A 115,343-nucleotide genomic window follows, 5' to 3' on the forward strand; every position below is an offset into this window, starting at 1 on the left:
CTCTCGCACTGGTTGGCGTTCAGATTTCTTTTTGGTTGGCATACATGCACCTCTTACTCATGTTATGCCCGAACACAAAATTTCTGACACCCTCCCGCACACAGTGGACTGCGCCGACCTCGGCGTGCTGCAGCACCGGGTGCGGCTCTTCATTGTGCTGACGCGCAGCAACGCGCCGCTGATGCTGCAACTGTTCCCTGCCGACTCATCATCGACAAAGGCGCTGACGGCAAGCCGTTCACCAAGACCTAGCAGGTGACAGGTGCGGGAACAGCGTAAGCCCGCCTCCAATGGCAGCCCTTCCGCGCGCCAACGACCCTTGGCGCGTAGCTGACCGACAAGCTGCAGCGGCCTAGTCTTCGACTAGCCGGAACTGCATTTCTAGTGGGCCGCCAGGTGCACGAGACTCCATGACAGCTACATGCTTAGCCCCGCACTGCTGACAAAAGAAAACCTGGCGATCCAATCCCTCGTCGTGCTTCAACTCAGCGTCTGTTTCTTCCTCACAGTTCAGGCAGATGAATTTTCTGGTCATCGCCATTCCTCCTATTCCAGACACATTCAGCTTAGCCGGCCTCAAGGCTGGCTCCGAGGTATTCCCATGCCCACAGAAAACCGAGCCAGCGAACCTCGTGCTACGCCCCTGGGCAGGCCCGCTTCGGGGAAAGGGCTCGCCCGTAGTCAGGTGTCACGGCTTGTGCCGTAGCAGCGGTGCTTTCCTTGGCAGCATTTTCTGCAGGAGCAACTGAACTCTCTGGTGCAGTGGGCGCAACCTCCCAAGGAGGGTTTACTGCCCGAGCAGGCGCAGGATTTGCCTGGGACAAAACCTGGTTGGAGTCGAACACCGGTCGCCTGACAGGTTATTGGGATGCGGGATACACCTATTGGGAAGCAGGCGATACCTCCGGTGGCGCGCATCCCCTCTCATTCTCTCCGGTGTTCGTGTACGAATTCGGAAGTGGCAACTTCACGACGCCGGCTGCCATGAGCGCGGCGCCAGGTAGCCTCCTCATGATCCTCAGATGATCCACTTTCCTCACCCTCTGACGCTCGCAGGCCATAGGAGGTCGATCGGATTTCAGCTTGTGGTTACAGATTGATCGCCAGGCATCCCATGAGTCACATAATTGGGCAGGCCATGCATATTCGTTCTAGGTTTACTGGCGTAGGAATAACAACAATAAGTGGAGAGCGTCGTCATGAATCGATTCCTTCGCCTGGCATTGGCCAGCGCCGCCATGGCCGTTAGCACAGCCTCGCAAGCCGCTCCAACGTTCATCAACATCCTCACGGGGGGCACCAGCGGCGTCTATTACCCCGTTGGCGTGGGAATATCGCAGATCTACAGCCATGGCATCGAAGGGAGCAAAACCTCGGTACAAGCGACCAAGGCGTCAGTAGAGAACCTCAATCTTCTGCAAGCGGGCCGCGGTGAATTGGCGTTCGCACTCGCCGATTCGGTAGCGGACGCCTGGAATGGGGATGCGCAGGCTGGCTTTAAAACGCCCTTGAAGCAACTGCGCGCCATAGCCGGGACGTACCCCAACTACATCCAGATCGTCGCCAGCAAGCAGTCGGGGATCACGTCCCTCGAGGACCTGAAAGGTAAGCGCATCTCGGTGGGAGCGCCAAAGTCCGGTACTGAACTGAACGCCAGAGCGATCTTCAAGGCTGCAGGTTTGAGCTATCAGGACATGGGCAAAGTCGAATACCTGCCCTACTCCGAATCGGTGGAATTGATCAAGAACCGCCAACTCGATGCCACCCTCCAATCCTCGGGACTTGGCCAGGCGGCAATTCGTGATCTGGCGGCCACCCTGCCGGTAGTGTTCGTACCTGTCCCGGCAGACGTGGTGAGCAAAATCGGCAACAACGCCTATCAACAAGCCACCATTCCCGCCAAAACCTACGATGGCCAGGATAACGACGTGCCGACAGTCGCCATCAACAATGTCTTGGTCACCCGCGCGGATGTCAGCGATGACCTGGCTTACCAAATGACCAAACTGATCTTTGAAAACCTGCCACGGCTGGTCACTGCCCATGCCGCAGCCAAAGACATTCAGGCACAAAACGCGGCCAGAAACCTGCCTATTCCCCTGCATCCGGGCGCTGAGCGGTACTACAAGGAGAAAAACCTGCTTCCCTGATTGCCAATCCACGCGATGAGGGTGGCAACTTATGAGCGATACCTCGCAAGGCCTGCAAGCCAGTACCGATCGGTGGCCAGCCACGCTTTTTGCCGTGGCACTGGCCTTTTCAATCTTTCAGATTGCCACGGCGGCTTTCCCCCTGATCTCCACCCAAGTGTTGCGGTCGGTCCATGTGGGATTCTTGCTTATAGTGGTGTACCTGAGCTATTCGTTCGTGGGCGATCGCCGTCCTTGGCAGCCACTGGCCTGGCTGTTGGGCCTTGCGGGCATGGCTACTGCCGCCTATCAGTGGTACTTCGAAGGCGAACTGATCCAACGCTCTGGTGAGCTGACACCGGAGGACCTGGCAGTGGGCCTGGTCTTGATCGGCCTGGTGTTCGAAGCGGCGCGACGTGTCATGGGCATTGCACTGCCGATCATCTGTGCGTTGTTTCTGGCCTATGGCTTGCTCGGTCAGTACCTGCCAGGTGAACTCGCGCATCGCGGCTACGGACTAGACCAGATCGTCAATCAACTGGCTTTCGGCACCGAGGGGCTGTACGGCACACCGACGTATGTCTCGGCGACCTATATCTACTTGTTCATCCTGTTTGGCGCCTTCCTCGAGCAGGCAGGCATGATTCGCCTGTTCACCGATTTCGCGATGGGGCTGTTCGGGCATCGCAGTGGCGGCCCCGCCAAGGTTTCGGTGTTTTCATCGGCGTTGATGGGCACCATTACCGGATCAGGGGTGGCCAACGTGGTGACCACTGGGCAATTCACCATTCCACTGATGAAGCGCTTCGGATACAAGCCCGCGTTTGCCGGTGGCGTCGAGGCGACTTCCAGCATGGGTAGCCAGTTGATGCCGCCTGTGATGGGCGCGGTGGCATTCATCATGGCCGAAACGATCAATGTGCCGTATGCCGAAGTGGCAAAGGCCGCACTCATTCCGGCACTGCTGTACTTCGGTTCGGTCTACTGGATGGTTCATCTGGAAGCGCGTCGCAGCCAGTTGCATGGTTTGCCCCGCGATCAGTGCCCAAGCGCCTGGGACGCTCTGCGTCAACGCTGGTTCTTGCTGGTGCCGCTGTTGGTGCTGGTGGCTTTGCTGTTCTCTGGGCGCACGCCACTGTATTCCGGCATGGTTGGCCTGGCCCTGACTGCCATCGTCATTCTCGGTTCGGCCATTATCCTGCGAGCCAACAATACCTGGCTGCGTGCCGCTTTCTGGATAGCGCTGGGGCTGCTGTGTTCAGGCTTTTTCCACATGGGGATTGGCGTCATCCTGTTGGTGATTGCGGTCCTTGCCCTCGCGTGTGCCCTCGTTCAGGGCGGTCGCGCCACGCTTCGTGCCTGTGTCCTGGCCTTGGTCGAAGGCGCCCGACATGCCGTACCGGTAGGCATTGCCTGCGCGCTGGTTGGGGTCATCATCGGTGTCATCTCCCTGACCGGTCTGGCCACAACGTTTGCCGGCTACATACTCGATCTGGGAAGGGACAATCTGTTCCTCTCACTGATTTTGACCATGCTGACCTGCCTGGTGCTGGGCATGGGTATCCCGACCATCCCCAACTACATCATCACCAGCTCCATCGCTGCACCGGCACTGTTAGAGCTCGGGGTACCGCTAATTGTCTCGCACATGTTCGTGTTCTATTTCGGTATCCTCGCCGACCTGACGCCGCCGGTCGCGCTGGCCTGCTTTGCCGCCGCCCCCATTGCCAAGGAGAAAGGGCTGTTGATCAGTTTCTGGGCGGTACGCATCGCACTGGCAGGGTTTGTGGTGCCATTCATGGCGGTGTATGACCCCGCCCTGATGATGCAGGGCGACAGTGTGGGTGCCACGTTGTACATGCTGCTCAAGGCGGTATTGGCCGTGGCACTCTGGGGATGCGCGTCGATCGGTCATTTCCGCGCGCCGATGCGGTGGTGGGAGCGCCTTCTGGCGTTCCTTGGCGGTGTTTCACTGATTCTTGCCTTGCCCATCAGCGATGAGGTGGGCTTCGTCCTTGGTTTGACGGTGCTCGGCTGGCATGCCTGGCGTCACCGGCCAGGCGCCGGACAGACGGCATGATCGGCCTTTGTCTCGGACTCGCAGGCGGGGCTTGGGTAAGCTTGCCGATACATGACTTCACCCTGGCGTGGCAGCACAGCATCGAGAAGATTCGCTGGGAAGAAGACTATCGGCTGACGCCTGCGGGCCTGATACTGACGGAGGCACGGGTCCACGGAAACGGTGCTGGCATGGAGATCCCGGACGATGCCCAGCTTCGCGATGGTGCGTGGGTTTATCATCGCCAGTTACCGCCACTGCAACCCTTGCACGCAGGACGCACCCCTGAGGTCGGTGACTATGAACTGTGTACTGCCGATGGGTGCCGGCCGCTTTCCTACTGGCTGGGGCCGCCCAGCAAGGACGTCGCCGCCGTGGATTTCTGGGCCTGCGAACGGCCCTCAGGCACGGCGCAGCACGCGGCATTGCCCTGATCCTCTGATCAGAGCAATGCCAGCAGCCCTTCAGCTCACCACATGCAGGTAGTGAAGGTGGCGCTCGTATTGGTCCAGGATATCCCCGATCACATCATCGCGGCTCCACCCCATGATGTCATAGTCCTGGCCACCCTCGCGCAGGTGCACTTCGGCACGGAAGTACTTGCGGGCATCGGCGCCGTCCTCGGTATCACGCATGATGAAGCTGGGGGTATTGAATGCGCGCGGCCGCACTTCATAGAGGAAGCGCCCCTCGCCGGCATGAGAAAGCTCAAGGGTCACGCGCCCGTCCTCCCGCTCACTCACCGTCACTTCATAACCTTGCTTGCGCAGTTCGAGGGCGACCTCTTCACAGGCAGGCTGAACCACCTCGGCGATGAAACGATTGACATGCGATCGGCGCGGCATCATGGCGATATTACGCAAGCGGCGTTGCCAACCGCCGTGCGGGTGCCGGGTATGTCGAGGGCCGGGCAATGCCTGGTTGCGCAAACCGCGGCGGGTCGCATCCAGGCTGAGGGCCTTGAACAAACCCCAGATGGCAATCAGAAGGATGACCGCAAAGGGCAAGGCACTGGCAATGGTCGCCGTCTGCAGGGCCTTGAGCCCATTAGCCAACAACAATGCGATCGCTACAGCGCCGATGCTCACCGACCAGAAGATGCGTTGCCATAGGGGTGAATGGCCTTTTCCGGAAGAAGCCAGCATGTCGACCACAAGCGCCCCCGAATCCGCCGAAGTCACGAAGAACACGACTACCATCAACACTGCGATCAGTGACACCACGCTGGAAAACGGGAAGTGTTCAAGGAACGCGAATAACGCCAGGGAACTGTCCTGGTCGACCACCGCCGCCAAGTCTTTCACGCCATCGTTGAGGATCATGTGAATCGCCGAGTCACCGAATACCGTCATCCACAGCAGGGTGAACCCTGCCGGTACGAACAGCACGCCGCAGACGAACTCACGAATCGTTCGCCCTCGGGAAATGCGAGCGATGAACAGCCCCACGAAGGGCGACCAGGACAACCACCAACCCCAGTACAACAGGGTCCAGCCACCAATCCAGTCGGTGGGTTCATAGGCATAGAGGTTGAACGTTTTGTTGACGATGTCCGAGAGATAGGCGCCGGTATTCTGGATATAGGTCTGCAGCAGAAACACCGTGGGCCCGAGCAACAAAACGAACACCATCAGCACGACCGCCAGCCCCAGGTTGAGCTCCGACAGGATGCGGATTCCCTTATCCAGGCCACTGGCTACCGACAACGTCGCCAAAGCACAGGTGGCGGCGATGAGTATCACCTGCACCGTGGCATTTACCGGCAGGCCGAACACATGGTGAAAACCACTGTTGATCTGCAGCACGCCATAGCCCAGCGAAGTGGCCACGCCAAATACCGTACCCAGAATGGCAAAGACATCCACGGCATGGCCGATGGGCCCGTAAATGCGTTCACCGATCAACGGATAGAGCGCGGAGCGCAAGGTCAGTGGCAAACCGTTGCGGAAACTGAAATAGGCCAGAATCAGCGCAACGATGGCATAGATCGCCCAGGCGTGAAGCCCCCAGTGAAAGAAGGTGATCTTCATCGCTTCACGGGCCGCAGCGACGGTTCCTGGGTCACCTACCGGCGGCGTGGTGAAATGCATGACCGGCTCGGCTACGCCGAAGAACATCAGGCCGATACCCATCCCTGCCGAGAAAAGCATGGCAAACCAGCTGCTCTTGGGATAGTCGGGCTCGCTGTGGTCCGGCCCCAACTTGATGTCGCCGTAGCGGCTGACCGCCAGGAACACCACGCTGATCAGCACCAGCGCCACGGTAAGAATGTAGAACCAGCTGGCGTTCGTGATGATCCAGTGCTGAACCTGCTCGAACAATGATTGGGCGTGTTCCTGAAATGCCGTGGCGTATACCACCAGCAGGAAGATCAATATTGCGCTGGTATAGAAGACAGGTGGATTGAGAGTGCTCCTGGGCTTCGGGGCTGCAGTCATTGCGGCAGTTCTCCTTTTGGGGACGATGAGCACAAGGTCGCCGGGCACGACGACCTGCTCAAAGACTAGCAGCCAGGCAAATGCCTGGTCACCGAACCTTCCATGCTCGAAATGGAGATAAACCGTAACGTTCTCCGATCAAAATCTCAAACGATCGCCCAGCACGACCTGTTCGACATTGCGTCTCACGAGGTGGCCGTTCATCTGGTCCCCGTTGTTCTGAAGACTACCGGCGGGTGCTAGCTGCACGGTGCAGTGAGGTAGGTTAACGAACAGCGCAGGTCGGGCCGCCATGCGGGAGTCTCTGTGACTATGCAAAAAAAGAAGTGCCTCGCGCCCAGGAACTGGCGGAGCGGGCCTTCGCCAACCTTGAACGCTTTCTGCACATCGAAGCCGTCAGCGGCATCGTATTACTGCTCACGGCTGTTGCCGCGCTGATCTGGGCGAACTCTCCAGCTGCCGAAAGCCATGAAAGCCTTTGGCACACCCCGCTGACCTTCGGGCTCGGTGAGCGCGTCTACTCGCAATCTCTGCACCTTTGGATCAATGACGGCTTGATGACCATCTTCTTCCTGGTGGTTGGTATGGAGATTTCGCACTGAGCCTGAATCAAAAGTCCAATGGTTGCTTTCGACCCAAAGCTGATCTTCGCCTTTACTGCTGAACAATTGTTCAGCTATAAGATTCTAGCCTTCCCGTGATGTGTGGCACTGTCGAGTGGATTTGACTTCCTTCGTCCGGATCGGCTTGCCCCCTTGTGCCGTCAACGAACTGGAGAGCCAATATGCGAAGCCCGTTGTTCAATACGCGCATTACTGAAATGCTCGGCATTCGCCACCCCATCCTTTGCGGCGGAATGGGGCCCGGTGTCTCGGACGCGAGCTACGTCGCGGCAGTCGTCAACGCTGGCGGGATGGGGTTCATTGCTGCCGCCGGCTTCCCCGATTCGCACGCGCTTCGTGAACAACTTCGGATGTGCCGTGACCTGACCTCCGGCAAGGGCATCGGCGTGAACCTCTACATTTCAAGTCAAGCCGAGGCGGCTGAGCTCCTGCAAGAGCACGTGAGGATTCTTGCCGAGGAAGAAGTCCTCTGCGTCGAAACCTCGGGGGCAAGCCCGGAAAAGATTCTTCCAGCATTACGGGATGCGGGTATCAAAGTCCTGCATAAAGTCCCCGCTGTCCGTTACGCGCGCTCAGCTGCACGCCTTGGCGTGGATGCAGTCATCGTTGTCGGCAATGACTGTGGAGGCCATCCTGGTACCCATGGCATCAGCAGCATGGTTCAGGCGCCCCATGCCTCGAAAGAGATTTCCATTCCACTGGTCATCGGCGGAGGAATAGGAACAGGTCGCCAACTGGCGGCGACCCTGATGATGGGGGCTGACGCTATCTTGATGGGCTCTCGGATGTTGGTCGCGGAGGAGTTGTGGATTCACCGTTATTACAAGGATCTGCTGGTCCAGAGCGATGGTACTGATAGCGTCGTAGTGAAGACTGGCCTACAGCAGCATCACAGGGTTCTGAACAACCAAAGCGCAAAAGCAGTCGCAGCGTTGGATGTGACAGGGACTAGCGACTTCGAACACTACCGCCCGCATGTGATGGGGGCGCTCACCACCCAGGCCTACCGGACGGGCGACAGTAGTCTTGGCATGCTCGACTATGGCCCATCCGTAGTGTTTGCCGATACCGTGCAGTCGGTGGAAGCTATCTTTGATGAGATTCTCGACGATGCACATTGGGCAATGCAGCGTTTGCAAGGTCTGCGCAGCCAAGCCTAGATGTCCGCTTGGGGTCGAAAACGGCCATTCAAGATTGACCGGCCCGAGCATCTGACCATTCACCCATAGCGTTAAACGGTTCTGAGCAGCCCAACTCACGGATTCTGATGTGCTAACCAGCACGCGAAATTCAATCGGCATCTCGGTGGGGCAAAAAGTGGGGCAAAATTGCTGACCAGTTAGAATCGATCAGGCATAAAAAAATCCAGTCACCGTTAAGTGACTGGATTCTTTGGAGTATTTTGGTCGGGACGGAGTGATTCGAACACTCTACCCCTTGCACCCCATAAAGGTAAACACCCATCCTATCTGATTCAGCCTCATCCGAAACACAATGTTCAACCCCTTGGTTTTACTGGCCTTTATTCATTTTACCGTCCAAAATAGCCCAAAGAGATTCGAGGAAAGCCGATCTCAATTGGCAACGAATTGGCAACCAGAGAATCTCAATTGGCAACCAATTGGCAACGGGAAAACTAACCAGATGGCCAAAATTACAGACCGACAAATGACCGCCAAACCCGGGGCCAGTGACAAGTGGCTCAGTGAAGTTGCCATCTGGGGGCATGGCAGTTTGGTTGCTCGCATCACCACCAGCGGAGAACGCCTCTTTTATTTCCGTTACGCGAACAGCATCGGTGAACGTATCACTTATCCCATCGGCACCTACAGCCGTGAGGGGCTTGAGGGAACCATGACCCTGGCCGAAGCTGGCCAACGAGCGAAGGAACTTGCTGGCCTGCACAAGGCAGGAATTCGGGATATCCGGGAGCATTTTGAAGCTGAAGAGGCGGCGCGCGTGGCCACCCGGGACGCCGAGCTCGCTCGCCTAGCAGCAGAAAAAGCAGCCGCAGAAGCGGAGCAAGCCCGACAGGCCGCAAGAAAAAGCGTCTCCGAGCTATTCGAACACTGGGCCACCGTCGACCTGATCAACCGCAAGGATGGTGGAGCAGAGGTTCGCCGCATGTTTGAAAAGGACGTTTTGCCATTGTTAGGCAAAATAGCCGTAGCAGACGTAAAAAAAGGGCACATCACCGAAGTGACCGATGCCCTTCTCGCTCGCGGCGTAAACCGTATGGCCAAGCTGATCCTTAGCCTGATGCGACAAATGTTTCGGTTCGCGGTGGATCGAGACCTGATTGAGCACGATCCGACTGCCAGCATCCGCAAGGCCAAGATTGGCGGCAAGGAAGTCGAACGCGACCGAGTGCTGAGCGATGATGAGATCCGCGCCCTAGCCCTGCTCACTCCTGAAGCCGGCCTACTCCCGTCCACCGAAGCTGCAATCTGGATTGCCCTCTCCACCTGCTGCCGCATTGGTGAACTGCTCAATGCACGCTGGGAGCACCTTGATCTCGCCAGAGGCATTTGGCTCATACCGGCAGAGAACAGCAAAAACGGAAAAGCCCACAGCATCACGCTCTCTTCATTTGCCATCCGGAATTTCAAAAAAATCAGAGTACTTAACAGTCACTCCGCTTGGTGCTACCCCAACACGGAAGACAGCGGCCCAGTCTGTTCCAAGACCGTAACCAAACAACTTGGCGACAGGCAGCGCCAGCCTGATCAGGGAGTGATGAGTAATCGTAGCGCCAAAGCACAAGCCCTCTTGTTGAGCGGAGGGAAATGGACCCCGCATGATCTGAGGCGCACCGGCGCCACTATCATGACTGCCTTGGGAGTACTTCCTGAAGTAGCAGAACGGTGCCTGAATCACACTGAAGAAAACAAGGTTAAACGCACCTATCAGCGTCATAGCTATACAAAAGAGATGGCTGACGCTTGGCACAAGCTTGGATTACATTTGGACCAAATGATCTTAGAGACTCTCGCCACCGCATCTTTATAAGATATTGTTGCACCCGTATAGCCCACAGAACCTGCGAGAGACGACTCTAGCAACAGACATTCGATCTCACCTCTCATGCTGGCCCCACTACACTGAGGCCCCATTCGAACAATGAGGAGTATAAGCTTGTCTTTCCGGAATGAGCGTGGACCAAAGCCAGACATGCGTACAGCGACGATATTACTCGCCCAAGCTGAGAACGTCGAAAAGCAGGTACGTGATCTGCAGAAGATCGCTTTGCCTGCACACCAACAACATGTGCAGTGGTTGTATGAAAGGATGGAAAGCCTAGAGATCCAACCTTCGCAAGATCAACAAATCGAGCTGACTATCCGACAAGGTAAACATGCGATTGACGAGCAACTATCCAAGCACTCCGAGATAGCTTTACGCCAAGCAGTCTATGTGAAATATATTTATGAAAATCATTTCATCCCAATTAGCTCCCTAGAAGCTGCTGCAACTGATCATATCCTGCAGAATATGATCAATGCCCTGATGCTATCCAATCGCCACTTGGCGATGCTCGAAGCACTCAAAAATCTGGAAAACAAGCACTACAGCAATCGAGCAAGCGCCGGGGGACAGGGCAAGAATCAGCAGCCCTCTAATAGCATGAAATCACTGCTTCTTGAATCCATGATCCGAGGCATGATATATAACAACCCTAAATTTAAAAAATTTGATAAAACCGTAGCTGCCGACGAAATGGCAACACGCATTTTCAAAGCCAACAAAGAATACCAAATATTAGACATCACCAACCTCGAAGACTTAAAATTCCAGGTTCGCAATGTCCTGTTTGATATTACTCGCACAGTCACCCGAGGCAGTCAGCGACAAGCGGATCGAGAACAATTAGGATACTCCCTGCGCCATTCGTTTCCCAAGCAGGATACGGAAGAGTCACGCCAGATGGATCTAGATGCCGCACGCACCCTGGGGCGTATTGAAGGCGTGCGAGCAACATTAGTTCTGCAACTTAAACAGCGCTTTGGGGAGTTGCCGAAATCAGCAATTGAAAAGCTGGAGGCTACAAACGACATGGATCAACTGCAAACCTGCGCAGAGCAGCTAGCAGAGGTCCGATCGCTAGATGACGTCATCCAGAACCTCCAGTGAACGATATTCACCTATAATGAAACGCCATCCTAACGGGTGGCGCTCTCGACTTACACGAAACGGCAAAACTTACAACATACCCGCAAGAAACCGAGCCTTTCAGGCTATTCATCATAATCGAGACCATCAAAACAAATTTATACCTCGACACCTATCCTGATCTCGACACAACATCACCTAGGACCTAGGCCTCCTAAATTGAAGACTTGTAAGGAGAGATAATAGTTCTAGGAGAAAAGTTACTCATCGAATACCCAGGAGAAATATCGAGATATGTGACATTCTCAAATTTTGACCGAGAAACTTTACCCTGCGCAGAGAGCACTTCAATAGCAGAGTCTAAACGCTTTACTTTTCGCATCTTCCCGGGCCCCTTTTGCAGTATGATATTCTTTGCTACAAATCTCTCACCCGCTTCACGTCTTACTTGTAGCCAGTCATCCAATTCTTGTGCGTCGATCTCTTCCTGAGGCGGCGATGAAAACAAACGGAGAAACTCGCCAGAGTACCAAAAGCACACATCAGTAGCAGCATCCAGGGTCTCCAGAGCTATATCACCACTCCTTCTCTCAAAGAAATGAAACAAGGCAGCCACCCTTGCAATATTGTCTGCCAACTTTGACGCATGATCACCCATGCCAAAAAACCTTCCTCCCGGCCCAATAGCCGATTCAACCGTATTGAAAATTTCTATCCACTTTTGAGCCGCCTCCTGAGAAAACCCAATCACTAGCCTTGACCTAGCAGGATCCATCAAGAATCCAACGCTTTCTTTAAGTATCTCCCCAATGCGCTCAGAGAATTTCTCGCAACAATTCCAAGTAACCCTCTCTCCACCAATCAATCTAGTCCCCTGGGTCGATCTTGGATTACAAACCAAAAACCTAGCCCACAAACCAGATCCCCGTGACATCTCTCCGTTCTTCGTCATATAACTCAAGAAGGTTTTTTCTTGAACCATTATTGATACCGTCAGACGAGCTCTTAGCTCGTAGCTTTCAGACGATACTCGATCAACAGTTATTGCATCCCCACTCCACAAGGCATTCTGCTTCCACAAATCATTAAATGCCTTGCCAGTCAACACTCCCCCACCCTCACTAGAAATTAGCCCTGCTGCAGGAATGTTCTGATATAACCCCAAAAACAAAGCCTCTGAGGTAGCATCTTCGTAGATTAACTTAAAACGTCTAGGCTTGACCGGCTCATTACCCATATGCGCCATAAATATCCGATATTCCTCACTTCCCTCTTCATCACCTGAACGAAGTATTTCCTTCAGCATGGCCTTCCGGCGAGCCTCCCAGACTGACCACTTCGCATTCCAATCAGAAAGCTCCTTAAGATAAATCAAATCCTTTTCATCCTGAAAATGTCGAACTCCTCTAAGAAATATATTCTCCGCCGTAGACTTCCTCTCTCCAGAGTTCGCAATCGTCAGCAGCATCAGCGATGCTGGAACTATTTGTCCATTCGGCTTACAAACATCAATTAAACCTTGAGAAGCTGTAGCGATCGCCGTCAGAGCAGATGAAAAAACGAGTGCCCTCGGGGCCTTTATATGCCCTTCCGCCTCATCCACCGCACTCACTATCACCGGTAAAGACATATACCTTGGAAAGCCTCCCTCCAAAGCAGAGCCCCCCCAAGACCCAAAGCTAGAGAAGCTCATAAATTAAACACCTTCAGAGATCACGACAAAATCTTCCTGGCCTCTTCGACCCTAGATCCAATCCACCGATATATATCTTCCTCAACCCAACCCACCGCAAACCTCCCTAACTTAATTGGCTTTGGGAATGTACTGTCGTATCTAGGCGACATTGGATTTAGTCGGTCATAAATTGTCGATCTACTCAGCCCAATGCACTCTCGCAACTGCCGAATGCGTAAAATTCTTAATGTTGATTTACCACTAGTTTCGTTGCCCATCACCACGCCCTCTTCAGTTGCGAACTCAATAGGGAAGGACTCTACAGCCCGTGCCGCTCAGAGTCGTCAGGGGTGCTAAATGGGTTTTCCAACGCTAAGCAGACGTATTGACATTTTAGAAACATCGCGATCTAGAAATTGTCATCCTAGCAGCTTGTCCCCGCCCCACCGGATTTAGCCAGGACCACTGCAGCTGCTATTCCTGCTATTAGTAGCAGGAATAGCAGTCTTGCTTGCCGTTCAGATCCCTTCCGTCCTTCGGAACCCAGTCGCCCCATAGCCAGGAAAAACGTTGACTCTCAGTCAGAACGACTCAGGGGGCCACTGATTGCCGGTCGATCCACAACTGCAGTAAGGCTTTTCCAGGCCCAGTGGGCTGACGTCGCCCCTGCTCCCAGTCCTGCAGCGTGCGAGCGCTGACCCCCAAATGCGCAGCGAGCTCTTGCTGGGTTAGCTTCAAGCGTTGGCGCAAGCAACATGCAAGCCTGATGATGCTTGAGTCTGGCGTGACGCCGTGACACATCTTTGGTCGTTTATGCGGGAAGATCTCCGAGACCTCGAAATTAGACGAAGCAGCTCCAGGTAAAGGTAATGTGCAATTTGACTCCGGCGCTGTATTTACTCTCGCATCCCATGGGAGCGGAGCAGCCCGTACAGATGGAGATGACTTCTCCGGTTCATACCGAAGCTCCTGGCACTGTTGTTCATACTCAGGATGTTCGGCAAGAAATTTACGACGCCAATAATCGCTGTAGCTCATGCGAAAGACTCCTATCTGGTGAGTTATAGTGCGGCAATGCCGGACCATACAATAGGTAAATTGAACAGGTATGCCGCAGCACTCAGATTCGGCTGGTAGTGAACACAGCAAAGCCTTGCCCTAACTCGTGCGCCTTGCTGTACGTCTTGCACAAGTAGCTCATAGCGTAGACAACCGGCCTGAGCGAGTCAGGAAAGCGTCGATCCAAGCACTGGTAAACCCGCCCACTGAGTTTGTCTTGGCAGGCATGTACTAGCCCTGACATCTCGTGCTCAGAACAACCAATTGCCCAGGCCCAAGCACGCACGACGCGATGAAACAAGTTGTTTCTACTGTAAGTACCATCGTCGCTAGGCCCGTAGTTACCTAGCCCCCCGATGGCGTCGTAGTTGAGCAGCAGCATGACGTGGTAATGCGGTGCTTGGCTGCTGTTACGCTCTCGACACCAGATGTAGCGGATATCGGTCGTATACTTTGTACTCGCCCAGGTCAGCTCTTTGCTTAAATGGTAGAAGAACCGACTCATCACCTCATTGCTGATGAGCGCATCCGAATTCATCTGGCCGACGGGGTAACGCAAGTCGACCCGACAGACCAAGGTACGGGTTTGTGCCGAGAGACAGTGCTGTAAGGTTTCAAGTCCACGCTCCAAGTAGTTTTCAATCAGAGGACCAAGTGTCAAGTGCTGCTGCACAGCGAAACCACGATATTCGTTCCCGTAGTGTAGTTTGAGTTTAGTATTGCTTGGATGACGCTTCGGTTGATGATGAAACATAGTTAATTTCCTGTCAGTCGTGTATGGAGGACTCACCGGCAGGCACACGAGACTAGGTGTATTCAAGCACCTTGCTTCGACTTATACGCTTGGACTATCTACGCTTTGACCTGCAATCAACGTTGCACACTACTATCTGTATTGAAAACCAATAACACGATAGCGCTCTATTGGTGAGCGCTATCTATTACGGTAAAATCCATAGCAACCACATCGATTATTAATTACTGCATCGATACTTATTAGACGCATACTACTTTAACCGTAACAGCAGCTATGCCGCACATGCAGAACCCCCCAAGAAATATCCACCCAGCACAAACACACCCCAGGAAAACAGCAAGAAATCTCAATCAATAAAATCAAAAAAGATTCCATTTCCATTGGAAGCCAAAGCCGCATGAGCCGACAGGCGTGCGCCGCCTGCAAATTTGAGTCATGTAGACACTTCATACCGACAACTTGTAAAAAGTTACGGCACTACCGTATTCATGTCACCACGAGGGCTTCAAATGGCCAGTTATTAACGGCTCTGCCGTACATAGGTGATCCGGTACGGGCTGAATCAAAAAAAACTCAGACCTATATCACCTCTGTGAACGCCCCACCGTATCAACTGCCGCTGGGGATTTGGCGTGCCAGGCTTTGACTCAGCACGCTCATCACTAGAGAGGATCTGCGTATGTATGCACCTTGCCCAAGCTGTAATTCAGGACGTGTCATCACGAAAAATCTCGGGAAACAAACGGGCGGATTAATTGGCGCTGCAGGCGGTGCAGCCAGTGGTGCCGCCGGTGCCCTGTCAGGTGCGGAAGCCGGCGCGGTACTGGGTGTAGTCGGTGGGCCGGTGGGCATTGCGATCGGCAGCATCGCCGGGGCGATTTTAGGTGGTCTGTTTGGCGGGGTCGCGGGGGGCATTGCCGGGGCCACGCTGGGCGAGCAGATCGACGACAAGGTGCTGGCCAATTACCAATGTCTGGAGTGCGGTTACAGCTTTAGCGTCAACCGTTAAGCCGTTGTGAACAGGCGTCGCTCGTTGATGAAACGACGCTCTTTCCCTTCATTCGCAAGGAATCATTCTCATGGCTCATCTCGTTGAAACCATGGCCTACGCTGGCGCTACTCCCTGGCATGGCCTGGGCAATCAACTTCCCCGTAAACAGCCTATCGAGGTCTGGCAACGTGAAGCCGGCATGGACTGGCAAATCCAGGAAAGTCCGGTGCACTTCAAGTCGGATACTGTCGGTCACCTTGGCACTATTCACTCCTTCCCCGAACAGAAAGTCCTCTACCGCTCCGACACCAAAGCACCGCTGTCGGTGGTCTCGCAGCGCTACCACACGGTGCAGCCGCGTGAAGTGTTGGAGTTTTATCGCGACCTCACTGAGGCCTCCGGCTACGAGTTGGAAACGGCCGGCGTGCTCAAGGGTGGGCGCAAGTTCTGGGCACTGGCGCGTACTGGGCAAGGCACAGAGCTCAGGGGTAACGACCAGGTGAATGGCTATCTGCTGCTGGCGACGTCCTGCGACGGCACACTGGCCACCACAGCAACGCCGACCACCGTGCGCGTCGTCTGCAACAACACCCTGACCATCGCCCTTGATGGCACCAGCCGGGCGATCAAGGTGCCGCACAACACCCGCTTCGATCCCAAGACGGTGAAGAAGCAACTCGGTATTGCCGTCTCGCAATGGGACGACTTCATGTACCAAATGCGGACGCTGGCAGAACGCAAAGTGCAATGGCATGAGGCACTGGGTTTCTTCATGAACGTATTGTGCGGAACGACACCGACCGGCGTTCTGCCGGAGGTACTGCCCAATGAGCGAGCCCTGCGTAAGGTGCAGGAGTTGTACGAAGGACGTGGTCGCGGCAGCCAGCTGGAGTCGGCACGCGGCACCGCCTGGGGTCTGCTCAATGCTGTAACCGAGTACGTCGACCACGAACGCCGTGCCCGCAGTAACGAGTACCGCCTGGACTCTGCATGGTTCGGTCAGGGGGCGCAGATCAAGCAACGCGCCCTGGATGCCGCTCTGCAACTCGCCGCCTAACTCTCACTCACATCAATCCTCGCGCCCGGTCAGCCTTGTGCTGCTCGGGCGTTTTTTATACTTGCAGGTAAAGACGATGAAAGTGACGTTAAATAGCAGCAACCAAAAGAAACGCCCTGCCCTGCGCCTAGTCAGCACCAAGGAGCTGCCCCGCGAGGACTGGTTGCAGATCCGCAAGCAAGGTATCGGCAGTTCAGATGCCGCTGCTGCGGTGGGTCTGAATCCCTACAAATCGCAGTTGGAGCTGTGGCTAGAGAAGACCGGTCGCGATGCCAGCATGCCCAAGGCCGATCCTCAGGATGAGGAAAGCCCGATGTACTGGGGCAATGTGCTGGAACCCATCGTGGCCTGGCACTACAGCAAACGTAGCCACCATAAGGTTCGACGGATCAACGCAGTGCTACAGCATCCCGATCCAACGCTGCCCTGGATGCTCGCCAATATCGACCGCGAGGTAATCGGTGCCGACGATGTGCAGATCCTTGAATGTAAGACTGCCGGCATAAACGGGGCACGCCTCTGGAAAGAGGGCGTGCCCGAATATGTGCAATTGCAAGTCATGCACCAGCTTGCAGTCACTGGCGAGCGGGCGGCTGATGTGGCGGTGCTGCTCGGTGGCCAGCATCTGGAAATCCATCGCATCACACGCGACGAGGCGCTGATTAAGCGGCTGATTGACCTAGAACGGCTGTTCTGGGATTACGTCGTCGGTGACACCCCGCCACCAGCCGATGGCACAGCGTCTGCGGAAGCGGCATTGCGCTGCCTCTACCCCGAGGATAACGGACAGACCCTGGACTTCAGCCAGCACACGGAACTGACCAGCACCTTCCTGGAACTCAAGTCTGTTCGTCAGAGCATTGCTCAGCAGGAAACGCGTGAGGCGCAGCTCAAGCAGGTTCTGCAGCAGGCCATGGGGGAAGCCACCCGAGCAGAGTTTGCCGAGGGTTACATCAGCTGGAAGAAATCCAAGGACAGCATTGGTCTGGATGTCGAACAGATGCTCAAAGACAAGCCCTACCTGCAGGCCCGCTATCCCAAGGCCAAAGCAGGCACCCGTCGCTTCCTGATTACCTGAAACAACCTGCTCACCCTAGCCACTCGGACTGTTCACGTCCCGGTGGCTTTTTTTTATTTTCAGATCAAGGATAACCGCCATGCTCAAAGGTTTAGCCATCACCCCGCCGTTACTCGGGCGCATTTCCATCGGCAAGATCGTCGAGAAAAACGGCAAGCGCCTGCCAGAGAAGGACGATCAGTTCACCATCACTTCGCAAGTCCAGAACCGCGACGGCTGGCTGCTGCACCCACTCAATGAGAAGCTACGCAATGGTCAGGACGGTAAGCTGCGCAGCATTCCGATCCGCTTGTTGTTCAACGAACCAGACCTCAACTTTCGCGCAGACTACAGCCTGTTCGACCGTAGTACCGGCAGGCCGTTGTGTGTCGGCAACGGTGAAACTTGCAAGCGTCTGACCAAAGACGGCATCCAATCGCTGCCCTGCCCTACACCGGATGGCTGCCCACTGGCCCAAGGCCATGCCTGCAAGCCTTACGGTCGGCTGAACGTGGTAATTGGTGATGAAGACCCATTGGGCAGTTTTGTCTTCCGAACCACTGGGTTCAATAGCATCCGCACCCTGGCCGCACGGCTGCACTACTTTCAAGCCATCTCCAGCAACCGCCTAGCCTGCCTGCCCCTGGAACTGCGCCTGCGCGGCAAGTCGACACGGCAAAGCCATGGCACGCCGATCTTCTACGTCGACTTGACGATACGCAGCAGTATGAACATGGTGGAAGTGCTACAGGCTGCCAATGAGCTCGATGCGCAACGACAAGCAGCAGGCTTCGACCAAGCAGCACTGGATGAAGCGGCGCAACGTGGCTTTGGCAATGGAGCCTTCGAGGACAGCGAGGAGGACGTCGGCGCCATCGTCGAAGAGTTCTACTCCGCCGAAGAAAGCCCATCTCCAGCCACCAACACTTCTCAGCGATCTTCGAAAACTAGCCTGGCCGAGAAACTGGAGGAGCAAGCCCAGCGCTACACCCTTCCGATTGATACCAATCCAGGACACTCGCATGCGCCTGCACAAAATAAAAGCCAGTGACTCGACCGGCACCTACCTGGTCGAGAGGGCTGTGTTTCGCTGGCCGAGCAAGGCTCCTTGTGACGGGAGTCTGAGGAATAATCCATGTACCGCCTCCGTTTCCTTGTCTTAGTGTTCGTGCTGATCGGTATCCTGGACAGTTGCGCCATCGCGGTCGCGCTGATGGTTCTCGCGCTACGTTTCTGGCCGGTGCTGCTGGTCTTCGCCCTGGTAATCGGCCTATTCGGCTGGCTGCTCAAGTGGATCGGACTTCGCATCACTTCACAGCGCTGATCCAGATCGCCAACAACTCATCCCGTCCAATCGGGCATAAACCAGCATGTGCAGCCGATGGCTGCCATGCTGTGACTTGGTTTTTTCTTTGCGCCTGAGGTCTTGCCAAGCGCCGAATCACGTTCCCGGAGCGTAGGAGTCTTTCAGGCGTTGCAACAGGTCTTTGTGGCGCACCTCCAGATCAGCCAGCTCAAAACTCCCCATCGCCAGCAAGCGCTGCGAGTTTGGCAGGCTTTCCACCCGATCTTCAAAGTAGCGAACCCGCTTGCTCGCAAAGTCCAGATTGCCCAGGGACGTGTTCTTGCGCCGCGAGAGCAACATGAGGTTGCCCAGGCGGTGCAGCCACGTCTCGCGCTGCTCCTCGTTGAAGTCCTTTACCCACTGGCTCGCGTCGTCCGGATTCTGCGGCAGGATATGCTCCACACTAATGTCATCGGGCAAATTCAGGGGCGCTGCATGGCTGGCCAGCAGGTACTCCAGGCGCAGCAGAACATAGCGAGCGAAGCGCCGGCCGTAGATGGCACCATCCAATAGGTCCTGTAACTGCTTGAGGTCAAAGTCGAAGGCCTTACTGGCCAACACTTCAGCTGGGGTCTCGGCAGCCTCGATCACCTTGAGCACTTCATTCATGTTGCTGATGCGCTGGGTGGGCGTGAGCTGCACGATCCAGTCAGCCGAGAACTTATTGTCGATGCGCTCAATCAGATCAAGCAACTTGTCTGCCTTGAACTTGCGATACCAAGCCAGCAGTGGGGGAATCCAGTCGGTGGCGGGCAGGCCTCGACGCATCACGTTGATACGGTTGCGGTAGGCATTCCCCAGACTGGCCGGCAGGCCATCAAGCTGGATCGCCTCATCGAAGGCATCCTTGTACGCCTTCACGGCCTCGAAGCTCTCGCTGCCCAGCGCCAGCAGTGGCGGCTTAGCGCCATAGATGCGCTCGTCAAACTCTTTGAGCAGGCCTTCCCGTGCTTTGTCCTTCACATAGATGGTGCGTACCAGCGAGAGGAAGCGATCGAACTCGTCGCGGCCCATCTCGCCTTCGACTTCTTCCCAATACTCAGCCCATTTGCTGCGCTCGCTTTCCTTGGTGACGGCACCGAGGTTTTTGGCCTTGAGAATGTCGCTGTTGGACAGCGGAATACCCCGGTCGTTGAGAATGGTGAACAACCGGAAGGCATCGTCCAGGTCTTCGGTGGCCACATAGATGAACAGGGCGTTGTTCAGCAGATAGCGAACGAAACGAGCGAAGTCGCCTTCTGTGGAGAAGCGGCCTATGTCATCAAAGCCGGCATGAATGGTCTGCATGCCCGCCGCCATATTGGCCAGGGACAAATTCTTGCTGGCGGCAATGCTCGGCAAATCTAGGCTGCACGAGCCATTGTCGACCTTAATATATCGCTCGATGAAGTTGCCCACGTTATCGCGGATGTCATAGACGATGCGGTTACGGCCTGGAACCCTTTGCCACTTGTTCTCTTCCTGGAACAACATCCCACGACAGGCCCCCTTGAGCTGATCGTCCGCGACCCGATCACGGATGCAGGCCAACATCAGCATCAAGGTAGTCAGACGTTGCTGGCCATCCAGCAGCTCGTATTCCTCAAAGCTCACCCCGTCGGTGGTGCGTATGGCTTTGCGCAGCACCATCGAACCCAGGAAATACTGGCCGTCCGGGTTATGCTCGCTGGCGTAGTTAACATCGTCGATCAGCTCGGAAATCTCATCCTTGCCCCAGACGTAAGCCCGCTGGTAGTCCGGAATGCAGAACCAGAAGCGTGAGAACACTTCGCCGATCACGATCTTGGCGCTGTCAATCTGGCCTTTCTTGCCTGTGCCCAATACAAATACTCCTTGATCCAATCCCGCCGATTGGCGAACCACTCGGGAAAGTCATGCCAGCTTTATGCCGGTACAGCCAGCGTGATGCTCAGGGCATCACGAACTGCCAAACCTAAAGGAGGAAAATATCAGGTCGGTATCTGCCAGGCGAGCTCCTACGGCTCTCGCCGCAAGGTAGCCGATTGGGTCACCCGAAGGGGACTGCCATCGCCTTCACGAAAACCCAAACCTTCACCTGCACTACGACGATACCTTTGAGGGGTTACCTGTGCAGCACCCGATCAGAAATCGAATACCACTCGGCGAATATTGCCAGTGGCGCCAGAAGCACACCGGCACAAGGGATCGTTGCTCCGCCGCCCACAGCCGCTACAAGGTGCGTAGTAAAGCTTCTCCCGTACCTGCAACGGCGTGAGTTCATCCTGGGAATGAGGTGCCATCTTCTGCACTTCATGCAGATACTCACCGGGCACTAGAGACTTATCCTCACGCAGAGCCAGATTCGACCGAAGCAACAGCGCTCCCTTAGAGTCGCAGAATCTCCGGCCTTCAGGCTTTTTTAGAGCTGGGCCCTCCGCCTGTCCAATCGTCCCCAGCCCTCCAAGACTCAGCCCGAACTCAAGGTTATGGATTTCGGTTGCATCCTGATCATTAACAACAGTCGAGCGCGCTTCGACCTGCAGAATCAGGTTCTCATCCACCCGCATATCCAACGCGACACGCTCAAATAAACGCTTGCTCCGCTCGTCCACCTTGACGCTGAGACTGGCCAGATTGTTGCGTGGATCACTGGCCTGTACATGCCGGCCATGCCGACGGGCCGGCACTTCCAGCTGGATCTTCGCCACGCCATCACGCGGATCGGTGCAGTAGAGATTGAGTCGTTCGGTTTGTTGAATCGCACCCTCGCGCGGCATCACCGAGCCCGCCTTGATCGCAACATGGCGGGTATCGCGCGCCAGTGCCAGCTCGATGTTCTTGGCCAGCAGCAGATCAGCCCGATCATGGGCAATCCAGGCGGCGCCCTTGGAAATGATCAGTTGCCCCTCTTCCGATACACACAGCCGCTGCGGCCCGAACATCTCCAGCAAACGAGTCTTGATCAGCGGCATGTTTACCATACCGCCTGTGGCCAGACAAAGGCTGATATCCGAGGCTTCGAATCCAACCGTCCCCAGCAAGCTGCCGATCATTTCTAGCCCCTCGGCCAGCTTGCCGCTAACAATCTCCTCCAGCACTTCGCGAGACAGCTGGTAGACAAGGTCGGGATCGAGACCTGCCTGGTTAGTACGAAAGTAATCGGGCACGTAGATCCGAGCCTGGCTCAGGCTCGACAGATCGATCTTGGCCCTCTCTGCACGCGCCAGCAGCTTTTTCTGGGCATCTGCGACAACATCCAAACCTTCAAGAGTCGCATGCTGGGCGCAGTGACGGCGCACCACCTCATGCATAATCGACTCATCGATCACATCACCGCCCAGGTGGCTGCAGCCATGGTTAGCAATCTGGACCAAATAGCCATCTACCAATTGGCACAGGGTCAGGTCGAGCGTGCCGCCCCCCCAGTCGAACACCAGCATGTATTGGCGATCCAGGCGGCGGATCTCGCTGGCGAAATCGGACAGGCCGCGCAGGTGTCCGTATAGTGCCGCCAGTGGTTCATGGACGAACTGATCGATGGTCACACCCGCCAAACGAAACGCTTCGCGAAGATCGCGGCGACGTTCACCATTCATATCCACCGGAATGGTCACCACCGCGCGGCCGTAATCCCCCGGTCGCTCATCCCGGGCATGCCCAGCCACATAGCGGACGATGTCGGCTACCATCTGTCGAGGGCTACGGCTCACACCCTCCACATGCACCGAATGCTTGCCGAGCAGGGTTTTCGGTGAGCGCACCACGTTGCCGATCACGCCAAGCCCTGGGCTGGATAACCGGTCTTTGGCTTCATGCCCAACGATCACCTCGTCGCCGTCATAGCACACCACCGACGGATGAGGTATACCACCCTGATCCTCATCCACGTAAGCAATACAGCGCCCCCCCTCAACCACCGAGATCAAACTGTTGGTCGTGCCAAAATCAAACCCATAAATGGCCATGCTTACCTGTCCTTGATCCGACTGATTTCCTTGTTAAATTTCTCGACCACACTCCCCAGGTACTCACGAGCGACAGTTACCTTGGGTGGCTCACGATCCAGCGCGATAAGCACATCTTGAAGAATTGGCATCTCACTGTTCAGCACACGCAGAACCTGCCCACGCAAACGCGATAAGTCATCATTCGAGTGAACTTCCTGGATACGCGACTGTTCCTGAGCATCGCCCAACTGCGCCTTGAGCTCATCCAACCGGGTAGTCTTGTCGGCAAGCTCAGCCTCGCATGCTTTCAACTGCTCTTCGGCCTGGCTCTTGGCTGTGGCCAGCTGGCGCATTTCGCGCTCAAGCTGATCAGCCCGAGCATCGGCCTGCTGAACCATGCGCGCCTGATCATCCAGCAGCCAGGTCAGGCCCGGCACATCCGCGAACGGCTGGCTGGCGAGCAGACGAACCAGCCCATCGCTTCGCTCACGTTGCAGCGGATTGGGCGCAAGGATCGAGCGGCGCAGCATACCGACTAGCTCGCGGGGAGCTGTGCCCTGATAGAGGCGCCATTGGCAGGCCAGATAAAAACCACACTCCAGACGTTTCTGAGCTTTTTTCTTGTCCGAAGCCGGCACCTCGGAGGAGGTCACCTTCTGCATGGCCTCCCGGACCTCGTTGGCCATAGCTTCAAGGCTCAATCCATCATCCGTGGTTCGGGGCAACCAGGAATCCAGAGAGCGCTTACCCTGCCCCTGTACCCGCCGCCCGACCTCCGCGGCAAAGTAGCGTAACTGCTCCTCGATGCTCCGATACCCGTTCAGATCTGCAGCCAGCAGCATCAGATTGAGGCTTTTCTCCAGGGTCGGATCGTTCTCTTCTGCAAGTGCCAGAAGCTCGTAGCGTCGAACATCTTCGATTCTTGCGTTTTTCACCAGCTTGCGCAGCGTTGCATCCGCTAAGGACGACTTGGCTTTGCCAACATAAAAGTGCTCAAGGAAATCAGCCAGGCTCTCAATCTTCTGCTGCTCCTTGTCTTTCGGCTTCGAGATGCTGGCGACCTCTGGAGTGTCCTCGACTACTATTCCGCGGGGCTCAGCGACTAGCGCTTCCGGCACAAAGTCACTGGCAACTGGCGCGGCCGGGACAACATCTGCCGAAACCTCCTGAGCCGGCACTTCCTGGCGCCTGGCAGGCTGAAGCATCTCCTTAGCCCCGGTCTTCCGGCTCATCACAGGTACGCTACCAAACTTACTCATCTTGTCACTCATTGGTTCATTCTCTCCAACACTTGCTCGGCATAGCCGGCAAAGATCGCATCATTCAGCAATCGGCGCGCCATCCGCCTGAGCTCATCTGTCGACCGGCAGTTGCGTCCCCACTCCGACCAGAGCACCAAGGCCTTGGCACGGTCTTCTGCCGTCCAAAGGGGACTGGCACTGACCTGCTGCAGTTCATCCAGCTCCCGCTCCTGTCGCTTACTCGACAAGGCCATCCAGCTCAAGACTCGATCGGTGGCGTGATCAATCGGCAAGCGCGCTTGAGCTTCCTGCAGCTCCACCACACAGCTCTTCGCAGGTTTTCCGGCCCAGCCTGCAAAACGGCTGGCTGCAGCCGCCAGCGCTGGCGCATCTGCTTGGCTAGCAGCTTGAGCGAAGCTATTGAACGAAAAGTTGATGATGCCGCGTATCGTGCGGGCCAGCGGCCTTTCCACATGACGCAGGGCCTCCAGCGCACGATTGAAGCGTTCCTTGTATTGAACGTGACTGAGCTGCGTGCCGCCCCGCTGGTCCTTGGCCAGCACACCGTAGAGATATTGGCAAACCCCTTCCAGGTACTCATTGGCTGTCTTCAGCGACTTGCAGGCCTCAGCAAAACGCCGGACGTCATCGACACTCAGCTCGTTATCAAGAAAAAGCGTATTGAAAACGTCTTCAAGGCGCTGCAGTTCCACAAGCTCCGGAATACAGAAGCGCAGTTCGAATCGCTCATTGGCGTCCTGATTGCTGAGTTCAAGGACATGAAACCCCTGTCGGCACTCAGCCAGCGTCTGAAATAGCTCATCCGGAGCCATCATCCGCCCATTCATAGAGACTCTGTGGCAACTACCCAACAACCAATCTGTGGCCTGGACAGGTGCATGGATAACGGTTTCGCTATTACCCAACAGCTGCCCACGTAGCAGTAATTCCGGCTTACGGTACGGATGCGCCGTGAAAAAATGATCACGGCGTGCCTGAACACTGCCAAATTGTGCCGAGCAGCGCGGGCACTCGTAGACGATCGGCTGCAACACCACTGGTGGCGACTCCGGAATGCTGACGCTGCCGCCAGCATTACCCGGATCGATAAAATTCAGATACCAGGCCATCCCTTTCCCCCATCAAAATCCCACTGACTACTTCACTAACTCCATCAGCTTCCCATACCCATCTACAACGTCATACCTTATCTATCAGCTTGTACATTGATCGAGCAAGACCAGTTGTCTGAATGACTTCGCTAAGCCGGATGATTCTCACATCAGGCTTTTTCCCTTACCCTAAGAACTGCAAGTGAATTACGACAGAACTGCTGGAAGTCACTATCAACTGAGTACCGCTGTCCCAACTCACGATCAATCTCTTTCTGGCTCAAGCACTCAGCAAACTTCAGCTCTTGTACAAAGGCCTCATCCAGCAGCACCGCCAAATCATGCGCATCACCCGCAAGAATATCTCGAATAGCACTTACCAGCGCCTCGCCAGAACAGACGTGCCGAAAACTCAAGCACTCGTTGTCGGCGATGAGCTTATCTGCCTCATTAGCCAGCAGATTCTTCATTGCCGAATTCAGCAACTTGCCTGCGAAGTTCCACCAAATCGCATTACCATCGGCATCAAGGATCAGAGTACTTTTACCTGACTCCATCCAGCCATATTGGTCACGCAGGTCGGCAAGCAGGGCCTGAGCTCTGCATGAAAGCCCCTCTGGAACAAGATCTGAAACCAACACATCAGCAATCGCACGACATAGCTCGTATCTCAGCGGCTGTGCATCGCTGACCCATTGCGACTTACCTCGCACCTCCGAAGGCTCGACAAAAGCCTTTTTCCGCGGCCAGTCGATATAGGTCGTCTGCCAGCTGCGCCCGCCAAGAGTAAGGAACGCCGGGCCATTATCACAGACAGCAAAGGTCAGTTGATGAACTTCCCCTAGCTCCTGCTTGCCCCAAAAAACCTTAACCATGGGAGGCGTCGTGAACACCGAAAAGAGCTCCATGAAGTTCTTCTCACCAAACGCCCTCTCTCCGGCCTTGCCAATCCCGATGAGGCCCTCATCAGAGTGCAATATCCCGGCCCCAAGCATATAGCTGATAACACCAGCCCGGTCATCGGGCGTGACTCCAGCAAAACCGGGCATTCGCCCGACCCACTGATCGACGTCGGCAGCAATGATGCCATTTTGCTGAAGCGCCAACGCCATCGTTTGCTGGGCATAGATGTGCATTGGCCTGGCGGGCAGTTCGATAGGTTCGACATACCCTTGCCGCCATAGCTGTAACAACGCCAAAGCACGAAGAAACGCATCTTCCTTGGTAGCTAGAAACAGACAGTTTCGAGAGCTGCCCGCGCGTCGGCCAGTTCGGCCAATGCGCTGCAGGAAAGAAGCAACCGTGTACGGGGCATCGATCTGGATGACTCGATCAAGGTCGCCCACATCGATACCCAACTCCAACGTCGAAGTAGAAACGATGACGCAGTCATTACCTTGAGAAAACGCTTCTTCAGCAGCCCTCCGCTCTTCCAGGCTCAAAGAGCTGTGCGAGATGTAGGTGGCAACACCTAGGCAACGCAGCTCAACTGCAAGCTCCTCAACCTTGGAACGGCTATCCACGAAGACGAGGCGCTTCTCGCCTTTATGCAATCTTGAAATCACAACTGCTGCGTTTTTCAGCGACCCGACCCAATCGACTTGGACGTCAGGAATCACATTGTTCTCTGCAGGAGGGTTGATCACGCTTCTTCGGGTATTACAGCTACCGGCAAGCCAGTCGCAGAGCGTGTCAGGGTTACCTACGGTTGCTGAGAGCCCTAAACGCTGAATCTCTCGGCCTGCTAGAACGCTGATTCGCTCCAGGACAGACAGCAAGTGCCAGCCACGGTCATCACCGGCAAAGGCATGAACCTCATCAATAATCACTGTCCGCACGTTGGCAAACAGCTGCTGATGATCAACCTTGTTGGAGACCAGCATGACCTCCAACGACTCAGGTGTTGTCAGCAGAATGTCCGGTGGCGATGCCACAATCTTGGCCTTACGCGCGGCACTGATATCGCCATGCCACAGAGCAACACTTCGCCCCAGGAGATGCCCGTAATAACTCAAGCGCTGCTCAAGGTTATTGAGCAGTGCCTTGATTGGGCAGATATAGAGAACGGAGAGCCCTTCCCAGCTCTCACTGAGCATGCGTGAGAACACGGGGAAGCTTGCCGCTTCGGTTTTTCCGCCGGCCGTCGGAGCCAGCAAAATTGCGTGCTCGCCTTCGAGGACAGGCTGAATAGTGGCCTCTTGCAAAGGCCGCAATCCATTCCAACCTAGAGAGTTGACGATGTGGTGCTGCAAGGCGGGGTGGAGCTTGTCGAACTCACTCATGCAGCAAAGCTCCAATCAGGCAGCTCAAAGATCGAGCTCGATATCATCTACCGAGCTTGCCGCACTGGTAGCGCGCTCGACCGATGTCAGCTCGGCATCTGAAATGGTCAATGCGTAGTGCTGTCGTGGATTGAAGTCTTCGAACTGATCAATACGATCCAGGACCTCCCCCACCAGTTTTTTCAGGAAGATCCGCGGTGCAATCCCGACCTTGCCGCCCAGCTTACCGGTCACCGCCTTTGCCAGCTCAGCGATGTAATCATCGTCTGCCAGCCGAGGAATGCGGTCAGCCGTAGCGCTGTTATCGGCATACAGGTTGCGCACCTTGCGACCGACCTCCTCCAGTGACTCCTGGCTGAAGCCACGAAGGCGAATTTGCACGGCGCGAGGATTATCGAACCGAGCATCAGTGGTGAAGTCGACCGCCAGACGCTGAGCTAGAGGAGACAGCCGCTGGACACCCATAGGTCCATCGTAGAAGGCTGGAGTACCTGTGATAACCAGATAAAGGCCAGGGAATCGCCCAGAGTCCACCTCATCCATCAACTGACGCAGTGCGTTCAGGCTCTTGTCGCGAACATCTCCGCGCATACGCTGGAGTGTTTCAACCTCGTCGAGCACCAACAGCAGACCAGGATGCCCTGAATCCTTGAGTATGGTTAGAACACCTTGCAGGAAGCTCAACGCGCCGAAATGATCGATGTCGCCCTTGATCATTGCATAGCGCTTAACCGCAGCAGAAATGTTCGGCTGACCTGCCATCCAGGCCAAAAGCCCGTTGGCGATCTCTTCCTGGCCTTCTAGGAGAGCTCTCCGGTAGGCACGTAGAGTTAGGGCAAATGCAGGTGCTGAGCGCACCACTTCGCCCAAGCGCTTTTCCATCAGTAAATCAGTGGCATCGATCAACGCTTCGGAGTCGTTCGGATCGATGTCATGCTGGGCTAGTACATCCTCTTCAAGGGTGTAGAACCAGGCTTCGACAATATTCTGAAAGGCGCCAGAGGGCATATCTGGCGTCGTCAAACGCTCCATCAGACGCCGATAAACCGTCTCCAGGCGGTGCAGCGGCGTCTCAGTCTCGGAAATTTGTACCTCGGCGCAAGCAAAGCCGAGTCGATGTGCTTTTTCACGGAGCCAACGTGACGCAAAGGTTTTACCGCTGCCGTACTCGCCACGAATAGCCTTGAATACCGCCCCGCCTCGACTGACCTTTTCCAGCTCCTCATCAAAGGCGCGCTCGAAGGGCAACAAGCCAACAGCTAAGGCATCTAAACCATACTGCGGCACAGTTCCACGCCGCAGAGCGTCCAGAATATCCTGACGACGTTGTTGGCTAATCGACATGCCTACACCCTGTAGTTATTGAATTTCAAACTGCTTCTTCAGATCTGCAACGTTCAAACGCACTGTCTGGGAATCACGCTCGACTGAAAGGATCGGATAGCCATCCACATTGAGCAGTTTCTGTGCTCCCGCGAGGAACCCACGAATCCGCAGTTTCGGGATCAACAACTCGGAACAAAGCACCGCCTCCATCACCTGCCAGCGATGCTTCTCCATCAGCCTCAGCAGCCCCTGCATTTGTTCGTCGCTGATCGCTGTGCGGCCTGCCCTATCGCGAACTTGGCCATAGACCGGCGAACTGAGCAACTCAGCAACCCAATCGCTTGTAGCGACCACCGGAGCGCTTTTGCTCAAGGCTTTCGCTGGCGATGCAAAGCCGAACATGTCCTCGACAACCTCAGCCACAGCCTGCTTCTTGCCAGCTGCTTTCTTGGTGGGTGCTTCGACAGATACGGTGGGCTCATCAACCGCGCTCGGCGTGTCTGACTGAATGGCCTTCGTCGAATACCACCAGGCTGGCAGTCGTCGAGGCACCTCACGCCAACCCTCTACCCTTTGCCGCGTGGCGGCATTGATATAGACCCCGAGCGGTATCACAACTTCCTGGAGCGAACCACCACCGTGGTAACCATGGCTCTTACTTCGGGTGTAACGCAGGCGTTCTGACCAAGGCAGGATCACCTGCTTATTCGCCGTCACGACACGCTCACCCGACAACTGGACTTCCAGCTCAGAGGGAACAATGCCAGGGGCCACCGGGTGGTAGCGCTCGCCGTTCTCGTCGGCTGACTGCTGGTAGACTGAATCATGATCCAGCACGTGACCGTGATCACTGGTAATGATCACCACACGGCCAGCCTCACGAGCAGCCTCCATCACATGCCGGAGCAAGGCCACGGTTTCAAACGACCAGTCGACCTTAACTTGTGAGCTACTGGACAACTGATCGTCGATCGCATTGATCACCACCGCCAGAACTCGGTGCTCCGTACCCGCAATTATCCCCCGAACGCTGCTATGCAAACTGCCAGATCCAGGCTGGGACAAATCCTGTTTATGGAACACTTGCGGTGGAAACTTGGTGGAGGCCAGCTTTTTTAGCTGAGGGTGGCTACTGAAAGACTTCTTCTCGTCGTTGGCATTGCCCTCACACAGAGCCCCCGATAGCAGCGAGCAACGGCTGACCTGAGTCACCGTGGGCAAGGCTGCAACCAGACATGCATCGCCCTGCGCGCCAACGGGCTGTAGCTCCAACCAATGATTACGGGTGAGGTCTGCGCTTAACTGCCGGTAGACGGCTTCGCTCATCCCATCCAGCACAAGCAAAAGCACTTGCCCCTGCTCGGCCAATGGTGCAACCAGATCATCCAGGCCGCGCTCGACAGGAATGAATCGAGCAGGCAGATGATCACCGCGGGCGATGCTTGCCAGTTGCTGCCCGAAAGCCTGGTTTTGCCGTTCCCTGTAACGCCCAACGTGCTGAGAGAGCTTCTGGTACACCGTACTCAGGGACTCCTCAGCATCTCCAGCCCAAATTTCGGTTCGTGCCCAATCACAAAAACCACCCTGCTCGATGTAATCACCGATCAGGCTAACTGCAGTTCCGTCCACGTTTGGCGCCTGCTTGAGCCAACGTAGAAGGCGCATGGCCATATTGGTCCGAGCAACAGTCTCGCTGTAGCGATCCAAGCCAGCCAGACGATGCCCCTCTATCTGCTGCAAAGCCGACTCCGCAGCCATGGAGTCGCCGCCGTCCAGAGCTACATCCAGGGCTGCAGCAAAAGCACTAAAGCGCGCGTGCAAACCACAAGGCAAAAGTGCCGAGTGCTCGGCGGCAGCCTGCATATCTAAGCTCGCAAGAATCTGCTCTGCTTTCGACAAGAAGCGTGCATAGCTAGGGAAACCGAGAGCACCTATCCACTGCCTGACCAGAGTAACTGCGACCTCGCCCAGCGGCTGCAGGACTCGGAATTCTATCTTCTTCCCACCCAAAAAGCGCTCACGGAAAATCCCACGACTGATATGCAGCTGGGTTAAATCAAGCGCTTGCAGACGTTCAATGTCCAAGGAAAACAGCACGGAGCACGCCAAGGCGACGGCGAGCAGATCACTCCCCTGATCATTCAGAAGAAGCGTCGATACCACCTCATGAGTGTCGGGCAGGCCGCGGGCCAACCAATCCCCAAGGTTGTCTCGAATATCGCCTGGTAAAGCCTTAATCAGTGCACTGACATCACCCTTAGTGCTCCAACTCAACACCGACTGCAGATCCAACGTGGCTTCTTGGTAGTTCAGATGAGCCATGGCGATAGCGCGCCAGGCTGTCTCCTCATCCAGAATCTCTCCGAAACTGATTTTCCCTTGATAGCGTTCAACACCATTGAGCATCGCCTCAGCTACCCAACGGCTCTGCTTGCGTGTTAGACGAGGATCAATGTCCCTGACACGAATCAGCTGCTGCAGGGTCTTCCAAGGGCTTATCCGCTGCGGCTCGTTGCGCCAGATTCTGGCCAACACGTCCATAGCCAAATCCGTCTCGGCAAAGCCCGACAGCAGCACAAGACGCTCTGAGGTTTCCTTCCGATCCTGGTGATGCTTGACCAAGGCCTCTCGCATCGCCAACTCAGAGACGCAGTAGATGGCCCTGACTTTTCGCCCTTCAACAACTTGCTCTACAGCTAAAGCCGCTAAAGGGTTTGGCCAGACTAGTGCCACGCAGTCAGCTTCAGCGTCACGCTGAAAAACTGCCTGCAGTTGGGTCACCACCGGCATCGGCAATGTCGCGCTCGCCTGCATGATCGACATCACCTCAATCCTCGGCCTCATCCGTGCGCACAATGCTGTAGCTCACATCCAGCACGTAGCCGTCCTGCAATTTGCTCTCAATCTCGGCGAACAAGGTGCGCGCCTGCTTGCTGGTCAAACCGCTCTGCTGAACCTGCTCCAGCACCTTTCTGCCACCGGCACCTTTGATACTGGTATCGGCAGGCGGAACGTTCTGAATGATCGGCGGAACGACGTTGCGCGTCAACTGAGATGTAGCATCTGCCTGAGCTTGACGAAGCGCTTGGGCCAGCGCCGTCACCAGCTCATCTGCGGTCAATGCAGAACTAACACGCTGCTTAATCTGCAGAGCCTCAGCTGCCCCTGACTTCCAAACGGTTTCCAGCAATTGCCAGTTATTGTCCTGGATAGCCTGAGTCACGCTGGCAGCGCTGACGATACTTTTGGCGAGAGCCATCGCGTTGGTGGGCGGCTGAATATCCGCCAGCGCAGCGATCAGGTCTGCCCCCTGCTTACCCTGCAAGGTCTGCAATAGACTCACGGCATACTCAGCATTACGCAGACGATTGCATTGCGTCCCCTGATTAACCCGGCTCAATGCACCTCTGAGCTCAGTAACCAGTTCCTCACAATGCCCAAGCTGGCGCTTAACCTCATCCTGCACATCCTTTTCCAGTGCATTCTGATGGTTGGCGGTGCGCAGCTTGTTAGGCGTTAGGCCGAAGATGGCGGAGGCGTTATCTACGCCCAGCTTCCAGATGTTCGGCTCGGCCAAATCCTGCTTGGTCAGTAACAGGTTATCCGGCATGTCCTTGAGCGTCGGCTCATAGTCCTGACCATGCAACGAGAAGGCGTACTGGCCATGCTCGGCAAACACCATGATCAGCAGGTTCTGCACAATGTCCGGCAGCCCTTTGGGTGTCGGCTGATCAATGGCCGAACGTAGACGCTTCACCGTCACTGGATCCCCAGCGTATTCATCCTTGGCCAGCTCACGAGTCATGTGCTTCGGCCAATCATCCTTGAAGATGAAATGCCGCTCGTGCATCTCGCCAAGTTTCAGTGGTTGTGCGATCGAACGCATGATAGAGCGCAACGGCGTGTCGATATCGATGCGGCCATTACTGGCATGCACAGCCCGACGCAACTGCTCCATCACCCTCCCTAGGTCAGCCAGCCTGACCTCCCCATCAAACTCGGGGTGATCCGGATACTGGAAGCTTAGCGCTTGATTAAGTAGGTGCTCGAAGGCCGCACGCAGATTACTGCCCACCGGCAGCTGCGGAGTAAATCCTGGCTCCAACGAATAAACCTGGCTTTCCAGTTGTACCGAATCATCCAGCGAGCCCGGGATCGGTTGTGCAGCACCGAATGCCCCCATGAGGTAATCACGAATACGCTGACGCAACTGGCTGCGTTGGTTATCGAGAAGCGTCCGCGCTTGGGCCCGCTCAAGTGGGCTCAGATGCTTACTGAAGGAAACGAAGCGATCTTCGCTTTTCAGTACGTGCTCAAGAGTCACCAAGGTTCCCAAATCACGCTGCGCCGACTGGCTGAAGAAATACGGCAACCAGCACAAGGTCTGTGTCGCATTACCAGTGGCTTCGTACTCCTGGATGCGTGCCCTATCGCTCGCGGGAGAATGGTTGCCCTGGTCAAACGGAAAGTCGACCAGCACCTTCCAATCATCGCCACGCGCCTCAAAGGTGGTGAAGTCGGAAATCTCGCGGATGTTCTGAAACATCACCTCTACGGTACGACGAGTGCCGCGCCAGGCAAAGGGATGCTCAATAAACAGCTGATTGTCATCCTGAACATCGAAGGCTTCGAACAGCAAATCCTTGGTCAGCTTGCGACGTGCGCCATCGTTGTCATGGATTTTCGCCTGCTCAAGAATGCTCTCGGTATCCACGCCTGAAAGCTGAATCGCGATGACCGGGTTGGAGTCATCACTGATCTTGATCTCACCGACTCGCCCCGCCCATTTGCGGCACTTCTGCAAAACCGTCTGCGCTTCACGCCCTGGGATCGGTGATTTGATGGTGCCGTGGTTCAACGCAGCGAGCTTATTGGCCGTGAGCTGCTTGAAGCACTCCACCTCCGGAACCAGCGCCGACAGCAACAAGGTCTTAATCAAGCGCATGTCGTTGGTAAAGGCACGACGGCCGGGGTCATTGACTGGCAGCTCCAGCAGCTGATCCAGCTTGAGGTTGTGTTCTTCCTCGAGTAGCGGCACCAGCTTGCGCTCGAACAGATGGCGAGCATTGTCGAAATGCATACGCATCACTTCTGAGAACGGCTCAGCCTCAGAAGCAATCACGTCGTACAGGTCACCGACCGGAATGCATCCACCTAACTCCAAGGTTTCGCGCTGATCGACCAACAGCATCAGCATGACCTTGAGCGCAGTACGCTCGCGCTGAAGAGCGGAAGAAAGCGCAACCAGCGCCTGCACCAGAGCAGGACTGAAGGGATACAGCGAGCGGAACATCTCGCGGTCGCCCTGGTTGGTCAGCAGGATCTCCTGCACCTCGCTGCGCAAACCAGCATCCATTGCCGCAAAGGCACTGTCAATCTCTGCCTTGGCAGCTGCATTGAGCGGCTTGAGCAAGCGGCGCTCAGCAATCACTGGCAGGTTCCGGTCTTCCAGAGTGATGGTGTGGAAACGACCATCCCAGTACTTGAGCGAGTCGCTCAGTGCTTGCTGCTCAGCGCCGTTGTACTGATCACCCACGAACTCACGCAGATCACGCTGGCGTGCGATAAAGCTGGCCATGGGCAGTGCACGTTGCTCACTGGCTTCAACCAGCTTCACCACTTTCTGAATGTTGTTGGCGATAAAGCGCTGGTCAGAAAGATGGCTGGCCAGCCAGAGGATCAGCTCATCGAGGAACAGGATGATCGCGTCGTATCCGAGCGCTTTGGCATGCTCAGTCATGATGCGCAGGCCTTCATCGAAATCGACGTAACCGCCGTACTCGCTGTTGGCCATATCCGCCATGGAGCTGTAGAAGGTGCTGATGAGGTCCCCGACCAAACGAGCCTTATCGTCCGCGCCAGCTTGGTCATTGAGCACTGCATCGAAGCTGGCTGCATCCCAACCAGTCGATAGGTCACCCCAGCCATCGTCCTCGGCCGCTGCTGCGCCTTTGTTCAATGTGGCGAAGAAATTCGCATCACCCATATTGCTGCGCAGTTGCCGAGCATCACGGAATAGCCGGTCGCTCATGTAGAAGCCAGGTACTGGGGCATCTGGATGCAGGTGCTTGATATGTCGCGCGTAGCCACCCAATACACCCGCCTCAATGCTGGCTGCACCGATCATGTGATAGGGCACCAGTAGGATGTTGGTTTGCTGCAGCCACTCATCATTCTTGGCTACAGCCGGAGCCAGCTCGTTGATCGCCCGGGCTTGGGAATTGCCCTGCAATAGCAGGTGGAGCACAGCCATAAAGTGCGACTTGCCGCTACCGAAGCTGCCGTGAAGGTAAGCGCCCTTCTGACGGTTCTGGTTGCCCACAACAGTGCTCTTGATAAAGCTCAAGGCATCGTCGAACGAGCGCTGCAGCTGCGGCGTCACCACATACTGCTCAAGCGTTTGGCTGATAGCTGCATCAGCCAACCCACTGGACAGGTTAAGAACGAAATCACCCCGTTGAACCTTTTCTGGGATCTCGATCAGCTCTTTAATCAATGTCATGCGTCAAACCCCAGAATCAGTTCTGCTCAGCCACTTTCTTTTTTCGACCGCCACGTTTTCCAGCCACTGCAGTCGGCTGCCAGCTCAAAAGGTCGGCCCGAGTAATTTCCAAATTACGCAGTTCTTCGAGAAGGAAGCCCTCGTAGTAATCACCCATGCGCTCGCCGAACTCGGGATCCACCTCGTTGTGCCATTGCTTCAACCAGGGGATCAACTCATCCAGCGCCACCAGCATGGGCATCAGTCGCTCAGCTTCCCAGCCCTCGCCCTCTTTGCGATCCAGATACCAGGCGGCAATGGCCTGAGCACGTTGCAGATGGTTCAAACCAGCCCAACCAATGACCAGGGTGCTATCTCCGCCTTTCTCACAACCAGGCAGCGAGAAGAAGCGCTCTTTAGGGACATCCAGTTTGCCGCGCAGCGGCCAGTAGCTGGGCTTACGGAAATCGGTGGACTTGTATTGCGGGGGCAGCGGAATGTCACCTACTCGCTCGGCCTTTTTCAACTTTGCTTGCGCCAGGGCTAGGCCATACTTGGCTTTTATCTCAGGATCTAGAGCGTCTTCCTCGGATAACGGCTGATCTACACCGTAATGGAAGTCAATAGCGTCTTCGAGGCGTTGTTTTTCCCAGGTCTCTTGCCAAGCTCGGTATTTCGGCATGGAGTCAGGCTTTAGACGAGCTGAGGCCATTTGGGGTACGTTGTCACTATCTATCAGTTCGGAGACCAACGTTTGTAAATCAAACAGATCAGATGCGCAGTAAACCTCAGCCACAAGCGTCACTTCCGCATCACGACGAAGACGGTCAGTCAGTTGAGCACAGGTTTGAAGCTCTGGGGACTGACAGGACAATTCAAGCCTATCCAACAACCATTCTTTGGCCGCAGCGTGCAAACGATCATTCCAATCATCGCGTGTCCAACGCCGCTTATGATCTTTGTTATCGATCAACTTGATCCACTGGTTGCTCTCCACAACATCCAAACGTGCTTGGACCAACCTTTGATACTCAACCGGCCAGTGAGTAGGAATTTTGGTTGTCGGATTACTACCATGATGTTCAAACCAAACCGTATCAACTTCACCTGACTCTATACCTCGCGCCAACAAAATCTCGAAAGCTCGCTGACCAAGCTCAATAGCAGGCGGAAGCCCATTAAAACAGAGGCTTTCATCAATCAATCCGTACAACTGATACACATGCCAATCTAACTCTTCCTGCAACGCAATCATCTGGCCAATAATTTGATTTTCAGTCTGACGTGCAGCCTGCAACCTTACCAGCAAATCAGCTTCTGAAGAGTTGAGCACTACTGAAGGATCTACCTGCACCAACTCTCGCGACAGAGAATCCAATTGTTCAGCAAGCAATAGCGCTTTTCTCTTTGGATCATCAACTACAGGGAAAGATTTTAGCTTGGTACCATCCCACTCCACCCGCTCCTGCCACTTTCCATCAGAAAATCCTCCGCGACCAAAAAAAGTCTGGCGCCCCCAAAAACAAGCGGTTGAGCTATTGAGTAGACCTAATAACGCTAAATGATCGGACTCAGACGCTTTGGGGGAGAGCTGAATGACTGGCGCCGTGCGGTTAAAAACCTTTCCACCTCGATCTAGGACGAAGTGATTGTGGGTAGAGACGAAGGCGAAAGATATCAGGCTCTTAGCAGCGCACTTATCCTTTGAAATGTATCCATATTCGTACCAAGCCAGGCCTCTCTGAGCCTGAGTCTTTCCAAAATAAATTCGGCTTCTCAAGATGGTTTTTGCCGACCAAAAGCTACTCTCCAAATGACGATCAGCCACTACTTTAATTTCGGAATCATAAGGAAAGACGCAGTCTACTTTCGATGTAATAGACCAATCCCTGACAGCATCCCCCTCAACAAAACCTCTGATAAACCTTGAGTAAGCACGCTTCTGAAGATCACTCCGCGAAAGAAGATAAACATCATCTTCACCCGTAATCGCACCGAAGCCCAGCCCTGAACAATGACTTCCAAATAGTGAAACCGCACCTCTATCAAGAATATCCTTTAGCTCAGCAGCACCACCACCACCTACGCTCCAAGGGTGAGATGAGAAAGACTTACGCTCCTGATCTACAACACTAATATAATCATTCTCGCGACCAGCAGCTGCAATCAAACTTACAATAGATGACCAAACCTTACCTGACGCAGCATCAACTGGCGTACCGGGCTCCCCACGAATACCGAGAACTGCACGGATAATGTCTGCTTTCGCCGACTGATTGCGCGCAAACAAAATTACTGTGGGCGTGCCGTGACCGGGAATAAAAGCGCCGGAAGTATCAATTACATGAGTAAGGTCTTTACGCGGAAGATATTCCTCAATCAGCTTTTTCCCGAACTCACGCTTCATAAAGCTATTGGCGGTAATCATGCCCATAAAACCGGCAGACTGATTCCCTTCCGGCCAGATTGTCAGTTCGAAAAAACGCTCGGTAAATGGAACTCCAAGTGAATATTTTCGATGGCAAGTTGGATATCGATCACGATAAGCCTGATTTAGCGCTTTGTCCTTGACAAGGATATAAGGTGGGTTACCCACTACAACGTGATAACGCTGCCCAAGAATCTTATTGAGCTTTTCAGGGTCTTCAACTTCATATACATGCTTTTTTTCCTCATCCAGCAAGCCACCTTGGATACCCTGCCCCTGCCACTCAAATCGACGGCCATGCAAGAGTGAGTCGCCACAAGCCAGATTGAACGTAAATCTAGGGGCATCCTTGATCTTAGTGCTGCCTGCTGCCTTCATGGCCGCAATCAATAGACGGAATCGGCAAATGGCAATGGCATAGGGGTTGATATCTGTGCCATGCACTACGTCCAGTGCTCGCTGCGCTAATTCACGAGCGTTGGTACTTGGCTCGCGCTTCAACCACTGATTGAACACCCGTTCAAAGGTCGTCAGCAGAAAGTGCCCTGAGCCGCATGTCGGATCGATTAGGCGCAGCCCCGGCAGACCGAAAGTCTGAATCGCCGGCGCCAGGGTGTAATCGAGAATAAAGCTCTCAACAAATTCCGGAGTTTGCAGCAGCGCATAACGCTTGCGCACGGATTCAGAAAGATCCTGATAGAGGTCGCCAAGGAAGCGGGTATCCCATTCCCGGTCGGTAAAGTCGTGGAGGATCTCACCGCTGTCTGCATCGATCTTCTGGAAGAAGTCGATCAGACGTTTGGCACCATCAGCCGAAACCGGAATCTGCCAGAGGGGGTTATGGCGATGATCCAAGAGCTCCGCGATCACCGGATATTTTTCCAGTTCCGCGAATAGATCCAGCAGGTAGTGACGCTCTTCAAAGGTCGGGTTCTCGTTGAAGTAAGCCACCATGCGCTCTTTAGCCTGCTGCAAGGCATTTCGCCCCTGCGCATCACTCACCGGGCCAGCCAACACGGGCTCGTTCAGTAAGCCGTTGTCTTCAAGAAAACGCACAAACACACAGGTCAATACCCAGGCCACTGCGGCCTGGGTTATTTGCGCTTCACGCCAGGAAACGAAGTGCTCGGCGGTGCGTTCAGCCTCAACTGCCGCGCGATATTGGCTCTGCAAATGCTCACTGAGCTCCGCGTTGGACTCGCTGTAGGCGAGGATGTCCTTTTCAATATGCGGTAACAGGGACTGCAGGTTTTTCAGAAGATCGGCACGGTTAATCACAGGTAAATCCTTATGCATGTGGCCCAATACCTGAAGGTTCTGGGTCTGCTATCAATTTTTCTTAGGCAGTGGTTTTAACTGCCTGAGGCAGTGACTGGGAATCGTCAAGCCAGCTACTGGGAATATGGGCAAACTCTTTGCTACCTGCGCCTGTAGGCACCAATACGTCATCGATCATGGCCGCGGAACGCTGCGCATCCACGGCGATGAGCAGAACCAACCCAGGCAACGCAATGCCACTGCGACCGATAACGTTCATCAACTGTTGGCGCAGATCATTCAGCCATGTTGTCACCAGCTCATAGCGCGCCAGCAGCCCTGGCTCCGTCAGAAGCACTGGTTGACCGGCCTGCAGAATCTCCTCAGCCATGCCCGGTAACGCGCGCTGCACCAGGCGCTGCAGGTTCTGCCAATCACGTGAACTGTGCTCACAGGCGTCTGCCTTGAGCACCACTTGCCAATCCGGCGCTTTGGGCATACTGGCGCATACAGCCTGTACATGGCGAAGTAGCAGTTCATCAAAACTGATGCGCTTAAACGGATAGTCTCGGCAGAGTTTTTCCTGCGCTTGCCACCACTGACGCGGCCTTACGGTCAGCGCCATGAAATGGGAGGCAGTCACCACCTTCTCAAGCATCAAGCCCAGCTCTTTAACCGACTTGAGTGTGGTGGTGTCGTCTTCGCCTTGTTGAGTCGGACTGTAGTGAGTAGAGCCGGCTGATGCGAAGCTGGTCATCCCTGCGCTTGGCAGGCAGTACCCCCCCCTATCGCCGTTGGCAAACTCAAAGCTGCCATTCCACTGGAAACCGATATCCAGGGCGCGCACCAACTCATCCAGCTCAGGACGGCCTGGTAGCTCCTGTGCTGCGGGATAGCGGCCGGCTACGCGGGTCTGAATATCTTTGACAGTAAGCGCCTTGCTGCCCAATAGCGCGCCCTGGGCCAACTCCAAAGCAAGCTTGGCGGGCATCCCTCGCGGATAAAATTCCACACGGCTGGATAGGGCTGCACTCTCGGATGCAGCTGCAGCCAAACGCAGAAGTCGGTGGTTGCTCAGGCCTGCAAATGACTCTGGCGCTGGCACAGCCCTTATCTTCTCAAGCGTACGTACGGGAGCCAGCAGTGGCAGCTGGCGCGCACACTCATCTGCCAGGCTGCCAAGGTCGCAAGCGTAATCGGCCAGTTCCTCCCCTCGCCCCTGACGATTATCGGCAATCAGGAAGCGGTTACCGGAGCGACGCAAAAGCCAACGAGGCTCCTGTTTACTCAATTCCGTTTCCACGGCAGCCCGTACGACGGCATAGGCCCAGCGCTCACGCAGCGGGCTGTCTTGCACCGAGCCGCGACGGAGCAGGATTGCGTCAGCAACTTCGACCGCCGTCATTACGCCGCCGTTATCCTCCAGCAGGCCGACGATGTCCTCTCTCAAGTCCGTAATCGCTTTGGTCTTACCCCACTGGGTCAGAACCTTATCGACCAGCTCGCGCACAAGCAGAGTCTCAATGCCGAGGTGGCCGCTGATGGCTGCCGGCGTAGGCCAATGAACGTTGTGAGAACCCTTGGGCGCATCCTCGTCCAGTCGACCCAGGTATTCGTTAAGAAAGCTCAAGCGAGTCTGATCGGTGGACTTTGGCAGAACCTGCTGGAACAGACGGTCGACACTTACAACGCTGGTATCACTGCTATCCAATTGCTGAACTTGTTGGCCGTCCAGAAGGCGCGCCTGAAGCTGACCTATGACATCAGAAAGCTCATTACGGGTCTTCACCCCCACTCCCGTCCAGACTCGAACGCGGGAGCGATTCAGTTTGATGAGGTCAGCAACACTGTTGATGTTCCGGCGGCTGAGGGTGTCCAGCGCTTGTGGGCTCAGAGCCAATAGGCCAATCTGCGTATCAAGCTGAGCCTCGCTGACGGGGCAAGTACGCTCCACAGGCTGCTGAGTCGTATGCAGAGACTCACTGCGCGTGTCATGGAATGTTTTGCGCCACTCACGCAGCATCTCGCCGGCACTGGCAAAGCGCTTGCGCACATCACGAACCAAGGCCCGTTTGAAGAACTCAACCATGCGATCGCGAATGCTCGGATCGAAGACGGTTCGATCAACCTCCAGCTCACCTTCGAGTTGATGTGGCAGACCTTCAGAGGACGTCCATCCAGGCAAAGCGCCTGCGGCCATCTCGTAAAGGGTCAGCGCAACGGAGAATCGCTCGGCATGGTCGTCCCAACGGCGGCGGCCAGGATCACGGATGAACGGATCCATGTAGGCCAGAGTGCCGGCACTGATATTGTCAGCACCGACACTGGACAGGGAGAAGTCAAAAAGCATGAGGTGAAGAACGCTGCCTTGCATCACCAAGCCGATGTTCTCTGGCTTGATATCACGATGCACCAGCGCCTGGTCCTCTAGATGCACAACCGCACTGAGCAAGTCGTCACCGAAGCGTTCAAGCAACTCCAGCTGCACAGCGCCGACATGGCGGAGGCGCTGTGCCAGGGTGCCCTCGGTCGCATAGTCGAGTAGCAGAGCGGTATGGCCAACGATATCCAGGGTTTTGTAGTAAGGAACAATGGCCTGGTGCCGCAAACTGGCCAGCACTTCGCCCTCTCTCGTAAGACGGCTATTGTGGTCAGGTGTCGAAGCGATCTTCAGAACGCGAGACTGACCCTGGTAATCAACCAGGAATACGACTGAGCACGCACCTTTGCCAAGTGGCTGAATAACCTGGAAGCCTCCTGGCAGTAGGTCACCTTTACGGGCCTCAGTTGGGTTAGTTCGAAGCGTGCTTGGCTGGCTAAGCTCGTCCTCAAGGTCATCCAGTCGTTTGATGAACTCACTGACCGATTCCAACCGGCTGCCTACATCAGGGTGTGTGGCGTACTGCACCAGGTACTGCATAGCCTCGCTTGCACCGTTGATCTCATCGGTAACCTGCAGACCACTGCCTCGGCGCAGCTTGTCCAGTAACTCAATATCGGTTTGCGCGGGCTTCTTACCGGTAAATAAGTGGTAGGCGATCGCACCCAGGGAGAACACATCCAAGTGCACACCGTCTGCAGCACCAGTGTGCGCTTCCAGAGCGACATAAGGCCCGGCCTCTTCATGTACAAGGTTGCTCAGACGGGTTAGCGCACTGATGTTGCGCGATTCACTCTCGAATACTCGCTCGGCAGTGGCCCAGTTGCTGATTTTGGCACTGAACTTCTCCTCACCCAGCTCCTTGACCCAGATGCACTGAGGACTTAGCCCACGGTGATAGAGCTTTTGCCCGTGCGCGTACTGCACAGCTTCTGCTATTAGGCGAAGCAGGTAAGTAGCCTCAACAATATCCAGGCGGCGATCCTTGCCCAGATGCATCAATAGATGGTCGAGACGAAACGCTTTGGGATCATGCTCATAGACCACCGCAGGACCGCTCTCGTGCTGCTGAAATTCGTAGGCCCGCAAAATACCTGGGTGCTCAATTCCCTCAAGCAAACGAAACTCAAGCTTGGCTGCCTTTTCGAGCCGAGAAACCTCTTCCTCGGGCTTATCCTGCGTCAGGTAAATGCGCACCTTGCGTTGCAGACCTAGGTCTGGATGCAAAGCAAGCCAATCCTGATATGTGTCTGACTCGTAGAGAAGGCTCTGGAGCTCATAGCTGCCGACGCGCCGCATACGTACGGACTCTTTGATACCCGCCTCTTCGACAGCACGCGAGATGACCTTGGCCGCGTAGGCAGAAATCTGCCGATGCTTCCAGTTCTCATCGATAAGCGTGATTTCGCGGAGCAACTCTTGCCTGTTCACTACCCCTTGGCGCGCATTACCTTCTAGCTTGATGATCAAGTCCTCCGCAGAGAGGAACACCAAGGCATCGATAAAGGGAACTGTTTCCTTGCTTCGATGGAATGAAGGCTGCACCTTTAGCAGCGAAGCCAGCTTTTGCGCCTTGCGCCGCGCGAGCAGGCGGGGGTTATCGAAGATCTTTTGCCCCCCTTTGGGCAGAGGCCTTTCCCAAACCCAGTTGGCTGCGTCACCAGCAATGACGCCCGGATGAGATTTGATCTCGATAAGGTACATACCCTTGGGCGTGAGCACCATGAGATCAACTTCGTTGATTGAACCATCCTGGGCGATGAACTCGAAATTGGCCCATGCACGATACGGATCGTGATCAGGGAGCAGTCGCTTGGCAAACTCCAGCGCTTCCCGCTCCCATGTGTAATCGGATTGGGTGATCTGCTTCCAAAGTTTGTCCATCAATGGTCATCCTTGCTCTTTAACTGGCGCGAACTGCGATCAAGAATTTTCAAACCAAACAGCCTCACGATACAGGACACCACAACGCACCTAAACCAATCACGTGGCATACCACCACAACAAGGCTACGCGCGATTCGAGCTCGACGGACAACCCGTACAGACGCCTGTGCTGGGCTAATGAACTTTGCGCGTCAGATTCGACTCTTCAGATGCGCCATCCAATCTGCCAAGCCAATCTCAACTGGCAACCAATTGGCAACCAGAATAGCCATTTAAGAGGTGGCAATCAAAAAAGGCGGAAATAAAAAAATCCAAGCACCCGTAAGTGCTTGGATTTCTTGGAGTTTTTTGGTCGGGACGGAGTGATTCGAACACTCGACCCCTTGCACCCCATGCAAGTGCGCTACCGGGCTGCGCTACGCCCCGAACTCATTCTCGATGTTGCTGAGAACGATGAAGAATCTACCTTAACTACATGATAAGTGGAAGCTTTTTTTGAAAAAAACTTTCTACTCACCGAGGACAGATCACTTCTTCAACACCACCAGCACATCTTCCAACTCGACAATCATCTGCCGAATCAGCTGTTTGTACTGGCTAGATTCATCCTTCACCTCATCACTGGAGAGCCGCAACCGCGCCCCTCCAATGGTGAACCCCTGATCATAAAGCAGCGCTCGAATCTGTCGGATCATCAGCACATCTTGCCGCTGGTAATACCGCCGATTCCCCCGCCGCTTCACAGGGTTGAGCTGAGGAAACTCCTGCTCCCAGTACCGCAGCACATGAGGCTTCACCGCACAAAGCTCGCTTACTTCACCAATGGTGAAGTAGCGTTTGCCCGGTATGGGCGGCAGCTCGTCGTTATGGCTTGGTTCCAGCATAGGCCTCAACCCGGGCCTTCAACTTCTGCCCTGGACGAAAGGTGACGACGCGCCGTGCAGTGATCGGGATCTCTTCCCCTGTCTTGGGGTTGCGGCCCGGCCGCTGGCGTTTGTCGCGAAGGTCGAAGTTGCCGAAACCGGACAACTTGACCTGCTCGTTCTCTTCAAGTGCGTGCCGAATTTCTTCAAAAAACAGCTCGACCAACTCCTTGGCCTCACGCTTGTTAAGCCCCAGCTCCTCGTACAGCCTTTCGGCCATCTCAGCTTTCGTCAGAGCACCCATGCCGTTATTTCCTTAACGTGGTGTTCAACCTTTGTTCAAGCGAGGTGAGGATATTTTGCAGGGTAGTGTTCACCTCATCGTCGTTAAGAGTGCGCGATGGATGCTGCCAGGTCAAGCCGACGGCCAGGCTTTTTCTATCAGGATCAATGCCTTTACCCTGGTAGACGTCAAACAGCCTGAGGTCTGTCAGCCATTCGCCTGCATTGTCACGAATTACTTCAAGAACCGAATTAGAAGCTACATCACGTCCTGCGATCAACGCCAGGTCACGACGGGTTTCCGGGAACTTGGAGAGTTCGCTGAACTTCGGCAGGCGGCCTTCGACCACATCGCCCAATACCAGCTCGAAGACGAACACCGGGCGATCCAGGTCCAGGGCCTTGGCGAGCTCTGGGTGCAGGGCGCCGAGGTAACCGACTTCCTTGCCGTCGCGCTCGATGCGGGCGGTCTGGCCTGGGTGCAGGGCGTGGTGCTTGCCGGCGACGAAGGTGAAGTCGCTCAGGGCACCGGAGTAACCCAGCAGGGCTTCCACGTCAGCCTTGACGTCGAAGAAGTCGATGCTGTCGCGACCGTTGGCCCAGCCTTCCGGCAGGCGGCTGCCGGTGATGACGCCGGCGATCATCGGTTGCTGCTTGAGGTCACCGAGCTGGCCGACGAAGCGCAGGCCGCTTTCGAACAGGCGCACGCGGTCTTGCTGGCGGTTGAGGTTGTGCTGCAGCGCCTTGACCAGGCCCGGCCACAGGGACGCACGCATGGCGGCCATGTCGCTGGAGATCGGGTTGGCCAGCAGCAGCGGCTCTACGCCTGGGGTGAACAGTTCGAACAGTTTCGGATCGATGAAGCTGTAGGTGATGGCTTCCTGATAACCACGGGCGACCAGCAGGCGACGCAGGTTCGGCAGCTCGCCGCGGGTTTCCGGGCGGGCTTGCGGTGCCAGGCGGGCTTGCGGGTAGCGGACCGGCAGGTTGTTGTAACCGTACAGGCGGGCCAGCTCTTCGATCAGGTCGACTTCCAGGCTGATGTCGAAGCGGTGGCTCGGGACGTTGACGGTCCACTGCCCTGCCCCGTTCGCCGTGGTGGTCAGTTCCAGGGCGTTGAGCATCTGCTCGACCTGGGCAGCATCCAGCTCCATGCCGAGCATCTGGGTGATGCGTTCGGCACGCAGGGTCACCGGGGCGACTTGCGGCAGGTGCTGCTCGCTGACCGCTTCGACGATCGGGCCGGCTTCACCGCCGACGATTTCCAGTACCAGGGCGGTAGCGCGCTCCATGGCTTCGCGGGCGAGCTGCGAATCGACGCCGCGCTCGTAACGGTGCGAGGCATCGGTGTGCAGGCCGTAGGAACGGGCCTTGCCGGCGACGGAAATCGGCTCGAAGAAGGCGCTTTCCAGGAACAGGTCGCGGGTCTTCTCGGTGTTGACGCCGCTGTGCTCGCCACCCATCACGCCGGCAATGGCCAGGGCGCGGGTGTGGTCGGCGATGACCAGCGTGTCGGCACGCAGGGCAACTTCCTGGCCGTCGAGCAGCACCAGCTTCTCGCCCTCTTCGGCCATGCGCACGCGGATGCCGCCGTTGATTTCGGCGAGGTCGAAGGCGTGCATCGGCTGGCCGAGTTCGAGCATCACGTAGTTGGTGATGTCGACGGCGGAGTCGATGCTGCGCACGTCGCTGCGGCGCAGGCGCTCGACCATCCACAGCGGAGTCGGCTTGGACAGGTCGACGTTGCGGATTACGCGGCCCAGGTAGCGCGGGCAAGCGGCCGGCGCAGAGACTTCGACCGGGCGCACTTCGTCGTGGGCGGCCGCTACGGCCGGCACTACCGGGCGGGTGACCGGGACGTTGTACAGGGCGCTGACATCGCGGGCCAGGCCGGCCAGCGACAGGCAGTCACCGCGGTTCGGGGTGAGGCCGATCTCGATGCTGGCGTCGTCCAGGTTCAGGTAGTGGCGAATGTCTTCGCCAACCGGGGCATCGGCCGCCAGTTCCAGCAGGCCGTCGTTCTCTTCGCTGATCTGCAGCTCGGCCGCCGAGCACAGCATGCCAAACGACTCAACGCCGCGCAGCTTGGCCTTCTTGATCTTGAAGTCGCCGGACAGTTCGGCGCCAATCATGGCGAACGGGATCTTGATGCCGGGGCGTGCGTTCGGCGCGCCGCAGACGACCTGGAAGGTTTCCTGGCCGTTGCTCACCTGGCACACGCGCAGTTTGTCGGCATCCGGGTGTTGTTCGGTGGCGAGGATTTCGCCCACGACGATACCGCTGAACTGGCCGGCAGCGGGGGTCACGCTGTCGACTTCGAGGCCGGCCATGGACAGGCGGGCGACCAGTTCATCACGGGAGACTTGCGGGTTTACCCAACCGCGCAGCCACTGTTCACTGAATTTCATGCTGTTCTCCTAGAAATTGCGTCGATTGGGCCTAGCGGAATTGGGCCAGGAACCGCAGGTCGTTGTCGAAGAACAGACGCAAATCATTGACGCCATAACGCAGCATGGCCAGGCGCTCGGCACCCATGCCGAAGGCGAAGCCCTGGAACTCTTCCGGGTCGATGCCGGACATGCGCAGCACGTTCGGGTGCACCATGCCGCAACCCATCACTTCCAACCAGCCAGTCTGCTTGCACACGCGGCAGCCTTTGCCGGAACACATCACGCACTGGATGTCGACTTCGGCGGACGGCTCGGTGAACGGGAAGAACGACGGGCGGAAGCGCACAGCCAGTTCTTTCTCGAAGAATACCCGCAGGAATTCTTCGATGGTGCCCTTGAGGTCGGCGAAGTTGATGTCGCGATCGATCAGCAGGCCTTCAACCTGGTGGAACATCGGCGAGTGGGTGATATCCGAGTCGCAGCGGTATACACGACCCGGGCAAACAATGCGGATCGGCGGCTGGGTGGACTCCATGGTCCGCACTTGCACGGGCGAGGTGTGGGTGCGCAGCAGCATGTTGGCATTGAAATAGAAGGTGTCGTGCATCGCCCGGGCCGGGTGGTGGCCAGGGATATTGAGCGCTTCGAAGTTGTGGTAGTCGTCTTCCACCTCAGGACCTTCGGCGATGCCGTAGCCGATGTGCGTGAAGAACTGCTCGATGCGCTCGAGTGTACGGGTAATCGGGTGCAGGCCACCGGTGGTCTGGCCACGGCCTGGCAAAGTCACATCAATGCATTCGGCGGCCAGGCGAGCGCTGAGCTCGGCCTCTTCGAAGGCTGCCTTGCGTGCGTTGAGCACTTCGGTGACGCGCTCTTTGGCGTCGTTGATCAGCGCGCCGACTTTCGGCCGCTCTTCGGCTGGCAGGTTGCCCAGGGTCTTCATCACCTGGGTCAGTTCGCCCTTCTTGCCGAGATACTGAACCCGGATCTGTTCCAGGGCATTGATGTCTTCAGCGCGCTCCACAGCCTCAAGGGCTTGGGAGACCAGCGCATCCAGGTTTTCCATGTACAGACTCCAGATACGAAAATAGGGGAAGAGCTTTGAAGGCTCTTCCCCTATCGATGACGTTTTACACCCGACAGCGCAGCGCGCTGCCGGATGATTGTCGTGGGTACTTAAGCCAGAACGGCTTTAGCTTTCTCGACAATTGCAGCAAACGCCGCTTTTTCGTTCACTGCCAGGTCAGCCAGAACCTTACGGTCGATTTCGATCGACGCCTTTTTCAGGCCAGCAATCAGACGGCTGTAAGACAGACCGTTGGTGCGGGCACCGGCGTTGATACGAGCGATCCACAGTGCGCGGAACTGACGCTTCTTCTGGCGACGGTCGCGGTAGGCGTATTGGCCTGCCTTGATGACTGCCTGCTTGGCTACGCGGAATACGCGCGAGCGTGCACCGTAGTAACCTTTAGCCAGTTTCAGAATTTTTTTGTGACGCTTACGAGCGATAACGCCGCGCTTTACACGAGCCATGAGTAACTTCCTCTATCTTTGACCAGAATTAACGAACGCGCAGCATGCGCGCGACTTTCGCGACGTCGGACGGGTGCAGCAGGCTGCTACCACGCAGTTGACGCTTACGCTTGGTCGACATTTTGGTCAGGATGTGGCTCTTGAAAGCGTGCTTGTGCTTGAAGCCCGAAGCTGTCTTCAGGAAGCGCTTCGCAGCACCGCTCTTGGTTTTCATTTTTGGCATGTTGGAACTCCGCATTCGATAAAATTACACATAATCATCAGGCCTGCCGTGCCCGGGAGATTACTTCTTTTTCTTGGGGGCGATGACCATCATAAGCTGGCGTCCTTCCATCTTAGGATGCTGCTCAACGGTGCCGTATTCGGCGAGGTCGGCTTCGACCCGCTTCAACAGCTCCATGCCCAGCTCCTGGTGGGCCATCTCACGACCACGGAATCTCAGAGAGATCTTGGCCTTGTCCCCATCGGTAAGGAAACGTACCAGGTTGCGTAGTTTTACCTGGTAATCCCCATCCTCCGTCCCTGGACGAAACTTGATTTCTTTGATCTGGATCTGCTTCTGGTTTTTCTTGGCTTCGTTAGCCTGCTTCTTCTTTTCGAAGAGGTGCTTGCCGTAGTCCATGACCTTGCAGACGGGCGGTACCGCGTCTGCAGAGATTTCTACCAGATCCAGCTTCGCTTCATCAGCGATACGCAGCGCTTCATCAATCGAGACGATGCCAACCTGCTCGCCGTCTGCGCCAATTAACCGAACCTCGCGGGCCGAGATATTCTCGTTGATCGGGGCCTTCGGTACAGCACGCTTATCGTTTCTCATTTCACGCTTAATAGTCATTACTCCGATTCTTGGCGACCACGCCGGGAAACCGCTTGTGTCAGCAGCTCAGCGAATTGGGCGACGGGCATGGAGCCCAGGTCTGCGCCTTCGCGAGTACGCACAGCGACGGTTTGCGTTTCGACTTCGCGGTCCCCTATAACCAAAAGGTACGGGACCTTGAGCAAAGTATGCTCGCGGATTTTAAAGCCGATCTTCTCATTTCTCAAGTCCGACTTGGCACGGAAACCGCTACCGTTCAGAGATTTCTCAACCTCAAGGGCGAAATCGGCCTGTTTGTCGGTGATGTTCATGATCACCGCCTGGGTCGGTGCCAGCCACGCCGGGAACACGCCGGCATAGTGCTCGATGAGCATGCCGATGAAGCGTTCGAACGAGCCGAGGATGGCGCGGTGCAGCATCACCGGGCGCTTGCGCGCGTTGTCTTCGGCGATGTAGCTGGCGTCCAGGCGTTCCGGCAGGTTCGGGTCGTACTGCAGGGTGCCGCACTGCCAGTTACGGCCGAGGCAGTCGCGCAGGGTGAACTCGATCTTCGGGCCGTAGAACGCACCCTCGCCCGGCTGGTATTCCCACTCCAGGCCGGATTCGTTCAGGGCGTCGGCCAGTGCGCCTTCGGCACGGTCCCACAGCTCTTCGGAACCCACACGCTTGGCCGGACGGGTCGACAGCTTCATGGCGACATCGGTGAAACCGAAGTCGTTGTACACGTCCAGGGTCAGCTTGATGAAGTCGGCGGCTTCTTTCTTCACCTGATCTTCGGTGCAGAAGATGTGCGCATCGTCCTGCACGAAGCCACGCACGCGCATGATGCCGTGCAGGGCGCCGGACGGCTCGTTACGGTGACAAGCACCGAACTCGGCCAGACGCAGCGGCAGATCGCGGTAAGACTTCAGGCCCTGGTTGAACACCTGCACGTGGCACGGGCAGTTCATCGGTTTTACCGCGAAGTCGCGGCTTTCCGACGAAGTGGTGAACATGTTCTCGGCGTAGTTGGACCAGTGGCCGGAACGCTCCCAGAGGATACGGTCGACAACCTGCGGGGTCTTGATTTCCTGGTAGCCGTTTTCGCGCTGGATTTTACGCATGTACTGCTCGAGTACCTGGTAAACGGTCCAGCCGTTGGCGTGCCAGAACACCATGCCCGGCGCTTCTTCCTGCAGGTGGAACAGGTCGAGCTGCTTGCCGATCTTGCGGTGGTCGCGTTTCTCGGCTTCTTCGATGCGCTGGATGTAGGCGGCCAGCTGCTTCTTGTCGGCCCAGGCGGTGCCGTACACGCGTTGCAGCTGCTCGTTCTTGGCATCGCCGCGCCAGTAGGCGCCGGACAGCTTGGTCAGCTTGAATGCCTTGAGGAAGCGCGTGTTCGGCACGTGCGGGCCACGGCACATGTCGACGTATTCTTCGTGATAGTACAGGCCCATGGCCTGCTCGTCGGGCATGTCCTCGACCAGGCGCAGTTTGTAGTCTTCGCCTCGGGTCTTGAACACGTCGATGACTTCGGCGCGCGGGGTCATCTTCTTGACGACGTCGTAGTCCTTCTCGATCAGCTGCTGCATGCGCTTTTCGATGGCCGCCAGGTCGTCAGGCGTGAAAGGACGCTCGTAGGCGATGTCGTAGTAGAAGCCTTCGTCGATGACCGGGCCGATGACCATCTTGGCGGTCGGGTACAGCTGCTTCACCGCGTGGCCGATCAGGTGGGCGCACGAGTGACGGATGATCTCCAGTCCCTCTTCATCTTTAGGGGTGATGATCTGCAGCTTGGCGTCATGGGTGATCAGGTCGCAGGCATCGACCAGCTTGCCATCGACCTTGCCGGCCAGCGTGGCCTTGGCCAGGCCGGCGCCGATCGACGCGGCAACGTCGGCTACGGATACGGCGTGATCGAATGCGCGTTGACTGCCATCGGGAAGAGTAATAACGGGCATGGCGCCTCCTCTCCTAGTGGTGACCCCTACCAAAGGTCACGTGGGTTGGGATGAGCCAGTACAAGATCCGACCTGCCTTCCGCGGGGGAAGCCTGCCTCACAGTGGCAGAAGCCTTTCGGCTTGCCAGGGGGACCTGAGTGACTGGAAAGTAAGAAAGATAGCTGCACGCTGCAAGTCTGCAGCTGCAAGCCGAGCATGCTAGCACGCGGGTTGCACGGCAGGCAGAAATTATTTGGATATTGCGCCGCCACGGTGAACTAACGCGGAAAATTTCCTATCAGACCTTGGGAAGCAACCTACTCTTGATGAGACCTTAACCCAAGGAGTGTCTGGTTATGCGAGTACAGTCTCTTCTGGCCCTGGCGGCCGCTGGCGCCCTGCTGCTGCCTGTGGCTGCTACTGCTGGCAACTTCCCTGCCGGCAAGGAGGGCGCCTACATGGCTCAGTGCCAACAGGTAGCCGGCGCCCAAGGCGTGGACGCTGCGACCGCGAAAAAACACTGCGACTGCGGTGCCCAAGCCATCAAAAAGAATTTCACCGACAAGGAGATCGAAGACCTGGACAGCAAGGACGGCGTTGACGCCAAGCTGATGCAGAAGGCACAGACTGTCGTGCAAGCCAGCTGCAAGCCGAAATAGACGTCTCGCGGGGTGTCAGGCACGCATCATTTGGCCTGGATCAACATCCTGCGAAGGTAAAAGGCGCTACATCCGCAGAATTAGACTATGATGTTGTCCGTGCTCCGTAGCCTCGGCCACATTGCACCACCGAAAAAATCAAAATGTTCTGGAGATTCACCCATGTCCAATCGCCAACAAGGCACCGTCAAATGGTTCAATGATGAGAAAGGCTACGGCTTCATCACCCCAGCAGGCGGCGGCGACGACCTGTTCGTTCACTTCAAAGCCATCGAATCCGACGGCTTCAAGAGCCTGAAAGAAGGCCAAGCTGTTTCCTTCGTCGCCGAGCGCGGCCAGAAGGGCATGCAGGCTGCACAGGTTCGTCCGGAGTAATTCGGAAGCTGTAAAAAAAAACCCGCCCTTGTGGCGGGTTTTTTTATGGCTTGGGTTTGTCAGTACCGGCCTTATCGCCGGCAAGCCGGCTCCCACAATGATCGCAGCGCTGCAATTTCTGTGGGAGCCGGCTTGCCGGCGATAGGGCCGCAATAATCAACCGCAGTTGACGCGGGTTACCACACCACGCTCATCCACGTTCAGGTTCAAACGCTCGGAGCGGTACTCCAGGGTCACCACATCATGCGGCTTGAGGATACGCGCCATCTGCGAGCCACTGGCCTTGCGCGCCTGCTCGAGCAGATCAGCGCTGCCCTGCTTGCCGATGGCGAATTCGGCACCGCTGGCCTCGCAACGGCCGTCGTTGCCAGTAGCGGCGGGCGCGTTGCCACCGCCAGTGTTGCCACCAGTGCTGCAACCCGCCAGTACGGCAGTGATCAGCAAGGTTGCCAGGGAAGCACGGGTACGGAACATGAATCCTCCTAAAATCGATCCGGGAACTGCCTGTTCGGACAGTTCCACCAGTCATTTGTTGCAAAACGGAAAAGTTTGCCTGAACTCGACACCACAGGCGAAAGGCAATCGTGACTGGATTTTGCAGCGTTCATCGCAAGCCGCTTGGTTTACGCCGCGAAGCTTTTTATGCTGGGAGGCGCAAGGCTATTGACGCAATGTCATGATTTACTTTAAGAAGTGAAGGCACAATGCCTTCTTCGAACACCAGGGTCAGGTGTTCGCCCCTCCGCCCTGGGCCCCCAGTGAGAGCCTTTCATGAGCAGCCATAGCATCGACGCCGATATCAAGGTCAAATGGGCCGAGGGCCAGAGCGCCTACAGCCCCAGCACGCCCGAAGAGTTGCTGTTGATCGCCATCGACCTGCTGGTGCGTGACCGCGGCGGCGAGGCGGCGCGCAGCTTCATCGAGCAGGTGTTCGAGCGCTACGCACCGCACACGGCTATTGCAATCGAGCCAAGCGCGCGCTGAGCAGGTCGAAGAAGCCCTGGGCGCCCCCCTCTGCCACCCACATCACATTGGCCGGCTGCTTGAGCACGCCGTACCAGTCGGCGACTGTCTGACCGAAGGTCGGGCCTTCGCGACTGTCGATGCTCACGTGGATGCGCCGGCCGCTGAACAGCTCGGGCTTGAGCAGGTAGGCGATGACGCTCGCATCATGCACGGGGCCGCCGGGCAGGCCGTACTGGTCCATGTCGTGCTTGATGTAGGCGTTGAGGATATCCACCACTAACTGGCTGGCGTGGTTGTTCACTGCCGCCAGCTGCTTGAGACGTGCATCGCTGGTAAGCAGCTTGTGGGTCACGTCCAGGGGCAGGTAGGTCATTGGCACGCCACTGGCCAGTACTACCTGCGCAGCATGCGGGTCGGCGAACAGGTTGAATTCCGCTACAGGGGTAATGTTGCCGCCGTTGAAGTGAGCCCCCCCATTACCACGACTTCCTTGATGCCCTTGGCAATTTCCGGACGCTGGGTGAGCGCCAGGGCCAGGTTGGTCTGCGGGCCGAGCATGGCGAGGGTGATGCTCTGCGGCTTGGCGGCCGCCAACGTATCGACCAGGTATTGCACGGCGCTGCCCTGGGCCAGTGGCTGCTTCGGTTCATGCACCTGAACGCCGGTCAGGCCTTCTTCACCGTGCACCTCGGCGGCGTAGATGGGCGTGCGTACCAGTGGCCGCCCTGCCCCGGCGTATATCGGGATGTCTTCACGTCCCGCCCACTCTCGGGCAAGGCGGGCGTTGCGTGAGGTCTTGTCCAAGCGCACGTTGCCCGCCACGGTGGTAATGGCGCGGATGTTCAGTTCCTCCGGCGAGGCCATGGCGAGGAACAGCGCGACCACATCGTCGGCGCCGGGGTCGGTGTCGATGATCAGCTCGCGCGGGGCGGCCTGGAGGGTGGTGGTGGCGGCTGCGGCCATGAGGGTGAGTCCTTGTAGCAAGGGTTTGAGCATGAGGCACTCCTGTTGCCTGGGTGGTGGATGGGTTGGGGCCGCTTGCCGGCGATCGAGGGCGCAGCCCTCGCCTCTAGAAGGTAACGCCGGAGATCAGGGCAATATTGCTGTAGGGCTGGCACTCCCCGGTACGCACTACGGCACGGGCACTGCGCGACAGCACCTTGAAATCGTCATGGCTCAGCCACTCGCGCTTGCCCAGCTTGCCTTTCAAGCGCTCGATCTCGACCAACGCCGGCGGCACCACCTTCTGCATCTCCTCGGCCAGTACATGCCGCTCCACCTGCAGCTCGCTGAGCACTGCCCGCAACACACTGGCAAAATCCGGAACCCCGGGTGTCAACGCCAGGTCGATCAACTCGACGCCCGGCGGCACCGGCAGCCCGGCATCACCGATCACCAGGATGTCGCCGTGGCCCATGCCGGCAATGGTGCGCGACAAGGCCACATTGAGCAGCGCGGTCTTTTTCATGGGATCAGCTCCGTCAGGTAAGGAATCGACGGCTGCGCCCCGGCGCGGGTGACGGACAATGCGGCAGCGCGCTGGCCGAACGCGATCGCCTCGCCCTCCTCCTTGCCCTGCACCAGCGCCGCAGCAAAGCCACCGACGAACGTATCGCCCGCTGCCGTGGTATCCAGCGGTTTGACCTGCGGCGCCGGGAAATGCCGGCTGCCATCTTGGCTCACAAACAGTGCACCCTGCGCGCCCAACGTGACGATCACCTTGCCAGCGCCCAATTGCAGCAGGCGCTCAGCAGCGCGACGCGCGCTGTCCAGGTCGTCGACCGGCTGGCCCGTCAACGCCTCGGCCTCGTGCTCATTGGGGATCAGGTAATCGATGTTGGCGAACCATTCGGCCGGCAGCGGACCGGTGGCCGGCGCCGGGTTGAGGATCACTCGCTTGCCCAGCGCGCGCGCCCTGGCCAGGGTCCAGCCTACCGTGGCGGCAGGCACTTCGAGCTGGCAGACGATCACCTCGGCAGCCTGCAGCAAGCCATCGAAGCGCTGCACGGTCTCAGGTGTCAGCAGGCCATTGCCACCGGCAATGATGACGATGCAGTTCTGACTGCTGGCATCCACGGTAATCAGCGCCATACCACTGGACACCCCCTGGCACACGCCGACAGCCTGGCAATCGATGCCCTCCACTTCCAGAGCCTGGCGCAGCTGCTGGCCGTAGGCGTCATCGCCGACGTTGCCGATCATCGCCACACTGCCGCCGAGGCGCGCCACCGCCACTGCCTGGTTGGCCCCCTTGCCGCCCGGCACGGTGGAGAAGCTTTCGCCCGCCAATGTTTCGCCTGCGCGTGGCAAGCGCTCGGCGCGAGCCACCAGGTCCATGTTGAGGCTACCGACCACCAGCACTTTGGCACTCATGACGATTCCTTAACGGTAATCATTGAACAAGTCCGGGCGCGGCCCGGTGGATTCGCGCAGAACGATGCGCGGGGCAACGATGCGTTGCTCGGCTGCCTCCCGGCGCGGCGTGGCGATGCGCGACAGCAGCAGCGCCGCGGCGTTTTCACCCAGTTCGCGGATCGACTGGCCCACCGTGGTCAGCGGCGGGTACACATAACGGCTCAGTTCGATGTCGTCGAAGCCGATCACCGACAACTCGCCCGGCACGCTGATATTGCGCTCGGCCGCCGCACGCAGCACACCAAAGCCAATCATGTCGTTGCCGGCGAAGATCGCCGTGGGCCGCTTGCCGTCGAGCAGCTGCGCGGCCGCCGCATGGCCACCTGGGCTGGTGAAGTCGCAATGCAGCACATGATCGCTGTTCACGGCGACCCGTGCCTCGGCCATCGCACGCTGGAAACCGGCCAGGCGCAACTGGCTGACACCGGTCTCGGCAGGGCCGCCGATATAGGCGATATCGCGGTGGCCCAGCTCCAGCAAGTGGCAGGTGGCCAGGTAGGCGCCGTGTTCATGGTCAATACGCACCAGGTCGGCATCCACGCCTTCCAGTTCGCGGTCGACGATGACCATTGGCGTGCGCACGCTGGCCAGGCTCTGCAGCAAGTCGCTGTCTTCGCCCACCGACGCCACCACCAGCCCATCGATGCGTTTTTCCAGCAGCACGCGCAGATAGCTGCGTTGCTTTTGCGGGTTGTCGTCGGAGTTGCACAGGATCACACAGTAGCCATTGCGCTCACAGGCATCCTCGATACCCCGCGCCAGCTCGGCGAAATAGGGATTGACGCTATTGGGCACGAGCAAGCCGATGGTGGCCGTACTGCGCGCCTTGAGCGACCGCGCCACGGCGCTGGGCACGTAGTCGAGTTCGACGATGGCTGCCTCGACCTTGAGCCGCACCTGTTCGCTGACCGGGCGCGTCTTGTTCAGTACATGGGATACGGTGGTGTAGGAAATACCCGCGAGTGCGGCGACGTCTTTGATGGTTGCCATGATTTCAGTTCCGCCGGCTCGCACGCCGGCTGCGATAAGTGTCGAGCACCACGGCGATGACGATGACCGCCCCGGTGATGATGCGTTTGGTGGGTTCCGATGCGCCGATCTGGGCAAGGCCTGCGGCCAGTACCGAGATGATCAGTACGCCGAAGAAGGTACTGATGACCGAGCCACGCCCGCCCATCAGGCTGGTGCCACCGATGACCACGGCGGCAATTACCTGCAGTTCGAGCCCGGCACCGGCATTAGGGTCAGCGGCCTCCAGCCGGGAAATCTGGAACAGTGCGGCCAGGCCCGCCAGCAGCCCCATCAGGGCGAACACCAGCACCTTGTAGGGGCGCGGGTCGATGCCGGTCAGGCGCACGGCCTCTTCATTGGTGCCGATGCCGATCAGGTAGCGGCCAAACACCGTGCGGGTCAGCACCAACTGGGCGAGGATGATCACCAGCAGGGCAATGATGAAGGCCGGCGAGATGCCAAAGGCGATCGGGTTGGAGAACCAGGCATAGGCATCGCCGATGTAGGCGGTGCGCGAGTCGGTGAACTGGTAGGCCAGGCCCCGGGCCATCTCCAGCACCCCGAGCGAGACGATGAACGACGGGATGCGCCAGGCCACGGTGACCGCGCCCGTGACACTGCCTGCCAGGGCTGCCACGGCCATGCCGAGCACGGCGGCCGGCAGCACGCCCCAGCCCCAGCCGAGGATCGCCACGCTGACCGTGGACGCCGCCAGGGCGAGCACCGAGCCGACCGACAGGTCGATGCCGCCGATGATCAGCACGAAGGTCATGCCCACGGCCAGCACCATCAGGTCGGGTATCTGATTGGCCAGGGTGCTGAAGGTGGCGTAGGACCAGAAGTGGCTGCTGAGCAGCGAGAACAGCACGATCATCGCCAGCAAGGCGCCAGCAAGGCCCAGATAGGTACCCAGGCCGAAGTAGGTGCCGCCACGGCGCGCGGCCGTGCTGTCTGTCGTTTCGAGAGGTGGGGTCTTCATGCATCCATCCTGGGCGCTGCGTCGTGCAGCAGGGCGTCACGTTTCTGATAGCCGGCGAAGGCGGCAGCGAGTAACTGGTCCTGGCTCCAATGGTCGCGGTCGAAGGTGTCGATCAGGCGACCAGCGCTGAGCACGGCGATGCGGTCACAGATCAGCATCAGCTCGCGCAGGTCGCTGGACACCACCACCAGCGCTTTGCCTTGGCGTGCCAGTTCGGCCAGCAGGCCGTAGATGTCGAACTTGGCGCCCACGTCGATGCCGCGGGTCGGCTCGTCGAACAGCAGCACCTGGCAGTCGCGCTCCAGCCAGCGGCCGATCACCACTTTCTGCTGGTTACCGCCCGACAGTTCGCCAACCGCCTGGGCAGCACCGGCACTGCGGATGCGCATGGCGGCAATCTGCCGTTCGGCAAGGGCCCGCTCGGCGTCGCCATCGAGCACGCCCGCGCGGGACACGGCGCCCAGGTTGCCCAAGGCGATGTTGGCGCTGATCGACTGCGACAACAGCAAGCCTTCGCCTTTGCGGTCCTCGGTGATCAGGGCGATGCCGGCCTTGACCGCCGCCTTGGGCGAATCGATGGTCACGGGCCTGGGCGGCTGACCCAGGGCGATGCTGCCACTGTCGGCGCGGTCGGCACCGAAAATCAGCCGCAGCAGCTCGGTGCGCCCAGCGCCGATCAGGCCCGAGATACCAAAGATCTCCCCTGCCCTGACCTCCAGCGATACGTCACGCACCTTGTCGCCGCGGCACAGGTGCTCGACCTTGAGCAACGGTGCTCCGATCGTGCGGCGGCCCAGGTCGATGTGCTCGCCCAGCTCGCGGCCCACCATCAGGTTGACCAGTTCGGTGCTGTTGTAACGCTGGATCGGCTCGTCGCATACCAGCTTGCCGTCGCGCAGCACGACGATGCGCTGGGCAACACGCTGCAACTCTTCGAGCCGATGGGAGATGTAGACGATAGCCACGCCGCGCTGGCGCAAGCGTTCGATCTGCACAAACAGCAACTCCACCTCGCGCGCGGTGAGCATGGCCGTCGGTTCGTCGAAGATCAGCACATGGCAGTCGCCGATCAGGTTGCGCGCGATCTCGACCATCTGCTGATGGCCGATGCCCAGCTCTCCAACCGGGGTGTCCGGGTCGATAGCATCGAGGCCGACCTGGGCCATGGCGGCCGTGGCCAGTTGGCGCAAGCGCTTGCGGCTGATCCAGCCGAAACGGCTGGGCAGGTTGTCGAGGAACAGATTCTCGGCCACGGTCAGGGTCGGCAGCAGGTTGAGCTCCTGCATCACCATGCGCACCCCCAGACCCTCGGCATTGCTGCGGCTGACGGGTGAGTAGGCCTGGCCGCGATAGGTCATGTGCCCGGCAGTGGGCGTCTCCAGGCCGCTGAAGAGCTTGGACAGGGTGCTCTTGCCCGCGCCGTTTTCACCGGTCAGGGCCAGCACCTCGCCGGCGCGCAGGGTCAGGCTGACATCGCCGAGCACCGGCTGGGCATAGCTCTTGCCCAGGCCGGTGGCGGTCAGCACCCCTTCATTGGCCGTCGACATGGCCGTTTCTCCTGCGCGTCAAGGCTGGGTGATCAGCGTGACCGGGGTCTGGATGACATTGTCGGCATCCACATCCGGTTTTTCTCCCTTGAGCATCTTCAGCGCCGCCTGGATCCCGAAGACGGCTTGCTCGCTGGCAGCCTGGTCGAGGGTGGCGAGTACGCGGCCGTCCTTGAGCATCGGTTTGATGGCGTTGATGTTGTCGTAGCCGACCACTTGCACCTGGCCGGTCTTGCCGGCGGCGCGCACTGCCGAGACAGCGCCCAGGGCCATGCTGTCGTTGCCGGCCAGCAGGGCCTTGAGGTCAGGGTATTCATTGAGCATCGACGCCGCGACGGCATTGCCCTTGTCGATCTCCCAGTTGCCGGACTGTACCGAGACGATCTTGATCTGCGCAGCTTCCATGGCGTCCTTGAAGCCTGCAGTGCGTTGCTGAGCGTTGGTGGTGGTCGGCACGCCTTCGATGATGCCGACCTGGTCCCCGGCCTTGAGTTTTTCCTTGACCAGGTAATCGCCCACCAGTCGCGCGCCCTTGCGGTTGTCGGGGCCGACGAAGGGCACGCTGATGCCTTTGTTCTTGAGCACGTCGGGGTCGAGGCGGTTGTCGATGTTGACCACCGTGATGCCGGCGTCCATGGCTTTCTTGACCACGGGCACCAAGGCCTTGGAGTCGGCCGGGGCGATGATCAGCGCCTTGGCGCCGGTGGCGATCATCTGCTCGACGATGCGGATCTGGTTACCGGTGTCGGTTTCGTCCTTGATGCCGTTGGCCACCAGTTCGAAGTCGTCGGCGTGCTCTTTCTGGTAGGCCTTGGCGCCGTCTTCCATGGTGCGGAAGAACTCATTGGCCAGGGACTTCATCACCAGGGCAACCTTGGGCTTGTCTTCTGCGTGGGCTGCAGAAAAAGGCAGGGCGAGGGACAGCGAAGAAATGACGGCGAGCGCCAGCAGGCGACCGGGGAACGGCAGCTTCATGTCAGGTAACTCCGAATCTTGTGATTTTTATCGGATCGCAAACGTTTGCGTTGAGTAACTATGGAAACAGGATCCGCTTTTGTCAAATCCGTTTCGCTTTCGAAGCCAACCTGCTCGTTGCGCAGATTATCGGGGATCTCTCCGAAAAACCGAACAGCTTTTCCTATGCTTGTTCGGAGCCCCGAACGCGAGGGCAATTAGCCGCCGCACTAAAGCCTTGTGGGGCCGGTAATAAGTGCAGATTACACCCTGCTGGTACGAAAACTGCCTTGCATGCTTTGCGACACAGCAAACAAGCTCATTAGGAAGAGAACAATAACCATGAATGTTGCACTCAAGACCTTCGCCCCCAGCGCCCTCGCCCTGTTGCTGATCCTGCCAGCCACAGCGTCGGCCAAGGAAGTCGAAAACCAGCAGAAGCTGGCCAACGTGGTGATCCTTGCCACCGGCGGCACCATTGCCGGTGCTGGCGCCAGCGCCGCCAACAGCGCCACCTACCAGGCCGCCAAGCTTGGCGTGGACAAGCTGATCGCCGGCGTACCGGAGCTGGCCGACCTGGCCAATGTCCGTGGCGAGCAGGTGATGCAGATCGCCTCCGAGAGCATCACCAACGACGACCTGCTCAAGCTGGGCAAGCGCGTGGCCGAGCTTGCCGACAGCAACGACGTCGACGGCATCGTCATCACCCACGGCACCGACACCCTGGAAGAAACCGCCTACTTCCTCAACCTGGTGGAGAAGACCGACAAGCCGATTGTCGTGGTTGGCTCCATGCGCCCCGGCACCGCCATGTCCGCCGACGGCATGCTCAACCTGTACAACGCCGTGGCCGTGGCCAGCGACAAGGACTCGCGCGGCAAGGGTGTGCTGGTGACCATGAACGACGAGATCCAGTCCGGGCGCGATGTGAGCAAGTCGATCAACATCAAGACCGAAGCCTTCAAGAGCGCCTGGGGGCCGCTGGGCATGGTGGTGGAAGGCAAGTCCTACTACTTCCGCCTGCCCGCCAAGCGTCACACGGTCAACTCAGAGTTCGACATCAAGCAGATCAGCAGCCTGCCGCAAGTGGACATCGCCTATGGCTACGGCAACGTGACCGACACGGCCTACAAGGCGTTGGCGCAGAACGGCGCCAAGGCGCTGATCCATGCCGGTACCGGCAATGGCTCGGTGTCGTCGCGGGTGGTGCCGGCACTGCAGGAGCTGCGCAAGAACGGCGTGCAGATCATTCGTTCATCCCACGTCAATCAGGGCGGTTTCGTGCTGCGCAACGCCGAGCAACCGGATGACAAGAACGATTGGGTCGTCGCCCATGACCTGAACCCGCAGAAGGCGCGCATCCTGGCGATGGTTGCGATGACCAAGACCCAGGACAGCAAGGAGCTGCAACGCATCTTCTGGGAATACTGATCGCGGCAGGCCCAGGGCCGGTGCGCCAAGCGCACCGGCCCTGCTGGGGCACTGGCGGATGTCGCTACCGACGGTGGCTTTTTGCCTGACACGCTGTTGCGAAAAAAACAGCAGTGAAATACTGTATGCGCATACAGCAAAACAAGGAGAATCCCCGTGGCCAGTAACGCTTCCGCAACGCCGAGCAGCTATGAACAACTGGGTGTGCGTATCCAGAAGATCATCAACAGTCCCACCGCCCAACGCAGCCGCGCCGCGCTGATCTTCCGCCTGGCGCACGAATCGCCGGACGACTGGGAAACCCTGCTCGAGGAAATCGCCGAAAACGACAACGTCACCCTCGCCCACCGGGACGATGGCGGCGTGCAGATTTTCTGGACGGTGCCCAAGGAAGACTGAGCGCGCCTGGGCCTGAGGTTCAGGCCAGCGTCTGCAGGTAGGCGCTGGCTTCCCGGTAGCGGGCCAGCCGCGCCAGGTCAGCGGGGCCGGGACACGGGATACGTGAAAGGTCGCTGTTGTCCGCCAGGTCCGCCAGCTTCACGGTGCGGGCCAACGGGTCGACGCCCAGGCGCATCACGAAATCCTCGTAGCTTTCGCCCTGTCGTCGGCTCAAGGCCAGCAAGGCGGCGAGAATCTTGAGCGCGAAGCCTTCGCGCGCAAGATCGGACAGCGTAAGCGGCGTATCTTCAATGACATCGTGCAGCACAGCGACGATCCGCTGTTCAGGCGTGGAAACCCGCATCATCACCCGCAACGGGTGAAGGATATACGCTGCGCCACCCTTGTCGTATTGCCCTTCATGCGCTCTGGCGGCCACAACGATGGCCCGCTCCAGTGTAGACATGAGGCTCTCCCCGTTCGGCCATCTCCCAACGCAAGCATAGCCGGCTCGGCAGGTAGATGACAGGGTGCCTTTCCCAGAGCCTCGAGGTCAGCGTTGGGCACCATGCTGGATGACGACCGAATCAGTACCCAGCTTGGCCATGACTTCGGCCTTGCGCGCCTGCGCCTCTTCCCGGGTCGGGAACGGCCCCATGAGCACCACCGGCTTGCCATCGCGGTATTCGACCGAGGACGGGATGCCCTTCTCGATCAGCCGCGCGGTCATGTCGCTCAATGCGCCCATGTTCGCGCCCTGGACCACCTCCACATCCCAACCTTCCGGCGCCGGCTGGTCGGCCAGTGCCTCGGCACGGCGCTGCAGGTCGGCACCGCCGCACAGTTCACGGATGCGCAAGTTATCGCCATTGTCGTCGACGATGATCTGGTACTGGCCATCGTCACCCTTGATGGCAACATAGCTGCGATAGGCTTCGTACTGCCCGGCCTCGTCCTTGCCCCTTACTTGACCGCAAATGGTGCCTTTGGTGTCGATCCGCACGTTGCCGAACTTGGCGGTCTTGGGGTTGTGCAAGTGCTCGGCGACCTGCTTGTGCACACCTTCGACCTCGTTCTCACAGCCAACCAGGGCCAGCACTGCCATTACCACTGCCAGTTTGCGCACGCGTGTACCTCCAGATTCGAAGGGGCGGATTCTAGCATGACGGCCCATGGCCAGGACCGTGACCATACGTTACACCTTGCAACAGCCCTGTCCCGGTCGAACGCCGTACCGGGGCTGCAAAGCAGCCCCCGCGACAGGGCGACACCATCTGTCGTCCTGTCATTGCACAGGTGGCCGGCCGGGTTTGCAGTTCGCTGTTGCAGACTGGGCAGCGGCAGTCCGGGCAGATGAAGGTGCGGGGCCGAGGCGCACCTCATCGAGAAACTGGTGTGGTCCGAGTTCCCTGGCAGCATTCGTGCCTTGCTGGACAATCCCTTCGTGTTCCAGAGCTTCTGGGAATTCCAGAACGGCAAGATCACCCAGGCCGAGTGGGAGCAACGCTTGCGCGGCGGTGCAACCTGGGATGGCAGCGTCAATCGCTCGCAACTGCGCGACTGCACCAAGCTGCTGGGCAAGCGGGTACCGCTGATCATTCTGCTCATGCTCGACAACCCCAGAACGCCCTGGGGGGGATGCCTGTTACCCAGTGGTCGGCGCATAACGCATCACGTTGGTTCCGGTCGTTAGGCATGGCGTGCGAGCAGGATCTTGATGCACACCAGCAGTGGCGCGGCCACCGCAAACAGCAGCACCACGGCATTGAACGCCATATCGAAGGCGATGACCGCAGACTGTCCCGATACTGCCCGCCCGAGTAACGCAATGGATGCCCGTCCAGCCGCCAGGGCATCCATGCCCCGCCCTCCCAGCATGGCGGCTGTGCTACCCAGCCGTTCGATGACGGCTGTCGTCCCGCTGGTGACATGAGCCCCGAGGATTGCCGCATTGGCGACCAACTGGTGGTCGATCAGCGTCTGCAAACCTGCAACGCCCATCAGCCCTCCAAGCTGGCGCCCGACATTGAACAAGCCAATCCCGCTGGCCAGGTTGTGCGGCTCCAGTTCGCCAAACGCAATCAAGGTGATCGACAGAAACAGAAACCCGAGGCCAAGACCGCGCAGCAGCACGCCGGCCATCATGTCGTGCGTACCACTTTCACTGGTCGAACCCGACAACATCCACATCGCGATCATGATCATCAGGATGCCAAATGGCACCGTGGCGAACGGCGCGACACCTCGGGCTTGCATCAGATAAGCCGCCAGCAGCAGCGCACCGATGAACAGTGCCCCACTGGGCAGCAGCAGAAAACCGGCGTCCGTAGGCGTGAAGGCAAGCACCGACAGCGCGAAAGCCGGAATGAGGTAGGCACTGCCGAACAGCGCCGCACCGGCGACGAAACTGACGATGAAGGCAAAGGTGAAGTCGTTGGACCTGAATAACGTGAAGTCGAGCACGCGTTGATTGCTTGCCAGCAGCTGATGACCGAGAAAAAGAAACAGTAGAGCAATGCCAAGCACCGTGGCGCCGAGAATGTGCGGCGCCTCGAACCAATCCCACCGGCTGCCCTGGCTCAGGACATACGCAAGACAGCAAAGGCTGGTGAAAGCCAACATCATGCCGACCCCGTCAGACTTCTGCGATGGCAGCATGGCGACCTTCGGCACCCCGGCAATCAGGAGGCTGCCAATAGCCGCTAGCGCCAGCGGCACGACGCAGAAGAAGATCCAGGTCCACGACTGGCTATCGATCAACCACCCTTGCAGCGCCGGTGCCAGGGTGGCGGGCGCCACGACTGCCCCCATGGCGAACACCGCCTGAAGAATGGGCTGCTGACTACGCGCAAAGACCAGAAAGATCAGTGCCTGCCCCCCGACCAACAGCGTGCCGCCCGCAAGCCCCTGAAGCACGCGTAGGAAGATCAACAGGTCGAGGTTTGCCGTAAAGGCGGTGACACCGCAAGCCAGGCCCATCACCAAGGTCGCCGCAACGATCACGTCGCGGGGCTGAAAGCGGGCCAGGAACCAGGATGCACTCATGAAGCCGATGAGTTTACAGCCGATGTAGCCCACATCCAGCCAGGCAAATTCGTCTGGCGTGGCATAGGTATCGCCCAGCATGTCGTTGCGACCCAGTGCCAGGACACTGCTGGTGATGGCTTCGGTCAGGGCGGCCAGCAGAATGCCAGTGATCAACAATACGCCTTGAACGGATCGGCCATCGACGGGCGCGACAGCCTGCGGGCCGGGGGCTACACGGTTCACGAGCCACCTCCAACCTCGACTTCGACCCGCGCCGAAAGCCCCGGCACGATACGCCCTGGCAGCGGATTCTGTGCCAGGCGGATTTTCACCGGCACCCGTTGCACCACCCGGACGAAGTTGCCCGTTGCATTGTCCGGTGGCAGCAGGCTGAACGCCGCCCCGCTCCCCGGGGCAAAGCTGTCGACCACCCCTTCGAGCACGTCATCGGGATAGCCGTCGATCCGCACCTGTACCCGCTGCCCCGGCTGAATGTCTTCGACCTGGGTTTCCTTGAAGTTCGCCACGATCCACACATCATCGACCGGAACGACATCCAGCAAGGCGCCACCCGGCGTAACGAAACGTCCAACGCGCACTTGCCGGTTGCCGATGACACCGGATACCGGAGCACGCACCACCGTATGCTCCAGTTCGATCCGTGCAAGCTCACGCGCGGCCTGTGCCTGGGCGATGGCCGCCACGGCCGACTCACGCTGAGCCATCAGCACGGCAATGCGCTGTTGCTGCGCATCGAGCGTGGCCGAGGCGGCCGACACGGTCGCCTGGGCGCTTGTCCTGGCGGCATCGGTCTGATCGACCACCGACTGGCTGACGGCGCTGTACACGATCAGCTTGCGACTGCGCTCATGGGTCTTGTTGGCAAGGCTGCGCTGTGCGACCGCCGACTGCACACTGGCCGTCGCCTCGCGGATCTGCGCGCGTTGCAGTCGGGTTTGTGCATCGACATTGGCAAGGCTGGCCTCGGCGGCCTTGACGTTGGCTTCGGCTTGCGCCAGCTGTGACCGGTAGTCCCGGTCATCGATCCGAAACAGCACATCGCCCACCTGCACACGCTGATTGTCCTCGACCTCGACGGCAACGACGTAACCCGCCACCTTGGCGGCAAGCGAAGTGACATCCCCGCGTACATAGGCGTTATCGGTGGAGGTGGCGGCGTTCGAGCGGGCAATGACCCAGCCCGCGACCAGCACTGCCAGCGCGACGATGCACAGCAGGATACCAACCTGTTTCCTTCTGTTAGGCCGCACCACCACAGTGCCGACGCTGTCGCCCGTGGCGACGGTATCCTCGTGCATGTTCATCTTCGCTCACTTCGCGCTGGGGGTGACCAGCTCCGTTTCCGTGCTGTCGAGCACGAACACGGCCATCAGCCGTGCGGGCTTGGTATCGCTGGCATTGGCACTCACGGCGTGGAACGCGCCAGGTGCCTCGTACCAGTTCTCCCCTGCCTTGTAGGTTTTCTCCGGCTCTCCATTGACGCTGCTACGCACCTCGCCCTCCAGCACGGTCGCGTAGATGAACGCTGACTTAGGATGTCGATGGGACGGCGACGCCGCGCCCGGTGCATAGTCGACGATCACACCCCGCATGCTTTTGCCAGGCACGTTCGGCAAAGGGTGGTCGAAGACCACGGAAACCTTGCTCACCGGTCGTTCATCGGCGAACACGCCGGTCATGCACAATGCGGCGGTGGTCGTCGCGAGGAGAAGTTGTCTGAACATGGCGGTACTCCTTGAGAAAAATGGGGGTTCAACGACACGGCAGGGGCACTGTCCCTCATCGCGTGAGCCAATCCTCGAAGCGTGTCGGGCCAAGGCGTGCGTCGCTACCCGGTGTCAGTGACTGGTCGTTGAGCTCGGCACCGAAATAGCGCGCATGCACATCGGGCACCACCTTGCGCCCATCGCCAGTGATCCGCAGGAAGCGCCGCACGAGCTCATCCAGAGGCAACGCCTCGGGCCCAGCCACTTCCAACGTGCCATTGGCGGGCTCTGCAAGCACGGCGTCGGTGAGCGCCGCTGCCACATCGACCGAAGCCATTGGCTGGATCAACGAGGGTGACAGGCGAATCTCCTCTCCGACGGTGGCCGCCTGGGCGATACCGGCGACAAATTCGAAAAATTGCGTCGCTCGCACGAGGGTGTAGGGCATGCCGGACGCCTTGATCAGGGCTTCCTGCGCAACCTTCGCCCGGAAATAACCGTTTTCAGGTAACCGCTCGCACCCGACGATCGACAGGGCGATGTGGTGACGGACCCCTGCGGCGGCTTCGGCGGCCAACAGGTTTCGGGTAGACGTCTGGAAGAAATCAAGCACGGCCTGGTCTTCCCAGGACGGCGCGTTGGCCACATCGACGACGACATGGGCACCATCCATCGCAGCCGCCAGACCTTCGCGGGTGATGCTGTCGACGCCGGTGCTGGGCGCTGCAGCAACGGCTTCATGACCGCGATCGCGCAGGTTGCTTACAAGTCTGGATCCAATGAGGCCAGTGCCTCCGATGACAACGATCTTCATGGGTCTCTCCTCTTCTCGACTGCAACCTTTGCCGTCGATACAGGTGAACGATGCGCCCATGTGCGCGGCGAATCCTTGTGCGGCGCTTGGATTTACCTTCAGGAATGCTTGGTTTTGCGTCCAGCCCAGGCCAGCGAACCGTGGACCGTGCAGCCCGTTTCGCGCTGCCGTATCATCGTCAGCGGACACTTTTAGCAATCGCCTCGGACACGATGCCTAGGGCGCTCGGCCAGGGGACAAGACGTTGCAATACGTGTTTGAGGATTACGTGCTCGATCAACAGCGTCGGGAATTGACCTGGCGTGGGCAGGCCGTGACCATCGGCCCGCAAGTCTTTGACTTGTTGCTGCTACTGGTCAGCAATCGTGATCGCGTGATGAGCAAGGATGAGCTGCTGCAAACGGTGTGGAGCGGGCGGATCGTCTCCGAGTCGACAGTCACCAGCCATATCAACGCGGTACGCAAGGCCATTGGCGATTCGGGCAAAGAGCAACGTCTGTTGCGCACGGTTGCTCGCAAGGGGTACCGCTTCGTTGGCGTGATTCACGAAGTGCGTGAGCTCGACTGGCCTGGCCTCGACGCGTTGGTACCGACACAAAGCGAGCAGAAGCCGGTGCGAACCCTCGCGCTTCCTGACAAGCCATCCATCACAGTCCTCCCTTTCCAGAACCTCAGTGGCGACCCTGCCCAGGACTATTTTGCCGACGGCATCGTCGAGGACATCATCGTTGCCCTGTCGCGTATCCGTTGGCTCTTCGTGATCGCCCGCAACTCAAGTTTCACGTTCAAAGACAGGCATGTCGACCTCAGAGAGGTGGGTCAGGAACTGGGCGTGCGCTACGTGCTGGAGGGCAGCGTGCGCAAGGCCGGTAACCGGGTGCGCATCACTGGCCAGTTGATCGACGCCACCCGCGGCGCACATATCTGGGCGGAGCGGTTCGAAGGCACGCTGGACGACATTTTCGAGCTGCAGGACCAGATCGCGGAAAGTGTGGTGGGCGCCATCGCGCCGCAGCTTGAACGTGCGGAGATAGAACGCGCCAAGCACAAGCCTACCGAAAGCCTGTGTGCCTACGACTATTACCTGCGTGGCACCGCGAAGCTGCATGACGGCACGCGCGAGGCCGTACAAGAGGCGCTATCGCTGTTCTACAAGGCCATCGAACTCGACGCGGAGTTCGCATCGGCCTATGGAATGGCGGCGTGGTGCCATTTCTGGCGCAAACTCAATGGCTGGATGGGCGATCGCCCAAGGGAGATTGCCGAGGGCGCCCGCCTGGCGAGAGTGGCGGTGCAGCTCGGTCGCGATGACGCGGTCGCCCTGACGCGGGGCGGCCATGCCTTGGGTCACCTGACCGGCGACCTCGATGGCGCTATTGCTCTGCTCGACAGGGCGCGGCTGCTCAACCCCAATCTCGCCCCCGCCTGGTACCTCGGGGGGATACTGCGGGCTTTGCGCGGTGAAACCGAAGTCGCGATAGAAAACCTGACCCATGCAGCCCGCCTGAGTCCACTGGATCCGGAAATGTTCAGGATGCAGGTTGGGATGGCCCTTGCACACTTTTTTGCCGGGCGCTTCGACTGCGCGCTGGGTTGGGCTGAAAAGGCCCAGGGCAACCTGCCCAGCCTGCTTGCCGCGATTGCGCTGATCACCGCCAGTCATGCGCTCAGTGGGCGGCAGGCCGAGGCCCGGCAAGCACTGACGCGGCTACAGAAGCTGGACCCGACCATGCGCGTATCGCAATTGAGGGACTGGCTGCCGATCTATCGGGACGAGGACCTGGCCCAGCTAGCAGAAGGACTTCGGCGGGCCGGTCTTTCGGAGTGACTGCCGGGGCTGCGAGCGGCTGTGAAGCCGGGCAACCGACGGGCGGAATAGAACCGGCGACCCTAGTAACTTGCATAATGAAAGTTACAGGCGGATAGTGGCTTCATCCCAAGATGACGCCCAAGGTCAACGCCATGAAAAAAGCCAGCTTCCAACCCATGCCCTGCCCCGTCGCGCGTGCGCTCGAGCATATCGGCGATGGCTGGAGCCTCTTGATTCTGCGTGATGCGTTCTATGGTTTGCGCCGGTTCGATGAGTTTCAGCACAGCCTGGGCATTGCCACCAACACCCTCACTCGCCGGCTCAACGACCTGATCAGCACAGGCCTGCTCGAGCGCCGCCCCTACCAGAACAACCCGCCGCGCTTCGAGTACCACCTCACCGAGGCCGGGCGCGACCTACGCCCGGTGATCCTGACCTTGATGGCTTGGGGGGCAAAGCATGCCGCCGGTTCGAAAAAGGTCTATCTCGCCGATGAGCACACTGGCGAACCCGTTGCACTGGCGCTCATGGACACCAACACCGGCAAGCGCATTACCGTCGATGACCACAGAGTACGTATCTCGCCCGACGCCGACCCATTGACTCACTGGCGCGCCGAAACCGGACAGGCCTACCGCCAAGGCAACACCTGGGTAAGCCCCTTCCCCACCCAAGCCTCTTCAGAGGGCTGACCAGCATGAACGCTCACGTTGGCATGACACCCGCGCCGGTCGAAAGCACCGACACCGTTGCAAGAAAACCCGTCAGCCGAAAAGCAGCCTTGCGCATGGCGGCATTGGCGCTCGCGGTAGTAGGCGGCGTGAGTTATGCCAGCCATTGGTGGGCCAGCGGTCGCTTCATCGAAGACACCGACGATGCCTACGTGGGCGCGGACGTTACCGTGATCAGCGCCAAGGTACCGGGCTACATCACCGACGTCGCGGTGCTGGACAACCAGTTCGTCAAGGCCGGCGACCTCCTGGCCCGGATCGATGTGCGCGACTACAGGGCCGCACTGGCCAAAGCAGAGGGGGCAGTGGCCGCGCAGCGGGCACGTCTTGCCAACCTGGATGCTGTCGAGCAGCTTCAGCATGCGGTCATCAGCCAGGCGAAAGCGCAAATCGACGGGCGCAGCGCCGAGGCTCAGCGCGCACTGAACGACAAGGTCCGCTACCAGAGCCTGGTCAGCAGCCAGGCGGTTTCGGTGCAAAGCGCCCAACGCGTCGATGCCACGTGGAAAACGGCGCAGGCCGATCGCGTTCACGCCGAAGCAGGCTTGCTGGCGGCGCGCCAACAGCTGGTGGTCATCGACACGCAGCGTGAACAAACCCGCGCGGCGCTGGCCCAGGCCGAAGCGGACAGGGAACAGGCGCGGCTCAACATCGGTTACACCGAACTGCGCGCACCGGTGGACGGCTACGTGGGCAACCGCAGGGCGAAAGTCGGCGCCTTTGCAGCGGCCGGCAGCCAGTTGATCTCGGTGGTGCCCGCCCATGGCCTGTGGGTGGACGCCAACTTCAAGGAAGACCAGCTGGCGCGCATGCAAGTGGGTCAGGCTGTCAACGTCTCTGCCGACATCCTGCCAGGGCGTACCTTCCACGGACGCGTGGAGAGCATCGCGCCGGCCACCGGCGCGCAGTTCAGCGTGTTACCGCCGGAGAACGCCACGGGCAACTTCACCAAGATCGTCCAGCGCGTGCCGGTGCGGGTCCGCCTGGAAGGCAACGACGCCGACTTCGGTGCCCTGCGCCCTGGCCTGTCGGTGATCGCCGAAATCGACACCCGGGCGCAAACGCCGCCGCAACCCAAGGTTGCATCGGCAGCGCGGCTGTGAACAGCGAGCTGCCAGTCCTCACCCCTGCACAGAAGGTCGCGGCCTTTGCCTGCATGTGTGTGGGGATGTTCATTGCCCTGATCGATATCCAGATTGTCTCGGCGTCGCTCAAGGACATCGGTGGCGGGCTCTCCGCTGGCGCGGACGACACCGCCTGGGTGCAGACGGCCTACTTGATCGCGGAGATCATCGTGATCCCCCTCTCGGGTTGGCTATCGCGGGTGATGAGTACCCGCTGGCTGTTCGCCGCGTCAGCGGCCGGGTTCACCTTGACCAGCCTGCTGTGCGCGCTGGCCTGGAACATCCAGAGCATGATCGCCTTTCGCGCCCTGCAGGGTTTTCTCGGCGGTTCGATGATCCCACTGGTGTTCACCACGGCGTTCATCTACTTCACCGGCAAGCAGCGGGTGATCGCCGCCTCGGTGATCGGCGCCATCGCTTCGCTTGCGCCGACACTGGGCCCTGCGGTGGGCGGCTGGATCACCGACATGGCCTCCTGGCACTGGCTGTTCTACATCAACCTGGTACCCGGTATTTTCGTCACCATCGCCGTGCCGCTGCTGGTCAAGGTCGACCGGCCCAACCTGGATTTGCTCAAAGGCGCCGACTACCTGGGCATGGGGCTGATGGCGCTGTTCCTGGGCTGCCTGGAGTACACCCTGGAAGAGGGGCCGCGCTGGAACTGGTTCAGCGATGCCACGATCGCTGTGACCGCTTGGGTGGCGGGTGTCAGCGGCCTCCTGTTCATCTGGCGCAGTTTGACCATCGCCGAGCCTGTCGTTGACCTGCGGGCCCTGCGCGACCGCAATTTCGCCCTGGGCTGCCTGTTCTCCTTCATCACCGGCATCGGCATTTTCGCCACCGTCTACCTCACGCCACTGTTCCTCGGTCGGGTACGCGGTTATGGCGCACTGGACATCGGCCTGGCGGTGTTTTCCACCGGGGTGTTCCAGTTGCTGGCCATTCCGGTGTACGCCTTTCTCGCCAACCGTGTGGACCTGCGCTGGATCCTGATGCTGGGGTTGGCGCTGTTCGGCCTGTCGATGTGGGACTTCTCGCCCATTACCCACGACTGGGGCGCCAAGGAGCTGCTGTTGCCCCAGGCCATTCGCGGCTTCGCCCAGCAGATGGCGGTGCCGCCGACCGTCACCTTGACCCTGGGCGCACTCTCGCCGGCACGCCTGAAGCTCGCCTCGGGCTTGTTCAATCTGATGCGCAATCTGGGCGGTGCACTGGGCATTGCCGCGTGCGCCACGATACTCAACGATCGCACCAACCTGCACTTCCAGCGCCTGGCCGAGCACCTGAACAGCCGAAACGAGACGATGAACACCTGGCTCGATCAATGGAGCAGTAACGCCCAGGCGCTGGGCCAGAACAGCCTGGACGCCAGCCACACCGCGCTACACCAACTCTGGGCATTGACCTGGCGCGAAGCGCAGACCCTGACCTACGCCGACGCCTTCCTGGTGATCATGGTGTGCTTTGCGGTCGCCACCCTGCTGGTGCCGTTGATGCGTAAAGTTCAGCCCCCAGCACAACCTTCCGCCGACGCCCATTGATCCTTCGCCAACCGCTCTGTTCTTTCAGGCCTTCATCTAGACAACAAGAAGCCCGCGCACCTGATCGGTCGCGCGGGCTCGGTGTCGCTGGGTGCTATCAGAGCATCACGAAACCTACCTCGATATTGCCCCGGGTCGCCTTCGAGTAGGGGCAGATCTGATGCGCCTCGGCCACCAGCCGCTCCTTGTCTTGCGACGCAAGGCCTGGCAGGTGAACCGTCAGCTGCGCCGCCAGGGCGAAGCCACCGTCGGCGGTATTGCCCAGGGACACCTCGGCATCCACGGCCACACCGTCAGGCAAGCGAATGTCGTACTTCTGCCCGGCACGACGCAGGGCGCCGATGAAGCAGGCCGACCAGCCAATGGCGAACAGTTGCTCGGGGTTGGTGCCTGGGCGGCCGGAGCCGGGCGGGCTCAAGGGCAGATCGAGCTCACCGTCGGCAGATCGGCCGCGGCCGTCACGACCACCCGTGGCAAGGGTGTGGGCTGTGTAGAGAACAGTTGTGAGGGTGTTGGACATAGTGCTTCTCCTTGGGAAATGGAGCCCTCACCCGTCAAGGACGCAGGGGTATCTGCGACGACGGAGAGGTCTCGTTCGGGTGGCACTAGTTGATGTCAGCACTGTGTCGACGATGTATCCGTGGGCGGCCCCATTTGTATTGCAAACCCCGAACATCAGGGCCCGAACACACTGAGATACAGATCGATACAGCAGGACGTGCGTCGCCGGAGGTGACCAAGGGGTAGTACGGGGAGAGTACGGGGAGATAGTGCAAAAACAAAAAGGGCGATCCTTTCGGATCGCCCTTTCTGAGATTTGGTAGGCACAATTGGACTCGAACCAACGACCCCCACCATGTCAAGGTGGTGCTCTAACCAACTGAGCTATGTGCCTGTCGTGTGGGGCGCATATTAGAGATCGAATACACACCTGTAAAGCGTTTTTTTCAAAAAAATCAAAAACTTTCAGAACCGGGCAGCGCTTGTCTCAGGTGCCCATCGCCGGCAAGCCGGCCCCCACAGGTACACCACCGCCTTCAGGTCTGCGCTGTACCTGTGGGAGCTGGCTTGCCAGCGATGAGGCCAGTGGATTCAGAAGCAGGTCTTGCAGCTCAAACCCCCGAAAAATGCCCCCTCCCCCTCCCTTAAGGGAGGACGCCTGTACGGACCAGATTGGGTTTACTGGACGCTCCGGAAGTCTCCGCGCCCTTGTAAACCATTGTTCCAGTCACAGGAGCCACCATGAACCCATTGATCCATTACCACGTCGACGCCGAGCTAGCCCTGATCGGCCTTGCCCGCCCGCCGGTCAACGCCCTGGGACAGCCATTGCGGGCCGCCCTGCTGGAAGCCTGCGAGCAGGCCCAGGCCGATCCGGCGGTTCGCGCCATCGTGCTGTACGGTGCCAACGGCCTGTTCAGTGCCGGTGCGGACATCAGCGAATTCGGCACCCAGGCTTCCTGCGCGGCACCCGACCTGCCTGGCCTGCTGCAGCGCCTGACCAGCATGGACAAGCCCCTGGTGGCGGCCCTCGGTAAACTCGCGCTGGGTGGCGGGCTGGAGCTGGCACTGGCCTGCGGCTACCGCATTGGCGAGCCAGGCACACGTGTCGGCCTGCCGGAAATCAACCTCGGCCTGCTACCCGGTGCCGGCGGCACCCAGCGCCTACCTCGCCTGATTGGCGCTAGGCCGGCCTTGGATCTCATCCTTGCCGGCACGCCGGTGAACAGTGAAACCGCGCTGCGCCTGGGCATCCTTGACCGCGTCGCAAACCATGCTAACGCGCTGCTCGACGAAGCTTGCGCCTTTGCCCGGGAGCTGCTTGGGGACCGCGCAACAGCGCGCCCTGATGAGCCTTTTCCCAACCCGGCAAGCGGCTTGCCTGATGACTTCTTCGAGCACTTTCTCGAAGCCAATGCCCCTCGGTGGAAAAGCCGCCTGGCCCCCAGGCTAGTGCTCGATGCGCTTCAAGCCGCCTGTCGGTTGCCGTTGGCCGAAGGCTTGGCACACGAACAGAGGCTGTTCCAGCAAGCCGAGGATTCCCGCCAGTCGACTGCCCTGCGCCATGTCTTCTTCGCCGAACGCGAGGCAGCCAAGGTGCCTTGGATCGAAGCCGACCTGCCGCTGCGCCCCATCGGCAAGGTCGCCGTGATCGGCGCGGGCACCATGGGCGGTGGTATCGCCATGAACTTCGCCAATGCCGGTATCCCGGTCATCCTCCTGGAGCGTCAACAAGATGCGCTCGACCGGGGGATCGCGCAGATCAACCGCAACTACGCCAACAGCGTAAAGCGCGGCAAACTCGCCCCCGAGCAACTCGAACAGCGCACGACGCTGATCACCGGCACCTTGGACTACGCCGACCTGCGAGACGTCGACCTGGTGATCGAGGCCGTCTTCGAAAAGCTGGAAATCAAGCAGGCGGTGTTCCGCACCCTGGATGAAGTGTGCAAACCAGGCGCCATCCTCGCCACCAACACCTCATCCCTGGACGTCGACCGGATCGCGGCCGTGACCACACGGGCGCACGATGTCATTGGACTGCACTTCTTCAGCCCGGCCAACGTCATGCGCCTGCTGGAAGTGGTGAACGGGCGGCAAACCGCAGCGCACGTGCTGGCCACCACCCTGAAGCTGGGCCGCACCATCGGCAAGCTCCCGGTCGTGTCGGGTGTGTGCTTCGGCTTCATCGGCAACCGCATGCTCGAGCCCTATGCGCGCGAAGCCCACCGCCTGGTACTCGAAGGCGCCAGCCCCGCCCAGGTAGACAACGTGCTGACGGGCCTGGACCTGAACATGGGGGGTGCTGAGCATGCTTGACCTGGCCGGCATCGACGTGAACTTCCTGGTACGCGACGCTAACCGCACGGCGATCAACCACGACGACAGCTATTGCCGCCTGGGCGACGAACTTTACGCCCTGGGCCGGTATGGCCAGAAGACCGGCCGGGGTTTCTACCTCTACGACGGCCGCGAGCGGCAGGAAGACTACGAGGTGATCGCCCTGGCCGAGCGCCTGGCGGGAGAGCTGCACATTCCACGACGGCCGATCGATACGCAGGAAATCCACGACCGCTGCCTGTTCATGCTGATCAACGAGGGCATCCAGCTACTGGACGAAGGCATCGCCTTGCGCGCCAGCGATATCGACCTGGTGTGGATCAATGGCTACGGCTTCCCCGCCCACCTGGGCGGGCCAATGCACTACGCCGAACAGCTCGGCCTGGACAGGGTACTGCGCGGCATCGAGCACTACCGCCAGACCCTTGGCGACTACGGCAAAATGTGGTTCCAGCCGGCCCCGCTGCTGGAGCGCCTGGTGGCCGCCGGCAAGCCCCATATCGAACGTTTCTGAGCACCGCCGGCTCAGGCCGGCCCCTCCCCTGACACAAGCAAGTAAAAAAAAAGCGGAGCCGAATCCTTCGGCTCCGCCCAGGTCAAGCCGACCTGCGTTAGCGCACGCCCGCCCCGGCAAGGCTGTCCGGTGTCCAGCGCGAATCAGAGGTCATGTTGTCGGACACCACCACGCCACCGGTGCTGGGCCAGATATTGATGTAGTACGTGCCCGCGATGAGATCGTAATGCCCGGAGGTCGTGGTATTGATCGCATCGGCATCGTAGAGGGCTGTGAGGTAGGCGAAGCCTGGGCGCCAAAGCTGGCCACGGCCGTCGTACTGGTCGTTGGAAAGTACCGCCCAGCTGTCCTCGTCGACGTAGAAGGTCCGCTTGGAATAGATGTGACGAGCACCCGGTTTCAAGGTCGCTTCCACCACCCAGACACGATGGAGTTCCCAGCGCACGAAGTCCGGGTTGATGAATGCGTTGCCGAACACCTGGTCAGCATCCGCGGCATAGGTGAAGCGATAGGTGTTGTACGGCACATACATTTCTTTCTTGCCGACCAGCTTCCAGTCGTAGCGGTCCATGCGGCCGTTGAACAGGTTGACGTCGTCCATGGTGGACATGCCGGAAGTACTGGGGTTTGGCGTGTCGTAGGCCAGGTCTGGCGCCAGGCGGACGCGGCGTTGACCTGGCAGGTACTGATAGGCGCGACGGGGTTTTTCGCCATCGACGCTCTCGAAGGTCATCACCGCCTCGCCCGCCCGACGGGCCGGGCCGCTGTAGTTGGTCCGAGCGCGGTTGTAGAGGGTTGGCTCGCCTTCTTTCTGGCTATAGAACGGGCTTTCCAGGGTCCAGGCCCCTTGGGTCGAGAGCACGCGCTTGCCCGCCGCATCGACGTTGAAGGCGGAGTACCTGGGAATCACATAGGACGGCCCCTGGTAGCGGGCGATGTGATTGATCATGACCTCGATGCCCTGCTTGGGGATCGGGAAGGGAATGCCGCCGCTGGCACCCACCGCGGTATCGCCCGTGTCGGACAGCTTGGCCTGCGTGGCATTCTTCATGGTTTTTTCACGCACGGCCTGGGGATAGACGACCGTCCGATGGGTCGGATAGACGTCCATGCGAAAACCGGAGAGCTTCTTGAACATCGCCTTTTGCCCATCGCTGAGCTTGTCTGCGTACGCGTCGGCGTTGTTCGCATCGATGGAGAACAGCGGCTTCTCGTTGGCAAAGGGATCTGGACGCACCCCTTTGCCCTTGTCGAATCCGGCGGGTGCCGTGGTCAACCCGCCGGTGTACGCGGGAATGCTGCCATCCTTGTTGCCTGCCATCTCGGCGCCGATCGGCGTCAGGGTGACGCCCAACTGCTTGGCCTCTTGATCAGACACCGCAGCATGGAGCACGCCTGTGTGCGCCGCCATCAAGCTGGCCGCGAGCAGGATTTTTGTCAGTGTGGTCATGTCTCCACCTTCTAAGGTTGTGATGTTCGAAGTCAGCGCCTCACGCCGGTCCGGGCACAGGCCCTGTGGCTTGCGTGAACGCGGACTTGCCGGGTTGTTGTATCCAAGCAGCCGCCGCATTGCCCCTCCCTAAATGGCCAGTGGGGAGGGGGCGTCCTGGAGGGCTTAGACGAATGCGCCGATGCCGGTAAGCGCGCGGGAGATCATCAGTTTCTGGATCTCGGTGGTACCGTCGGGAATCGGGATGACGATGGCCTCCCGGGCCAGGCGCTCGACATCGAACTCCTTGGTCAGGCCATTGCCGCCATGCAGCTGCACCGCGTCACGGCAGACCTTCACGGCCATTTCGGTGGCGAACCACTTGGCCATCGACGACTGCACGTCACAGCGAATGCCGGCGTCCATCATCGAGAAGGCCCGGAAGCACATCAGCCGCGCGGCGTCGGTCAGGGTGGCCATTTCGGCGATCTTGGCAGCGACCAGTTGATGGGCGGCAATGGGTTTGCCGAACTGCTGGCGCTCCTTGGCATAGCTGATCGACGCCTCGAGCGACGCACGCATCAAGCCTACGGACAGCATGCCCACGTTGGCGCGTGCCTTCTCGAACAGCTTCATGGTGTTCTTCAGGCCCGACCCTTCCTCCCAGACCATGTTGCTGGCGGGCACCCGTGCTCCGTCGAAGAACACCTGGGCCGTGGACTGGCCATTGAGCGCGATCTTGTCGATATTGCGCGTCTCATAGCCGTGCTCCTCGCGGTCGACGAGGATGTGCGACAGCGCCTTTTCACCCGTGCGCACGGTGGTGATCAAGAAGTCCGAATAGTGCCCGTTGGAGATCCAGGTCTTCTCGCCCTTGATGATGAAATGCTCGCCATCGCGATTGCCGGTAGCCTTGATATCGGCCACGTTGGAGCCCACGTCCGGCTCGCTGATGCAAAAACCACCGAAGGTACGCCCGGCCATGATGTCCGGCAGGTAACGCTCGCGCAGATGGGCCTGCGATGCCGGCAATTCCGCCAGCGTGACCGCCATCCCCTTGTTGATCATCACGCACAGGCCAATGTCGACGGACACGGCGCACAGCTCTTCGAACAGCATGGCCTCGGTGACCAGGTCAAGGCCAAGGCCGCCATGCTCCTCGGCGACGCTCACCCCGGGCAGGCCGAACTCGGCGATCCCCTGGGTGATTTCACGCATCCGCTCCTTGGGAATGTGCTGGTCGCCATAGCGGCGTGCGACGGGGCGGATTTCGGCATCGAGGAACTTGCGAAAACTCTCGACGGCAAGGCGTTGCTCTTCACTGGGCATGCAAATTTTCATTGAGTGTCGCTCCTTCAGGTCGCAGTGCCGGTGCGAACACAGTCGCCCTGGCTCAACGGATACGTGGGTTGTCGCTGGTGCGATGGATCACCAGTGACTACCGAAGTTACGTGAGCCCTGTGGGCGATTCCCCCCCACGTTAGAGGGGCCAGAGGGGGTCTTGCGGGGTGCCGTTGCCAGGCCTGGAAATAGAAGCGACACCGGGCCCGTCACTGCAATCGCAGGCGAGCCCGGCCTTGACGCGGGAGGAGAGCACTCACTCGAAGATAACGGTGCGACCTGATGCCAGCCATTGCCCAGCCTGTTCCAGGTAACGGCTTTCGATGACGTCACGCTTGATCTTGAGGGTGGGGGTGAGGAAGCCGTTCTCGATGCTCCACAGGTCATTCACGACTACCACGTAGCCGAGGCGCTCATGGGGTTCGAGGTCAAGGTTGAGACGCTCGCGCAACGTATCCAGCTCACTGTGCAACTGGTTGCGCGCTTGGGTATCGGCCAGGCTGTCGCGCCCCTCGGGCGACAGCATGAGCAACGCGAAGGGTGCAGGTTGCCCGGGCCCGGTGACGCACACCGCCTCGACCCAGCGGTGCGCGATACGGTTCTCGATGGGCACCGGCGCCACGTACTTGCCCTTGTCGGTCTTGAACAGCTCCTTCACCCGACCCGTGATCTTCAGACGCCCCTCCTCGTCCAGCACGCCACGGTCACCGGTCTTGAAGTAGCCATCGGCGGTCATGCTTTCGGCCGTCAGTGCCGGTTGCCGGTAATAGCCCAGCATCCGCGTGGCGCAATCGACGAGCACTTCGCCGTCCTCCGACAGACGACAGCGCACGCCGGGCAATGCCTGCCCGACATAGCCCACGCGCACCTGGCCCGGCCGGCTGTAGTGGGAATAGCAGAAGTTCTCGGACATGCCGTAGACCTCCAACAGCTCCAGGCCAAGGTTGCGGTACCAGTTGACGATCTCCAGCGGCAGCGGTGCCGAGCCGGTAAAGGCAATGCGGGTGCAGTCCAGGCCCAGCATGACCAGCACTTGTTTCCTCAGTGCCGCACCCGCTTCGCACGGGCTGGACAACAAGGCCTGCTGCTCGGCCGGAAGGCGTGTACAGATCGCCTGGTAGAACTTGGTCCAGAGCCTGGGCATCGAGATGAACATCGATGGCCGCGCCCGGCACAGGTCCTGGGTGAAGGTTTCCAGGGTGTCGTTGAAGAAGACTTGCACGCCATGGCAGAGCGAATTGGACTCTACCGAGGAACGCTCGGCGGCATGGGCCAGGGGCAGGTAGGACAGCAAGCGATCATCCGGCCCTAGCTGGATGAAGTCACCGCCCGCCAGCGAAGCATAGGCATGCATGCTGCCGAAGCTGTGCATCACCCCTTTGGGCGTACCCGTGGTACCCGAGGTATAGATGATGGTCGCCAACTGGTCGGGTTCGGGCAGAAGGATGTCCTGCAGCGGGTCATTGGCGGCACACACCTCGTCCCATTGCCGAGAGTCGCCCTCAGGCGCCAACGGCAACGCGATGACCTGCACGTCGGCTGGCAGCATCTGCTGGGTACTGCTGCCGGGCTCCATCCGCCCGAGGAACAGCAGGCGGATGTCGGCGTGATCGACGATGTAGCGCAGGGTATCGGCGTTCATCGTCGGGTACAGCGGCACGGAGACATGCCCGGCCATCCAGATCGCCAGGTCGGCCATGATCCAGTGAGCGCTGTTCTTGCCCAGGATGGCGATACTGCTCCCGGCGGGCAGTTGCAACGCGGTCAGGTAGGTGGCCATCCGTCGCGCCTGGTCACCCACCTGGCGCCAGCTGTACTGATGGACCTGGCCCGCCACCGGCTGGGTCAGGTAGACCGCATCGGGTCGGTTGGCTTCCCAGTGCAGGAAGCGATGGAGCAAGGTCGTCGAGTTATTATTGTTCATGCAACGTTCCTTCCAGGTCATGACCGGTCGCGCCCCGCCCTCACGGGCGCGGACGCTGTTGAACGGCCGGATCAGGGGGCGGCTCAAGGTGCCGAATCGGCTGACACGCCCCGTACCGCTCACCTTGCGCACCAATCGCGCAACACCGCCTCCGAATCCTGGCCGCGGGCCGGTATGGCGCCTGGCGCTGCCGGTTGGGTCACCGAAAAGCGCGGCGCCGGGTTGGCCTGCAGCACGCCATCGATCCGGCTGTACACGCCCCGCGCCGCCATATGCGGATGCTGCGCCGCCTCGTCGAGATCGAGCACCGGCGCGAAGCAGGCATCGGTGCCTTCGAGCAGCGCGCACCATTGCTCGCGGGTGCGGGTGGCGAACAGCTCGGCGAAGCCTTCGTGCAGGTTCGGCCACAGCTGTGGATCATGCCCCTTGGCATAGGCCGGGTCACCGGCCAGGCCGAGCTTGTCCAGCAACAGTTTGTAGAAGCGCGGCTCCACCGAGCCCACCGAAATGAACTTGCCGTCGGCACAGCGATAGGTGCGGTACCAGTGCGGTCCGTCCAGCAGGCTGGTGCCACGCTCGTTGTGCATCTGCCCTGCCGACTTGAGCCCCAGCATCAGGTTCAGCATATGGGCGCTGCCATCGACGATCGCAGCATCCACCACCTGCCCCTGGCCGGTGGCCCGGGCGTTCATGATGCCGGCCAGCAGGCCCACCGCCAGGTACATCGAACCGCCACCGATGTCGCCGACCAGGCTCGGCGGGGCCATCGGCGCCTGGCCCGGCTGACCTGACCACCACAACGCGCCAGACAGCGCGATGTAGTTGAGGTCATGACCGGCAGCCTGGGCCATTGGGCCGGCCTGGCCCCAACCGGTCATGCGGCCGTAGATCAGCTTCGGGTTGCGTGCCAGGCATACGCCGGGGCCCAGGCCCAGGCGCTCCATCACACCGGGCCGCATGCCCTCGATCAGCGCATCGCAGTTTTCCACCAGGCCCAGCACGGTATCGATGCCTGCCTGGCTCTTCAGGTCGACGGCGATGGAGCGTTTGCCACGGTTGCACACGGCGTGCTTGCCAAGGTCCAGGTCCTCATCGCCTGCGGCCAGGCGATCCACCACCACCACATCCGCGCCCAGGTCGGCGAGCAGCATGCCGCAGAACGGTGCCGGCCCGAGCCCTGCGATTTCCAGAATTCTCAGCCCCTTCAGAGGGCCAGTGCGATCTTGTGCCATCAGGTCATTTCTCCATGGGCTGGCAGCGCCAGCCGCCTGTCACGCTGCCGTTCAACCGAACACACGCAGGATGCATTCCGCCACGCAGGCGGGCTTGGCGACGTGCTCGATTTCCACGGTCATCTCGTAGGTGACCTGGGCACCATTACCCTCCAGCGGCTCCCAGGACTGCACCTTGAAGTGCGCGCGCAGACGGCTGTCCACCGGCACCGGCTGGACGAAACGCACCTTGTTCAGGCCATAGTTCACGCCCATCTTCACGTTGCGCACTTCGAACGCATCGGTCATGAACGTCGGCAGCAAGCTGAGGGTCAGGAAGCCATGGGCGATGGTCTTGCCGAACGGACCGTTGGCGGCGCGCGCGGGGTCGACGTGAATCCACTGCTGATCGCCGGTGGCCTCGGCGAAGGTATCGATACGCTGCTGATCGATGGCCACCCAGTCGCTGCTGCCGACCACCTCGCCGACCAAGCCCCGCAGCGCGTCCACGTTCTCAAAGCTGTTCATGTTGCTCTCCCCCTGGAATTGTTGTTGTCGTTCAGTCGAGCAGCTCGGCCTGCAGGGCGGCCGCACAGGCGGCCTCGTGGCTGTCGCTGCTGCCCAGCAGCAGGTCGGCGACCACGGCGTGCTTGTAGTAGTGGCCCACCAGGTACTCTTCGGTCATGCCGATGCCGCCGTGCAGCTGGATGCCATGGGCACAGATAATCTTCGCGGCGCGACCGATCAGCATCTTGGCGCTGGAGAGGGTCTTGTCGCGGTTCGACGGGCTATCGTTGGCCACCGATGCCAGGGCCGCATGCAGCATCGAGCGGGCAAGCTCCATTTCCGCCGCCATGTCGGCAATGCGGTGCTGGAGCGCCTGGAACGAACCGATGGGCACGCCGAACTGCTGGCGGACCTTGAGGTACTCGGCGGTCACTTCGAGGGTCTTCTCCATGCCACCGACCAGCCCGGCACACAGCGCCACGATGCCATGGGCAAGCCCTTGGCGCAGGGCAGCAAGGCCCTGCCCTTCAGCGGTCAGCAGGGCGTCAGCCCCCACCTTGACGCCCTCCAGGCGCAGCTCCTGCACCCAGGTGCCGTCGTGCAGGGGCAGTGACTGGCAGACCAACCCGGCGCTGTCGGCGTTCACCCACAGCAGGCTGACACCCTCGGTACCGGTGACGTGCGCCGAAACGATGAAGGCCTGGGCACCGTCAGCCCCCATGACCAGGGTCTTGGTGCCATTGAGGGTGAACCCTTCGCCGCTGCGCTCGGCGCGCACGGTGACGGTCTCGGGCATGCCACGTGAGCCCGGCTCGCTGTAGGCCAGGGCAATACGGCATGCGCCTTCGGCCAGTTGCGGTAGCCAGCGGGCCTTGTGCACGGTGTTGTCACAAGCGGCCAGTGTCTGCGCGGCGAGTACCGCGCATCCCACATAAGGCTCGAGCACCAGGGCGCGCCCCAATTGCTGGGCGATGATGGCGGTCTCCAGCAATGAGCCACCGAGCCCTGCGTATTCCTCTGGCAAGGCGGCCATCAACCAGCCCTGGGCGGCGAAGATGCCCCAGTTGTCGGCGCTGCCGTTCTTCCCGGCCCCCAGCAGGGCCATGCGCGAATCGAAGCTGTAGGCCTTGTCGACATAGCGTCGCACGCTGTCCTGCAGCAGTTGTTGTTCCGAAGTCAGCTCGAAATCCATACCCGTTTCCTGCCCTTAGAGTTGGAACAGCAGCTTGGCGATGATGCCGCGCTGTACTTCGCTGGTGCCGCCATAGATGGTGGAAGCTCGGCGGAAGAACATTTCATTGGCGATACCGGTCGCCAGGGCCTGCAAGGGGTAACCCTGTTGCTGGTTCGGTTCGTGGGGATGCGGGTAGGCAATCGCGCCATAATCCCCCAGGGCTTCCACTTGGGCTTCGGTGATGCGCTGCTGGAACTCGGTCGCGCGGATCTTCAGCATCGAGCCCAGGGTGTGGGACTCTGGCCGGTGCTCCTGCTCCAGGCGGGCCACGCGCTGGACCAGCATTTCCAGGGCCTGCAGCTCAGCCTCCAGGCGCGCCAGCTTCAGCGCGAATACCGGGCGCTCGCACAGACGCTGGCCGTCAGCCTGCAAGGTCGAGGCAAACAGTTTCAGCTCGCGCATGTAGCGCTTGAGCTCGGGCAGGTCGGCGGTCGTGGCATGCTCGTTGTTGAGCAGGAACTTGGTGATGCTCCAGCCCTGCCCTTCCACGCCGATCAGGTTCTCCACCGGCACGCGGACGTTGTCGAAGAAGGTTTCGTTGAGGTGGTGCGCATCGTCGATGCTGCGGATCGGCCGCACGGTGATACCCGGGGTGTTCATGTCCACCAGCAGGAAGCTGATACCGGCCTGCTTCTTCACTTGCGTGTCGGTGCGCACCAGCAGGAAGATCCAATCGGCATGGTGGGCGTAGCTGGTCCAGGTTTTCTGGCCATTGACCACATAGTGGTCACCCTCGCGCACCGCACGGGTACGCAGCGAGGCCAGGTCGGAGCCGGACCCAGGCTCCGAGAAGCCCTGGCACCAGAGGCGCTCGCCCTCGAAGATGGCGGGCATGTGCTGCGCCTTCTGCTCGGGCGTGGCGAAGGCATTGAGCACCGGCCCCAGCAACTTGTGCACGAAGCCGTCCTGGGTCGGGGTGCCTGCGGCACTGCATTCATCGTCGAAGGCCAGGATCTGCGGCACGGTCCAGCCAGTGCCGCCATGTTCCTTCGCCCAGTAGGGCGCGCCCCAGCCGCGCTGGTTGAGGATCATCTGCCAGCGCATCACCTGTTCACGCGGTGACCGGGTAGCGCGGCGAAGCCCTTTGAGGTCCGCCGGGACGTCCTCGTCGAGAAAGCGCCTGACTGCCTGGCGGAATGCAACCAGGCTCGAATCGGGAGTGAAATCCATGATCCTTCCTCAGTTCTTGCGGTAAAGCGTGACCACGCAGGCCCCACCGATACCGACGTTGTGCTGCAGCGCGACACGCGCACCCTCGACTTGACGCTGCTCGGCCTGGCCACGCAGTTGCTGGACCAGTTCGGTGCATTGGGCAAGGCCGGTGGCGCCGATGGGGTGCCCCTTGGACAGCAGACCACCGGAGGGGTTGACCACATAGCGGCCACCGTAGGTGTTGTCGCCATCATCGATGAACTTCTGCGCACCGCCCTCCGGGCACAGCCCCAGGGCCTCATAGGTCAACAGCTCGTTATGGGCGAAGCAGTCGTGCAGCTCCACCACATCCACCTCGTCGGCGCCGATTCCGGCGATTTCATAGGTCTGCCGGGCCGCCGCACGGGACATGGAGAAACCGGCCAGATCGCGCAGGTCGCCGGACTGGAAGGTTTCCGCGCCATCGGTGGTCAGCGCCTGGCCGGCGATCACCACGGTGCTGTCCAGGCCATGCTTGCGGGCATAGGCTTCGCTGCACAACACCACCGCCGCCGCGCCACAGGTCGGAGGGCATGCCATCAACCGGGTCATGACTTCCGGCCACATCACTTGATCGGCCATCACCTCTTCGGTGGTCACGACCTTGCGGAACACCGCTTTGGGGTTGTTCGCGGCATGCCGGCTGGCCTTGGCGCGGATCTTGGCGAAGGACTCCATCGGCGTGCCAAAGCGCTTCATGTGCTCCCGGCCGGCGCTACCGAACAGGCGCAAGGCGTTAGGAATGCCCGCTGCCTCTGGCAAGGCCGCATCGCACTGCTGCATGAACAGGTCCAGCGGCGCTGGCCGGTCGCTGAAGGTGTTGCCCAGGGCACCCGGGACCATCTGCTCGAAGCCGACGGCCAGGACGATATCCACCATGCCGCTGGTGATGGCCTGGTTGGCCAGGAACAGGGCGGTGGAGCCGCTGGAGCAGTTGTTGTTGACGTTGATCACCGGGATGCCGGTCATGCCGACGTTGTAGAGCACGCGCTGGCCACAGGTGGAATCGCCGTAGATGTAGGCGGCGTAGGCCTGCTGGATGGACTCGTAGCCAACGCCGGCATCGGCCAGGGCCAGACGAACGGCCTGTTCACCCATTGCCACATAGGTGTCGCTCTGGCCAGGCTTAACGAAGGGAATCATGCCAACGCCCGCGACGACGACTTTCTGCCTCATGTCTTTCTCCTCAGCTTTGGGTATCCCGCCTACCGTTGGGCTCGTGCCCTGCGGTACTGGCTGGCAGGCTCTTGAGCTTCAAGAGTAAGCATGCCCCTTCCTGGGTCGCCCCTCTCCATTAGGGGAGGGGCTGCGGACGCCCGGTCTGCCGTTGTTTTCGCCAGTCTGGCACCCTGCCAGTGGCATTGAACAGAGACCGACGAAGTGGCCATCGGGTATGGCATGAACGACCTGCTCGCCCCACCTTTGAGTGGCTGAAACCAGCACGAACACCACCCGCGAGCCTTCGCTCCGGGTGGTGATGTCAAAAACGCAACCGCTGACTGCTCGGCGCGGCGGATTCAGGGCGCCGGCAGTTCGGCACCGACGTAGGCCGGCGCTTCCTTGGCGAGGAACCGGCGTACCGCCTCGGCATGGTACTGGCTGGCCCCGCACAGCGACTGGGCCGCCGCTTCCAGCTGGTTCATGGTCGCCCGATCGGTCTCGAACGAGCGGTTCAGCAGGGTCTTGGCCAGGGCCAGGGCACGCGGCGGCGCGTCATCGAATTGCCGCGCGTAGTCCAGTGCCCGCGACAACAGCTGGTCCGCCGGCACCAGGGCCTGGGCCAGGCCCAAGGCCAAGGCTTCCTCGGCGCCAATGGCGCGCGCGCTGAAGATGATTTCCTTGGCCCGTGCCAGGCCCACCAGTCGCGGCAGTACATGGAACATCGAAAGGTCCGGCACCAGGCCAATACTGACGAACGACGCCATGAGCCGGGTGCGCGGGGTCACGAAGATGAAATCCGCCGCCAGGGCCAGGGAAAACCCGGCGCCCGCCGCCGGGCCGTCCACGGCGGCGATCACCGGTTTTTCCAGGGCCGCCAGCTCACCGAGCCAACGCTGGTGGCCAAGTACCAGGTCACGGCCAAAGAATACCGGGTCGTCGCTCGCCGCGTCGCCCGCAAGGTCGGCACCTGCGCAAAAGGCTCCGCCCGTGCCGGTGAGCACCACCGTCCGCACGGCCGGGTCCTGGCGGGCGGTGCTGATCGCCCCCTGCATGCCCTCGGCAACGGCCGCATCCAGCGCATTGCGCCTGTGCGGACGGTTGAGCGTGATCACCGCCGTGTTGCCGAGCTTTTCGTAGCGCACTGCTTCGTCTGTCATGGCCATTCCTCCCTGATTACAGGTTGCGAGCGATGATCACCTTCTGGATGTGGCTGGTGCCTTCGTAGATCTTGGTCACCCGCACATCGCGGCAATAACGCTCCACCGGGAAGTCGCTCAGGTAGCCGTAGCCGCCATGGATCTGCAGCGCATCGGAGCAGACTTTCTCGGCGATCTCGCTGGCGAACAGCTTGGCGATGGAGGCTTCCTTGGCACAGGCCACGCCGGCCTGGTTCAGGCGCGCCGCATGCAGCATGTAGGTGTGGGCCACTTCGAATCGGGTCGCCATGTCGGCCAGGTCGAAGGCCACGCCCTGCAAGTGGATGATCGGCGCACCGTAGGCCTCTCGCTCCTTGGCATACTTCACTGCCGCTTCCAGTGCGGCCCGCGCCGCACCCACCGCCACGGCAGCGATGCCGATGCGGCCTTCGGACAGGGTGCCCATCAGGCGTTTGTAGGCACTGCCCTCCTCGGCCAGCAGGTTCGCGGCCGGCACCCGGCAGTTGTCCAGCTGGATGGCAGCGACCTGGGCCGAACGCTGGCCCATCTTGCTCTCCACGCGGGTGACTATGTAACCGGGCTGGCGCGGGTCGATGATGAACATGCTCGGGCCTTTGCGACCCTCCGGCGTATCGGTGACCGCGGCAATGGCAAAGGCGATGCCCGCCTCGTTGCCGTTGGAAATGAACTGCTTGCTGCCATTGAGCACGTAGCTGTCACCTTCGCGACGCGCCGTGGTGCGAAACGCTGCGGTATCCGAACCTGCCTGGGGCTCGGTGAGCAAACCGGCGGCGATCAGCTCGCCAGACACCATCGCAGCCAGGTACTGGTCTTTCTGCGCCTGCGTGCCGTAGCGATGGAGCATGTCGGCCATCCCATTGTGCACATGCAGGATGGTGGCAAAGCCCGCATCGGCCGCGGCGAATTCGGTGATGGCCAGGCAGTACTCGGAAAACGACATGCCCGCGCCACCAAACGCCTCTGGGATGTGCATGCCCAGAAAGCCCAGGTCGGCCACCGCCTTGAGTTCGGCATGGGGCCAGGCCCCGGTGCGGTCGCGCTCGGCGGCCGTGGCCGCCACCACTTCCTGGGCCACCTTGCGGGCGGCATCACGGATCATGACTTCCTGTTCGCTCAGGAACACTGCGGATGTATCGCTCATATTTTCCTCACACCCTAGAGAGAGGCCATGCTGCGGCAAGGGGCACGCAGCGCACTGACCGGAGCATGGCGCTCGCCCCGCGTGCGTGCGCCTCCCCTCTGGGTAGGGGGACCCGATTGGCAAAGCGTCCGCCTATCTCAGCAGCCCCTGCTGGCGTGCCAGGGAAATCGCCGCATAGCGGCTCGACACGTCCAGCTTCGCGAGGATGTTCTTCACGTTCCACTTCACCGTGCCGAAGGTGATGTTGAGCGTCAGCGCGATACGTTTGTTCGACATCGCCTGGGCCACCAGGCCGAGAATCTCCAGCTCCCGAGGGGTCAAGCTGGGGCGAGGCCCATTGCTGGCGTTGCGTGTCGGGGCCAGCTTCACGGGGGCTTCCACCTGCGTCTCCCGGACGGCCAGCAGGTGCTCCAGGTAATCGGCCAGCAGCGGCTCCAGTACCACGTCCCGGCGCCAGCCTTCGAGCAGCTCGACGACCGCGGCGCCCTGATCGAGCACGGTGCGCACCAGCCCCAGCCGCGCAGCGGTGCCGATAGCGCCTTGCAAGTGCGCCCTGGCGATGTCTTCCTGGCCAAGGTCATGTTGCGCCAGCGCACCGAGCAGGCTCGCCTTGACCTGCGTGCGCACGCAACCGACCGCGGCCGCGAACGCGCCCACGGCGTCCAGGTCCTCCAACGCGCGCGCAGGATCCTGCGCCGCCAACGCCAACCGAGCGCGGGACATGGCGGCCACTGCGGCAATTTCGTCACGCGTCTCGGCGCTGTTCGACTCAGCCGCCTCCACCGCGGCCAGCCGCGCCACCAGCTCTGCCGCGCGGCGCATCTCCCCCTGCCCCACCAGCAACCTGACCTGCTCGGCCAGGACCAACGCCCACGGGCGCTCCAGGCCCAGGACATGAAAGTGCGCAGCCTGGGATTCGAGTAAATCCAGCGCTGCCTGGGGCGACTCGCGCTGCGCGCTGATGCGGGCGCGGTTAAGGGAGGCACGGGCCATCACATCAGGCATGGAGGAACGCAGGATGCCGCTGCGATTGGCCAGCACACTCAGGGCATCGTCGATCCGGTCCAACTCGTAATAGGCATCGCAGAGCGTGGCGGCGCACAGGTTGGCGCAGACCGAGCCACGCCCGTAGGCTGTCTGGGCTCTGGACAGGATGCTGGCCCCCAAGCGCGCGGCCTCGCGAGCGTCGCCATGGGCCAGGCTGGCCATGGCGCGGGTGTTCTCGAACACCATGGCCATGTCGTTGTCACAGTCCTCGGCATGGATCGGGTGCTGTGCATGCAACGCGCTGGCGGCGTCCAGACGCCCTACGGCCAGGTAGGCGCAGGCCAGGGCCGACAGGCCGATGTAGCGCAACGAGCGATTCTCCAGTGGCGCCCGATAGGCCGGCTCCAACAGGCCGACCACCCGGCGCGGCTGGTCCAGCTGCAAGGCAATGGCGGCATCGGCGAGGGCAAACTTGGACGAGATCGCCGGGTTGCGCGCCGCCTCGGCGCGACGGATCTGTTCCAGCCAACGCCGTGCCTGCTCCGGGCGGGCGGTGAAGGCATACGTCAGGCAACCCAGGATGAACAGCCGCGGATGGGCAAACAGCGTCTCTTGCGGCAGGCGCTCCAGCAAATGCAGCATGGGGCTGATGTAGGCCATGCTCCAGGCACTGGAGGCCGCCTCTTCCATGGCCTTGACCGCATAATCCACATCGCCGCCCAGATTGGCGTGTCGCACCGCCTCCACCAGGTAGTCGTGCTCGGCAAACCATTGACTGGCCCGCCGGTGCAGCCCCTCCACCTGCGACTCGCCGCGTGCCGACAGGCGCTGCACGAGAAACTCGCCGAACAGCGGATGGAAGCGATACCAGGGCAGGTTGTCATCGGACTCGATGCGGTACACCAGCAGATTCTCCTCCTCGGCCCGCTTCATCAAGGCATGCGCTTGCGCGTTGCCGGTGACGAACTGGGCCAGTTCGGCATTGAAGCGCCGAAACAACGACACCTTCTCCATCAACTCGATCATCTCAGGCGCCAGGCAAGCGACCACATCCTCGGCCAGGTACGCCTGCAGGTCGCTGGACTTCCACAAGATCGAGCGCAATTGCGAGCGTTTTCCCGGGCGGACCCTCAGCATGGTGGCGATCGGTTGCAGGCTGGCGGGCCAGCCACGGGTCACGTCGTGGATCAGGCGCTCCTCATCGGCACTGAGCGTCAGGGTAGTGAGGTTGTGCTGGAAAAAATCGCGCGTCTGCTCAAGGCCGAATGGCAATTCGGCAGCATCGATCTCGGCCACCTGCCCTTGCATGCGCAAGCGCCCCAGGCTCAAGGACGGAGCGGCCCTCGAAGCGAGGGTGAAGTGCAGGTTGACCGGGCAATGATCCAGCAGCTTTTGCATCAACCGGTGAGCGGCGCTGGATTCCACGTGATGGAAATCATCCATCAGCAGGTGCAACTCCTTGCCCACGGCCTCTGCCTCGCGGGTGACGATGGCGATCAGGGCGTTGATCGACGGCTCGCTGCCGTCGCACTGCAGCCACTCAGGCTCGATGGCGATGCCCAGGCGCTGCAGGGCGTGCAGCAGGTAGGCGAGGAAGCTGGCGAACTGCCGGTCGTCGAGGCTGAACGAGATCCAGGCCACATCCAGCCCGGCACGCATCAACTCCAGTCGCCACTGCGCCAGCAGGATGGTCTTGCCGAAACCGGCGGGGCCTGTGATCAGCGTCGCACTTCCGTACTGCGCCTCACGCAGCCGGGCCAGCAGCGGCTCCCGGGCGATATGCCGGGCATTGAGGCGCGGCGGTGAAAACTTGGTCGCGACCAACAGGTCGTCGGCGTCGATGACAGATGTGGACATGCTCATTTTCTCCACCTTCGTAAGTGTTCGTGACGTGGTCTGCATCCTGCTACAACCGCAGGGAAGTGGACCCCGTCCGCAAGGGGGGGGGTGTGTCCGCAAGGGCCTCGCGTAAGTTCGGATCCAGGCAGAAAAGCCCTGTGAATTGCGAGCGAGGTGATGAGATGAGCGAGTCCGTATCGTTTGAAGTGAAGGGTCAGGTGGGCTGGATCACCTTGACCCGCCCCAAGGCCATGAACGCCTTGAACCCGGAAATGCTGCAGGCCATGACGGCGCGCCTGGACGCCTGGGCGCACGACGATGGCGTGCGGGTGGTTGCCGTGACCGGCACCGGGCCGGCCTTCTGCGCCGGCGCCGACCTCAAGGTCGGTGGCACGCCGCAGCCTGGCGAAAAAGACCTGCTGGACAACATCGTGGTGTTCTTCGATGCCCTGCGTGCCTATCCCAAGCCTGTGATCGCCGCCGTCAACGGGCTGGCCCTGGCCGGTGGCCTGGAAACGGTCCTGTGCTGCGATTTCGTCATCGCCGCAGAAAGTGCCCGCTTCGGCGATGCCCACTCCAACTTCGGTGTCTTCCCCGGCGGCGGCGGTGCTGCGGTGCTGCCACGCAAGATCCCCGAGAACATCGCCAAGTACCTGCTGTTCACCGGCGACTCCCTGCCCGCTCGGGACATGAAGCAGTACGGGCTGGTCAGCGAAGTGGTGGCCGACGCCGAGCTGGTGGCGCGGGTCCAGGCCATCGGCGACAAACTGGCCGAAAAGAGCCCGCTGGTGCTGCGCAAGATGAAGCGCGTGGCGGACGCCGCCGGCGACAAATCCCGCGCCGATGCCCTGCGCCACGAACTGCTGGAGCTGCGCGACCACCAGCGCTCCCATGACATTGCCGAAGGCATCCGGGCCTTCGCCGAGAAGCGCAAGCCGAACTTCAAGGGCTATTGAGCCGAGCGCCTGCCCTCCCCTTACCAGAAAGATTCGAGGCAACGATGGAAAACGTATACATAGTCGGCGTCGGCATGACCCCGTTCGGTCGCCACGCGGACAAGACCATCAAGCAGCTCACCGCCTGGGCCGTGGAAGACGCCCTCAAGGATGCCAGTTGCGACCGCAAGTGGATCCAGGCCGGGTTCTTCGGCAACTGCACCCAGGGCCATTTCGATGGCCAGCACATGATCCGCGGCCAGGTGGCACTGCTGCCGCTGGGACTGGAAGGCATCCCGCTGTTCAACATCGAAGGCGCCTGCGCCTCCTCCAGCCATGCGTTCAACCTGGCGGTCACCCAGCTGCGTGCCGGTGCCGCCGACATCGCACTGGCGGTGGGCGCGGAAAAGATGTTCTACAGCGACAAGTCGAAGATGTTCTCGGCCTTCGAGTCGGCCTGGGATATCGAAACGTTCGAGGAAAACCAACAGTACCTGGCCGCCATGGGCAAGGGCATCGTGCCGCCGCCAGGCTCGCAGTCGCCCAAGCCCTACAGCCCGTTCATGGACGTCTACGCCGCACTCGGCCGTGGCGGTCTGATGGAGCGCTTCGGCATCACCCAGCGGCAACTGGCAGCCGTGTCCTCGAAGAACCATGGCCACTCCGTGCACAACGAACGCTCCCAGTACCGCAATGCCATGAGCATCGAGGAAATCCTCGCCGCGCCACCGATCACCTACCCCATCACCCTGCCGATGTGCTCACCCATTTCCGATGGCGCCGCGGCGGCCATCCTCTGCACCGAATCGGCACTGGCCAAGTACGGCTTCGACAAGCGTCGTGCGGTGAAGGTGCTGGCCAGCGTGGTGCGCTCGGCCTCGGCACGAGCCGCCGATGACTTCGACAAAGGCTGCACCTACCAGGCCGGCAAGGCGGCGTTCGAACAGGCTGGCATCAGCGCGCAGGACGTCGACGTCGCCGAAGTGCATGACGCCACCGCCATCGGTGAGCTGCTTTCCATCGAATCGCTGGGCCTGTGCGAACCCGGCATGAGCGGGGTCATGGCCGAACGTGGCGACAGCGCCCTGGGCGGCCGTTTGCCGGTCAACCCGTCGGGCGGCCTGGAGTCCAAGGGCCATCCGATTGGCGCCACGGGCATCGGCCAGATCTTCGAGCTGGTCGAGCAGCTGCGTGGCAACTGCGGCAAGCGCCAGGTCGAAGGCGCGCGCATCGCCCTGCAAGGCAATGGCGGCGGCCTCTGGCGCGTGGAAGAAGCCACTGAACACGTCGGCATCTTTGCCCGGGCCTGATCTGTTTTGGAGAACGGCAACCGGGGGAACCCACGCAGTTTCCCCGCCGTTCTCCACCTATTACACTTTCTCAAGAGGACTCAAACCATGACTATTCGTTTCGATGACCGCGTTGCCATCATTACCGGCGCAGGCAACGGCCTGGGCCGCGTCCATGCCCTGCAACTGGCCGCTCGCGGCGCCAAGGTCGTGATCAACGACTTCGGCGGCAGCCGCGATGGCTCAGGCAGCTCCACCGAAGCCGCCCAGGCCGTGGTCGAGGAGATCCGTCAGGCCGGTGGCACCGCCATCGCCAACGGCGCCAACGTGGCCGACTACGAGCAGGTCCAGGCCTTGGTCAAGCAGACCGTCGAGGCCTTCGGGCGCGTCGACATCCTGATCAACAATGCGGGCATCCTGCGTGACAAGTCCTTCAGCAAGATGGACATGACCGATATCCAGGCCGTGATCAACGTCCACCTGATGGGCTCGATCCACTGCACCAAGGCGGTGTGGGACCTGATGCGCGAGCAGAACTACGGCCGCATCCTGATGACCACCTCCGCCGCCGGGATCTTCGGCAACTTCGGCCAGGCCAACTATGGCGCGGCGAAGATGGCGGTGCTGGGCCTGATGAACATGCTGGCGATCGAAGGCGTGCGCAACAACATTCGCGTCAACACCCTGGCCCCGATGGCCGCCACCCGCATGACCGAAGACGTGATGTCGGCCGAGCTGCTCGCCGCCAGCCGACCCGAGCAGGTCAGCCCGGGCGCCTTGCTGCTGGTCAGCGAGGAGGCGCCGAACAAGCTGGTGCTCAGCGCCGGCGCCGGCGTCTTCTCGGCCCTGCGCATGGAAGAGACCACGCCGGTATTCCTCGGCGGTGCCGACCTGACGCCGGAAGCCATCCTCGCGCAAATGGACCGCATCACCGACTGGAGCAACACCAGCCCACGCACCGATGCCAACCAGCAAGTGCAGCTGTTCATCGAAACGGCGATGAAAGGCCTCAAGGGCCTCTGACACGCCTCGATTCGCGGCACTCATGTCCCCCCGCAAGTCGCCGGCTTGCGGGGTTTCGGGTTTCGCTCGGGCCCTGGTGGCTGCCCGGGCAACAGGAGGGACGACAATAATGACAAGAATGAACTTCGCCCGCACGATGGGTAATCTCGCTGTCCGTTTCGCCGACCGCGAGGCGCTGGTCAATATCGAGCGCCAGCGGCGCTACAGCTTCCGCGAACTGCATGCGCTCACCAATCGCATCGCCAACATGTTTCGTGAGCGTCTGGGCCTGGTGCGGGGTGATGTCTACCTGTGCATCCTCGACAACGACAGCCTGTCGCTGCTGCACGCCTGGACCGCCATGAAATGCGAGGCCGCGGGCGCCTATACCAATTTCCGCGACGCCCTTGAGGAGCATCGGGCCCAGATCGCACTGATCCGTCCCAAGGTGGTGATCCTCGAAAACGCGCTGCTGGCGCGCTACTTCGACATGCTCCAGGCGCAAGGCATCCAGGTGGTCTGCATGGACCGGCCGGAGCAGCCCCGCGAGGGCTTGCTGTACTTCTGGGACCTGCTCGAAGGCGTGAGCGACGCCACCCCTGACACGGTCCACGAAACCCAGGTGGACGTGGTGTCCTACCGCTTTACCGGTGGCACCACCGGCGCCAGCAAATGCGTGCCCTACACCCTGGACAACTGGCTGGCCCTGCGCGACTCCATGTACATGGAGAGCGAGCAGCCGTACCAGCCGGACACCCGCTTCCTGCACATGGCACCCATCAGCCATGGCTCCGGGCTGGGCCTGTTGCCCACCCTGTTCCGGGGTGGCTGCACCGTGACCCAGAACGTGCCGGACCTGACGCAGTTGTGCCGCAACATCGCGGCCGAGCGCATCACCATGACGTTGCTGGTGCCGACCATGATCTATCGGTTGCTGGAGTTGCCGGCGGCCAGCGACCATGACCTGTCGTCGCTACGCACCCTGGCCTACGGCGCCGCGCCCATGAGCCCGGCCAAGTTGCGCCAGGCCCAGGCGCGCTTCGGCAACATCTTCATGCAGATCTATGGCGCGACCGAATGCCTGCATGCCGTGGCGATCCTCGGCAAGGCCGACCACCTCGATGCCAGCGACCAGCAGATTGGCAGCGCCGGGCGCATCGCCGCAGGGGCCGAGGTAGTCATCGTCGACGACCAGGGCAACCCCGTGGCACCGGGTGAGACCGGTGAGCTCTGGGTTCGCTCCCGTGGCACCGTCTCTGGGTACTTCAAGAACCCCGAGGCCAGCGCAGCCGAATTCGTCGACGGTTTCTGGAAATCCGGCGACCTTTGCTACCTCGATGAAGAGGGCTTTCTGCACCTGGTCGACCGCAAGAAGGACATGATCATCACCGGCGGCTTCAACGTGTACGCGGTCGAAGTGGAGGCCGCCCTCAACGCCCATCCCGCCGTGTCCAACTCGGCCGTGGTGGGTGTCCCTCATGATGAATGGGGCGAAGCGCTGCATGCTGAGGTGGTGCTCAAGGCGGACCAGCAGGTCAGTGCCGATGCCTTGATCGAGTACGCCAAGGGCTGCCTGGGCCGCTTCAAGGTGCCCAAGTCGATTCTGTTCGTCGACGCCCTGCCGGTGAGCGTGGTCGGCAAAGTGTTGCGCCGCCAGGTGCGGGAGAAATACTGGAAGGACAAGACGCGACGCGTGTCCTGAAGCCACAGGGTCCGCGGATCGGTGCCGGCGACGGTGCGGGTCCGCAGGCCGGGTTGCCCCCGCCCTCCCCCCCGTTAAGGGAGGACGCCGCCACACACGACAGCAGGTCTACTAGGCGTTCAACCTTCGCCTGCGAGCCTTGCCATGACCCCTCGATTGCTCAACGAACGTGAACTGAACTTCCAGCTCTACGAACTCCTCGATACCGCGTCGCTGCTCGATCGCCCCCGCTACGCCGAGCACGACCGCGCCGTCTTCGACGCCACCTTGCAAACAGCTCGTACCCTCGCTGCCAACTGTTTCGCCCCGCACAACCACAAGGGCGATACCCATGAACCCAGTTTCGATGGCGAGCAGGTCAACCTGATTCCTGAAACCAAGGCGGCCTGGGATGCCTTCGCCCATGCCGGGTTCCTGGCCGCGCACCACGACGCCGACGACGGCGGGCTGCAATTGCCGGAAGTGGTGCTGCGCGCCAGCATGGCCTACTTCAATGCGGCCAATATCGCTTCGGTGGCCTACTGCTTCCTGACCATCGGTGCCGCCAACCTGGTCAAGAGTTTCGCCTGCGATGCCCTGCGCCAGCGCTTCCTGCCCCCCATGCTCGATGGCCGCTTCAGCGGCACCATGGCCCTCACCGAACCCGGGCAAGGCTCGGCCCTTGGCGACCTGCGCACCAGCGCACGCCCCGCTGCAGACGGTAGCTACCGCCTGTTCGGCCAGAAAATGTTCATCTCCGGTGGCGACCACTCCCTGACCGACAACATCGTGCACCTGGTGCTGGCACGCCTTGAAGGTGCCCCGGCTGGGGTGAAGGGTATTTCGCTGTTCCTGGTGCCCAAGTTCCTGGTCAACGCCGACGGCAGCCTGGGGCCGCGCAACGACGTGGCCCTGGCCGGCCTGCTGCACAAGCTGGGCTACCGCAACACGTCCTCCACCGTGCTCAACTTCGGCGAGCGCGAGGGCGCCGTCGGTTATCTGGTCGGCGAGGCCAACAAGGGCCTGGGCTACATGTTCCAGATGATGAACGAAGCGCGCATCGGTGTGGCCCTCGGCGCCTCGGCGCTGGCCTACCAGAGCTTTGTCCAGGCCTTGGACTATGCCCGCGAACGCCCCCAGGGCCGCTTGCCGGGCAGCAAGGACCCGTTGTCCCCCCAGGTGCGCATCGTCGAGCACGCCGACGTGCGGCGCATGCTGCTTCAGCAGAAGGTCTATGCCGAAGGCAGCCTGGCGCTGTGCCTTTACGCCAGCAGCCTGTTCGAGGACAGCCATACAGCGCCGGATGAGACGGCGCGGCGCAACGCTGGCGAACTGCTCGACCTGCTGATCCCCATGGTCAAGTCCTACCCGTCGCGCTACGGCGTCATCGCCTCCGACATCGGCATCCAGGTGCTCGGGGGTTCCGGCTACATCCGCGAGTACCCGCAAGAGCAGAACTATCGCGACAACCGCCTGAACCCTATCCATGAGGGCACGGAAGGTATCCACGGCCTTGACCTGCTAGGCCGCAAGCTGCAACAGCACGCGGGCGCCGGCTACCGGCTGTTCCTCGACCAGGTGCGCAGCACAGTGGCCGACGGCCGGCGCAATGAAGGCTGTGCGGCGCTCGCCGATGCCCTCGCCGCCGCCCTCGCCCCGTTGCAGGCGGCCAGTGAAAGCCTGCAGGACCAGGTCGCTGCCGACCCAAGCCTCGGCCTCAGCAACGCCACCGCCTACCTCGACCTGTTCGGTCGCGTGCTGGTGGGCTGGCTCTGGCTACGCATGGCACTGGTCGCCAACCAGGCGCTGGAGGCCGGGGCACAGGGCAGTGAAGCGGACTTCTACCAGGGCAAACTGCAGGCGGCACGCTACTTCATGGACTGGGAATTGGCGGCGGTCCAGGCGCAGGCCAACTTGCTGATTGCAGGCAACCGCCTCTGTTTCGACATGCAGGATCGCTGGTTCTGATCACCATGCCCCTCGGCACCGGGCCGAGGGGCACACAGGCAGTGAACGGATGACGGCTCAGGAGGCGGGTTGCGCCTCTGGCAGTTTCCAGCGTCCCTCGACAATGCTGGAGTCGGGCAGGTAGTAGCGCACCATGTAGTTCCAGCCCTGCATGATCGGCAGGCAGTTGGCGACCTGCGCCGTGCAGCCGCCAAAGCGTATGTCGATGCTGCCGTCCTCGCCCTGCTTCGCCGTCAGGCTGTTGAGGCTGTAGGCCTGCGAGGCGTTGGGTACGAAGTACCCCTGCGCGTTGTAGACACTGACAGACCAGAAAGCCCCCACCGGCACTTTGCCGACCGTCAACCGATAGGGAGTGGCACCGTCGTTACGCATGGGAGTGACGATCTGGTAGAACGCGTCCTTCTCCGGGTTACCGCCCCAGGCGATGGCACTGCCGACCAGATGGCGCACCGGATCGACCTTTGCCTCCCTGCCAAACATGCCGCGCGAATCCGGCACGCCCTGGCCCAGCACCCGCAAGGCGGCCCTCAGGGCGTCCTGGCTGGGCTTGTCCCAGGCAGGCACCTCGAACTGCCCCGGCCCTGCGGGCTGGCTCGCGCCAATACCATCCTGCAGGGCCCAAGCCTTGCTGACATCGGTGGGATTGGCAGGGTCCACCAACGTGCGCACGCCGATCAGTACATAGCGCGTTCCGGCCGTTTTGCGGTCGAAGCGGTAGGTGCCGGCGCCGTATTCCATGCCGAGCACTTCGTGGTTTTCATTGATGGCGGTGAGGGACATGTAACGCTGGTCGGCATCGGGCAGCGTCACGGTCACGGGACCGGCATCCAGGTCGAAGACAGCGGTGGAATACAACGTGTCGCGGTTCGCCCGCACCACCGACTGCCGATCTACCGGCATCAGCTCGCGCATATGGCCGAACTTGCCCAGCCCGGCGCGCATGACCGTAGCGCTGAAGTAGCGGTCGGTTTCGGCGCGAATGAAGGTATCGAGCGTGACGGGCACGGGCCGGGGCGGCGCGACATCGGACTGCGCGCTCAACGACGGCGGGAAGTAGTTGCCGCTCGAGACCTTGTCCTTGGCGCCGTAGTAGCGCAGCAGCAAGCGGTATTGCACACCAGCAACGGTTGGCAGCCAGTTGCCCTGGGGTGCGTCCTTGGGCTTTTGCGGCCCGAAGTACAGCGTCAGCGAGCCGTCCTTGCCGTATTGCAGCGAAGAATGGCTGTTGAGCACGAAGCGATCGAGCGGGTTGGGCAGCACGCGGAACGTCTTCGCGTCCGTCGCCGTCACCGACCAGTAGTACTCGACCTGTTTGTCTGGCAGTTGGTCGGCAGTGAAGGTCAGCGTGTAGGTCCGCTCACCTGACAGCGTTGCACCCTGCGCGTCCACTGCGGCACGGTAGTAGTTCACCTCCGGTCGGGTGTTACCCCAGATACCGCCGTAGTTGACCAGGGTGCGGGTCAGGTAGTCACTCCCGTAGTTACCCGCCACGGCGGGGCGCACCCAACCGTTCACGAGGGTGCCTGGGCCGATTTTCGGCCCGGCCTTGGCCAGGTCGGCGAATGCCCGTGTGCGAATCACCTGGTCGATGCGGGCACGCTCGGCCGGATCCGCCAGCCGACCGGCGATGGTGCGGACCTTGGCCTGCACCCCTTCCATGCCAGGGTTCAGATCGGGCTCCTGCAGGGCAACCTGAGCGACTTCGAAGGCTTCCACACCCGGCAGCTGCCGTGGATCGAACAGCGGCGTGGCCGGCACGCTCGGCACGCTCGGCGTACCCATTGCCTTCATCGAGAACTGCTGCTGCAGCGCCTCGGCTTCTTTCCAGTCGCTACCCAGCTCCACACGCGAGAGCACCCGCGCGGTGCGAACCGGCAGGTCGAGGCGCTGCACGCCTGCCGGCAAGGCGACGGTAGCGCCTTTGAGGCACACCGCAAAATCGCCGTTGGGGTGGTTCGGGAAGTTACGTTCGTTGATATTGGCCAGCGTCTCGCCCCAGCCATTGAGGAACTGCACGGTGTAGTAGCGCGCCTTGATGGGCGGCACATGGACCAGGGTGCAACTGCCCTCGTCCAGCGCCACCCAGCCCTCGGAATAGACCACATCCAGGTTGGGGTTGGGCCATTCCACGGCGCCGGGCTTGCGGTGCACCAGTTGGTTCCAGCCCATCCCCTGCTGCTGGTCGAGCTGCAACTGACGCAGGATCAGCAACCGCCCAAGCAGGTAGATGTACCCATCGCTGATGTCCTGATCGGCGATGGCCGTGGCCTGGAGCGGTGCCTTGGTGGTGGCTGCGCGGGCAGAGGGGATCTGCCAGGCAAATACGGCGGCAGAGAGCGCAAGGGCACTGCCAGTCAGAGCGAGAAGAGGTAAACGCATCGTTGTTGTTCTCCGTTCGGATTTACCATCCGAAAGGTTATGCCGCCCCGGCGGCTTGCCCCCCCTCCCATTCGGGGGGCATGCGCCGAAGCGAGGTGGCCTAACCGAGCGAGGCCATGTCGATCACGAAGCGATACTTCACGTCATTGCGCGTCATGCGCTCGAATGCCTGGTTGATGTTCTGGATGCGAATCATCTCGCAGTCCGGCAACACCTCATGCTCCGCGCAGAACGCCAGCAGCTCCTGGGTCTGCTCCAGGCCGCCGATCAACGAGCCGGCAATCGCGCGGTTGTTGCGCGCCAGCAGCGCACCATGGATCGGCTCCAGGGGTTCCAGGGCCCCCACCAGCACCAGCGTGCCGTTGCGCCCCAGGAGCATCAGGTAGGGGTTGACGTTATGCGTGCGCGGAATAGTGTCGAGGATCAGGTCGAAACCGTTGGCCGCTGCGGCCATCGCCTGCGCATCGTTGGACAGCAGCACCTGGTGGGCACCCAGCGCACGTGCATCGTCGGCCTTGCCCGGCGAGGTGGTGATCACCGTGACCTGCGCGCCCAGGGCGACCGCCAGCTTGACGGCCATGTGCCCAAGGCCCCCGAGACCAACCACCGCGACCCGGCTGCCCTGCCCCACCTGATACTGGCGCAAGGGCGACCAGACGGTAATGCCGGCGCACAGCAGCGGCCCGGCGTAGCGCATGTCCAATGCTTCGGGCACGCGCAACACGAACCGCTCGCGCACGACGATGTGCTGCGCGTAACCGCCATGGGTGATGTCGCCCGTCACCCGGTCGCGGCCGTTGTACGTGGGGGTGGTGCCGTGCTGGCAGTGCGGCTCCTGGCCGTCTTCGCAGGCCGCGCAGTGCTGGCAGCTGTCGACCAGGCAGCCCACGGCCACGCGGTCCCCCACCTTGTAGCGGCTCACGGCACTTCCGACCGCCGACACATGGCCAACGATCTCGTGACCGGGCACGCACGGGAACACGGTGCTGCCCCAATCGTTGTGGGCAAAATGCATATCGGTATGGCAAACGCCGCAATAGGCGATGGTGATGGCCACATCGTCATCGCGCAGGGCGCGGCGTGCGATGCGCAGCGGGGTCAGGTCGGCGCGGGCTTGGGTGGCGCCGTAGCAGAGGCAATCGGTCATGCAGCTCACTCCTTGGGTTCAGATCGATGGACGCAACCAGGGGGCTGGGGTGGTTTCTGGTGAGGCAATCTGGTTCGAGACCCACTTGCCCATGCGCCGCAGCGGCTCGATGGCATCCTGGGGCGCTGCGAACTTCATGGCCGCTGCATAACCGAGTGAAACGATGCGCTGGGCGCCATGGAGCGGCAGCACATCCTTGAGCTCGTCCTTGATGCTTTCCGGGTACACGCCCACGGTCTGGGTGTAGGCGTCGACGGCGTCGAGCATGTCGTCGAGGCAGTCGACCGGCACCAGGTTGGCCGTGCGGTCGTCGAGCAGCGTCGAGAACGGCACCGCCTCGGGCAGTTGGGAACAGATGATCGCGCCCTCGCCGGATTGACCGCCGATGACCTTGTACCACTCGTCATCCAGGCGCAGCGCATCGACATGCGCCTTGAGGTTCTGGTCATAGCGCTTGGGTGCGGTGCTGAGGCTGTTGGGCAAGCCCAGCATCGCGTCGTACACGTAGCGACCGAAGGTGTTCAGCTTCTCCAGACCCTGTTCGTCAGTACCCGACTGCACATAGACGGTACGGGCGCAGACACAACCCTTCTGGTTGATCGCCCCGATATCCGAGGCCAGGCGCACCGCCGCCTCGCGCATGTTCGCCTGGCTGTCGAAAACGCCCTGGCCGATGATGCTGGCACTGCGCTTGGGGTCCAGGGAGATCAGTTCGAGGCCCGGCTGAATGTACCGGGTGACATGCTTGATGGAGGCAAAACCACCCCAGGCAACGATCTTCTCCAGGTTCTGGGGCTGGTACAGGCGCTCCTCGAACGCCTGGTCACCGCCTTTCCAGTAGGCGACGCTGAGGTGGCGCGTGAGCGGATGGTCAGGCGCCATGTCGACCATGGTGCGGGCGATGGCCGCCGCGGTGAACGGGTCGTTGGAGGGGGCTTTGATGATGGCGTCGCTGCGCAGCACCATGTTGCGGATGATGGTCCACAACGACAGCGCCACGGCATTGCCGGCGACGATGTGCAAGGTGCGCGCGCCAAAGCAGCGCACTTCCAGCTCGGTGCCATCGAGCAACGGCTGCTTGACCCAGCCCTCGAGGTACTTGATGCCCACCGAGCTTTCCACCATCTCGCTGATCACGTCACGCCGCAGCAGGTTCTGCAGGCCCATGTAGGAGGCCTTGACGATGGTCGGGGTGGTTGGCGCGGTCAGGTAGGAGAGCTCGCAGGCCTCCTGCAGGTAGGGGTTCTTGTCGAGTGTCAGGCGCTCACCGAGGGCAACGGCATAGTCGAGAATATCGTCGAAACTCAGCCGGTACAGGTCGGCCAGTTTCGTCGGGTTGCCCAACGGCAAGCGGTCGATGTAGCGGTTGGCATCAGGTGTGCGGAACGTCAGGTCGCCGCCCCGGCCACCGACTTCGATCAGGTTGTCGGTGATGACTTCGCCGCGCAGGATCATGGGTGCGATTGGATCGGACATGGCTCAAAGCTCCAGGGTATTGAGGAAGTCCATCGCCTCGCGATGGGATTGTTCGGAGGCGGCGCAGGTGATCTTGTCGTCGCCTCCGTGCTTGTCGCTGTAGCGCTGGATCGGCTCCGCCACATAGCGACTCGGCCGGCCACAGGCGCAGGGCTTGTCCCATTCGACGGTGATTTCGTCGCCTGTGATGAAGCCGCCCCAGCGCAGGTCGGCGCCCAGGTCGAAGAACGCTGCCCGCCCTGTCTGGCGGCCACTGCGCGGCAACGGCTCACCGCTTTGCGGGTCGAGCACGAAGGGAATTGCGGTGTGCGCGAAGTGGTAGTGGCCGTGCTCGCAGAGCGCATGCGAACCGCTGGGCGTTTCCGACATGGCATAGGTTTCGAAGATCTTTCGCGCACCGGTGAAGCGCAGCACCTCCTCGCGCCAGCCCTCAGGCTGAACCACACCCTTGGCGCCACCTGTGGTGGCAATGAACGAATCGGGGTGGAACACCCCTTCCAGCCCCCGTTCCAGCCCTGCCTTGGCCATGTTGTGCAACAGGTTCCAGGTGCCGCCGATGTAGACCACCTTGCCCTTGAGGCGGGCGGTCATGTCGGCGAAGAAGTCCGCCAGGTAGCTGGGCATGTCGGCCTGCAACTGGTCGAAGTCTTTTTTCTTGGCCATCAGTTCGGGGCTGATCACCAGACGGTCCAAGGTGCCTTTGGCATGGGCCGCTCTCACTTTGGCGCCCAGGTGCAGCACATCGCTGGAGAGCGTGGCGGGATAGGCCGGGTGGAAATGGTCCAGGCTTGGCAGCACGGCCTTCATGATCGCCAGGTTGCCGCGCATGTGGCTGAGGTAGCCTTTGCGGTAGTAGGGGTACACCGAATGCATGTCCGGCACGGGTGATTGCGGGCCTTCCATGCGCCAGGCATACAGCCTTCGGACCTGCACCGCCTTTTCGAACTCGCGGTTGCTCAGCGGCAGGAACGACAACGTGCCAGAGGTCCCGGAGGTATGGCTGATGCACAGTTGCGGCACCGCCTCGTCCATGGTTTCGAACCACTCGTCCAGGCCCTGGCAGGCGCTGACATCGGCCGCCTCGATGGCTTGGGCAGTCTCGGCGGTGACCAGTTTGCACAGCCACCGGTTGATCGCCGCGAAGTTGTTCTTCTCCAGCAACGACGGCGGATAGGACTTGAACACCGTGTGTTCGAACAGCAGCGGCACCAGGTCTTCGATCCGCTCGATCTTCTCGACGCCTTCGGCATCGGCAAGCTTCTTGAGTACCGGGATACTGTCACGCATCTGGGCAAAACGCCGTTGGGCAGCGGCGAGCTGCAAGGCGTCGATGTCTTCGCGCGGCAATTGGTTCCAGTGCTGGCAGGAGTGCTCGACCAACGCCACGGGGTCGGTGAGCAGCAGCTCGACCTTGTCTTCGATTGTTCTTGTCATGTGCAGGGAAGCTCCTGGCTCTTACCCGTTTCGCCCATCGCGCGAAACACCGGTTGTCCGGGGCTGGACAACCTTCTTGGCAAGGCCAGTGTAGGGCTAGAAAGGGCAAAATCATTTCCGCATTCCAGCCCTTCATAACAGATCACAACTAGCTAATTTAAAAGCACTTTTTATTAATAAGCAGCCCTTTGCAAGCACATTAGTCCGGGTCTTTGGTGGTCAGCAGCGCATGCAGCATGCGCGCGAGCAAACGCACCGTGTCGCCATCGAGCAGGTAGTGCGGGCGGTCGATCACCAACGCCCGTGGCAAGGCGGTCACGGCCTGGTAAGCCAGGTAGCCGGCCTTCTCGCGGTCTGCGACCAGCACTTCGTCACTGAAGCGCTCCACCAGTGCCGGTATCACCATGGCCGTCCAGAACTGCTCCGGCTTGACGACCTCAAGGCGCACCAACTCGCCATAGAAGGCCGTCTTGATGCTCAGTTGCGAATCGAGCTGCAACCAGCGGTGCAAGGCCGCCAGCCCTGTCACCAGGACCATCTCGATGCCGTCGTAGAGCGTGGCCGAGGCGGGCAGCGCGCGGATGTTGGCAATCACCTCCAACCGGGCCGCTGCGCGATAGTCGTCGAAGATGGCGGCGACCAGAGCGTCGATAGTGGGGAAGTATTCGTAGATGGAACTGGTCGCCACCCCCGAGCGGTCGCTGAGGTGGTAGATCGTCAACGCCTCCCGCCCCTCCCGCTCGAGGATGTCGCGGCCGGCTTTCTTGAGCGCGTCGACCAATGCGACCGAGCGCGCCTGCCTGGGCTGCTTGCGCGGCCTGGCAGGCAACACCACGTGCAGGACATTGTCCCGCACGGCGTGCTCGAGCGAGGGCTTCGCTACCCTGCCCTCGTGGTGAAGCGGCACCTCGCTGCGATGGCCCATTACACGCGAGCCCTCACGGGGTGACGATATTGAAGTTCGGCACGAAGCTGCCGAGCATGCCGAGCAATGCCGTGAAGCGGGAGGCATCGCCCTGCAACTTGATGTCGCCTTGCTTGATCGCCGTGGCGAAGTCGAGTTCACGCAGGTTGATGCGGTCCAGTACCGCCTTGCTCATCTGCACCTGTACGTCTGGCTTGGCATGGCTGCTGTTCTCGCGGTAGGTGAGCACGCCGTTGCGCAGGGTCAGCGCAAAGCGCTGCTCAAGGTCATCGAAGTTCCAGTCCAGGGTCATGTCGTGCCCCTGGGCCTTGTCCGAATCCAGGCGCACGGCCAGCAGGTCGAGGAACATGGCGGGGGTGGCGGCGCGAACCAGATCGGCAACGGCCCTGTTCGACGGGGCGGGCGCACCGTTGCGCAATTCCATCGCGCCAACCAGGTACATGTTGCGCCAGGTTGCCGACTCGCTGCGGTAGCCCAATTGCTCCAGGGCATCGGCCTGGGCATGGCGGGCGGACTGGTTGTCGGGTTCGGCGAACACCAGGTGATTACCCAGTTGCACGGCCCAACGGTAATCACCCTGCTGCATCGCCGTTTGCATCAGCTGCAAGACCTTGTCCGCGCCACCCAGTGCCTGCACGTACTGCTTGCCCGCCTGCTCAGGGGTCAGCGGATCGAGGTTCGCCGGGTTGCCATCGTAGAAGCCCAGGTAGCGCTGGTAGACGGCGCGGGTGTTGAAGCTCAGGGTGCCGTAGTAGCCGCGGGTATACCACTTCTGGTCAAGGTCGCCGGGCAGGCGCTTGACCGCATCGGCAATCTCCGCAGGCGTCAGGCCCTGGTTCAGCAGGTGCAGGGTACGGTCGTTTATGTACGCATACATGTCGCGCTGGTCGGCCAGCAGCGTTCGGATGTCGTTCGCCCCCCAGGTGGGCCAGCTGTGCTGGACGAACATCACCTCGGACTTGTCGCCGTAGCGCACCAGGCTGTCGTCGAGAAAGCGCGACCAGGCCTTGGCGTCACGCACCTCTGCGCCGCGCGGGGTGAGGATGTTGTGCATCATCATCACGGCATTCTCCGCCATGCCCAGTGCCTTGAACTGGGGCAGGTAGAGGTTCATTTCCGAGGGTGCCTCGGTGCCTGGCGTCAGCTGGAACTCGACCTGCACCCCGGCGATGTCGTGGGTCTCCAGCGGCTTGGTGATCAGGTCGGTCGGGGCAATCAGGCTGATGGTGCCGCCCACCGGCACCCCTTTGCCCAAGCCCGCGTCCAGTTGCCCGCGCTCGCCGCGCGGCAGGGTGCTGCCGCCCTGGTAGGTGCCACGGCGCAGCATCGCCGTACCGGCCAGGACGTTCTCGCTGATCGCATGTTCCATGAAACCGTCCGGTGCGTAGATCCGCACCTTGCCGGCCTTCACATCGGCCTCGTCGACCACCCCGCGCACGCCACCGAAGTGGTCGAGGTGGCTGTGGGAGTAGATGACCGCTACCACCGGCTTGCGTGGACGGTGCTGGTAATACAGCGTCAACGCGGCCTTGGCCGTCTCGGTGGCGAACAACGGGTCGATGATGACCAGCCCGTCCTTGCCTTCGATGATCGTCATGTTCGCCAGGTCCAGGCCACGCACCTGGTAAAGCCCTTCTGCCACCTGGTACAGGCCCGCGTTGGCATTGAGCTGGGCCATTCGCCACAGGCTCGGGTTGACCGAGTCTGGCGCCTGGTCCTGCTTGAGGAAATCGTACTGGTGGGTGTTCCATACCACCGTGCCTTGCGCGTTGAGTACCTCGCCTTCGAAGGCCGCCACCAGGCCGCGGCGAGCAGCGTCGTACTCGCTGCGCTGCGCGAAGGGCAGTTGCTTGAGCACGGCCTGGTTGGCGTTGGCGGTATCAAGGCTGGCGGCCTTGGCCGCGTCAGCGGTTTCAGGCGCCTTGGCCATGGCCTGGGTCGTGACCAGTGAGAGCGCGGCAAGCAGGACAACAACAGAGGTTTGCATCGGAAGTTCCTTCAGTGTCAGAGGCTGCGGGCGATGATCAGCTTCTGGATGTGGCTGGTCCCTTCGTAGATCTTGGTCACGCGAACATCGCGGCAGTAACGCTCCACCGGGAAGTCATTGAGGTAGCCATAACCGCCATGAATCTGCAACGCACCGGAGCACACGTTCTCGGCCATCTCGCTGGCGAACAGCTTGGCCATGGAGGCTTCCTTGGCGCAGGGAACACCGGCCTCACATAGGCGCGCGGCATGCAGCATGAACTGCTGGGCGACTTCCACCTGCGCGGCCATGTCGGCCAGGTCGAACGCCACGCCTTGCAGGTTGATGATCGGCGCACCGTAGGCCTCGCGCGCCTTGGCGTAGCCCACCGCTGCTTCCAGTGCGGCGCGGGCGGTGCCGGTGGCGACCGCGGCGATCGCCACCCGCCCCTCGGACAGCGAGCCCATCACGTTGCGATAGCCTGCCCCCGCTTCGCCCAGCAACTGGTCGACCGGCACACGGCATTGCTCCAGCTGAATCTGCGCCACATGCGCCGAGCACTGGCCCATCTTGTGCTCCACCCGGGCGACCACGTACCCGGGGTCCACGGTCGGATCGACCATCAACAGGCTGCAGCCCTTCTTGCCCGCCGCTTTGTCGGTCACCGCCAGCACCAGGCCCAGGCCGGCTTCACTGCCATTGGAAATGAACTGTTTGCTGCCATTGATGACGTAGTGATCGCCCTCACGCCGGGCGTGGGTACGAAATGCCGCCGTGTCCGAGCCGGCATGAGGCTCGGAAAGCAGGAAGGCACCGATGCGCTTGCCGCTGGCAAGGTCAGGCAGGTACTTGCGCTTCTGCGCCTCGGTCCCCAGGCGCGCGACGGTCATACCCACCGAATTGTGCACATGGATCAAGGTGGCGAAGCCTGCGTCGGCGGCCGCGAATGCCTCGATGGCCAGGCAATAGTCGATGAAACTGGCTCCCGCACCGCCGTATTCCTCGGGAATCAACATGCCCAGAAAGCCCAGGGCAGCCACGGACTCAAGCTCAGCACGCGGCCAGGTACCCCTTCGGTCACGCTCGGCCGCTGTGGGCGCAACGACTTCGGCGGCAACCTTGCGCGCCGAATCGCGGATCAGGACTTGCTGCTCATTGAGGAACACTGCATGGGTATCGCTCATCACGCTTTCCTTATCTATCAGGTACACACGGGCCGGCCTCATACGCAATGCGCGGTCGGGCTCTTGGGCTCTAGGGAGGTGGAGGGTTGCGCCGCCGTCACGGTGGCCGGCACAGGGCTGCCGGCTGCACCGACATCGCGCAGCAAAAAGTGCGACAGCGCCGGGATCAGCACCAGGGCACCGAGCATGTTCCAGAGGAACATGAAGGTCAGGAGGATGCCCATGTCAGCCTGGAACTTGATCGGCGAGAACGCCCAGGTGATCACCCCGGCGGCCAGGGTCACCCCCACCAGCGCCACCACCTTGCCGGTAAAGCGCAAGGCATGGCGGTAGGCATCGCCCAGGGCGTCGCCCGCGCGCTGGCGGGCGAGCTGGATGCTCAGCAGGTACAGCGCATAATCGACGCCGATACCCACTCCCAGGGCGATCACCGGCAAGGTGGCGACCTTGACCCCGATGCCCAGTACCACCATCAGCGCCTCGCACAGCACCGAGGTGATCACCAGCGGCACCACGGCCACGACCACCGCGCGCCAGCTGCGGAAGGTGATGAAGCACAGCACGATGACGGCCGCGTAGACATACAGGAGCATGGTGAAGTTGGCCTTTTTCACCACGATGTTGGTGGCCGCCTCGATCCCGGCGCTGCCGGCGGCCAACAGGAACTGACGGTCCGGGGTACTGTGGGCGCTGGCAAAGTCCTGTGCCGCCTTCACCACCCGCTCCAGGGTTTCGGCCTTGTGGTCGGTCAGGTAGGCGACCACCGGCATCACCGAGCACTCGGTGTTGAACAGCTCCGGATTGCTGGTGCTGGCGGTACGCGCGGCATAGTTCAAGACGTCCTGGTTCGGCGGAATCGACATCCATTTCGGACTGCCTTCGTAGGAGCCTGCCGTGATCTTGCGTACGGCGTCAGCCAGGGACACCGTGGTCTGCACCCCCGGCACCTGCTTCAGGGCCCAGCCCAGGCGATCGGCCTCGACCAGGGTCTGGTACTCCAGGCAACCTTCGGGCTTGGTCTTGACGATGACCGCAAACTGATCGTTGGACAGCGAGTACTGGCGGGTGATGTAGGCGTTGTCCAGGTTGTAGCGCGAATTCGGTCGCAGTTCGGAGGCGCCGGCATCCAGATCACCGATCTTCAGGTGCGTGCTGACGCTGAAGCCGACCACCGTGAGCAGCGCCGACCCCACCAGCAGCAGCGTGGCCCAGCGGCGCTCGGTGAACCGCTCCAGCACGCGCCAGACCCCACCGGCCTTGCGTTGCTCGGCGCGCAAGCTGCGTTCGGCTGCGCGGTGGCTGACACCGGTATAGGACAACATCACCGGCAACAGGATCAGGTTGGTGATGACCAGCAGTGCCACGCCAATGGAAGCTGTGACAGCCAGGTCCTGAATCACCGGGATATCGATCAGCATCAGCACGCCAAAACCCACCACGTCGGCCACCAGTGCGGTGACCCCGGCCAGGAACAGACGGCGGAAGGTGTACCGGGCCGCGACCAGACGGTGGGTGCCACGGGCAACGTCCTGCAGGATGCCGTTCATCTTCTGCGCGCCATGGGACACGCCGATGGCGAACACCAGGAAGGGCACCAGGATCGAGTACGGGTCCAGTGCATAACCCAGACGCGCGATCAGGCCCAGTTGCCAGAGCACGGCGATGCAGGAGCACGCGAGCACCAGCACGGTGCTGCGCACGCATCGGGTCCAGGCGTAGATGATCAGCGCGGCAATCGCAGCGGCGACGCTGAAGTAGAGGATCATCAGGCTCAGGCCGTCGAGCAGGTCGCCCACCACCTTGGAGAAGCCGACGATGCGGATTTCAAGGTCTGCGCTGCCCTGCGACCCGGCGTATTGCGCACGCAGGCTTTCCAGGTGCTTGGACAGTGCCCAGTAATCCAGCGGCGCCCCGGTGCTGCTGTCCTTGTCCAGCAGCGGCACGAAAATCATGCTGGAACGGTAGTCGTTGCCCACCAGGCTGCCGAGCAGCTGAGCACGGCCGATGTTGCGGCGCAGCTGGTCGATGCTTTCCTGGGAGCCGGTGTAGTGGTCGGGCATCACTGGCCCACCGGTGAAGCCCTCCTCGGTGACCTCGTTCCAGCGTACCACCGGCATCCACAGCGACTTGACGTTGGCACGGTCCACACCGGGCGTCAGGAACAGTTCATCGTTGATCTGCTTGAGGGCTTGCAGGTAGGCCGGGTCGAAGATGTCCCCCGAACGGTTCTCCACCACCACGCGCACCGCGTTGCCCAGGCCTTTGAGCTCGTCACGGTTGTCCAGGAAGTTGCGGATGTAAGGCTGGTTGTGGGCAATGGTCTTCTCGAAGGCGGCATTGAGCGTCAGCCGGGTGGCGTCCCAGCCCAGCAGCAGCGTAATCAGGCCACAGAGCAGGACCACCAGCAGCCGGTTGTTGAAGATCAGCCGCTCCAGGAGGCTGCCTGACTTCGGGTCGAACGCGTTCACGTCACTGATGACCCGCAGTTTTTCACTGAAGTTGTTGGCACCCATTACGGCTCTCCCAGGTTCTTGGTCCATTGCAGGTCTTGCACGCGCACGCCGCCCAGGCCGGCCAGGGCTACCGCCCCGCCCGAGGTGGGCGCTACCGCAAAGTTGGGTGCCAGGCGATCGACCTTGACGCGGTGAAAGCTCGCCCCACGGTCGGTGGAGCGCAGCACCTGGCCGGCCTGGCTGACCAGAACGAGGCTGCCGTCGTCGGTGACGGTCCCACCGGTGATACCTGCTTCGATACCGGTGTCGACCTTGCTCCAGCGGGTGCCGCCGTCGAGGCTGCGCCAGACGTTGCCCCGCAGGCCGTAAACCAGCACCAGACCCGCGTCCCCCAACACGCCGAACAGCGTGCCCTCGTAGGGCAGCGCCCGGCGCTCGAAGCGCTGGCTGACGCGGTCCAGCGCCAGCACCAGGCCCTGCTCACCGACCATGAACAACGTGCCCCGCGCAGGGCGCAGGCTATAGAGGTGCATGGACCTGGGGTTGTCGACGCGATCGAGCCACGGTAGCCAACTCTTGCCGCCGTCCTCGGTACGCAGGATGAGGTTGAACGCACCGATGACGAAGCCGTTGCGCTCGTCCTCGAACCAGACATCGAGCAGGGGTTTGTCGGCGCCTTGGGCTGCGAACAATTCAGCATCCTGCTTCAGCCGCTGGGCCTGGGGATCGTCAGGATTGGCGGGGTTGCCGTAGTGACGCATCAGCAGTGCGGCGATCTGCCTGCCATCGAGCTGCTTGCTCCAGGTCTGGCCACCATCGCGGCTGTGCAGCACCACCCCCTCATGCCCGACGGCCCAACCCTGGTTGGCACTGGGGAAGGACAACGCGGTGAGGTCCGAGCTGGACGGCACCTGGGCCTGGGACCAGGCCTTGCCGTCGTCGGAATACAGCACGTGCCCGCGCTGGCCGGCAGCGAGCAGTCGCGTTCCAGCCCGCGCCAGGGCAGTGAGCGGTGCATCGAGTGCCAGCGCACTGGGCATCGCCGGAGTATCCATGGGTGCAATGAAGCCTTCCTGTGCCAACGCCTGCCCCGCCAGTAGCGCGAGTAGCAACGCCAGTGGCGGCCGAACGATTTTTCTGAACACCTTGCTTTCCTCGCATCCGTAGCGCCGTGGCGCACATTGATAGCGGGAACCCCGGCGAACCGGGGTTCCCCTTCACAGACCGGTAACGGCGGTGGTCACCGCTCAGAGCGTGGTCTTGAAGGTGAAATACACGGCACCGCGATCCTCCAGCAGCGCCTGGCTGCCGCTAGGGGTCAGGGCTGCGCCGTTGGCGGAGGTCGAGTAGTCGCCGAAGTAGTCGACGTACTTGAGGTCGAAGCGATAGCGGCTGTAGAGGTCCAGCGCGATGCCGACCGCGTAGCTGCCCGCGTCCTTGTTGCCACCGGAGGACACCGCGGAGTTACCCGACAGGCCCTGCGAGTAGCTCAGCGGCATCGACAGGTCGCCCCCCGCGAAGACCTGGTACCAGACCGGCGTGAAGTTGACGGCCATGCCATAGGCATCGCGGGAGACTTCGTCGATATTGCTTGGGACAGCCTTGTAGGCAGACGACCCCTTGAACAGGTTGAGCGGGTCGGAATTGACCGACACCCAGCGGCTCCAGGTGAGTTCGGCGGACCAGCTGGCGCTGTCGAACAACGCGGTGGGGCTGACCGTGCCGATGGCGTTCAGCACGCCATGCAGGGTGTCGCCGCGGGCACCGAGCACATCGCCATCGTCCGGCAACTCTGCCGCCGTCCTTACCCGCGCAGCGGAGCTGACCAGCGGCATGTTGTGGCGATAGTTGAGGTCTGCACCCACGCTGATGCCGGCGATCTGCTTCGACAGGCTGATGCCGTACATGTCGATGTCATCGGCATAGTTGAGGAAGTACTGCGGGCGTGCATTGGCCAGCAGGATGACCTGCGGCAAGGTGTCGGAGAACTGGCGCACATAGAAGCCCAGGGTTCCATCCAGCCACTCCGGGCTCCAGCGCGCCATGACGCCCCAGTCGCCAGACTCCTTCGGCTCGATATCATCGCCATGGATGGCGCGCAGTGTCGGGCTGAGGATGAAGGATTCACCGCCCTGCTGGTAGATGTCAGCGAGCCCGAGGTAGGTCCCGGCTTCCGGCAAGCGCGAGGGACGCCATTCGAAGAAGTACTGGGCGGCGAAAGACAGCTCCGGGGTGGCCTGCAACTGCAGGGACAGCTGGTTGCGCGGCAGGTACAGCTCCTTGGCCTCGATCCCTGGCAGGGCCAGCGCCTTGCCCTGGTCCAGCGGTGCCTGGCCGTAGGCGATACCGTGGATGGCGCCGGCGCCCAACAGGGACTCGCCCCAGTTCACCGTGTGCCGGCCCAGACGCGCCTTGAGGGGCATGTCGCCAAGGTCGTATTCGCCAAAGACGAAAGCGTCCATCCATTCCCCGGATGGCCCCTGGTAATAGCGATCGGCGTAGCGACTCAGGCCCAGCGCCGGCGTACCGGAGGATGACAAATGGTTGGACGTGGCGACGCTGTCGTTGTCCAGGCCGCCGGCATACGCCGCGTCATACCACAATGCGGCGCTGGCACGGGCACCGTACTTGCCTTTGTAGATGATGTCGGACTCGGTGAGGATGTCGACACGGTTGTTGACCAGGCGGTGCTTGTCGAAGTTGCGGTCGCCATCGTCGTTGTTCGGGTTGGCGAGGATCGCCGCATCCTGGCCTTCGGTCCGCATGCCGAGGTTGTAGCGCAAGGTGTTGTCCCAGCGCAGCTGGATGTCGCTGTTGCCGGTGTCGATCTCGACGGCATTGGCGCCGCCGCAGGCGATCGCGCACAAGCTGAAGGCTGTAGCGCGCAGTGCATGGGTGTTGGCTGGACGACAGTGACTCAATTTATTCTTGTTATTCATCTGGGTGTCTCTCCACCTCGGTTGAACCAGAACCAGGTGCCGACCTCCACCTGGTTCGCAGCACCTCAATCAGTGATCAAGTGACCAAAGGGTGCCAGCAGGCCCCGTGTGTTCTCCCCCCCCTTCTTGAAGGGGGAGCCCCCCCTACCCCTTTGCGGGATATCGGCCCTCGATCAACGCATGCCGCACTGGATGTCCAGGGTCAGGGCATTGAGATAAGGGTTTTCCACCACGTGACGGACCAGCGCGGCGAATTCCTGCGGCTGCCCCATGCGCCGGGGAAACAGCAGGCTGTTGACGATGCTTTCGGACACTTTGGCCGGCATGCCTGCCGACATGCCCGACTCGAACAGCCCCGGGGCCAGACTGAGCACCCGGATGCCGTGCTCGGCCAGATCGCGTGCGATGGGCAGCGTCATGCCGATGACCCCGGCCTTGCTGGCGCTGTAGGCGGCCTGTCCCATCTGCCCTTCCCGCGCGGCGCCAGAGGCGGTGTTGACGATGACGCCCCGCTCCCCGGACTCTTCCGGTTCGTTGGCGGTCATCGCCAGGGCGGCGTGACGGATCACGTTGAAGGTACCGGTGAGGTTGACGGCCAATACGCGGTGCCACAGGTCGGAGGGGAACAACTGTCCTTTGGAGAGGGTTTTGCTCGGCCCGAGGATCCCCGCGCAATTGACCGCCACGTGGAGTGCACCGAAGCGCTCCATCACCTGGTCGATGCCGGCTTTCACGCTGGCCTCATTGGCGACGTCGACGGCGATGCCCAGGATCTCGCCGCCCAGGGCCGAGTCGAGGCGCGCCTGGTCCAGGTCCAACCCCACCACCCGCGCCCCCGCGTCGCTCAGTGCCCGGCACGTGGCAAGCCCAAGCCCCGACGCCGCGCCGGTAACGACGACGACTTTGCCTTTCAGATTCATGAGGGTTCCCCGTTTAGCGTCCATTGAAAATGTTCGGGGATCTTAGGAAACAAGACCGGTCGTCCGTCCCTCCCTTTGCGGGGGGAGGCGACCGGCAGCGGATGGATGCGGCTCGCCGACAGGCGGAGAAACAGGCACGAACGTACCTGCTTGACGGGGGTGGGCAAGATTAGCTAGCGTCGCCGGCGACCTGAGCCGTCGTTCGAAATGGCTACCGCGGATAATAAATTGACAATAAATAGCGCTAGACAC

At 60.5% G+C, this 115,343-nt stretch carries 87 protein-coding genes, 2 tRNA genes and 5 pseudogenes; 31 read left to right on the plus strand and 63 right to left on the minus strand.

The genetic code is table 11. From position 1 onward, the window contains the following. Positions 1-94: 94 nt before the first annotated feature. The 5 genes and pseudogenes from ACIPZG_RS20450 to ACIPZG_RS20470 all read left to right on the plus strand — a co-directional run. Positions 95-193: pseudogene (locus tag ACIPZG_RS20450) on the plus strand (DNA cytosine methyltransferase); the annotation flags it as partial. A 518-nt stretch (positions 194-711) separates the two neighbouring features. Then, positions 712-1,026 (plus strand): acyloxyacyl hydrolase, encoded by a 315-nt coding sequence (locus ACIPZG_RS20455; protein WP_400716408.1) that lies wholly within the window; start codon positions 712-714, stop codon positions 1,024-1,026. A gap of 173 nt (positions 1,027-1,199) precedes the next feature. After that, positions 1,200-2,150 carry a TAXI family TRAP transporter solute-binding subunit gene (locus tag ACIPZG_RS20460; protein WP_400716410.1) on the plus strand — a complete coding sequence of 317 codons (951 nt, stop codon included), beginning with the start codon at positions 1,200-1,202 and terminating at the stop codon, positions 2,148-2,150. Positions 2,151-2,181: 31 nt separating this feature from the next. Beyond that, on the plus strand, positions 2,182-4,209 hold the full coding sequence (locus ACIPZG_RS20465) for a TRAP transporter permease (protein WP_400716412.1): 2,028 nt from the start codon (positions 2,182-2,184) through the stop codon (positions 4,207-4,209). After that, positions 4,206-4,622, plus strand: a complete 417-nt coding sequence (locus ACIPZG_RS20470; RefSeq protein WP_400716414.1) for a DUF1850 domain-containing protein — start codon at positions 4,206-4,208, stop codon at positions 4,620-4,622. Before ACIPZG_RS20465 ends, ACIPZG_RS20470 begins: the two co-directional genes overlap by 4 nt. Positions 4,623-4,652: 30 nt before the next feature. Here ACIPZG_RS20470 and ACIPZG_RS20475 read toward each other — a convergent pair whose 3' ends face one another. Next, a complete protein-coding gene (locus ACIPZG_RS20475; RefSeq protein ID WP_400716416.1) occupies positions 4,653-6,626 on the minus strand; it encodes a BCCT family transporter in 1,974 nt (657 codons plus the stop codon). 326 nt (positions 6,627-6,952) lie between these two features. On the opposite strand from ACIPZG_RS20475, the pseudogene ACIPZG_RS20480 reads away from it, so the two are divergent. The 4 genes and pseudogenes from ACIPZG_RS20480 to ACIPZG_RS20495 form a co-directional block, all read left to right on the plus strand. After that, a pseudogene (locus tag ACIPZG_RS20480) lies at positions 6,953-7,219 on the plus strand (Na+/H+ antiporter NhaA); the annotation flags it as partial. Between the two features lie 191 nt (positions 7,220-7,410). Then, positions 7,411-8,409: an NAD(P)H-dependent flavin oxidoreductase gene (locus ACIPZG_RS20485; RefSeq protein WP_400716418.1), complete on the plus strand. Its 999-nt coding sequence runs from the start codon at positions 7,411-7,413 to the stop codon at positions 8,407-8,409. Between the two features lie 484 nt (positions 8,410-8,893). Further along, positions 8,894-10,258 (plus strand): tyrosine-type recombinase/integrase, encoded by a 1,365-nt coding sequence (locus ACIPZG_RS20490; protein WP_400716675.1) that lies wholly within the window; start codon positions 8,894-8,896, stop codon positions 10,256-10,258. Positions 10,259-10,420: 162 nt separating this feature from the next. Further along, positions 10,421-11,380 carry a hypothetical protein gene (locus ACIPZG_RS20495; RefSeq protein WP_400716420.1) on the plus strand — a complete coding sequence of 320 codons (960 nt, stop codon included), beginning with the start codon at positions 10,421-10,423 and terminating at the stop codon, positions 11,378-11,380. 193 nt (positions 11,381-11,573) lie between these two features. On the opposite strand, the gene ACIPZG_RS20500 is transcribed toward ACIPZG_RS20495, so the two are convergent. From ACIPZG_RS20500 to ACIPZG_RS20515, 4 genes are all read right to left on the minus strand, one after another. Next, a complete protein-coding gene (locus ACIPZG_RS20500) occupies positions 11,574-13,052 on the minus strand; it encodes a YfjI family protein (protein ID WP_400716422.1) in 1,479 nt (492 codons plus the stop codon). Positions 13,053-13,072: 20 nt separating this feature from the next. After that, a complete protein-coding gene (locus tag ACIPZG_RS20505) occupies positions 13,073-13,312 on the minus strand; it encodes a helix-turn-helix transcriptional regulator (protein WP_400716424.1) in 240 nt (79 codons plus the stop codon). A gap of 313 nt (positions 13,313-13,625) precedes the next feature. Beyond that, the gene (locus tag ACIPZG_RS20510) at positions 13,626-14,120 is read right to left on the minus strand and encodes a helix-turn-helix domain-containing protein (protein WP_400716426.1); all 495 of its coding nucleotides are present in this window, start codon (positions 14,118-14,120) and stop codon (positions 13,626-13,628) included. Positions 14,121-14,154: 34 nt separating this feature from the next. After that, positions 14,155-14,847, minus strand: a complete 693-nt coding sequence (locus ACIPZG_RS20515) for an inovirus-type Gp2 protein (RefSeq protein ID WP_400716428.1) — start codon at positions 14,845-14,847, stop codon at positions 14,155-14,157. Positions 14,848-15,529: 682 nt separating this feature from the next. Between ACIPZG_RS20515 and ACIPZG_RS20520 the strand changes: the two genes are divergently transcribed. The 5 genes from ACIPZG_RS20520 (at position 15,530) to ACIPZG_RS20540 (ending at position 19,279) form a co-directional block, all read left to right on the plus strand. After that, positions 15,530-15,859: a hypothetical protein gene (locus ACIPZG_RS20520; protein ID WP_400716430.1), complete on the plus strand. Its 330-nt coding sequence runs from the start codon at positions 15,530-15,532 to the stop codon at positions 15,857-15,859. Positions 15,860-15,929: 70 nt separating this feature from the next. Beyond that, a complete protein-coding gene (locus tag ACIPZG_RS20525) occupies positions 15,930-16,898 on the plus strand; it encodes a DUF932 domain-containing protein (protein WP_400716432.1) in 969 nt (322 codons plus the stop codon). A gap of 76 nt (positions 16,899-16,974) precedes the next feature. Next, positions 16,975-17,976, plus strand: a complete 1,002-nt coding sequence (locus ACIPZG_RS20530; protein ID WP_400716434.1) for a YqaJ viral recombinase family protein — start codon at positions 16,975-16,977, stop codon at positions 17,974-17,976. A 79-nt stretch (positions 17,977-18,055) separates the two neighbouring features. Then, entirely contained in the window at positions 18,056-19,006 is a 951-nt protein-coding gene (locus ACIPZG_RS20535; RefSeq protein WP_400716436.1) for a hydrolase or metal-binding protein, read from the plus strand. 84 nt (positions 19,007-19,090) lie between these two features. Next, a complete protein-coding gene (locus tag ACIPZG_RS20540) occupies positions 19,091-19,279 on the plus strand; it encodes a hypothetical protein (RefSeq protein WP_400716438.1) in 189 nt (62 codons plus the stop codon). A 117-nt stretch (positions 19,280-19,396) separates the two neighbouring features. Here ACIPZG_RS20540 and ACIPZG_RS20545 read toward each other — a convergent pair whose 3' ends face one another. The 20 genes from ACIPZG_RS20545 to thrS form a co-directional block, all read right to left on the minus strand. Beyond that, the gene (locus tag ACIPZG_RS20545) at positions 19,397-21,121 is read right to left on the minus strand and encodes a DUF262 domain-containing protein (RefSeq protein WP_400716440.1); all 1,725 of its coding nucleotides are present in this window, start codon (positions 21,119-21,121) and stop codon (positions 19,397-19,399) included. A gap of 281 nt (positions 21,122-21,402) precedes the next feature. Beyond that, positions 21,403-23,226 (minus strand): Hsp70 family protein, encoded by a 1,824-nt coding sequence (locus ACIPZG_RS20550; protein ID WP_400716442.1) that lies wholly within the window; start codon positions 23,224-23,226, stop codon positions 21,403-21,405. A 2-nt stretch (positions 23,227-23,228) separates the two neighbouring features. Further along, positions 23,229-24,479, minus strand: a complete 1,251-nt coding sequence (locus ACIPZG_RS20555) for a hypothetical protein (protein WP_400716444.1) — start codon at positions 24,477-24,479, stop codon at positions 23,229-23,231. Then, complete coding sequence (locus ACIPZG_RS20560) at positions 24,476-25,579, minus strand: hypothetical protein (protein WP_400716446.1); 1,104 nt, start codon at positions 25,577-25,579, stop codon at positions 24,476-24,478. The genes ACIPZG_RS20555 and ACIPZG_RS20560 overlap by 4 nt, the downstream gene beginning before the upstream one ends. Before the next feature lie 70 nt (positions 25,580-25,649). Beyond that, a complete protein-coding gene (locus tag ACIPZG_RS20565; RefSeq protein WP_400716677.1) occupies positions 25,650-25,730 on the minus strand; it encodes an AlpA family phage regulatory protein in 81 nt (26 codons plus the stop codon). 1 nt (position 25,731) lies between these two features. Then, the gene (locus ACIPZG_RS20570; RefSeq protein ID WP_400716448.1) at positions 25,732-27,843 is read right to left on the minus strand and encodes a DEAD/DEAH box helicase; all 2,112 of its coding nucleotides are present in this window, start codon (positions 27,841-27,843) and stop codon (positions 25,732-25,734) included. A gap of 24 nt (positions 27,844-27,867) precedes the next feature. Further along, positions 27,868-29,187, minus strand: a complete 1,320-nt coding sequence (gene brxD, locus ACIPZG_RS20575; protein ID WP_400716450.1) for a BREX system ATP-binding protein BrxD — start codon at positions 29,185-29,187, stop codon at positions 27,868-27,870. A gap of 15 nt (positions 29,188-29,202) precedes the next feature. Next, on the minus strand, positions 29,203-31,992 hold the full coding sequence (gene pglZ, locus ACIPZG_RS20580) for a BREX-2 system phosphatase PglZ (protein WP_400716452.1): 2,790 nt from the start codon (positions 31,990-31,992) through the stop codon (positions 29,203-29,205). 4 nt (positions 31,993-31,996) lie between these two features. After that, complete coding sequence (locus ACIPZG_RS20585; protein ID WP_400716454.1) at positions 31,997-35,671, minus strand: phage resistance protein; 3,675 nt, start codon at positions 35,669-35,671, stop codon at positions 31,997-31,999. Positions 35,672-35,687: 16 nt separating this feature from the next. Continuing rightward, positions 35,688-39,374 (minus strand): BREX-2 system adenine-specific DNA-methyltransferase PglX, encoded by a 3,687-nt coding sequence (gene pglX, locus ACIPZG_RS20590; RefSeq protein WP_400716456.1) that lies wholly within the window; start codon positions 39,372-39,374, stop codon positions 35,688-35,690. Positions 39,375-39,417: 43 nt separating this feature from the next. Continuing rightward, on the minus strand, positions 39,418-43,599 hold the full coding sequence (pglW, locus tag ACIPZG_RS20595; protein WP_400716458.1) for a BREX system serine/threonine kinase PglW: 4,182 nt from the start codon (positions 43,597-43,599) through the stop codon (positions 39,418-39,420). Positions 43,600-43,950: 351 nt separating this feature from the next. Continuing rightward, positions 43,951-44,027 (minus strand) — tRNA-Pro (locus ACIPZG_RS20600). Positions 44,028-44,128: 101 nt separating this feature from the next. Then, positions 44,129-44,485 (minus strand): MerR family transcriptional regulator, encoded by a 357-nt coding sequence (locus ACIPZG_RS20605; RefSeq protein ID WP_008100384.1) that lies wholly within the window; start codon positions 44,483-44,485, stop codon positions 44,129-44,131. Then, on the minus strand, positions 44,466-44,768 hold the full coding sequence (gene ihfA / locus ACIPZG_RS20610) for an integration host factor subunit alpha (protein WP_003250679.1): 303 nt from the start codon (positions 44,766-44,768) through the stop codon (positions 44,466-44,468). The genes ACIPZG_RS20605 and ihfA overlap by 20 nt, the downstream gene beginning before the upstream one ends. A gap of 4 nt (positions 44,769-44,772) precedes the next feature. Next, positions 44,773-47,154 (minus strand): phenylalanine--tRNA ligase subunit beta, encoded by a 2,382-nt coding sequence (pheT, locus tag ACIPZG_RS20615; protein ID WP_400716460.1) that lies wholly within the window; start codon positions 47,152-47,154, stop codon positions 44,773-44,775. Between the two features lie 31 nt (positions 47,155-47,185). Then, positions 47,186-48,202, minus strand: coding sequence for a phenylalanine--tRNA ligase subunit alpha (gene pheS / locus ACIPZG_RS20620; protein WP_008100402.1), 1,017 nt, complete (start codon positions 48,200-48,202; stop codon positions 47,186-47,188). A gap of 110 nt (positions 48,203-48,312) precedes the next feature. Further along, positions 48,313-48,669, minus strand: coding sequence for a 50S ribosomal protein L20 (rplT, locus tag ACIPZG_RS20625; RefSeq protein WP_003250671.1), 357 nt, complete (start codon positions 48,667-48,669; stop codon positions 48,313-48,315). A gap of 28 nt (positions 48,670-48,697) precedes the next feature. Further along, positions 48,698-48,892: a 50S ribosomal protein L35 gene (gene rpmI / locus ACIPZG_RS20630; protein WP_008100408.1), complete on the minus strand. Its 195-nt coding sequence runs from the start codon at positions 48,890-48,892 to the stop codon at positions 48,698-48,700. Between the two features lie 60 nt (positions 48,893-48,952). Continuing rightward, a complete protein-coding gene (gene infC / locus ACIPZG_RS20635) occupies positions 48,953-49,504 on the minus strand; it encodes a translation initiation factor IF-3 (protein ID WP_012052879.1) in 552 nt (183 codons plus the stop codon). Then, positions 49,504-51,426 carry a threonine--tRNA ligase gene (thrS, locus tag ACIPZG_RS20640; RefSeq protein ID WP_008100410.1) on the minus strand — a complete coding sequence of 641 codons (1,923 nt, stop codon included), beginning with the start codon at positions 51,424-51,426 and terminating at the stop codon, positions 49,504-49,506. Before thrS ends, infC begins: the two co-directional genes overlap by 1 nt. A 336-nt stretch (positions 51,427-51,762) precedes the next feature. Here thrS and ACIPZG_RS20645 point away from each other — a divergent pair, with 336 nt between their 5' ends. Further along, the gene (locus ACIPZG_RS20645) at positions 51,763-52,065 is read left to right on the plus strand and encodes a hypothetical protein (RefSeq protein ID WP_400716462.1); all 303 of its coding nucleotides are present in this window, start codon (positions 51,763-51,765) and stop codon (positions 52,063-52,065) included. 162 nt (positions 52,066-52,227) lie between these two features. Further along, complete coding sequence (locus ACIPZG_RS20650; protein ID WP_400661154.1) at positions 52,228-52,440, plus strand: cold-shock protein; 213 nt, start codon at positions 52,228-52,230, stop codon at positions 52,438-52,440. Between the two features lie 156 nt (positions 52,441-52,596). On the opposite strand, the gene ACIPZG_RS20655 is transcribed toward ACIPZG_RS20650, so the two are convergent. Continuing rightward, entirely contained in the window at positions 52,597-52,914 is a 318-nt protein-coding gene (locus ACIPZG_RS20655) for an I78 family peptidase inhibitor (RefSeq protein WP_400716464.1), read from the minus strand. On the opposite strand from ACIPZG_RS20655, the gene ACIPZG_RS20660 reads away from it, so the two are divergent. Both ACIPZG_RS20660 and ACIPZG_RS20665 read left to right on the plus strand, forming a co-directional pair. Further along, positions 52,913-53,107 (plus strand): hypothetical protein, encoded by a 195-nt coding sequence (locus ACIPZG_RS20660; protein ID WP_400716466.1) that lies wholly within the window; start codon positions 52,913-52,915, stop codon positions 53,105-53,107. The two genes, ACIPZG_RS20655 and ACIPZG_RS20660, sit on opposite strands and share 2 nt — an antisense overlap. A 104-nt stretch (positions 53,108-53,211) precedes the next feature. After that, complete coding sequence (locus ACIPZG_RS20665) at positions 53,212-53,424, plus strand: hypothetical protein (protein ID WP_400716468.1); 213 nt, start codon at positions 53,212-53,214, stop codon at positions 53,422-53,424. Here ACIPZG_RS20665 and ACIPZG_RS20670 read toward each other — a convergent pair. The 7 genes and pseudogenes from ACIPZG_RS20670 to ACIPZG_RS20700 all read right to left on the minus strand — a co-directional run bounded on the left by ACIPZG_RS20670 (position 53,396) and on the right by ACIPZG_RS20700 (position 60,333). Beyond that, positions 53,396-54,402: pseudogene (locus ACIPZG_RS20670) on the minus strand (nucleoside hydrolase). The gene ACIPZG_RS20665 and the pseudogene ACIPZG_RS20670 overlap by 29 nt on opposite strands. Positions 54,403-54,475: 73 nt before the next feature. After that, complete coding sequence (rbsD, locus tag ACIPZG_RS20675; protein ID WP_008098632.1) at positions 54,476-54,874, minus strand: D-ribose pyranase; 399 nt, start codon at positions 54,872-54,874, stop codon at positions 54,476-54,478. Continuing rightward, positions 54,871-55,779 carry a ribokinase gene (gene rbsK / locus ACIPZG_RS20680; RefSeq protein WP_400716470.1) on the minus strand — a complete coding sequence of 303 codons (909 nt, stop codon included), beginning with the start codon at positions 55,777-55,779 and terminating at the stop codon, positions 54,871-54,873. Before rbsK ends, rbsD begins: the two co-directional genes overlap by 4 nt. A 9-nt stretch (positions 55,780-55,788) precedes the next feature. Further along, positions 55,789-56,811: a LacI family DNA-binding transcriptional regulator gene (locus tag ACIPZG_RS20685; RefSeq protein WP_400642562.1), complete on the minus strand. Its 1,023-nt coding sequence runs from the start codon at positions 56,809-56,811 to the stop codon at positions 55,789-55,791. A gap of 4 nt (positions 56,812-56,815) precedes the next feature. Further along, on the minus strand, positions 56,816-57,811 hold the full coding sequence (locus tag ACIPZG_RS20690; RefSeq protein WP_400716472.1) for an ABC transporter permease: 996 nt from the start codon (positions 57,809-57,811) through the stop codon (positions 56,816-56,818). After that, a complete protein-coding gene (locus tag ACIPZG_RS20695; RefSeq protein WP_400716474.1) occupies positions 57,808-59,358 on the minus strand; it encodes a sugar ABC transporter ATP-binding protein in 1,551 nt (516 codons plus the stop codon). Before ACIPZG_RS20695 ends, ACIPZG_RS20690 begins: the two co-directional genes overlap by 4 nt. A gap of 18 nt (positions 59,359-59,376) precedes the next feature. Beyond that, positions 59,377-60,333, minus strand: coding sequence for a sugar ABC transporter substrate-binding protein (locus ACIPZG_RS20700; protein WP_400716476.1), 957 nt, complete (start codon positions 60,331-60,333; stop codon positions 59,377-59,379). A 321-nt stretch (positions 60,334-60,654) separates the two neighbouring features. On the opposite strand from ACIPZG_RS20700, the gene ACIPZG_RS20705 reads away from it, so the two are divergent. Both ACIPZG_RS20705 and ACIPZG_RS20710 read left to right on the plus strand, forming a co-directional pair. Further along, positions 60,655-61,743, plus strand: coding sequence for an asparaginase (locus ACIPZG_RS20705; protein WP_008091271.1), 1,089 nt, complete (start codon positions 60,655-60,657; stop codon positions 61,741-61,743). Positions 61,744-61,899: 156 nt separating this feature from the next. Next, positions 61,900-62,142 carry a DUF1654 domain-containing protein gene (locus tag ACIPZG_RS20710; RefSeq protein ID WP_400716478.1) on the plus strand — a complete coding sequence of 81 codons (243 nt, stop codon included), beginning with the start codon at positions 61,900-61,902 and terminating at the stop codon, positions 62,140-62,142. Positions 62,143-62,161: 19 nt separating this feature from the next. On the opposite strand, the gene ACIPZG_RS20715 is transcribed toward ACIPZG_RS20710, so the two are convergent. Beyond that, a complete protein-coding gene (locus ACIPZG_RS20715) occupies positions 62,162-62,587 on the minus strand; it encodes a GTP pyrophosphokinase (protein ID WP_400716480.1) in 426 nt (141 codons plus the stop codon). An 87-nt stretch (positions 62,588-62,674) separates the two neighbouring features. After that, positions 62,675-63,247, minus strand: a complete 573-nt coding sequence (locus ACIPZG_RS20720) for an SPOR domain-containing protein (protein ID WP_008091277.1) — start codon at positions 63,245-63,247, stop codon at positions 62,675-62,677. A 249-nt stretch (positions 63,248-63,496) separates the two neighbouring features. On the opposite strand from ACIPZG_RS20720, the pseudogene ACIPZG_RS20725 reads away from it, so the two are divergent. Beyond that, a pseudogene (locus ACIPZG_RS20725) lies at positions 63,497-63,788 on the plus strand (hypothetical protein); the annotation flags it as partial. 22 nt (positions 63,789-63,810) lie between these two features. Here ACIPZG_RS20725 and ACIPZG_RS20730 read toward each other — a convergent pair. From ACIPZG_RS20730 to ACIPZG_RS20745, 4 genes are read right to left on the minus strand one after another with little or no spacing between them, the layout of a single operon-like run. Next, complete coding sequence (locus tag ACIPZG_RS20730; protein ID WP_400716482.1) at positions 63,811-65,391, minus strand: MFS transporter; 1,581 nt, start codon at positions 65,389-65,391, stop codon at positions 63,811-63,813. Further along, a complete protein-coding gene (locus ACIPZG_RS20735) occupies positions 65,388-66,473 on the minus strand; it encodes an HlyD family secretion protein (protein WP_400716484.1) in 1,086 nt (361 codons plus the stop codon). Before ACIPZG_RS20735 ends, ACIPZG_RS20730 begins: the two co-directional genes overlap by 4 nt. Before the next feature lie 6 nt (positions 66,474-66,479). Then, positions 66,480-66,893 carry a cupin domain-containing protein gene (locus tag ACIPZG_RS20740; protein ID WP_400716486.1) on the minus strand — a complete coding sequence of 138 codons (414 nt, stop codon included), beginning with the start codon at positions 66,891-66,893 and terminating at the stop codon, positions 66,480-66,482. Between the two features lie 55 nt (positions 66,894-66,948). Then, entirely contained in the window at positions 66,949-67,689 is a 741-nt protein-coding gene (locus ACIPZG_RS20745) for an SDR family oxidoreductase (protein WP_400716488.1), read from the minus strand. A 244-nt stretch (positions 67,690-67,933) separates the two neighbouring features. Here ACIPZG_RS20745 and ACIPZG_RS20750 point away from each other — a divergent pair, with 244 nt between their 5' ends. From ACIPZG_RS20750 to ACIPZG_RS20765, 4 genes are all read left to right on the plus strand, one after another. Then, positions 67,934-69,517, plus strand: a complete 1,584-nt coding sequence (locus ACIPZG_RS20750) for a winged helix-turn-helix domain-containing tetratricopeptide repeat protein (protein WP_400716490.1) — start codon at positions 67,934-67,936, stop codon at positions 69,515-69,517. Between the two features lie 134 nt (positions 69,518-69,651). Next, on the plus strand, positions 69,652-70,191 hold the full coding sequence (locus tag ACIPZG_RS20755; protein WP_400716492.1) for a winged helix-turn-helix transcriptional regulator: 540 nt from the start codon (positions 69,652-69,654) through the stop codon (positions 70,189-70,191). 23 nt (positions 70,192-70,214) lie between these two features. Further along, positions 70,215-71,333 carry an HlyD family secretion protein gene (locus tag ACIPZG_RS20760; RefSeq protein WP_400716679.1) on the plus strand — a complete coding sequence of 373 codons (1,119 nt, stop codon included), beginning with the start codon at positions 70,215-70,217 and terminating at the stop codon, positions 71,331-71,333. 53 nt (positions 71,334-71,386) lie between these two features. Next, on the plus strand, positions 71,387-72,895 hold the full coding sequence (locus ACIPZG_RS20765; protein WP_400716682.1) for a DHA2 family efflux MFS transporter permease subunit: 1,509 nt from the start codon (positions 71,387-71,389) through the stop codon (positions 72,893-72,895). 97 nt (positions 72,896-72,992) lie between these two features. Here ACIPZG_RS20765 and ACIPZG_RS20770 read toward each other — a convergent pair whose 3' ends face one another. Further along, complete coding sequence (locus tag ACIPZG_RS20770; RefSeq protein ID WP_400716494.1) at positions 72,993-73,415, minus strand: organic hydroperoxide resistance protein; 423 nt, start codon at positions 73,413-73,415, stop codon at positions 72,993-72,995. A 298-nt stretch (positions 73,416-73,713) separates the two neighbouring features. Next, positions 73,714-73,790, minus strand: a tRNA-Val gene (locus ACIPZG_RS20775). A 347-nt stretch (positions 73,791-74,137) separates the two neighbouring features. Between ACIPZG_RS20775 and ACIPZG_RS20780 the strand changes: the two are divergent. Then, positions 74,138-76,250 (plus strand): annotated as a pseudogene (locus tag ACIPZG_RS20780) (3-hydroxyacyl-CoA dehydrogenase NAD-binding domain-containing protein). A gap of 97 nt (positions 76,251-76,347) precedes the next feature. On the opposite strand, the gene ACIPZG_RS20785 reads toward ACIPZG_RS20780, so the two are convergent. The 11 genes from ACIPZG_RS20785 to ACIPZG_RS20835 form a co-directional block, all read right to left on the minus strand. Then, positions 76,348-77,700 carry a DUF1329 domain-containing protein gene (locus tag ACIPZG_RS20785; RefSeq protein ID WP_400716496.1) on the minus strand — a complete coding sequence of 451 codons (1,353 nt, stop codon included), beginning with the start codon at positions 77,698-77,700 and terminating at the stop codon, positions 76,348-76,350. Between the two features lie 165 nt (positions 77,701-77,865). Continuing rightward, the gene (locus ACIPZG_RS20790; protein WP_400716498.1) at positions 77,866-79,020 is read right to left on the minus strand and encodes an acyl-CoA dehydrogenase family protein; all 1,155 of its coding nucleotides are present in this window, start codon (positions 79,018-79,020) and stop codon (positions 77,866-77,868) included. Positions 79,021-79,276: 256 nt separating this feature from the next. Continuing rightward, entirely contained in the window at positions 79,277-80,944 is a 1,668-nt protein-coding gene (locus ACIPZG_RS20795; RefSeq protein WP_400716500.1) for an AMP-binding protein, read from the minus strand. A 119-nt stretch (positions 80,945-81,063) separates the two neighbouring features. Then, positions 81,064-82,176, minus strand: a complete 1,113-nt coding sequence (locus ACIPZG_RS20800) for a CaiB/BaiF CoA transferase family protein (RefSeq protein ID WP_400716502.1) — start codon at positions 82,174-82,176, stop codon at positions 81,064-81,066. A 51-nt stretch (positions 82,177-82,227) separates the two neighbouring features. Then, positions 82,228-82,683, minus strand: coding sequence for a MaoC family dehydratase (locus ACIPZG_RS20805; protein ID WP_400716504.1), 456 nt, complete (start codon positions 82,681-82,683; stop codon positions 82,228-82,230). Positions 82,684-82,714: 31 nt separating this feature from the next. Then, complete coding sequence (locus ACIPZG_RS20810) at positions 82,715-83,854, minus strand: acyl-CoA dehydrogenase family protein (protein WP_400716505.1); 1,140 nt, start codon at positions 83,852-83,854, stop codon at positions 82,715-82,717. A gap of 15 nt (positions 83,855-83,869) precedes the next feature. Further along, positions 83,870-85,066, minus strand: coding sequence for an acyl-CoA dehydrogenase family protein (locus tag ACIPZG_RS20815; protein WP_400716507.1), 1,197 nt, complete (start codon positions 85,064-85,066; stop codon positions 83,870-83,872). A 9-nt stretch (positions 85,067-85,075) separates the two neighbouring features. Beyond that, positions 85,076-86,263, minus strand: a complete 1,188-nt coding sequence (locus ACIPZG_RS20820) for a lipid-transfer protein (RefSeq protein ID WP_400642546.1) — start codon at positions 86,261-86,263, stop codon at positions 85,076-85,078. A 341-nt stretch (positions 86,264-86,604) separates the two neighbouring features. Next, positions 86,605-87,405, minus strand: a complete 801-nt coding sequence (locus ACIPZG_RS20825) for an enoyl-CoA hydratase/isomerase family protein (RefSeq protein ID WP_400716509.1) — start codon at positions 87,403-87,405, stop codon at positions 86,605-86,607. A gap of 16 nt (positions 87,406-87,421) precedes the next feature. Beyond that, a complete protein-coding gene (locus ACIPZG_RS20830) occupies positions 87,422-88,549 on the minus strand; it encodes an acyl-CoA dehydrogenase family protein (protein ID WP_400716684.1) in 1,128 nt (375 codons plus the stop codon). Positions 88,550-88,699: 150 nt separating this feature from the next. Then, the gene (locus tag ACIPZG_RS20835) at positions 88,700-91,411 is read right to left on the minus strand and encodes a LuxR C-terminal-related transcriptional regulator (protein WP_400716511.1); all 2,712 of its coding nucleotides are present in this window, start codon (positions 91,409-91,411) and stop codon (positions 88,700-88,702) included. A 164-nt stretch (positions 91,412-91,575) separates the two neighbouring features. Here ACIPZG_RS20835 and ACIPZG_RS20840 point away from each other — a divergent pair, with 164 nt between their 5' ends. From ACIPZG_RS20840 to ACIPZG_RS20860, 5 genes are all read left to right on the plus strand, one after another. Then, complete coding sequence (locus tag ACIPZG_RS20840) at positions 91,576-92,349, plus strand: enoyl-CoA hydratase/isomerase family protein (protein WP_400716513.1); 774 nt, start codon at positions 91,576-91,578, stop codon at positions 92,347-92,349. A gap of 44 nt (positions 92,350-92,393) precedes the next feature. Further along, on the plus strand, positions 92,394-93,638 hold the full coding sequence (locus ACIPZG_RS20845) for a thiolase family protein (protein ID WP_400716515.1): 1,245 nt from the start codon (positions 92,394-92,396) through the stop codon (positions 93,636-93,638). A gap of 87 nt (positions 93,639-93,725) precedes the next feature. Then, positions 93,726-94,640, plus strand: a complete 915-nt coding sequence (locus ACIPZG_RS20850; RefSeq protein WP_400716517.1) for an SDR family NAD(P)-dependent oxidoreductase — start codon at positions 93,726-93,728, stop codon at positions 94,638-94,640. Between the two features lie 109 nt (positions 94,641-94,749). Then, positions 94,750-96,321, plus strand: coding sequence for a class I adenylate-forming enzyme family protein (locus ACIPZG_RS20855; RefSeq protein ID WP_400716519.1), 1,572 nt, complete (start codon positions 94,750-94,752; stop codon positions 96,319-96,321). 144 nt (positions 96,322-96,465) lie between these two features. Continuing rightward, a complete protein-coding gene (locus ACIPZG_RS20860) occupies positions 96,466-98,268 on the plus strand; it encodes an acyl-CoA dehydrogenase (protein WP_400716521.1) in 1,803 nt (600 codons plus the stop codon). 57 nt (positions 98,269-98,325) lie between these two features. On the opposite strand, the gene ACIPZG_RS20865 is transcribed toward ACIPZG_RS20860, so the two are convergent. The 11 genes from ACIPZG_RS20865 to ACIPZG_RS20915 all read right to left on the minus strand — a co-directional run bounded on the left by ACIPZG_RS20865 (position 98,326) and on the right by ACIPZG_RS20915 (position 115,091). Next, positions 98,326-100,647, minus strand: coding sequence for a DUF1214 domain-containing protein (locus tag ACIPZG_RS20865; RefSeq protein ID WP_400716523.1), 2,322 nt, complete (start codon positions 100,645-100,647; stop codon positions 98,326-98,328). 100 nt (positions 100,648-100,747) lie between these two features. Beyond that, a complete protein-coding gene (locus ACIPZG_RS20870; RefSeq protein WP_400716525.1) occupies positions 100,748-101,794 on the minus strand; it encodes an NAD(P)-dependent alcohol dehydrogenase in 1,047 nt (348 codons plus the stop codon). 18 nt (positions 101,795-101,812) lie between these two features. Further along, complete coding sequence (locus ACIPZG_RS20875) at positions 101,813-103,270, minus strand: acyl-CoA reductase (protein WP_400716527.1); 1,458 nt, start codon at positions 103,268-103,270, stop codon at positions 101,813-101,815. A 3-nt stretch (positions 103,271-103,273) separates the two neighbouring features. Next, complete coding sequence (locus ACIPZG_RS20880; RefSeq protein ID WP_400716529.1) at positions 103,274-104,704, minus strand: hypothetical protein; 1,431 nt, start codon at positions 104,702-104,704, stop codon at positions 103,274-103,276. A gap of 199 nt (positions 104,705-104,903) precedes the next feature. After that, a complete protein-coding gene (locus tag ACIPZG_RS20885) occupies positions 104,904-105,629 on the minus strand; it encodes a TetR/AcrR family transcriptional regulator (RefSeq protein WP_400716531.1) in 726 nt (241 codons plus the stop codon). A gap of 13 nt (positions 105,630-105,642) precedes the next feature. Continuing rightward, positions 105,643-107,616 carry an alkyl/aryl-sulfatase gene (locus tag ACIPZG_RS20890; protein ID WP_400716533.1) on the minus strand — a complete coding sequence of 658 codons (1,974 nt, stop codon included), beginning with the start codon at positions 107,614-107,616 and terminating at the stop codon, positions 105,643-105,645. A 17-nt stretch (positions 107,617-107,633) separates the two neighbouring features. After that, positions 107,634-108,779, minus strand: a complete 1,146-nt coding sequence (locus ACIPZG_RS20895) for an acyl-CoA dehydrogenase family protein (RefSeq protein WP_400716535.1) — start codon at positions 108,777-108,779, stop codon at positions 107,634-107,636. Positions 108,780-108,817: 38 nt separating this feature from the next. After that, positions 108,818-111,292, minus strand: a complete 2,475-nt coding sequence (locus ACIPZG_RS20900) for an RND family transporter (RefSeq protein ID WP_400716537.1) — start codon at positions 111,290-111,292, stop codon at positions 108,818-108,820. Next, positions 111,292-112,377: a WD40/YVTN/BNR-like repeat-containing protein gene (locus ACIPZG_RS20905; RefSeq protein ID WP_400716539.1), complete on the minus strand. Its 1,086-nt coding sequence runs from the start codon at positions 112,375-112,377 to the stop codon at positions 111,292-111,294. Before ACIPZG_RS20905 ends, ACIPZG_RS20900 begins: the two co-directional genes overlap by 1 nt. A gap of 102 nt (positions 112,378-112,479) precedes the next feature. Continuing rightward, positions 112,480-114,171 carry a DUF1302 domain-containing protein gene (locus ACIPZG_RS20910; protein WP_400716541.1) on the minus strand — a complete coding sequence of 564 codons (1,692 nt, stop codon included), beginning with the start codon at positions 114,169-114,171 and terminating at the stop codon, positions 112,480-112,482. 173 nt (positions 114,172-114,344) lie between these two features. Next, the gene (locus ACIPZG_RS20915; RefSeq protein WP_400716543.1) at positions 114,345-115,091 is read right to left on the minus strand and encodes an SDR family NAD(P)-dependent oxidoreductase; all 747 of its coding nucleotides are present in this window, start codon (positions 115,089-115,091) and stop codon (positions 114,345-114,347) included. Positions 115,092-115,343 lie beyond the last annotated feature (252 nt).

It is taken from the genome of Pseudomonas sp. NPDC089395 (assembly GCF_044749525.1).
In the GTDB taxonomy this organism is placed as follows: Bacteria; Pseudomonadota; Gammaproteobacteria; order Pseudomonadales; family Pseudomonadaceae; genus Aquipseudomonas.

Bases quoted from the DNA above. Each gene is read 5' to 3' on its own strand.
- ACIPZG_RS20460 (WP_400716410.1), top strand. From the start codon at position 1,200: ATGAATCGATTCCTTCGCCTGGCATTGGCCAGCGCCGCCATGGCCGTT.
- ACIPZG_RS20465 (WP_400716412.1), top strand. From the start codon at position 2,182: ATGAGCGATACCTCGCAAGGCCTGCAAGCCAGTACCGATCGGTGGCCA.
- ACIPZG_RS20470 (WP_400716414.1), top strand. From the start codon at position 4,206: ATGATCGGCCTTTGTCTCGGACTCGCAGGCGGGGCTTGGGTAAGCTTG.
- ACIPZG_RS20475 (WP_400716416.1), bottom strand. From the start codon at position 6,626: ATGACTGCAGCCCCGAAGCCCAGGAGCACTCTCAATCCACCTGTCTTC.
- ACIPZG_RS20485 (WP_400716418.1), top strand. From the start codon at position 7,411: ATGCGAAGCCCGTTGTTCAATACGCGCATTACTGAAATGCTCGGCATT.
- ACIPZG_RS20490 (WP_400716675.1), top strand. From the start codon at position 8,894: ATGGCCAAAATTACAGACCGACAAATGACCGCCAAACCCGGGGCCAGT.
- ACIPZG_RS20495 (WP_400716420.1), top strand. From the start codon at position 10,421: ATGCGTACAGCGACGATATTACTCGCCCAAGCTGAGAACGTCGAAAAG.
- ACIPZG_RS20500 (WP_400716422.1), bottom strand. From the start codon at position 13,052: ATGAGCTTCTCTAGCTTTGGGTCTTGGGGGGGCTCTGCTTTGGAGGGA.
- ACIPZG_RS20505 (WP_400716424.1), bottom strand. From the start codon at position 13,312: ATGGGCAACGAAACTAGTGGTAAATCAACATTAAGAATTTTACGCATT.
- ACIPZG_RS20510 (WP_400716426.1), bottom strand. From the start codon at position 14,120: ATGGTCCGGCATTGCCGCACTATAACTCACCAGATAGGAGTCTTTCGC.
- ACIPZG_RS20515 (WP_400716428.1), bottom strand. From the start codon at position 14,847: ATGTTTCATCATCAACCGAAGCGTCATCCAAGCAATACTAAACTCAAA.
- ACIPZG_RS20520 (WP_400716430.1), top strand. From the start codon at position 15,530: ATGTATGCACCTTGCCCAAGCTGTAATTCAGGACGTGTCATCACGAAA.
- ACIPZG_RS20525 (WP_400716432.1), top strand. From the start codon at position 15,930: ATGGCTCATCTCGTTGAAACCATGGCCTACGCTGGCGCTACTCCCTGG.
- ACIPZG_RS20530 (WP_400716434.1), top strand. From the start codon at position 16,975: ATGAAAGTGACGTTAAATAGCAGCAACCAAAAGAAACGCCCTGCCCTG.
- ACIPZG_RS20535 (WP_400716436.1), top strand. From the start codon at position 18,056: ATGCTCAAAGGTTTAGCCATCACCCCGCCGTTACTCGGGCGCATTTCC.
- ACIPZG_RS20540 (WP_400716438.1), top strand. From the start codon at position 19,091: ATGTACCGCCTCCGTTTCCTTGTCTTAGTGTTCGTGCTGATCGGTATC.
- ACIPZG_RS20550 (WP_400716442.1), bottom strand. From the start codon at position 23,226: ATGGCCATTTATGGGTTTGATTTTGGCACGACCAACAGTTTGATCTCG.
- ACIPZG_RS20555 (WP_400716444.1), bottom strand. From the start codon at position 24,479: ATGAGTGACAAGATGAGTAAGTTTGGTAGCGTACCTGTGATGAGCCGG.
- ACIPZG_RS20560 (WP_400716446.1), bottom strand. From the start codon at position 25,579: ATGGCCTGGTATCTGAATTTTATCGATCCGGGTAATGCTGGCGGCAGC.
- ACIPZG_RS20570 (WP_400716448.1), bottom strand. From the start codon at position 27,843: ATGAGTGAGTTCGACAAGCTCCACCCCGCCTTGCAGCACCACATCGTC.
- brxD (WP_400716450.1), bottom strand. From the start codon at position 29,187: ATGTCGATTAGCCAACAACGTCGTCAGGATATTCTGGACGCTCTGCGG.
- pglZ (WP_400716452.1), bottom strand. From the start codon at position 31,992: ATGTCGATCATGCAGGCGAGCGCGACATTGCCGATGCCGGTGGTGACC.
- ACIPZG_RS20585 (WP_400716454.1), bottom strand. From the start codon at position 35,671: ATGACATTGATTAAAGAGCTGATCGAGATCCCAGAAAAGGTTCAACGG.
- pglX (WP_400716456.1), bottom strand. From the start codon at position 39,374: ATGCATAAGGATTTACCTGTGATTAACCGTGCCGATCTTCTGAAAAAC.
- pglW (WP_400716458.1), bottom strand. From the start codon at position 43,599: ATGGACAAACTTTGGAAGCAGATCACCCAATCCGATTACACATGGGAG.
- ACIPZG_RS20605 (WP_008100384.1), bottom strand. From the start codon at position 44,485: ATGCTGGAACCAAGCCATAACGACGAGCTGCCGCCCATACCGGGCAAA.
- ihfA (WP_003250679.1), bottom strand. From the start codon at position 44,768: ATGGGTGCTCTGACGAAAGCTGAGATGGCCGAAAGGCTGTACGAGGAG.
- pheT (WP_400716460.1), bottom strand. From the start codon at position 47,154: ATGAAATTCAGTGAACAGTGGCTGCGCGGTTGGGTAAACCCGCAAGTC.
- pheS (WP_008100402.1), bottom strand. From the start codon at position 48,202: ATGGAAAACCTGGATGCGCTGGTCTCCCAAGCCCTTGAGGCTGTGGAG.
- rplT (WP_003250671.1), bottom strand. From the start codon at position 48,669: ATGGCTCGTGTAAAGCGCGGCGTTATCGCTCGTAAGCGTCACAAAAAA.
- rpmI (WP_008100408.1), bottom strand. From the start codon at position 48,892: ATGCCAAAAATGAAAACCAAGAGCGGTGCTGCGAAGCGCTTCCTGAAG.
- infC (WP_012052879.1), bottom strand. From the start codon at position 49,504: ATGACTATTAAGCGTGAAATGAGAAACGATAAGCGTGCTGTACCGAAG.
- thrS (WP_008100410.1), bottom strand. From the start codon at position 51,426: ATGCCCGTTATTACTCTTCCCGATGGCAGTCAACGCGCATTCGATCAC.
- ACIPZG_RS20645 (WP_400716462.1), top strand. From the start codon at position 51,763: ATGCGAGTACAGTCTCTTCTGGCCCTGGCGGCCGCTGGCGCCCTGCTG.
- ACIPZG_RS20650 (WP_400661154.1), top strand. From the start codon at position 52,228: ATGTCCAATCGCCAACAAGGCACCGTCAAATGGTTCAATGATGAGAAA.
- ACIPZG_RS20660 (WP_400716466.1), top strand. From the start codon at position 52,913: ATGAATCCTCCTAAAATCGATCCGGGAACTGCCTGTTCGGACAGTTCC.
- ACIPZG_RS20655 (WP_400716464.1), bottom strand. From the start codon at position 52,914: ATGTTCCGTACCCGTGCTTCCCTGGCAACCTTGCTGATCACTGCCGTA.
- ACIPZG_RS20665 (WP_400716468.1), top strand. From the start codon at position 53,212: ATGAGCAGCCATAGCATCGACGCCGATATCAAGGTCAAATGGGCCGAG.
- rbsD (WP_008098632.1), bottom strand. From the start codon at position 54,874: ATGAAAAAGACCGCGCTGCTCAATGTGGCCTTGTCGCGCACCATTGCC.
- rbsK (WP_400716470.1), bottom strand. From the start codon at position 55,779: ATGAGTGCCAAAGTGCTGGTGGTCGGTAGCCTCAACATGGACCTGGTG.
- ACIPZG_RS20685 (WP_400642562.1), bottom strand. From the start codon at position 56,811: ATGGCAACCATCAAAGACGTCGCCGCACTCGCGGGTATTTCCTACACC.
- ACIPZG_RS20690 (WP_400716472.1), bottom strand. From the start codon at position 57,811: ATGAAGACCCCACCTCTCGAAACGACAGACAGCACGGCCGCGCGCCGT.
- ACIPZG_RS20695 (WP_400716474.1), bottom strand. From the start codon at position 59,358: ATGTCGACGGCCAATGAAGGGGTGCTGACCGCCACCGGCCTGGGCAAG.
- ACIPZG_RS20700 (WP_400716476.1), bottom strand. From the start codon at position 60,333: ATGAAGCTGCCGTTCCCCGGTCGCCTGCTGGCGCTCGCCGTCATTTCT.
- ACIPZG_RS20705 (WP_008091271.1), top strand. From the start codon at position 60,655: ATGAATGTTGCACTCAAGACCTTCGCCCCCAGCGCCCTCGCCCTGTTG.
- ACIPZG_RS20715 (WP_400716480.1), bottom strand. From the start codon at position 62,587: ATGTCTACACTGGAGCGGGCCATCGTTGTGGCCGCCAGAGCGCATGAA.
- ACIPZG_RS20735 (WP_400716484.1), bottom strand. From the start codon at position 66,473: ATGAACATGCACGAGGATACCGTCGCCACGGGCGACAGCGTCGGCACT.
- ACIPZG_RS20740 (WP_400716486.1), bottom strand. From the start codon at position 66,893: ATGTTCAGACAACTTCTCCTCGCGACGACCACCGCCGCATTGTGCATG.
- ACIPZG_RS20745 (WP_400716488.1), bottom strand. From the start codon at position 67,689: ATGAAGATCGTTGTCATCGGAGGCACTGGCCTCATTGGATCCAGACTT.
- ACIPZG_RS20755 (WP_400716492.1), top strand. From the start codon at position 69,652: ATGAAAAAAGCCAGCTTCCAACCCATGCCCTGCCCCGTCGCGCGTGCG.
- ACIPZG_RS20760 (WP_400716679.1), top strand. From the start codon at position 70,215: ATGACACCCGCGCCGGTCGAAAGCACCGACACCGTTGCAAGAAAACCC.
- ACIPZG_RS20765 (WP_400716682.1), top strand. From the start codon at position 71,387: ATGTGTGTGGGGATGTTCATTGCCCTGATCGATATCCAGATTGTCTCG.
- ACIPZG_RS20770 (WP_400716494.1), bottom strand. From the start codon at position 73,415: ATGTCCAACACCCTCACAACTGTTCTCTACACAGCCCACACCCTTGCC.
- ACIPZG_RS20785 (WP_400716496.1), bottom strand. From the start codon at position 77,700: ATGACCACACTGACAAAAATCCTGCTCGCGGCCAGCTTGATGGCGGCG.
- ACIPZG_RS20790 (WP_400716498.1), bottom strand. From the start codon at position 79,020: ATGAAAATTTGCATGCCCAGTGAAGAGCAACGCCTTGCCGTCGAGAGT.
- ACIPZG_RS20795 (WP_400716500.1), bottom strand. From the start codon at position 80,944: ATGAACAATAATAACTCGACGACCTTGCTCCATCGCTTCCTGCACTGG.
- ACIPZG_RS20800 (WP_400716502.1), bottom strand. From the start codon at position 82,176: ATGGCACAAGATCGCACTGGCCCTCTGAAGGGGCTGAGAATTCTGGAA.
- ACIPZG_RS20805 (WP_400716504.1), bottom strand. From the start codon at position 82,683: ATGAACAGCTTTGAGAACGTGGACGCGCTGCGGGGCTTGGTCGGCGAG.
- ACIPZG_RS20810 (WP_400716505.1), bottom strand. From the start codon at position 83,854: ATGGATTTCGAGCTGACTTCGGAACAACAACTGCTGCAGGACAGCGTG.
- ACIPZG_RS20815 (WP_400716507.1), bottom strand. From the start codon at position 85,066: ATGGATTTCACTCCCGATTCGAGCCTGGTTGCATTCCGCCAGGCAGTC.
- ACIPZG_RS20820 (WP_400642546.1), bottom strand. From the start codon at position 86,263: ATGAGGCAGAAAGTCGTCGTCGCGGGCGTTGGCATGATTCCCTTCGTT.
- ACIPZG_RS20825 (WP_400716509.1), bottom strand. From the start codon at position 87,405: ATGACAGACGAAGCAGTGCGCTACGAAAAGCTCGGCAACACGGCGGTG.
- ACIPZG_RS20835 (WP_400716511.1), bottom strand. From the start codon at position 91,411: ATGTCCACATCTGTCATCGACGCCGACGACCTGTTGGTCGCGACCAAG.
- ACIPZG_RS20840 (WP_400716513.1), top strand. From the start codon at position 91,576: ATGAGCGAGTCCGTATCGTTTGAAGTGAAGGGTCAGGTGGGCTGGATC.
- ACIPZG_RS20845 (WP_400716515.1), top strand. From the start codon at position 92,394: ATGGAAAACGTATACATAGTCGGCGTCGGCATGACCCCGTTCGGTCGC.
- ACIPZG_RS20850 (WP_400716517.1), top strand. From the start codon at position 93,726: ATGACTATTCGTTTCGATGACCGCGTTGCCATCATTACCGGCGCAGGC.
- ACIPZG_RS20855 (WP_400716519.1), top strand. From the start codon at position 94,750: ATGACAAGAATGAACTTCGCCCGCACGATGGGTAATCTCGCTGTCCGT.
- ACIPZG_RS20860 (WP_400716521.1), top strand. From the start codon at position 96,466: ATGACCCCTCGATTGCTCAACGAACGTGAACTGAACTTCCAGCTCTAC.
- ACIPZG_RS20865 (WP_400716523.1), bottom strand. From the start codon at position 100,647: ATGCGTTTACCTCTTCTCGCTCTGACTGGCAGTGCCCTTGCGCTCTCT.
- ACIPZG_RS20870 (WP_400716525.1), bottom strand. From the start codon at position 101,794: ATGACCGATTGCCTCTGCTACGGCGCCACCCAAGCCCGCGCCGACCTG.
- ACIPZG_RS20875 (WP_400716527.1), bottom strand. From the start codon at position 103,270: ATGTCCGATCCAATCGCACCCATGATCCTGCGCGGCGAAGTCATCACC.
- ACIPZG_RS20880 (WP_400716529.1), bottom strand. From the start codon at position 104,704: ATGACAAGAACAATCGAAGACAAGGTCGAGCTGCTGCTCACCGACCCC.
- ACIPZG_RS20885 (WP_400716531.1), bottom strand. From the start codon at position 105,629: ATGGGCCATCGCAGCGAGGTGCCGCTTCACCACGAGGGCAGGGTAGCG.
- ACIPZG_RS20890 (WP_400716533.1), bottom strand. From the start codon at position 107,616: ATGCAAACCTCTGTTGTTGTCCTGCTTGCCGCGCTCTCACTGGTCACG.
- ACIPZG_RS20895 (WP_400716535.1), bottom strand. From the start codon at position 108,779: ATGAGCGATACCCATGCAGTGTTCCTCAATGAGCAGCAAGTCCTGATC.
- ACIPZG_RS20900 (WP_400716537.1), bottom strand. From the start codon at position 111,292: ATGGGTGCCAACAACTTCAGTGAAAAACTGCGGGTCATCAGTGACGTG.
- ACIPZG_RS20910 (WP_400716541.1), bottom strand. From the start codon at position 114,171: ATGAATAACAAGAATAAATTGAGTCACTGTCGTCCAGCCAACACCCAT.
- ACIPZG_RS20915 (WP_400716543.1), bottom strand. From the start codon at position 115,091: ATGAATCTGAAAGGCAAAGTCGTCGTCGTTACCGGCGCGGCGTCGGGG.